Raw genomic sequence first — 112,723 nt, 5'->3', positions numbered from 1 at the left:
CGGCTCGGGGACGAAGGCCTCCACCAGGCTCCAGCCGGGCGCGACCCACTTCGGCACGGACGTGCGGGCCGCGCGGGTGCGCAGGGTGTCGAGGATCGCGGCGGCGACGTCCTCCGGGTCGACGGTGGGGAGCGCGCCGCCGAGCTGCGCGCCGGACGAGAGCTCGGTGCGCACGGCCGAGGGGAGGACGGCGCACACCGCGACACCGTCGACCTCGTACTCGCGGCGCGCGGCGAGCGAGGCGCCGAGCGCGGCGAACTTGCTCGCGTTGTAGGTGACCATGCCCGGGATCGGGATCATGCCGGCCATCGAGGCGACGTTGACGACGTGACCGCCGCCCGCCGCGACCATCCCCGGAATCGCGGCGCGCATCCCGCTGAGCATGCCGCGCACGTTGACGTCGAGGATGAGGTCGGTGGTGGCCTCGGGCTCCTCGTCGAAGTGCCCGAGCGGCATCACGCCTGCGTTGTTGACCAGCACGTCGACGGGGCCGTCGAGTGCGTCGATCAGCGCGGACCAGGAGGCGCGGTCGGTGACGTCGAGGTGCACCGCCCGCGCGCCGGGGATGGTCGCGGCGGTGGCCTGCGCGACGTCGAGGTCGACGTCGGCCAGCACGACCCGGGCTCCGTACTGCGCGAAGAGCCGGGCGGTGGCGGCGCCGATGCCGCGGGCGCCGCCGGTGATGACCACGAGCGCACCGTCGATCCGGGCGAGGTGGTCGCGGGAGGGGCCGAAGAGGGCCATGGTGGATCCTTTCGATCAGGTGCGACCGACAGTATCCGAATACTCGCAGTTTTTGAATACCTGTTCGCGTAGTCTTCTCCCGTGGCCAGGCTGACCAGGGTGGAGCAACGCGCGCAGACGCGCGCCGATCTGCTCGCCGCTGCGCGCGATCGGTTCCTCGAGGTCGGTTACGCGGCCGCCGGCCTGGAGGACATCGCCGACCGCGCCGGGTACTCCAAGGGCGCGGTGTACTCGAACTTCGTGGACAAGCCGAACCTGTGCCGGGAGGTCCTGCAGGCCATCCACGCGGAGAAGATCGGCGAGCTCGCCGACGTGGTCACCGGCCACGGCGACCTGCACGAGCGGGTCGAGCTGCTCGCCGACTGGGTCCAGCGCACCGCCGGCGACGTGGGCTGGACGATGCTCGAGCTCGAGTTCATCACCGTCGCCCGGAACGATCCCGACCTCCTGGCGATGATCGTCGAACTGCGCACCGAGGCCCGGCGCACCGTGGTGGAGATGCTGGTCGATCTGGTGCGCGGCGAATCCGGCGGCGACGAGCAGACCGTCGAGCAGCTGCGCGGCACACTCGAATCCGCGGCGGAGCTGCTGCTCTCGGCGGGTATCGGGCTCGGGATCCAGCGCGCGATCGATCCCACGATCGCGACCGAGCCGGTGATCGAATCGATGCGGGCCACGCTGTTGATGCTGGCCACGGCCGGTTCCTGACGGCCTCAGAGCAGGACGAGGGCTCCGCGGTCCACGGCGACCGCGCGGCCGTCGTCCAATTTGACGGACACCGCCTCGTCGTCGGTGCTGAGCACCGTTCCGAAGCCGAGCAGTTCGTCGCGCAGCTGTACCCGGTCGCCAGGTGTCATGTCGTTACCTCAATCAGTCATCAAGCGAACTGAAGATTAGCGGTTGCGGATGCCGTCGCGACGGGATTCACCGGATGTTCATGCGGGGCGGGATCGTGCAGGTCGTGGGACCGGCCGGCCGTCGCGACCGAACCGTGATGGGACAAATTATTCGGATCTGTCCCAACTGCGTGTAGTGTCGCCCCGAACGCCCGATCAGGAGGACGCGACATGACGGCTGTGCAGAACCGCACGGAGCTCGCCGAGCAGTGGCCCGCACCCGCGGAGCCGCAGATGGTGGGCATCGACCCGTTCTTCGACGCCCCGTCGGGCTTCGAGGACGCACCCGAGGGCACCGTGCTGCGGTACCGCGACGTGAGCATCGGCTTCCTCGGCCGGATCAAGCAGAAGGTGCGCGCGACGCAGCTGCTCTACCGCACGGTGAACATGCACGGCGAGCCCGAGGTCACCGTGACCACGGTGATCAGCCCGCTGCGGGGCGCTCAGCCGGGGGCGCCGCTGGTCTCCTACCAGTGCGCGATCGACTCGCTGCACCCCAAGACCTTCCCCTCGTACGTGCTGCAGCACGGCGTCCGCTGCGAGGACGCCTCGTTCCCGCAGATCGAGTACCTGTTCATCGCGGCGGCCGTCGCCAAGGGCTGGACGGTCTCCGTGCCCGACCACGGCGGCCAGGCGGGGCGCTGGGGCATCCCCCGCGAGCCCGGCTACATGGTGCTCGACGGCCTGCGCGCCGCGCTCGCGCACGAGCCCTTCGGTCTCGCTCCCGACACCCGGCTCGGCGTGTGGGGCTACTCCGGCGGCGGCCTCGCCACCTCCTGGGCGGCGGAGATCGCACCGTCGTACGCCCCCGAGCTGAACCTGATCGCCGGGGCCGTGGGCGCGCCCGTCTCCGACCCGGGCAATGTGTTCGTCTACCTGAACAACACGCTGTTCACGGGCCTGCCGACCCTGGTGATCGCCGCGCTCGCCCGCGAGTACCCCACGCTCCGGGAGGTGCTGGCCGAGCACGTCGACGACAAGGGCCGCAAGCTGTTCTACGAGGACGCCCTCGAGTGGTCGCCCGAGCGGGCCATCCGCAAGATGGCGCACAAGGACTTCGGCTACTACTGCCCAGAGCTGACCTTCGACGAGGTCGCGCGGCTGCCCGAGCTGCTGGAGATCTTCGACGACATCCGGCCCGGGCAGTCCGCGCCCACGGTGCCGATGCTCGTGGTGCAGTCCACCAAGGACCAGATCTCCCCGGCCTCGGACGCGCAGGCCCACGTCGGCCGGTACGCCGCGGGCGGCACGCACGTCGAGTTCGTCACCGACCAGTGGAGCGACCACTTCTCGATGCACTTCCTGTCGGCGCCCCTGCTGCTGGGCTGGCTCGCCGATCGCCTCGACGGCAAGCCCGTCGCGGCCCCCGGCCACCGGCACAAGCGCACCGTGATGGCCTCCCCGCGCCAGCTCGGCCGGACGCTGCGCCTGGCCGGCACCCTCGCCCGCGTGGGTCTCGCCCGCCGGATCTAGCCCGGAGCGCGCTCAGCGCGCCGGCGTGGTCGTCGTGGTCGTCGTCGCGGGCTTCGTCGTCGTCCGCGTGACCGGCGTCGTCGTGGTGGTGGTGGGCTCCTGCGCCCGGGTCGTCGTGACGGGCGCCGTGGTCGTGGTCGTCCTCGGCGCGGTCGTGGTGGTCCGGGTCGTCGACGGTGCGGTCGTCTCCGGTTGGGTCGTCGTGGTCGCCGACGTGGTGCGCCCGGTCGTCGACGGCTTCTCCGAGGCGGTCGTCGTCGTGGCGGTCGTGCGGTCGGTGGTCCGCGTCGTCGTGCCGTTGCCGTTGCCGATGCCGCCGGTGCCGGAGTCGGTGGTCCGGGTCGTCGAGGTGGTCTCGGTGCTGCTGTCGGACGTCGTCGTGCTGGTCGTGCTGGTCGCCGACGGGCGGCTGCGGCTCGTCGCGACGGTGACGTCCACGTCCTCGCCCAGGGCGCGCACCACGTCGGCGCGGGTGCCGTTGTAGACGGCCGCCCCGGCGAGCGCCCGCGCGGAGGGCCCCAGCACCGTCCGGTCCGGGTTCGGGTTCCACTCGCCGTCGCCGCCGGGCAGCGCGGTCACGACGTCGGCGCGACCCGAGGCCGGCACCGCCGCGAGCACCGTCCCCGGGAAGACGGGCGGCGGGATGTAGCGCACCGTCGGCGACGGGTCGTAGGCCAGCCACGGCGGGACCACCCGGGCCTGGTTGCGGGCCGCAACGGGCCGGCCGGGCGTGACGGCCCACACCGGCTGGAAGGCGTCGTCGCGGAAGCGGGGATTCGGGCGGGCGTGCGGGTTGTGCGGGACGTTGAGCCCGATCGAGACGGAGATGATGGGCTGCGGCCGCGGGCGGCGCCAGTCCCGGGGATACACCCAGGCCACGGGGTGATCGGAGCGGAAGCCGTCCTCGAACCAGGGAGTCGGCCAGGAGGCCCGCTCCCACGGCTTCGGCTCGCCGGGATGCCAGGGCCGCACGCCGAGCTGGCGCCCGTACACGGTCCAGCAGGTCTGCGACTGCACCTCGGGCCCGGCGCTCCAGCCGTTCCACTCGCCCGTCGCGCAGATCTGCCGGTAGACGCTGATCTGGTGCGGCGTGTAGTTCCAGGGCCGGGTGTTCGCGGGACGGGTGAGCTGCGGCGGCGGAGGCGCGACCTCCTGCGGCGCGACGGGCAGGCCCGGTACGGGCGGCGCCATCGGGTAGTAGACGGTGGTGCCCTCGGAGCTCGCGGTGACGGTGCCCTGCTCCAGCCCGGCGTTCGCGACGGCCTGCGCGGCGACGGGGTCGCCGACCATCACCACCTTCTCCTCCGGCACGGGTACGCCGTCGGTCTGCCACGCGCCGGGGTTCGCGGTGAACTCGTCGCCCGCGACGGGGGAGAAGGCGATGGAGCTGTCCTGCTGATCGTCGCTCGCACCGCAGGCGGTGAGGGCGCTCGCGGCGACGAGGGCGGCGGCCGCGGCGGCCAGGGGCTTCGCGTTCATGACGGATCCGTTCCGATCGGTCGGTTGCTGAAGCGCTGGTTTCCTAACGCCGGTTACCTGGGCCCAGTCGATCACTTCCGCCGGGCGACGGTCAAGCCGCGGCGCCCGCCCGACGTGCCCGCGGTCACGGGGCGGACGGGGATTCCGCCCACCGCGAAATCCCAGGTAGGATGGCCCGCGTGATGCACAAGCATGCGGATACCGCCGAGATGTCGCGCACCACCCGTCTCTGGGGCTGGGCCGGCGCCGCCGTCGCCCTCGCCACGTCGCTCGTGCATCTGCCGATGCTCGGCGAGAAGAGCTGGGTCGTCTCGATCCTCGTCGCCGCGATGCTGATCGGTTGCGCGCACTGCTCGGTGTGCCTGTTCCGCAACCCCACGGTGAAGGCCTGGCTGCTGACCGCCGCGATGGGCGCGATCATGATCGCGCTGCACCCCGTGCTGATGTCGGCGATGGACTCCGGCATGGCCGGGATGGACCACTCGATGCCGGGGATGGACATGGGCGCGATGGGCCACTCGATGGGTGCGATGCAGCCGTGGATGACCTTGATGATCGTCTTCGCCGCGGCGGAGATCGCGGTGGCCGTGGCCGCCCTGAGCTGGATCGCGCTTCGTCGCCGGACCGCGCGGTAACACCGGACTGCCGAGAACGGATAGAGGATTCGATGAACGCGAAGACTGACCTCAAGCGAGCGGGCCTGCGCCGCGCCGCCACCCTCACCGCCACGACCGCACTGGTCGTCGGCATGAGCGGAGGCGTCGCCATGGCCGACCCCGACACCACCACCAAGCCCACCGCGCCGGCGGCCGAGCTGCTGCTCAACTCCAGCGACTTCCCGAGCGACTACATCGTGGTCCCGGCCCCGCAGCAGCGGCTCGCCAACGAGCTCGGTGCTGATCCGCTGACCCTCGCGGCCTCCGCGAAGGTGAACCCGCCCGAGTGCAAGAACATCCTGACCGCCGCCAAGGGGCAGGGCGACGGGGACACCGTCGCCGGTGTGCACGACAAGGACCGCAAGTCGCTGAGCGAGACGCTCGTCGCGAAGGACGCGGACGTCGACACCCTCAAGGTCGGCCTGCTCAAGCTGTGCTCGGACGTCACCATCGAGACCGGCGACCCCCGGGGCGGCACCATCAAGGTGCGCGCCATCACCAAGGAGGTCGCCTCCGATACGCAGAAGGCCACCTTCGAGATCGCCCTGGACGGCACCCGCACCAAGGGCACCGATTCGTTCCCCGTGCACCAGAAGGTGCTCGTCGGGGTGGCCTCGCTGCGCGGCTACACCGTCGCGGTGCAGGGCACCAAGCTCGGCGGCGACCCGGACCGCGGCGAGTTCGATTCGTTCTTCGACAAGTCCGTGAAGAAGATCAAGGACGCGAAGTAACTTGACGACGGTGGCGCAGGAGTCCGACGCCGCTGCGATGACCGGGGGATCTCCCGGCGCCCCCCGTGCGGGCGGCATCGCGGCGCTGGTCGTCGGCTCCGTCGCCGCCGTCGCGGTGGTGATCTGGCTGGTCGCCAGCGAGGGCGAACTGCGCTACCTCGTCAACGGCAACACCTACCCGGGTGCGCTCACCGCCTACGGCGCCGCCGTCGGCCGCCTGGTCGGCACGGTGGCCGCCGCGCTGACCTTCGGCTCCGTGGCCTACGCCGTCTTCCGCACCCGGACCCTCGACACCGGCGAGCTCGGCCTGCGCGGGTACCTCACGCAGCTGCAGGCCCGACGGTACGCGGCCGTCTGGGCCGTCGTCTCGGTCCCGATGGTCTTCCTCGCCGCCGCGGAGAACGCGGCGCAGAACCTCGTCGACACCTACCGGCTCGGCGGCCTGACGATCCTGATCTCCGCGTCGGAGACGGCCAAGGGCTGGATCGTCTCCTTCGTCTGCGCGGTCCTCGTCTACGTGGCCCTGCGCACCGCGATCACCTGGGTCGCGCACCTGTGGACCCTGCTGCCCGCCGTCGTCGGCCTGCTGGCGACGATCGTCACGGCCAACGAGGCGCAGAACTGGGACCACGACTACACGACGGCCGCACTGACCACCGTCGGCGTGGTCGCCGCGCTGTGGCTGGGTGCCCTGTGGTCGGCGGTCCGGCTGCCCGCGCGCCCCGAACGCCGCTGGATCGGACCGGTCTACGCGGGTGTCGTGCTGATCAACGGCGCCGTGATCGCGCTGGTCATGGCTCCGGGCTCGGACCTGTGGGTCACCTGGTACGGCCTACTGCTGATCGCCACCGCGGCGCTGCTGCTCGCCGCCGGCGCCGCGCACTGGTTGCGGGCGCTGCCCGTCGCCGCGGCGCTGCTCACCGCGGCGTTCGGCACGGCGATCGCGGCCTCGGAGCTGACGCCGCCACCGTTCCTGCGCAGCCGGCCGTCGGTGGGGGAGAACTTCCTGGGGTACAACCTGCCGGACCCGCCCAGCGCGATGGCCTTCGTCGGCAACTGGCGCCTGGACCTCAACATCGCCCCGTTCGCGATCGCCCTCGCCGTCGGATACCTCCTGCTGGTCCGTCGCACGACGTCCTGGCCCTGGTACCGCACCGTGCTGTTCCTGCTGGGCTGCGCCGCGCTGTTCACCCTGACCAGCTCCGGTCTGCGCACCTACTCCAACGCGATGTTCAGCGTGCACATGGTGGTGCACATGCTGATGACCTCGATCGTGCCGGTCCTGCTCCTGCTGGGCGCGCCGATCACCCTGATGCGGGACACGCTGCGGGGTGCGCCCGCCCGGTGGCTGTCGATGGTGCTGGAGTCGCGCTCGTTCGCGTTCCTGATGCGGCCCGTGGTGCAGCTCGCCCTCTTCGCGGCGGTGCTCTACGGCCTCTACTTCACGCCGCTCTTCGACAACATCGGCCGCTTCCACTGGGGCCACCTGGCCATCTACGCGGCGCTGCTGTTCACCGGGTTCCTGTTCTACTGGCGGGTGTTCCAGATCGACCCCGTGCCGGGCGAGCTGCCCTTCATCGGGCGGATCGGCATGCTGCTCGCGATGATGCCGATCACCATGGTCTTCGCCCTCATCGTCATGACGATGGACGGCCTCGTCGGCTCGCGCCTGTACCTCTACCTCGACTTCCCGTGGATGACGGACCTGCACCGCGACCAGTTCGTGGGCGGCGTGGTCGCCTGGGCGACGGACGAGGCCGCGATCGCGCTGGTCACCCTCGGCCTGGTGCTGCACTGGGCCTGGCGCAACCGCGACGAGGACTCCGAGCCCGAGCTGCTCTGATCCCGGGGCCGCACCGTCCATCGGTTCGACGGTGCGGTGCCGCGCGTGCGGCCGCTGCTACTCGCCCGCGGCGGTGGCCGGGACCGGCGCGCTCGGCGGCCGCGGCCGGAAGCGAGCCGGCGGCCGGTGCAGCTTGGACCATCCGGCCCACTTCCGGAACTCCGCCCACGCCCAGCACGCCGCGAACACGGCGAGTGTGATGACCGTGGCCCGCGCCGTCCCCCACGGCTGCAGCACGACGACGGGGATCGTCATGAGGGCCACCGACTGCAGGACGTAGGAGTCCAGCGAGCGGGTTCCGACGATGACGAACGGATGAGCGGCGCGCTCGAACCATCCGTACTGCAGGAGGAGGGTGATGACGGCGAGCACCGCCGGCAGCACGACCCAGGCGGCCACGATGCGCGCGGGACCGAAGTCGATCTTCGCGCCGAGGAACTCGTCGGCGGAGGCCATGCGGGCCACGGCGCGCCCGGCGACGTAGACGGCGGCCGTGCCCAGTACGAGTGTCAGGAGCACCCGGGGGCGCCGCAGCCGCGCGTCGATGTTCCAGTCCTGCCACTTCCACCCGACGACCAGTGCGGGGACGAACAGCGCCTGCCACGCCGCCCAGTTGGCGGTGGCGCCCGCCGGGCTCGCGTTCGGCAGCAGGAACCACGCGGGCGGCGCGAGGATCGCCCAGACGTAGAGCGCCGCGGAGGCCGCGACGATCGGTGCCCACCACCCCTTGTGCAGCAGCGGGATGAGGAGCAGTGCGCCGCACATCAGGACGAAGTAGAGCACCAGGATCTCGCCGCCCGCGGGCAGGTAGCGCATCGCGATCACCTGCAGCAGCGGGTGGGACGTCTCGGTGATCGGCGCGAGTCCCAGCTGCCGGGCCGGCGGGAGGGCGAAGGAGATGACCGCGGCCACGGCGCAGAGGAAGACCTGGCAGAGGTAGATGACCGCGATCCTGCGGACGAGGCGCTCACGGGAGGTCGAGAAGCCGCCGTCGCGATCCACCCACCGCCGGTGCACGACGCCGAGGATCAGGCCCGACAACAGGACGAAGGCGGACGCCCCGTCGAAGTAGGGGATCTTGTGGGTGGGCCACGACAGGACGCTGCCCTCGGCGAAGTGGCCGGTGATCATGCTGAACACTGCGAGGCCGCGGGCCGCGTCGACAGCGGTCAGGCGTTGTGGCATTGCAAAAGTGTACCCGCAGATCCGATGCGGCCGGCGCACCGGTCGTGTGTGGGATCGCAAGCGCCGCGATAGCATCTGTCCCCGTGACCGCCGCTGAGCCCGCACCCCCGCCCCGACCGTCGCGCCGGTGGCGCGCACCCGTCGCCGGCGGCGTCGCCGTGGCGGCGGCGAGTACCGCGGTGGCCGTCTCCGGTGTGATCGCCACCGCCGGTGGGGACGATCAGCGCGACTTCCACCTACCCACCGTGATGCTGATCCGGGAGAGCTTCCCGCACATCGACTTCGTCGGCCTGCCCACGGCGACGGGCCCGCTCTACCACCTGGTCGTCGCGGCACTGTCCGGTCCGTTCGGCTTCGGCGCTGCCGCAACGCAGGCGGTCGGCGCGATCTTCGCGGTCGCGCTCGCCGTCCTCGCCGTGGCCTTCGCGCAGGCTGCGCCGACGTGGACCGGGCGGGCGCTCGCCGTCGCGCCGCTCCTGCTCTCCGCGTACTTCTGGCAGTCTGCGTTGTGGATGCTCACCGACGACGCCGCCATGTTGTTCGCCTTCGCCGCGCTCGCGGTGAGTCTCCGGTTCGACGGTGCGCGGGCGCAGCTCGCGGTGGGTGTCCTCATCGCCGCGGCCATCGCCACGCGGCAGAACTCCGTGTGGCTGCTTCTTCCCGCGTGTGCCGCCTACGCCGTCGCGGGCGGAGGTCCGCGCCGTCCGGACATCGCAGCGCTGACGCGGATCTGCGCGCCGGGTTTGGGAACACTGGCCGGGCTCACCGTGCTCTGGGGGGGGATCGCACCACCCGCGGGCCGCGCGATGAACGCGATGCACCGCAGCCCGACGTCGCTGTCGTTCGTCGCCGCCGTCGCGGCGGTGTTCCTGGTGCCGGTCGTACTGGCGGTCTCGCCCCTCACGGAGGTGCGCTCGTGGGCGCGTGAGGCCTCCGTGGTCGGCGTCGTCGCGGCGCTGCCCGCCGTCGTGTTCGCCAGCGCGGCGACGCTCGCGCCCGACGATGCACGCCGCGGTGGACTGGTCTGGTCCGCGGTGGGATCACTCCCGGACGTCGCCGGCCGGTCGCCGGTCCTCATCGTGCTCGCGTTCGTCGGAGGCTTCGCCGCGACAGTGCTCGTGCGGACGGTGCCGGCCCGCGCCGGGGTGGTCCTCGCGACGGCGTTGCCGGCGCTCGCCGCGGTGCTCGTCTTCGGCGCGCAGTTGTATCAGAAGTACGCCGAGCTCCCCGTCGCCGTATTGACGGTGCTCCTGCTGGTGCCCCTGTTCGCCGCCGGCCGTGTGCGCAGGCGCTGGCCGTTGATCTGCCTGGCGGCACTGCAGGCTGCGCTCACGGCCGGGCTCGTGGGTCTGCCGATCCTGCAGTCCCTCTGAGATCCCCGGGCCGCCCGGAGCCTGGGTGCGTTCCCGCGACGACACGCCGGAAGTCCACCTCCGACACGCACCGAAGATCGGAGCCGGCCCGCGCGGACCGCTACCGGGTGCCGAACGTCCGCAGGCGCAGGCTGTTCCACACGACGAAGAAGGAACTGAAGGCCATGGCGGCCGCGCCGATGAGCGGATTGAGCAGCCCGGCGACGGCGACGGGGATCGCGGCGACGTTGTAGCCGAACGCCCAGATCAGGTTCGTCTTGATGGTCTTGAGTGTCGCGCGGGCGAGGCCGAGCGCATCGGGAACAGCGGAGAGCTCCTCGCGCATGAGCACGATGTCGGCGGCGCCCTGCGCCACGTCGGTCCCGGTGCCCATCGCCAGGCCCAGGTCGGCCGCGGCGAGGGCGGGGCCGTCGTTCACGCCGTCGCCCACCATCGCGACCCGCCGGCCCTCGGCCTGCAGCGCGCGGATCGCCTCGACCTTGCCGTCCGGCAGCACGTCGGCGCGCACGTCGTCGATGCCGACGAGCGCGGCGACCTTCGCGGCCGCGGCGGCGTTGTCGCCGGTGAGCAGCACCGTCCGGATGCCCGCCTCGTGCAGTCGCGCGACGGCGGCCGCCGCGTCGGCCTTGATCGTGTCGGCCACCTCGAGGACGGCGGCGACGGCACCGTCGACCTCGACGACGGCGACGGTGCGCCCGGCCTCCGCGGCCGCGTCGACGGCGCCGGACAGCACCCCGGGCGCGACGAACCGCGGCGCGCCGACGCGCACGGGCGTGCCGTCGACGGTGCCCGAGGCGCCCATGCCGGGCACGGCCCGGAAGTCCTCGACCGCGGGCAGGTCCGCGCCGGCGCGCGCCACGACGGCCAGCGCCACGGCGTGCTCGGACGCCGCTTCGACGGCCCCGGCCAGCCGCAGCACGGCGGCCTCGTCGAACCCGGGCGCGACGGTCACGGACGCGACCTCGAGCAGCCCCGTGGTCACGGTGCCGGTCTTGTCGAAGACGACGGTGTCGATGGTCTCGGTGGCCTCGAGCGCCCGATGGCCGCGCACGTACACGCCGAGCTGCGCGCCGCGGCCCGACGCGACCATGAAGGCGACGGGCGTCGCCAGGCCCAGTGCGCACGGGCACGCGATGACGAGGACGGCGATCGCGGCCTTGACCGCGCTGTCGATCCCGCTGGCGAACAGCCAGCCGACGAACGTCAGCGCCGCGATCGCGAAGACGCAGGGCACGAAGACGGCGGAGACGCGGTCGGCGAGGCGCTGCATCCGGGCCTTCGTCGCCTGGGCGTCCTCCACCAGGCGGAGCATCGCGGCGAACGTGGTGTCCTCGCCGACGGCGGTGGCGCGCACCGTCAGCCGGCCGTCCTGGCAGACGGTGCCGCCGACGACGCGGTCGCCCGGGCCCGCGGGGACGGGGCGGGACTCGCCGGTCATCGCGGAGTTGTCGACGAACGCCGAGCCGGATTCGACGATGCCGTCCGTCGCGATCGTCTCGCCCGGACGCACCACGAACAGCTGTTCCTCGCGCAGCTCCCCGACAGGGATGCGCAGCTCGGAGCCGTCGCGGACGAGCACCGACACCTCGCGGGCGCCGCGCGTCGCGAGCTCCCGCAGCGCGGAGGCCGCCTTGGCGCGGGCGGACGCCTCGAAGTAGCGACCCGCCAGCACGAAGACGGTGACGCCCATCGCGACTTCGAGGTAGATCGGGTCCGCCGTGATGATCGCGTTCCAGAAACCGTGCGGATCGGGCCGCTGGCGGCCGGGCGTGAGCACCGTGACCACCGACCACGCGGTGGCGGCGATGATGCCCACCGAGACCAGCGTGTCCATCGTCGCGGCGCCGTGCCGCGCGCCCTGGAAGGCCTTCTTGTGCAGCGGCCATGCGCCCCAGGTCACCACGGGCAGGCTGAGCGCGAGGAGCACCCACTGCCAGCCGGGGAAGCGGGTGGACGGGATGGTCGCGAGCACGACCGACAGGTCCGCGGCCGGCACGAACAGCACCAGCGAGACGATCAGCCGGCGCAGCACGTCGCGCCGCTCGCGCTCCTCGGCGAGGACCGCGCGGCGCGGGTTCGGGGACTTCCGCGCAGCCGTGTACCCGGCGGCCTCGACGGTGCCGGTCAGCTGCTCGACGGTGACCGTCGGCGCGTGCTCGACGGTGGCGGTCCGCGTGGCCAGGTTGACCACGGCGCGCACCCCGTCGAGCTTGTTGAGCTTGCGCTCGACCCGCCCGACGCAGGCGGCGCACGTCATCCCTCCGACGTCGAGGAAGGTGCGTTGCGCCTGCTCCGGCTGCGCGGGGGCGGCCGGAGTCGGGGCCTGGTCGAGATCCGTCACCCCTCCAGTATCCACGCGCGGGGGCCGGGCCCGAAAACGTGAAAGGCCTTGATACCGGCTCCCGGAATGGGGGGAGGAGGGGGAGCCGGTATCAAGGCTCAATCACGCAGCCGCCGACGTGGGGGGAGACGTCATATGGCGGCCGCAGAACCCACGATACGGGGTATACGCGTACAGGTGCCACCTTTCGTGACATGCGTGTTCCCGCACGCTTCCGCGATTGCCAACAGTTGTTGTCGCTAACGGTGTGCGAGCACGTCCCGCAGCACGTCGAGCGCGGCGTCGACGTCGACCCGCGCGTCCGCACTGACCCCGACGGTGTTGAGGAAGCCGTGCAGTGCGCCCGGGGCGAGCTGCGTCGTGGCGTCGACGCCGGCGTCGCGCAGGCGCTGCGCGTACGCCGCGCCCTCGTCGCGCAGGGGGTCGAAACCGGCCACCACGACGTGCGTGCGGCCGATCCCGGCGAGGCCGTCGGCGTGCAGCACGTCGAACTTGGGATCGGTGTCCTGGCCGGGTTCGGGGGTGTAGAGCTGCCGGAAGTAGTCGATGTCGGCCTTGGTGAGGAAGTACCCGCTGGCGAAGGTGTCGCGACTGCGGTTCGCGGGATCGGCGCCGGTCACGGGGTAGAACAGCAGGGAGAACGCGGGCTGCGCACCGCCGGCCAGCGCCAGCTCGCGGGCGGCGACGGCCGCCAGGTTGCCGCCTGCGCTGTCGCCGGAGACGGCCACCCGCGCGGGGTCGGCGCCGAGCTGGTCGGCGTGCTGCAGCGCCCACGTCGTCGCGGCCACGGCGTCGTCGGCGGCGGCGGGGAAGATCGCCTCCGGGGCGAGCCGGTAGTCCACCGACAGCACCCGCACCCGGGCCCGGTCCGCGATGTAGCGGCACGGCGCGTCGTGCGAGTCGAGGTCGCCGAGGACGAAGCCGCCCCCATGGAAGAAGACCACCAGCGGGGAGCCCGCCTCGAGCCCCGCGGGCGTGTAGAGGCGCGCCGGCAGGGGGCCGGTGGCACCGTCGACCATGAGGCCGCGCACGCCGACCGACGGGGCCGTGCCCGCGCCGACCGCCTGGCTCAGCTTGAGCATGGACGCGCGCGAGACGGCCACGTCGCGGGTGCCGGACAGGCCGTCGACCCCCTGCAGGCCGAGCAGCAGCAGGGTGAGTTGCGAGTCGACGTCGAGCTCGTTGCCCTCGACGGTCCGCGGGCTGCCGAGCCGCTGCTTGACCGGGACGGGGAGCCCGAAGAGCAGCTTCGCCCCGCCCGCGACCAGCGGCGTGGGGATCTTCAGGGCCAGCTTCTGGAGGACTTCGGTGAGCGCCATGGCACTGATAGTAGGACGCGGATCACATATCAGTGCGGGCGGCGGCTCAGGTGTGACCGGGGCGCTCGTCCCGCGGGCCGTACTTGGCGAGGTAGTCCGCGTGCAGGTCGGCCTCGCGCTCGCGCGCGATCACGTCCACGAGGTCGGGATCGAGACCGTGATGCCGGAGGCGGGCGCGCCGGTAGATCTTGTTCAGCGCGATCGCGAAGTACACGAACGGGATGAAGATCGGCAGCGTCATCGTGGCCTTGTTCAGCACCGAGGTCGGGAAGAACCAGAACGGCACCAGGATGATGAAGCACGGGATCGCGAACCGGACCACGGTGCGCCACGCCGCGCGCGGCCCCGCGAGATCGTTCGCCACCCACTCGTGCATGGACGGCGGCAGCACCTTCCTCCCGTAGGAGTACAGCACCAGCTGCCACGGGTTGGGCTTGCTCGGACCTTCATGCATGCCTCCATCGTCCCACTACGCATAGAATCGGACGTTGTGAGTCCCGGCAGAAACGATCAGACCGCGCAGAGCATCCTCTCCGCAGCGGTGTCGAGCATCGGTAGCGTCGGCATTTCCCGCACCACGATGGAGAACGTCGCGAACCTCGCGGGCATCGGTGTGGCCACCGTCTACCGTCGCTTCAACCGCAAGGACAACCTCGTCCAGCAGGCCATCCGCTACGAGGCCGAGCAGCTCCTCAAGACGGTGGAACAGCAGGTCCAGGGCTTGAGCACCGTCGAGGAGGCGCTCACCGAGGGCTTCGTGGCCTTCCTGCGCGAGGCGCACCGCCGGCCCCTGATCCGCGGCATCGGCGACGGCAACGTCGTCGTGGGCCTGCCGATGATCGCGCAGGGCGGCGGCATGGTCATCGAGATCGGCCGCGAGTTCGCCGCGAACATCATCGCGGGCTTCCAGGCCGGTGGGCAGCTGCCGGAGTTCGATCCGAAGCCGATCGCCGAGATCTTCGCGCGCGTCGGGCACTCGGTGCTGCTGGCGCCTGACGGACTGATCAGCTTCGACGATCCGTACACCGCGGGCCGTGTGGTCCGCGAGTGCCTGATGCCCGCCATCGCGGCGCAGGCCGCGGCGGCCGGTGGCCCCCAGGGCGGCGCCGGCGGCGCGGCGGGTGGTGCCACCGGCGGCACGGCGGCGGGCGGCGCCCAGTGATCCGCCCCGCCACCCCGGCCGACGTGCCCGAGATCCTGACCATGATCGCCGAGCTGGCCGCGTACGAGAAGGAGCCGGATTCCGCCGTCGCGACCGCCGAACAGCTGCACGCCGCGCTCTTCGGTCCCGCGCCCGCGGTCTTCGCGCGCATCGCGGCCGAGCCGGGGCCCGACGGCGAGAGCGTCGTCGGGATGGCCGTCTACTTCCGCACTTTCTCCACCTGGACCGGCACGCACGGCATCTGGCTCGAGGACCTCTACGTCCGGCCCGGCGCCCGCGGGGGCGGCCACGGCAAGAAGCTGCTCGCCGCGTTGGCGCAGGAGTGCCGGGAGAACGGCTACGCGCGCCTGGAATGGACCGTCCTCGACTGGAACGCGCCCGCCATCGGCTTCTACCGCGCGATCGGCGCCGTCCCGATGGACGAGTGGACCACGCAGCGGCTCACCGGCGACGCGCTGGGCGCGCTGGCCGACAGCGCGGAGCCGGGCGCCGCCTGATGGACGTGTTCGAGGCGATCCTGCGCCGCCGCGACGTGCGCAACGAGTTCTCCGGCGAGCGCATCGACGAGGAGCGGTTGCTGCGCATCCTCGACGCCGCGCACCGGGCGCCGAGCGTCGGCAACACCCAGCCCTGGGACTTCGTCGTGGTCCAGGACCCGGAGACGCTGGCGCGCTTCGCCGGGCACGTCGGCGAGTGCCGCGAGGACTTCGCGCGGTCGCTGCCCGAGGATCGCAAGGACACCTTCAACCCCATCGTCATCGAGGGCATCGAGTCCTCCCGGACGGGCGTCGTGGTGACCTACGACCCGACCCGCGGGGGCACCCACATCCTGGGCCGGCACACGATCGACGAGACCGGCCACCTGTCGGTGGCGCTCGCCATCCAGAACCTGTGGCTGGCGGCGACGGCCGAGGGCGTCGGGGTCGGCTGGGTGTCCTTCTATCAGGAGCCCTTCCTGCGCGATCTGGTCGGTGTGCCCGAGCACGTCCACATCGTGGCGTGGCTGTGCGTGGGGCCGGTGACGGCCCTGCAGACGGTCCCTGACCTGGAACGATTCGGGTGGCGCGAGCGCCGCCCGCTGTCCTCGGCGATGCATCGGGAGCGTTACGCGGACGGGGATGTCGGCACTCATCGTTAGACTTGCATGTAATCAGCGAGGGGACGACGGAGTGAGCATGTTCAACGAGCGCGTCGGCCGGCGCGCGGTCCTGGTCGGCGCCGCCGCGGCGGTGCCGCTGGTGGCCGCCGGCTGCACGATCGGCGACCTGACCGGTAGTGATACGAGCGCGGGTCCGTCGACGCCGCCGAAGGATCCCGCGGAGGTCACTTTCGCGCCGGTCGACGGTGCGCAGGCGATCAGCCCGATCACGCCGGTCACGGTGACGATCGCGAAGGCCGTGCTGGGATCGGTCGTGCTGACCGACGCGAAGGGCACCGTCGTCGAGGGGAAGCTGTCGACGGACATGCTGACCTGGAAGGCGTCGCAGCCGCTCGAGTACAACGGCGACTACACGCTCGTCGCGAAGTACGAGACGCTGGGCCAGCAGCGCGAGAAGCGCGCGGTGTTCTCCACGGTCAAGGTCGACGACACGAACAAGACGGCGCCGTACTTCGAGAACACGGGCGGGATGTCGCTCACCGACGGTGCCGTGTACGGCGTCGGGCAGGTCGCGGTCGTGCACTTCGATGAGCCGATCAAGGACCGGGCCATGGCCCAGAAGCTGCTCAAGGTCACCACCACCCCGGCCCTGGAGGGGGCGTGGATGTGGACCACCGACAAGACCGTGGCGTGGCGGCCCAAGGACTACTACCCGTCGGGCACGAAGGTCGCGATCGAGGTGAACGCCTTCGGCAAGGAGGTCAGCCCCGGGCTGTGGGGCGAGAAGGACATCGCCATCTCGTTCTCGATCGGCGAGTCGCACGTCTCCATCGCCGACGACAACACCAAGCAGGTGCAGGTCTTCGTGGGCGGGCAGATGGTGCGCTCGATGCCCACGTCGATGGGGCAGGGCGGCAACGAGGTCGTCAACGGCACCACGCTGCACTTCTGGACCCAGCGCGGCGTCTACACCGTGCTCGACAAGGCGAACCCCGTGGTCATGGACTCGTCCACCTACGGCCTGCCGATCAACTCGCGGCTGGGCTACAAGCAGACCATCGGCTGGGCCACGCGGATCAGTAACGACGGGATCTACCTGCACGCGCTCGACAACATCGGCGCGCAGGGCGTGCGCAACGAATCGCACGGCTGCCTCAACCTGAGCCCCGCGAACGCGCAGTGGTTCTTCGGCCTCTCGCAGCCGGGCGATGTCGTGGAGGTCCGCAACACCGGTGGGCCCCCGCTCGAGCAGTGGCAGAACGGCGACTGGTCGGTGCCTTGGGCCACCTGGGTCGCCGGCGGCGCGCTGCCGCCGGGGGAGCAGGGTGACGCCGAGACCACCCCCGCGGCGCCTTCGCCGTCGGCGGTGCCGCCGTCGGACGCGCCGGACGTCGAGACTCCCGGCAACTGATCGCGCGGCCCCGCGGAGCACGCGCCGGTGGTCTGTGGCGCCACCGGTCGCGGCGCTGGTCCCGTGGGCGCGGTGCGCCCCGCCCTACGGGGTGACGGCGGACCGTCGACCCCGCAGGCCGATCGCGGCGGCACCCAGGCAGGCGGCGGCGACGGCGGCGGCGAACCACGGGAAGATCGTGGCGGTGCTGTACTGCGTGGCGAGGTAGCCGGCGATCACGGTGGGCACGCCCATCGCGAGGTAGCCGAGCAGGTAGTACGCGCTCATCACCTGGCCGCGGGCGTGCGCGGGCGCGACCGACCCGAGGTGGCGCAGCGAGCCGCCGAAGGCGAGGCCGAAGGTGGCGCCGAGCAGGATCGTGTCGAGTGCGATGAGCCAGGTGTGGCCGTAGTTCACGGCGATCACGGCCAGCGCCAGGGAGGCGGCGAGGCCGATGTCGCCGACGATCGCGGTCGGCTTGGCCGGGTACCGCCCGCCGATGAACTGCGAGATCGCCGACGCCAGGGCCATCACGGCCACCAGGCCGCCGGTGAAGATCACCGAGCGGTGCCCGGTCACGTGCTGCACCAGCGCGGGGTAGAGGCTGAGGAAGACGCCGAGCACCGACCACGCCGTGACGATGCCGATCCCGGAGAACCAGAAGTCGGCGGTGATCTCCCCGGGCACGCTGGGGCGGCTCAGTCGCACGCGCGCCCCGGTGCGCTCGACGTGCGGTTCGATCAGCGCGATCACGCCGAGCAGGATCGCGAGCACCACGACGCCCATCGTCACGAACGGCGTGCGCAGCGGGTGCGGCGCGTACTGGGCCACGGCCGCGGCGCCGAGCGCGGTGGCGGCGATGCCCACGTTGAGCGCGACGCCGGACAGCATGCCGTTGCGCGCACCGTCGGTGGGCCGGACGTCGAGCAGGGCCGCCCCGGCGACCACGGTGATCGAGCCGATGGCCGCGCCGTGCAGGAACCGCGCGAGGATCAGCTGCCATTCGGCGCCCGCGAAGAGGAACAGCAGCAGGCCGACGAGGATCGTGCCGACGGCCGCGAGCAGCACGGGCTTGCGGCCGATGGCGTCCGAGATCGGCCCGACGGTCAGCGCCGCACCGAGCGCTCCGATCGCGTAGACCGCGAAGACGACCGTGGTCGACAGCGCCGACAGATGCCATTGCTCCTGGTAGAGCGGGTACAGCGGTGACGGCAGCCCGGAGACTCCGAGGGCCAGCGCGAGCAGCGTGAGCAGGAGGGCGAAGGACCAGCGCTGCGGGTGGACATGGGTCGACGGCGCCGTGATCGGCTGCGCCAGGCTCATCCGGACCTCCGGGTGTACGGTGGTGGTTCGACGATCGTCGAACCGATCGCCACAGTACACCCGGTTCGACGAAGATCAAACCGTTATCTCAGGGAACGAGAATCATGACCGACGCCCCCGCCGTCCCGCTGCACGCCGTGCTCAGCGCGCTGGCCGATCCGGTGCGCCTGGAGATGGTGCGCCGCCTGCATCGCGAGCAGCGCCCCTTGGCCTGTGCGGAGCTCTACGACGGCGTGACCAAGGCGACCGCCAGCCACCACTTCAAGGTGCTGCGCGAGGCGGGGCTCACCCGGCGCGACGATCTGGGCGCGACGGCCCGGCAGCTGCTGCTGATCGACGAGGTGAACGCGGCGTATCCCGGCCTGCTGGAGTCGGTGCTGCGTGCCGCTGAGCGCGAGGCGAGCTCGCGAGGAGCGCCAGCCACAGCGTGAGCGTGAGGACCTGGGTCCGCTGCGCCAGGCCAAGGTAGAGCGCGGGCTCGAGCATCGCGGCCAGCGTCCACGCGGTCGCCAGGAGGTGCAGCGCGCCCAGGCCGAGGGCGAGCCGCGCACCGTCGAACCCCGGCGTGCGACCGTCCGCGCCGGAGCGGCGCCACAGCCCCCACCCGAGCACGGCGACGACGCCGCCGAAGCCGGCGATGCCCGACGAGACCGCGTGCCCGACGTGCGTCCACGGCACCAGTCCGGAGCTCTCGCGGGCGGCGCAGGCGGCGTCGGCGGTGGGGGTGCAGGAGAGGGGGAGCAGCGCGTCGCCCATGGTGGCCGCGCCGAGGATCAGGAGGCCGGCGAGGGCGATCAGCGCGAGGCGGGGCACGGGCCGCGCGGCGCGGAGGGCGAGGGCCGCCGCCACGACGAAGGCCGTACCGGCGAGCAGGTCGGTGGCGCGGAAGAACGCCGCGTTCGGCTGCCCGGCGGCGCCGGCCTCGCTGACGTAGGAGTACAGCGGACTCAGCCGTGAACCGAGCAGCGGTGCGATCAGCCAAGCCGAGTAGAGCACCGTGCCTGCGAGCAGGATGAGGCGGGCGCGGCGCATGGGCCCAGGTTACCGGTGGCGCAGTTCGCGCAGGTAGGCGTTGTAGGCCTCGCGCTCGTCCTCTTCTCGACGGTCCGCCCCCGCCCGCTCGGCGTCGCGCCGCTCGGACCGGCGCCAGCGCAGCGCGAACAGGCACGTGGTGATCATCGCGATCGGCTCGCCGTAGGACCAGGCCAGGGCGCCGGCGATGGACTGATCGCGCAGCGGGTCGACGCCCCATGAGGCCGGGGGAGTGGCGAACAGGCCGACCATCGGGGTGGTCGCCATCATGAGGATCACGCCGATGAACACGTGCAGCGGCATCTCGATGAAGATGTCGAAGAAGCGCATGAGCCAGGAGTCGCGGCCGGGCAGCGGGCCGATCGAGAGGATCGGGATGATGAACAGCAGCCCCGCGCCGAGGAAGAACACCTGCAGCGCGGTGTGCCCGAGCCAACTGTCTCCGATCGCGTCCACCACCCCGCCGAGGTACACGCCGTAGTAGCTCATCAGGAACAGCGGGATGGTGAAGCCCGAGTGCAGCACGATCCGCGGCACGCGGCTGCGCAGCAGCCCGAGCGCGGCGCCGAGCACCACCCTGCCGAGCCCGCGGTGCGGCGTCGCGCGCAGCAGCAGCACGCCGGGCGCGCCGCCGACGAGCAGCGGCGGCACTAGGATCGACAGCGTGAGCTGCTGGAACATGAACGCGCTGAACAGGTGCCACGAATAGGCCTCGATGCGCAGGCCGGTGACGGCCGCCAGCACGAGGCAGCCGAGCAGGAAGCTGGCGACGCGGGCGGCCGGCCATCGTCGGCCGCGCCGCCGCACCGCGCGCACGCCGGTCAGGTACAGCGCGGCGGCCAGCACGGCCGCGAGCGGGAGCACGGGGAGCGCGGGTGGGGCCCACCCGAGCATGCCCAGGATCGACGGTGCCTCGACCGGTGGATCTGGAATCAGCACATGCGCATATTACTATATGAAGGATGAACACTCACAAGGTCCTCGTGATCGAGGACGAGCCCGCCCTCGCCCGGCTGACGCAGGAGTACCTCGCCCGCGACGGCTTCGACGTCACGACCGCCGCCGACGGCGAACGCGGCCTGGCGCTCGCCCGGGAACTCGACCCGGCGGTGATCCTGCTCGACATCGGCCTGCCGCGCATCGATGGGCTGGAGGTGTGCCGCGCCGTCCGCCGGTTCAGTGACGCCTACGTCATCATGCTCACCGCGCGCGGCGACGAGTACGACAAGATCGTCGGCCTCTCCGTCGGTGCCGACGACTACCTGGTCAAGCCGTTCAGCCCGCGGGAGGTGGTGGCCAGGGTCCGGGCCATGCTGCGCCGCCCCCGCATCCGGCGCGACGGTGCCGCGGCGCCCCGCCGGTTCGGGGAGCTCACCGTCGACCCGCTGGCCCGCGAGGTCACCGTGGGCGAGCGCGTCATCGACCTCACGGCCACCGAGTTCGACGTGCTCGCCACCCTTGCTCGCAGCCCCAATGTCGCGTTCTCCCGCAGCCGGCTCATCGAGGCCATCTGGGGCGCGGGCTGGGTCGGCGACGAGCGGCTGGTGGACGTGCACGTCGGCCGGGTGCGGCGCAAGCTCGGCGACGACGCCGGCGATCCGCGCTACGTGCGCACCGTGCGCGGCGTGGGCTACCGGATGGGGCCGGGGTGAGGACTCGGTTCGCGCGCGATCTTCGGGAGGTCGGGATGGGCGGCCGGATCGGCGGCATGCTCATGGCCGTCTCCCTGGGAACCCTCGCGGTGACCGCGATCGTCGACTTCGTGGTCTGGCCGCTGCTGGTGGGCCACCACATGACCATCTCGGTCAACCTGCTGGCGGTGATCCTCGGATTCGGTTGCGCGGTGGCCTTCTCCGCGGCGGCCAGCATGTTCATCGCCCGCCGGCTGGGCCGCACCATGTCGCGCCTGGAGGGCGCCGCGCGTCAGGTCGCCGACGGCCGCCCGGGGGTGCGCGTGGCACCCGTCGCGCTCGGCCGCGAGGCCGACGGGCTCGTCGAGGCGTTCAACGAGATGGCGGTCCAGCTCGAGTACACCGATCAGTCGCGGCGCCGGCTGCTGGCGGACCTCGCGCACGAGATCCGCACGCCCGTCAGCGTTCTCGACGGCTACCTGGAGGCGATCGCCGACGGCGTCGTCGATCCCGATGCCGCCACCCTGACCATGCTGCGCTCGCAGACCACCCGCCTGGCCCGTCTCACCGACGACGTGCTCGCCGTCTCGCACGCCGAGGAGGGCGCACTGAACCTGCGGCCCAGCGCGGTGGACGTGCCGGAATCGCTCGAGGCGGCGGCCGCGGCCGCGCGCCGCGCGTACGCGGACAAGGGCGTCGACCTGCGCGTGCGCATCGACCCGGGGGCGCGGCGGCGCATCCGCGCCGACCAGCAGCGGCTCGATCAGGTGCTGGCGAACCTGCTCTCGAACGCCTTGCGGCACAGCGATCCCGGCGGCACGGTGGAACTGGAGGCGGACGGGATCCCGCACCGGAGGATCCGGATAGCGGTGGTCGATCACGGCGACGGCATCGCCGCCGAGCATCTGCCGTGGATCTTCGAGCGCTTCTACCGCACCGACATCGCGCGCGATCGCGACCACGGCGGCAGCGGGGTGGGCCTGACGATCAGCCGGGCCATCGTGACCGCGCACGACGGGCACATGTGGGTCGAGTCCGACGGCCCGGGCCGCGGCGCGACCTTCGCCTTCACGCTCCCGGCGCCGTGACGAGGTTTCGCGACCGTCTTCACGGAACCTTCACGACGTCGCGGCGGAGCGGCCACACCACGCCGCCACAGTGGTGCCCATGCAGGAGAAACTCAGAGACATAGCGCGTTTCGACGGTCCGTCGTCGATCGTCGTCTTCCTCGTCGCACTACCGCTGTCCCTCGGCATCGCGCTGGCCTCGGGCGCCCCGCTCATGGCGGGGCTCATCGCCGGCGTGATCGGCGGCATCGTCGGCGGCCTCCTGGGCGGCTCGCCACTGCTGGTGAGCGGCCCCGCGGCCGGCCTGACGGTGGTGGTCGCCGAACTCATCGCGACCTTCGGCTGGAAGGTCACCACCGCGATCACCGTCGCCGCCGGCCTCGTGCAGATCGGCCTCGGCCTGAGCAGGATCGCCCGTGCGGCGCTGGCGATCTCGCCGGTCGTCGTGCACGCCATGCTCGCGGGCATCGGTGTGACCATCGTGATCCAACAGGCGCACGTGCTGCTCGGTGGCTCCTCGCGCAGCTCGGTGCTGCAGAACCTCACGGACCTGCCCGCGCGGATCGGCGCGCTGCACTGGCCCGACCTCGCGGTGGGCCTCGTGGTGATCGCGGTGATGGTGATCTGGCCGAAGCTGCCCGCGCAGTGGCGGCGCGTCCCCGGCGCCCTCGTCGCCGTGACCGCCGCGACGGTCCTCTCGCTCGTCGCCGGGATGAACGTCGAGCGGATCCGGTTGAACGGCTCCATCATCGACGCGATCGGGCTGCCCGCGATGCCCACCGGCAACTGGGGCGCGGTCGCCCTCGGCGTGCTCACCGTCGCGCTCATCGCCAGCGTCGAGTCCCTGCTCTCCGCCGTGGCCACCGACCGCATGCACGACGGACCGAAGACGAAGCTCGATCGTGAGCTGGTCGGCCAGGGCGCCGCCAACACGGTCTCCGGCCTGCTCGGCGGCCTGCCCGTGACCGGCGTCATCGTGCGCAGCGCCACCAACGTCGCGGCCGGGGCGCGCACCCGCTGGTCCGCGGTCCTGCACGGCGTGTGGCTCCTCCTCTTCTCCGTCGCGCTGTCCGGCCTCGTCGAGAAGATCCCGACCTCCGCGCTCGCGGGCCTGCTCATCGTGATCGGTGTGCAGCTGGTGAAGATCTCCCATGTCCGCACCGCCCGCCGCACCGGCGACCTGCTGGTCTACGCCGTCACCATCGGCGGCGTGCTCTTCCTGAACCTGCTCGAGGGCGTGCTGGCCGGCCTCGTGGTCGCGCTGGTGCTCGTGCTGTGGCGCGTGGCGCGGGCCCACATCGTGGCCGAGGTCGACGGCGCCGGGCGCTGGCACGTCACCGTCGACGGGACACTGTCCTTCTTCTCCCTGCCGCGCCTGACCCGGGTGCTCGCCACGGTGCCGCCCGAGCAGGACGTCGCGATCGAGCTGACCGTCGACTTCCTCGACAACGCCGCCGCGGAGGAGATCCAGGAGTGGGCGCGGCGCTACCGCGCGGCCGGCGGCACCGTCACCGTCGACGACCTGGGCGGAGCCGCGCTCGACGCGGCCGCCACCGTGACGCCGCGGCGCGCCACCGAACGGCCGGCCGAGCGCGGCCTGCTGCCCTGGCGCGCGCACGCCCGCGGCGGTCTGGCCGACGGCATCGCCCGCTACCACCGGCGCCACGCGTCGCTGCTCAGCGACGACTTCGACCTGCTCAGCGGTGGGCAGCGGCCCGAGGCCCTGTTCCTGACCTGCGCCGACTCGCGGGTGGTGCCGAACGTCATCACCGGTAGCGGCCCGGGTGACCTGTTCACCGTCCGCAACGTGGGCAACCTGGTGCCGCCCGCGGGCACGGACCCGTCGATCGAGGCGTCACTGGCCTACGCCGTCGACCAGCTCGCGGTGCGGCAGATCATCGTGTGCGGGCACTCGGCGTGCGGGGCGATGGGCGTCGCGCTCACCGCACCGGCGGTGTCCCCGACCATCGAGCGGTGGATCGAGCACGCGGCACCGTCGACGGAGGCCTTCCGCGCCGGCCACCCCGTGCGCCGCGCCGCCGCCGACCTCGGCTTCGACGACGCGGACCAGCTCTCGCTGGTCAACGTCGCCGTGCAGGTGGCTGCGGTGGCCGAGCACCCGCTGGCGCGGGCCGCGGTGGCCGCGGGCCGGGTCGAGGTGATCGGCCTGTTCTTCGACATCGCGTCCGGCCGGGTGCTGCGCGTGACGGACTCGGCGGTCGTGGAGGCGGAGACCCTCACCCACGCCTAGCGGCCGTCGGCGCGGCGTCGCGGAGCTCACCCTCCGCGGCGCCGCCGCTCTCTGCCCGAGAATCGGGTTCAGCGACGGTCCGCGGCAGGAAATCGCCGCGGACCCTCGCAGAACCCGAATTTCGGGCGGCGGCGACCCGGTGGATTGCGACACGATTGTGACGAACGTGGGGTCGAACGGAGGACTTCGGGCGACGAGAGGGCAGAATGCTGGGCGTCATGTTCGCAAGCACTCGCCCCTGGACCGCCGCGACGACGGCCGTTGTCACCGCTCTCGCGCTGGCCGGCCTGTACCTCGCGGTGGTCGGCACGTCGACGGGCCAGAACGTCGACCACGAGCTCATGCGGTGGATCTCCGCCGCCTTCGGTGTCGAGAACCCCGTGGAGGGGGCGCTGGGCCGCTACCAGCTGCCGATGCTCGCCGTGGGCGGCGTCGTGGTGGCCGCGGTCGTCGCGAGCCGCAGGTCGAAGACGGTCGCGGTCTCGGCGGCGCTCGTCCTGTTCGGGACGGTCGCCAGCGCCTACGTGCTCAAGGCGCTCCTGGACCGCCCCTCGTTCGGCATCGGCCCGATGCTCAACTCCTTCCCCTCGAACACCGTGGCCGTGGTCGCCGCGCTCGCCGTCGTCCTCGTGGGCTCCGCGGCCCGGCCCTACCGGTCGCTGGCCGTCCTGCTGGCGGCATCCGCCGGTTTCGTCGTCTCCGTCCTGGTCGTCGCCCAACAGTGGCACCGGCCGGGCGATGTCCTGGGAGCATGGTTGGTGGCGGTCCTCGCCGCCGCCGTCGTGCGGGTCGGCCAGGCCGCCTGGGCGTGGACGTCGGACGTGGAAGGGAGCCTCACCGGTGGTCAGACTGCTGCTCATCGAGGATGATCCCGCGATCGTCGATGCGCTGGCGCTCTCGCTCGGGCGGCTCGATCACGCCGTCGAGCACCTCACCGCCGCGACGGACGATCTCGAGGAGCGCGTGGGCGCCGTCGACGCCGTGATCCTGGACGTCGGCCTGCCCGGCGAGGACGGCTTCGCCGTGTGCCGCCGCATCCGCCGCTCCAGCGCGGTTCCGATCCTCATGCTCACGGCCCGCTCCGACGACATCGACACCGTCGCGGGGCTCGAGGCCGGCGCCGACGACTACGTGGTCAAGCCGGTCAGCCCCCGCGTACTGGACGCACGGATCAAGGCGGCCCTGCGCCGCTCGGCCCCGGCCGCCCCCGCGGAGGAGGAGCCGCAGGCGCCGCCCGCCGACGGTCCGCTGGTGATCGACCGGGCCGGCGCCGAGGTCCTGCGCGACGGTGCGCCGCTGCCGCTCACGCCCACGGAGAAGCGCCTGATGTACGCCTTCGCCGATCACCCGGGCCAGGTGCTCAGCCGCGAGCAGCTGCTCGCGATGGCGTGGAACCAGGACTTCCTCGGCGACTCCCGCCTCGTCGACAACGCGATCCTGCGGCTGCGCCCCAAGATCGATCCGCCCGAGGGGGCCAGTCACATCGAGACGGTGCGCGGCTTCGGCTACCGGTTCCGGCCCACGTCATGACGGGGCGGGCGCCCCGGCCCGCGCTCATCGCCGGCCTGCGCAACCGCATCCTCGCGATCGTGGTGATCGTGACCTGCGTGACGGCGGGGGTCACCGGGCTCTCGGTGGCGATGGTGGTGCGGGACTGGGTGTACCAGGACGCGCAGGACGCGGTGCTGACCACGTTCCGGCACGACATGGACAATTTCGAGCGGTACCCGATGCGCGAGCCGGGAATGGGGGTGCCCGGGTCCGACGAGCCGGTGAGCGCCTTCGCCGCGCTCAGCGCGGACTACCTGGTGGAGGTCGATGGGGACGCGGTCCAGCCGGGCATCGGGATCCGCCCGCAGGACATTCCGCGGGAGATGCGCGCCGAACTGCAGGGGATGCCGACGCTCTACCGATTCCAGCGATTGTCGGGAGGGCGGGTCCTGGTGGCGCACAGCGTCTCCAAGCGTGCGACCCCCGGCGATTCGACGATGGTGGTCTACGGCGTCCAGCCGCTCGAGGACGTGGGGCCGCGGTTGAGCCGACTCACGTTGCTGGTGGTGGTCGCCGTGGCGGGCAGCGCCCTCCTCGGCATCCTCGTGGCACTCGTCGTCGCGCGCACGGTGATCCGGCCGCTGAGCCGCATCCAGGCCGTCGCGGCGCGGGTCACCGACGGCGACACCGAGGCCCGCCTGCCCGCGACCGAGGTGACGGAGCTGCGCGACCTCACCGAGACGTTCAACGCGATGCTCGACCGGCAGATCGAATCGATCGACGTGCTGCGCAACCAGGACGCGCGCTCGCGGCGGTTCGTCGGCGACGTCTCGCACGAGCTGCGCAGCCCGCTCGCCGCCCTGGTGCCCGCCGCGGAAGTGCTGCGCGAGGAGGCCGCCGCCCTCCCGCTCGGGCACGACCTGCGGCGCGCCTCCGAGCTGGTGGCCTCCGAGGTCGACACCCTGGCCGGCCTCGTCGACGACCTGCTCGAGATGACGCGTCTCGACGCCGGCGCCGCGGAGGTCCGGCGCGCGCCCTTCGAGCTGGTCGGCGCGCTGCGCGAGGCCCTGGACGCGCGCGGCTGGGAGGCCGTCGCGCTCGACGGTGCGCCGCTCACCGTCGAATCCGACCGCCGCCGCGTGGTCGCGGTGGTGACCAACCTCGTGGGCAACGCGATCCGGCACGGCGCCCCGCCGGTGACGGTGACCGTGGCGCCCGTCCCCGACGGTGCCGTCGTCGAGGTGCGCGATCACGGGCCCGGGGTGCCCGCCGGTGACGAGGAGCGGGTCTTCGGCCGGTTCGCCAAGGCGCAGGAGGCGCGCTCGCGCGGTGCGGGCGGGGGAGCGGGGCTCGGCCTCGCGATCGCCCGGGACAACGCGCGGTTGCTGGGCGGCGACGTCGATTACCGGCGCGAGGGCGCCACCACCGTCTTCCGGTTGCGGCTCGCCCGGTAAATTCGGGTCATGCGTGTAGCGGTGATCGACTCCGGTTTCGGGATGGTCAACTACGCCGACGCCCTCTCCCGCGTGCGCCCCGACACCGAGTTGGTGCTGGCCCGCGACCCCGACAACATGCCCTACGGCCTGCTCGAGCCCGCCCGGATCTCCGAGTGCGTGGTCGCGATGGCCGGCGCCGCGGCGCGCCACGGGGTGGACGCGATCATCGTCGCTTGCAACACGGGCTCCATGTACGCCCTGGAGGCGGCGCGCGCACGGTTCGAGCCCGCGATCCCCGTGGTCGGGGTGGTGCCCGCCATCCGTCCGGCCGGGTCGACGGGGCGCCCCTTCGCCGTCTGGGCCACCGCCGCGGCGACGGTGAGCGACTATCAGACCGCTTTGATCGAGGCCTTCGCCGACCCGGCGCTGGCGCACCGCATCCCCTGCTACGGGCTGGCGGAGGCGATCGACTCCGGCGATCCGCAGCGGGTGACGGCGGCGATCGACGCCGCGGCGGCGCTGACGCCGCCCGACATCGAGTCGGTGGTGCTCGGCTGCACCCATTACGGCCTGGTCAGGGAGCCGATCGTGGCCGCGCTGCGGCAGCGGACGGGGCGCGAGGTGGCCGTCTTCGACTCGCCCGAGCCCGTCGCGCGCCAGACCCTGCGCCGGCTCGGTGTGGAGCCGGGCGGGCCGTCGGAGCTCGGCGCGGTGGTGGCCGTGCTCGAGTCGGGGCGGCCGGGCGCGCTGCCGGCGACGCTCGCGGCCTACCCGGCCGGGCGGCTGCTGCTGGAGCGGTGCGGGCGCGGCGCGAAAACGCCGTGACAAAGACGATCGCGATGAGATATATGCATCATCGCAACTCTGCTGTTATCCTGAGGGAGCACTGACCGCAGCTGACTCGCTCGCTGCGGTCAGTAGTCATTTGCAGGGCTTTTGATCTGAAAAGTTAGCCGAACTTCTCTCAGGTGAAACCTCAAGCGTCTCAGAGCATGAGATCGTCGGCCGTGACCCGCAGCCCGGGGTCCGTCAGGAGTCCCGAGAACAGCGGGGCGGGTACGGCGAAGTGTTGCGCGGGGCGCACCGTCAGTAGCACCATCGCCCAGGCCGGCTGCACGGATTCGAGGTTGGCCCGCTCCAGGACGATCGTGTTCACGGGGCTGTCGATCCGGATCCGCGTGGCGTTGCTCCCCGCGGCCCAGCGTGCCCCGGGCCGGAGCACTCGGCGGTTCTGCAGCCACGCGCAGACGAGCGCGACGATCGGCAGTTCGACGGCGACCAGCGCGAAGAATCCGCCGCCGATCGCCGCCCCGAGCAGCCACCCGCTGCCCGTAGCGATGCAGATCGTGGCGGCGACCAGGCCCACGACGACCGCGAGGAGCAGGGTGCGCCGCCACAGCCGGCGCGACCGGATCACCGACAGGGTCGCCCGCCGCGCATCGCCCGGGCCGGCCACCCATTCCACGGTGGTGTCGGGGATGCGATCGTCCGGCTCATCGGGCTGCTGCTCGCTGTTCACCGATGCAGTCTCACATGTCGCGCGCCCCACGGGCGGGGCGGGACGACGGAGGCCGCCCCGACGGCATCGTCGGAGCGGCCTCGGCCGGGTTCGGTGATCCGCTACGCGAAGTCGACGAAGAAGGGGAACTGCGACGTCATGCGCGCCGGGTTGGGCGCGATGCCCGTGCCCAGCGCCGAGTTGGTGACGAAGACCAGGGCGTTGTCCATCACGTTGTCGGACAGGCTGCGGCCGTTGATCCCGGCGAAGTCGAACGAGGCGAACGAGCCGATGACGTAGGGGAGCGTGGTGGCCCCGAAGAGCGCCAGCACCCGGTCGGCGTACGCCTCCGGGTCGCGGGAGGTCTTCGCGGCCGTGACGTACTGCGCGATCCGGGTGCGCGCGGCCGCGAGCACGGCGGTGTTGTCGCCCGACGGCGCGGTCCGGTTGTACGCGTCCTTCGTCTCCGCGTCGGGGAGGAAGATGTGCGTGAACAGCGGCAGGCCCCAGCGGTTGACCTGCTGCTCGGGCGCGTGGCCGTAGAGCGAGACCGTGGCCCAGCTGTGCACGCGCGCACCGGCACCGCCGAGGAGCGAGTTCGGCACCTCGAGCACGATCGTCGCGACGGAGCGGCCGTCGAAGCCGTTCTCCTTGTTCTGGAAGCGATCGGGCCGGTACTCGCCGCGTGCGAAATCCTCCTGGAAGGCGTCGAGCGCCACGTGGTCGCCGCCGAAGGCGTCGAAGCTGACGGCCGCGTACGCACGTACTCCGTGCTCGCCGGTGACGGTCTCACCGGTCAGGCCCTTGGCGAGGAGCTCGCCGTCGGCACCCTTCGTCGCGTCGTCGCCGGTGGCCATGACGACCTCGAGCTGCTGCGCGTGGCCGTTGCCCCGGTCGACGTGGACGGTCTCGTCGAAGCGGAACTTGAACGTCAGGTTCTCCGTGTCGTCGCCGTCGGTGTCGAAACGGAAGGCGTACAGGCCCTCGTCGCGGAACGGCGCGGTGGCGAACTTCTCCGCCGCGACGGGGTTGACGGCCATCGCCATCACGGTGGTGTCGGGGCCGCCCTCGAACAGGTAGAAGTCGGTGATGTTGAGCCGGGGATCCTCGTCGGCGCTGGGGATATCGAAATGGTGCGACATGGCTTGTCCTTCAGGTCAGTACGGATGATCGCAGCGAGGGATCGCCGATCACGGAGAACGAGGACGCTGTGCGGGCCTAGCGGAGGGTGAGCGCGGCGACGCCGGTCAAGCGGCACCGCCAGGTGCCCTCCCGCTGGACGAGCACGGTCAGCACCGCACCGCAGGAACGGCACCGGATCACCATGCCCATCGGCGAGGCGTAGACCACCGCGACGCAGAACGGGTCCGTTTTCGCGCATTCGGCGCATTCGGCCAGCGCGGCCGAGACGTCGATACCGAAGACCTCGGCCAGCGGGCCGGTCGCGACATTGCCATCGAGTGCTGTTACCACGTCACTTGCCTCCGAATCGTTCGGTACGGATCGACTGCGCCGGGTAGCCGAGGCTCGTGGCCCAGTTCGCGACGGTCTCGACGAAGACCGTCGGGCCGCAGATGTAGAGGGCACTCGATTCCGCCGGGGGCACGACGAGCTCGGCGAACTCGTCCTGGGTCAGCCGCCCCGCGGGCCGCTCGGCCGTGTCCTCGCGGGTGTGGATCACTCGGACGTCGGTGTGCTGCAGGGCCTGCAGCTCGGCGTCGAACATCACGTCCTGCGCCGTCCGCACCGAGTACAGCAGGCGTACGGGGTTCGGGTTCTCCGCTTGCTCGTTGGCCTCGGCCATCGGGAACAGGGGAACCACCCCGGAGCCGCCGGCGATCAGCTGCACCGGGCCCTCGTGCTTGTCCGGGCGCCAGATGAAGTAGCGGCCCAGCGGGCCCTGGATCTGGACCTCGTCGCCCACGGCGAGGTCCTGCACGAGGTACGGCGAGACCTCGCCGTCCGGGACCTCGGCGACGGCCAGCACGACCCGCCGCTGCGGGCCGTAGGACGCGAGCGAGTACGAGCGGGTGGCCTGGTAGCCGTCCGGCGCCGTGAGCCGCAGGTCGGCATGGGCGCCCGCGTCGTTGCCGGGCCAGGTGGGCACGTCGAAGACCAGCCGCCGGGAGGTGGCCGATTCGGGACGGGCCTCGACGAGGCGGGCGCGGTGCCAGCCGGCGTGGGGCGGCTTCGTGCGGCGCACGGTGTTCGACGGTGCGCTCATGCGTAGCGCTCCTCGAGGAACGGATCACCGTGGAGGTGGTAGCCGTTCTGCTCCCAGAAGCCGGGGTCGTTGTCGTCCATCAGCTGCAGGGTGCGCACCCACTTGGCGCTCTTCCAGAAGTACAGGTGCGGCACCAGCAGCCGGGCGGGGCCGCCGTGCTCGGGATCGAGTGGCGCGCCCTCGGCCTCGGTGGCGATCCAGGCCTGGCCGTCGAGCAGCTCGTCGAGCGCGAGGTTGGTGGTGTAGCCGTCGTACGAGTGGGCCATCACGTAGTCGTTCGTCGTCTCGATGTCGGCGAACAGCGCATCGAGAGGAACACCGCGCCACGGCATCTGGAGCTTGCTCCAGTGGGTCACGCAGTGGATGTCGGTGGTGATGTCCTCGACCCCGAGGTCCTGCAGGCCCTGCCAGTCCCAGCTGTGCTTCTCACCCGTCTCGGTGATGATGGTCAGGCTCCACCGGTCGGTGCTCACCTGCGGGGTGGGTCCGACCGAGAGGACGGGCCAGTCGTAGGCCAGACGCTGTCCGGGCGGGAGGGACGGATCGACCCTCCGCCGCTGGCCGAACCCCTTGTTCACGATCGCCATGTCTCCACGCCCACCTGTTGTCGCCGACTTTTGCGCAAGCATAACCCGAAGGGAGGGTGCTCGAACCGCGGATGCGCAGCTTGATCGCGGGCGGTCGCCGCCGGTCGCGACCGGGCCCGTCCGCCGCACCCGGAACGCTCGTTCTCCGGACGCGACGGACGCGGACCGTCAGGCCGCGAGGTCCCGGCGGGACTCCGAGAACGCGGCCGCGATCAGGCCCGCGGCGGCGATCACGAGCAGGACGAGCGTGGCGGCAGTGAAGACCGTCGCCCCGGGCTGCGTCGCGACGTGCTTGAAGGGCGAGGCGTCGGCGACCCAGTCGGGCAGACCCAGCACGTCGGCGACCATGGTCATCACGCACAGCGCGAGGACCACCCAGCCGACGGAGGCCCAGCGGGCCGAGATCGCGCCCGCGAGGGCGGCGATCGCGGTGATCACCCACACCGCGGGCAGGGCGGCGAGCGCGGGCACGATCAGCTGGCGCCCCGCGGTGAGCGAGACGCCCACGCCCAGAGCGAGACTCACCAGTCCCGTCGCGATCACGGCGGCGGTGAGATGCGAGACGTACCAGCGCAGGCGCGGCACGGGGCCCGAGAGCAGGTACTCCGCGTGGCCCGAGGTCTCCTCGGAGCAGGCGGTGTTGACGATGGAGATGCCCAGCGCCGCGACGGCGAGGCCCATGATCGAGAACTCGGCACCGAAGAAGATGTCGAGCAGGCTCGAACCGGAGCCGCCGAGCCGCTCGAGCATCTCGCGGGTGCCGGCGTTGCCGGCGAGCGAATCGATCGCGCTGCCCATGCCGCCGAAGGCCAGGCCCACCGCCAGCATGCCGATGCTCCAGCCGATCAGCTGGCCGCGGTGCAGCCGCCAGGTGAGCGCCTCCGCCGACCCGAGCAGGGCGCTGCCGCGCTCGCGGCCGCGCCCGACGGGGATGAGGCCGGCTCCGAGGTCGCGCTGCGCGGCGATGCGCAGCGCGGCGACCGTGAGCACCGCCGCCGCCACGAGCAGCAACAGGATCGGCCAGGCGCGGTCGCCGGCGTACGGGCGGATCTGCTGCGCCCAGCCGAGGGGCGAGAGCCACGACGCCCAGCCGGGCTCGGCGGGCGTGCCGTCGCTGCGGATCGACGAGACGTCGCCGGCGGCGCGGAGCAGGTAGGCCGCGCCGAGGCCCACGGCGAACAGGCCGCGGGCGGCGCGCGCCCCCTCGGTGACCTGGGCGCACAGCAGTGCGAAGGCGGCGAAGACGATGCCGGTGAAGGCCCACAGTGCGCCGAAGAGCATGCTGCCCTTGGTTTCCGCGCCCATGCCGACCAGCACGAGCGCGCTCAGCACGCCGATCGCGAGGCTGAGCACCGTCGACTCGATGAGCGCCGCGAGCGGGGGAGCGGTGCGGTCGATCGCGGAGGCGCCCAACATCTCCCGGCGACCCGATTCCTCGTCGGCGCGGGTGTGTCGGATCACCAGCAGGCCGGTGAGCAGACCGAGCGCGGCCGCCATCATGACGACCATCTTGATCATGCCCACGGCGCCGGTGGTGGCTGCGTAGACGGGGCCGAACAGTGCGACGAGAGAGGGGTTCTCGCTCGCGGCACGGGCCGCGGACTCCAGCGCCGCCGGGTCGGCGTAGTTGGTCTTCGCGGTGGAGTAGGCGGAGGCGGCCATGGCCACGTAGAGCAGCAGCCACACCACCAACTGGATCCGGTCGCGCCGCAGCACGAGCCGGAGGGTGGCGCCGAGGCCGGTCATCGCGCGGCCCCCGCGGTGTCGTAGTGCCGCAGGAACAGCTCCTCCAGCGTGGGCGGGCGGCTGGTCAGCGACGTGGGGCCGGCGGCGGCGAGCTCGGTGAGCACCCGGCCGAGCTCGGAGGCCTCGACGCTGAACGAGAGCCGGTCACCGTCGGCCTGCAGATCGTGCACGCCCGGGCTGTTCGCGAGATCGACGGCGCGCGAGAGCGTCGCCTCCACGCGGGTGCGCGAGAGGTGCCGCAGCGAGTCCAGCGAGCCGGTCTCGACGGTGGCCCCGTCCTTGATGATGGTGACGGTGTCGGCGACGCGGTCCACCTCGGAGAGGATGTGGCTGGAGAGCAGGATCGAGGTGCCCTCGGCCTTCGCCTCGGCGAGGCACTGCGTGAACACCTCCTCCATGAGCGGGTCGAGGCCGGAGGTCGGCTCGTCGAGGATCATGAGCTCGGCGCGGGCGGCGAAGGCGGCGACGAGCGCGACCTTCTGCCGGTTGCCCTTGCTGTAGGTGCGCGCCTTCTTGGCGGGGTCGAGGGCGAACCGCTCGATGAGTTCCGCCCGGCGCGCCTCGTCGAGGCCGCCCCGCAGGCGGCCCATGAGGTCGATGATCTCGCCGCCGGAGAGGTTGGGCCACAGGGTCACATCGCCGGGGACGTAGGCGAGGCGGCGGTGCAGTTCGGGCGCCTGGGCCCACGGATCGCCGCCGAGCAGTTCGACGGTGCCCGATGTCTTGCGGAGCAGACCGAGCAGGACGCGGATGGTGGTGGACTTACCGGCGCCGTTGGGGCCGAGGAAGGCGTGTACCTCGCCCGGGGCCACGTGCAGATCGAGTCCGTTGAGTGCGTGTGCGCTGCCGAAGGTCTTGGTGAGGCCCTCGACGCGGATGACGTCGGTTGTCATGGCGATGACGCTATACCCGTTTCACAAATTTGTGAAGTGTCCGAATTCTGGCTATGGTGACCTGCATGGATGCGCCGGACTTCGTGGAGAACATGGCAGCCGCGTTCGTGGATGCGGGCATGCAGCGCATGGCCTCCCGCGTCTTCGCCGCAGTGCTGACCTCGCCGGAGGCGGCGCTCACGCCGTCGCAGATCGCCGAGAAGCTGCAGGTCTCCGCGGGGGCCGTGTCGGGCGCCGTGCGGTACCTCGAGCAGACGAGCATGATCCGCCGCACGCACGTTCCGGGGTCGCGGCACAGCCTGATCACGCTCGGCGACGACATCTGGTACGAGGCCTTCGCCGCGCGCAACCCGATCCTCGAGCGCTGGCGCGACGTGGCGACCGAGGGGATCGAGGAACTGCCGGCCGGGGGGCCGGCCGCGGAGCGCCTGACGGTCATGCGCGACTTCTTCGAGTTCATGATCACCGAACTCCCCGAGCTGATGGAGCGCTGGCGCCAGGTCCGGCTGGAGAAGCACGGGCACTGAACCCGGGGCCGTATTCGGGCATCGCGGACGGGGCGGACCGTCGCCGCGCCGCGCGGCGGCCGGGGCGCGATACTGGATGCGGCGCACGCCCGTTCCCGCACGAAGGAGTTCTCCCATGACCGCACCCACCCCGCCCGGCGGCACGTTCGAGCTCGGCGGCGACCTGACGGTCACCCGGTTCGGCTACGGCGCGATGCAGCTCGCGGGCCCGCACGTCTTCGGCCCGCCCGCCGACCGCGATGCGGCGATCGCCGTACTGCGCGAGGTGATCGCGCTCGGCATCACGCACATCGACACCAGCGACTACTACGGCCCCTTCGTCACCAACGAGATCATCCGCGAGGCGCTGCACCCGTATCCGGAGTCGCTGCGCATCGTCACGAAGGTCGGCGCCCGGCGCGACGACACCGGCGGCTGGCCGCCGGCCCTCGAGCCCGACGACCTGCGCCGCGCCGTGGACGAGAACCTCGAGCGCCTCGGTCTCGACGTGATCGACGTGGTGAACCTGCGGGTCGGCGACTTCGACACCCCCAGCCCCGGCTCGATCGCCGAGCCCTTCACCGTGCTCGCCGAGCTGCAGCAGCAGGGCCTGATCCGGCACCTGGGGGTGAGCACCGTGACCGCCGAGCAGGTCGCCGAGGCGCAGTCGATCGCGCCCGTGGCGTGCGTGCAGAACTTCTACAACATCGCTCACCGCGTCGACGACGAGCTGGTGGATTCGCTGGCGGCGCAGGGCATCGCGTACGTGCCGTACTTCCCGCTCGGCGGCTTCAGCCCGCTGCAGTCGGACGCGCTGAACGCCGTCGCGACCCGGCTCGGCGCCACCCCGATGGCCGTCGCCCTCGCCTGGCTGCTGCAGCGCTCGCCGAACATCCTGCTGATCCCGGGCACGTCGTCGATCGCGCACCTGCGCGAGAACATCGCCGGCGCCGCGCTGGAACTCCCGGACGACGCCGTCGCCGAGCTGGACGCCATCGGCGCCCGCTGATCCTCGATGCGTGTCGGTGACGACACGCCGGTGCTCGGTCGCAGAAACGCACCGAGGCTCCGTCGGCGTGCCGCCGTCCGCGGTCAGTAGTTCCGGGGGCCGGTCTCGTAGCGTCCGGCCGCGGCCAGCCGGGTGACCGCCACGATCGCGATCGGCGTGACGCACAGGATGGCGAGCAGCACGTAGAGCTGCATGATCGCCGCCGCCAGCGGCGAGGCGCCGCCGAGCACCATGCCCACGAACGCGCCGGGAATGGTCACCAGCCCGACGGTGCGCGTCTGGTCCAGCGCCGGGAGCAGGGCCGTCGCGGCGGCGTCGCGCGCCAGCTCCAGCCGCACGAGCACCGGGTCGAGGCCGAGCGCGAGGCCCGCCTCCAGCTCACCCCGGCGCGCCGCCAGCTCCTCCAGCGCGCGCTTGCCGGCCAGACCCGCGCCGGCCATCGCCGCGCCGATCGCGCTGCCCGCCACCGGGATCACGGCGATGCCGCGGGCGGGCAGCACGCCGGTGGCGATGAGCGCCACGGCGAGCACGGCGGCCGGTCCGGCGACCACGGCCGTCGTCGCCGCGAGCTCGGCGCCGCGCGGTCGCCGGCCCACGATGCGCCGCGCCGCCGTCCACCCGGCCGTCGCGCCCATGACGAGTACGAACACCGCGGTGAACCACAGGCTGCGCACGATCAGGCTCAGCGCCATCCCGAGCACCGCCAGCTGCACCACCGCCCGCGCCGTGGCGCCGAGGATCGCGGGTCCGTACCCGGTGCGGCCGAGCCAGGCCACGGCCGCGCCCGTGAGGGCGAGCGCGACGAGGGCGACGGCGAGGCCCGGCCCCACCGCCAGCAGCCCGTTCTGATCGCTTCCGGTCACGTCCTGGAAACCTAGCCGAAACGCACGGCCGTCGAGACCGGTCCGCGGCATCGTCGCAGGTCACCGCCGGTAAGGTTCACCTTTCATTTGGTGATCCGAGGTGGGGAAACTACAGTTTTCGGTACAGCCAACGATGCCTGAGGTGATCTGCCGTCCCCGATCACCGAACCTTGAAGAACCCGTTCCGCCGTGAGGCGCTGCGTCTAAGGCAGGTATTCGATGAGCCGATTCGTCCCCCCGGGCCCCCAGGGTCTGTACCACCCCGCGAACGAGCACGACGCCTGTGGCGTCGCCTTCGTGGTGGACATGCACGGACGCAAGTCCCGGGACATCGTCGAGAAGGCCATCACCGCCCTGGTCAACCTCGAGCACCGCGGTGCGGCGGGCGCCGAGCCCAACACCGGTGACGGCGCGGGCATCCTGATCCAGGTCCCGGACCGCTTCTTCCGCGAGGTCGTCGACTTCGAGCTGCCGCACCAGGGCGCCTACGCCACCGGCATCGCCTTCCTCCCGCAGGCCGCCGCCGAGGCGACCAAGGCCGCCGAGGGCGTCGAGCGCATCGTCGCCGAGGAGGGCCTGACGGTCCTCGGCTGGCGCGATCAGCCCACCGACGACGGCTCGCTGGGCGCGCTCGCCCGCGACGCCATGCCCACCATGCGCCAGGTCTTCATCGCCGGAACGGATTCCGACGGTGCGCCGCTCTCCGGCATGGACCTCGAGCGCCGCTGCTTCGTGATCCGCAAGCGGGTCGAGCGCGAGCTCGGCACCGACGGTGCCGGCGCGGGCTCGCAGGGCCAGGAGTCGGTGTACTTCCCGTCGCTGTCCGGCCAGACCTTCGTCTACAAGGGCATGCTGACCACGCCGCAGCTGCGCGGCTTCTTCGTGGACCTGCAGGACGAGCGGGTGGAATCGGCTCTGGGCCTGGTGCACTCGCGCTTCTCCACCAACACCTTCCCGAGCTGGCCGCTCGCGCACCCGTACCGCCGCGTCGCCCACAACGGTGAGATCAACACCGTCAACGGCAACGAGAACTGGATGCGCGCCCGCGAGGCGCTGCTCGACGTCTCGGCGTTCGGCGAGGACGCCGTCGACAAGATCTTCCCGATCTGCACCGAGGGCGGCTCGGACACCGCGCGCTTCGACGAGGTGCTCGAGCTGCTGCACCTCGGCGGCCGCAGCCTGCCGCACGCCGTGCTGATGATGATCCCCGAGGCGTGGGAGCGGCACCAGGACATGGACCCGGCCCGCCGGGCGTTCTACGAGTACCACTCCTCGCTCATGGAGCCGTGGGACGGACCGGCCTCGGTGTGCTTCACCGACGGCACCGTCATCGGCGCCGTGCTGGACCGCAACGGCCTGCGCCCGTCGCGCATCTGGGTCACCAAGGACGGCCTCGTCGTCCTCGGTTCCGAGGTGGGCGTGCTCGACATCGACCACTCCGAGGTGGTCTACAAGACCCGCCTGCAGCCGGGCCGCATGTTCCTCGTGGACACCGCCCAGGGCCGCATCGTCTCCGACGAGGAGATCAAGGGCGAGCTCGCTGCGGCCGAGCCGTACCAGGAGTGGCTCGACGAGGGCCTGCTGCGCCTGAAGGACCTGCCGGACCGCCCGCACACCGTGATGGCGCACGACCGGGTCACCCAGCGGCAGCAGATGTTCGGCTACACCACCGAAGAGCTGGACATCCTGCTCACCCCGATGGCGAAGACCGGCGCCGAGGCGATCGGCTCCATGGGCACCGACACCCCCGTCGCCGTGCTCTCGCTGCGCCCGCGCCTGCTGTTCGACTACTTCCAGCAGCTCTTCGCGCAGGTGACCAACCCGCCGCTCGACGCCATCCGCGAGGAGATCGTCACCGCGCTCGGCGGCACCATCGGCAGCGAGTCCGACCTGCTCAACCCGTCGGCCATCAGCTGCCGCCAGATCCACCTCGAGCAGCCGATCCTCAACAACGACGAGCTGCAGAAGCTGGTCAAGGTCAACGACGACGGCACCCTGCCCGAGTTCCGCTCCGTGGTGATCCCGGGCCTGTACCACGTCGCCGAGGGCGGCAAGGGCCTGCGCGAGGCGCTCGACACCGTGCGCACCCAGGTCTCCGAGGCCATCGCCGGCGGCGCCCGCCTGATCGTGCTGTCGGACCGCAACTCCGACCGGCTGCTCGCGCCGATCCCGTCGCTGCTGCTCACCGCCGCCGTGCACCACCACCTGGTGCGCGAGCGCACCCGCACCAAGGTCGGGCTCATCGTCGAGTCCGGCGACGCCCGCGAGGTGCACCACATGGCCGCGCTCATCGGCTGCGGCGCCGCCGCGGTCAACCCGTACATGGCCTTCGCCACCATCGAGGACATGCACCTGCGCGGCGAGCTCAACGGCACCCCGCTGGAGAAGCTCAACGCCAACTACGTCAAGGCCGCCGGCAAGGGCGTGCTCAAGGTGATGTCCAAGATGGGCATCTCCACGCTCGCCTCGTACACCGGCGCGCAGCTGTTCCAGGTCATCGGCCTCGCGCAGGACGTCGTCGACGAGTTCTTCACCGGCCTGCAGAGCCAGCTCGACGGCATCGGCCTCGACGAGATCGCCGCCGACGTCGCCGCGCGGCACAAGCGCGCCATGAACGACCGCCCCGAGGAGCTGGCGCACCGCGAGCTCGAGGTGGGCGGCGAGTACCAGTGGCGCCGCGAGGGCGAGTACCACCTGTTCAACCCGGACACCGTCTTCAAGCTCCAGCACGCCACGCGCACCGGGCAGTACAAGGTGTTCAAGGAGTACACGAAGCTCGTCGACGACCAGAGCGCGCGGCTCGCCTCGCTGCGCGGCCTGTTCCGGTTCGTCAGCGATCGCCCGTCGATCTCCATCGACGAGGTGGAGCCCGCCAGCGAGATCGTCAAGCGCTTCTCGACCGGCGCGATGAGCTACGGCTCGATCTCCGCCGAGGCGCACGAGACGCTGGCCATCGCCATGAACCGCCTCGGCGGTCGCTCGAACTCCGGTGAGGGCGGCGAGGATCCGCGTCGTTTCACGCCCGACGAGAACGGCGACTTCCGCCGCTCGGCGATCAAGCAGGTCGCCTCGGGCCGGTTCGGTGTGACCTCGCACTACCTGAGCAACTGCACCGACATCCAGATCAAGATGGCGCAGGGTGCCAAGCCGGGCGAGGGCGGCCAGCTGCCCCCGCACAAGGTGTACCCATGGGTCGCCGAGGTCCGTGGATCGACGCCGGGCGTCGGCCTCATCTCGCCGCCGCCGCACCACGACATCTACTCGATCGAGGATCTCGCGCAGCTGATCCACGACCTGAAGAACGCGAACCCGCAGGCGCGGATTCACGTGAAACTCGTCTCGGAGCTCGGCGTGGGCACCGTCGCCGCGGGCGTCTCCAAGGCGCACGCCGACGTGGTCCTCATCTCGGGCCACGACGGCGGCACCGGCGCCACCCCGCTGACCTCGGTCAAGCACGCGGGCGCGCCCTGGGAGATCGGACTCGCCGAGACCCAGCAGACGCTGCTGCTCAACGGTCTGCGCGACCGGATCGTGGTGCAGGTCGACGGTCAGCTCAAGACCGGCCGCGACGTCATCGTGGCCGCGCTGCTCGGCGGCGAGGAGTTCGGTTTCGCGACCGCGCCGCTCGTGGTCTCCGGCTGCATCATGATGCGCGTGTGCCACCTGGACACCTGCCCGGTGGGCGTCGCGACCCAGAACCCCGTGCTGCGCCGCCGGTTCACCGGCAAGCCCGAGTTCGTGGAGAACTTCTTCCTCTACATCGCCGAGGAGGTGCGTGAGCTGCTCGCCGAGCTGGGCTTCCGCACCCTGCAGGAGGCCGTCGGCCAGTCGCAGATCCTCGACACCACCGACGCGCAGGCCCACTGGTCCGGCGCGAAGGCGGGCAAGCTCGATCTCTCGCCGATCCTGGCGCAGGTCGACTCGCCGTTCATGAAGCAGGACCCGTTCTGCAGCCAGCCGCAGGACCACGGCCTCGAGAAGGCCCTGGACCAGCAGCTGATCTCGCAGGCGCGGGTGGCCGTGGACACCGGCGCGCCGGTGAGCATCGAGACGCCGATCTCGAACGTCAACCGCACCGTGGGCACGATGCTCGGCCACGAGGTGACCAAGGCGCACGGCGCCGACGGCCTGCCCGAGGACACCATCGACATCACCTTCAAGGGCAGCGCGGGCAACAGCTTCGGCGCGTTCGTGCCGAAGGGCATCACGCTGCGCCTCGAGGGCGACGCCAACGACTTCGTGGGCAAGGGCCTCTCCGGCGGCAAGATCATCGTCCGGCCGGCGCGCAACGCGCCGGAGGAGTTCGTCGCGGGCGAGAACATCATCGCCGGCAACGTGATCCTGTTCGGCGCCACCGCCGGCGAGGTGTACCTCAACGGCAAGGCGGGCGAGCGGTTCGCGGTGCGCAACTCCGGTGCCCTCGCGGTGGTCGAGGGCGTGGGCGATCACGGCTGCGAGTACATGACCGGTGGCCGCGTCGTCGTCCTCGGCGACACGGGCCGCAACTTCGGCGCCGGCATGTCCGGCGGCGTCGCCTACGTCTACAACGCCGATGGCCGGTTCGAGCGCGACCTCAACACCGAGCTGGTGGAACTGGAATCGCTCGACGAGTCCGATCTCGAGTTCGTTCACAGCGCCGTGACGAAGCACTACGACTACACGGGTTCCGCGGTCGCGGAGCGCGTGCTGGCCAACTGGCCGCGGGAGCGCCAGCTCTTCGCCAAGGTGATGCCGCGCGACTACAAGCGCGTCCTCACCGCCATCAAGCGCGCCGAACTCGACGGCCGCAACATCGACGACGCAGTGATGGAGGCCGCTCGTGGCTGATCCGCAAGGCTTTCTGAAGAACAACTCGCGCGAGCTGCCGGTCCGCCGGCCGGTCCCGCTGCGGCTCCTGGACTGGAACGAGGTCTACAAGCCCTTCGACGGGACGACCCTGCGCAAGCAGGCCTCCCGGTGCATGGACTGCGGTATCCCGTTCTGCCACAACGGCTGCCCGCTGGGGAACCTGATCCCTGAGTGGAACACGCTGGCGTACAAGGACCGCTGGCACGACGGCATCGAGCGGCTGCACGCGACGAACAACTTCCCGGAGTTCACCGGGCGGCTGTGCCCCGCGCCGTGCGAGGCCTCCTGCGTCCTCGGCATCAACCAGGACCCCGTCACCATCAAGCAGGTCGAGGTCGAGCTCATCGACAAGGCCTTCGACGAGGGCTGGGTCTCGCCGCAGCACCCGACCAAGCTGACCGGCAAGAAGATCGCCGTCGTCGGCTCGGGCCCGGCCGGCCTCGCTGCGGCGCAGCAGCTCACCCGCGGCGGCCACACCGTGACCGTCTTCGAGCGCGCCGACCGCATCGGCGGCCTGCTCCGCTACGGCATCCCCGAGTTCAAGATGGAGAAGCGGCACATCGACCGTCGCCTCGCCCAGATGAACGCCGAGGGCACCGTCTTCAAGACCGGCGTCAACGTAGGCGTCGACGTGACCGTCGAGCAGCTCCGCGAGGACTTCGACGCCGTCGTGCTCGCCAACGGCGCGACCGTCTGGCGCGACCTGCCGATCCCCGGCCGCGAGCTGGACGGCATCCACCAGGCGATGGAGTTCCTGCCCTGGGCCAACCGCGCCGCGGTCGGCGACGACGTCGTCGACGAGAACGGCCTGCCGCCGCTGCACGCCAAGGACAAGAAGGTCGTCATCATCGGCGGCGGCGACACCGGCGCCGACTGCCTGGGCACCTCGCTGCGCCAGGGCGCGGCCAGCGTGCATCAGTTCGAGATCATGCCGACGCCGCCGCGTGAGCGCGCCGAGTCGACCCCGTGGCCGACCTACCCGCTCATGTACCGGATCAGCTCGGCCCACGAGGAGGGCGGCGAGCGCGTCTTCTCCGTGAGCACCGAGGAGTTCATCGGCGAGGACGGCAAGGTCACCGGCCTCAAGGCCTACGAGGTCAAGATGGACGGCGGCAAGTTCGAGAAGGTCGAGGGCACCGACTTCACCCTCGAGGCCGACCTGGTGCTCCTCGCCATGGGCTTCGTCGGCCCGCAGCGCGACGACCTGCTCGACAAGCTCGGCGTCGAGTACAGCGAGCGCGGCAACGTCGCGCGCGGCGACGACTTCCAGTCGACCGTGCCCGGCGTCTTCGTGGCCGGCGACGCGGGCCGCGGCCAGTCGCTCATCGTATGGGCGATCGCGGAGGGCCGCAGCGCCGCGGCCGCCGTCGACCGGTTCCTCATGGGCGACACCGCGCTGCCCGCGCCGATCGTCCCCACCACCGCCCCGCAGCGGTAACCCGGCGGCACCGTCGGACGAGAAAGGCCGGCTCCCTCGCGGGAGCCGGCCTTTCGTCGTCGAGCGGGGCTACTTGCCCTTGAGCAGGCCGCCCAGGATGCTGCCGATCACGTTGCCGGCGGCGCCGCCACCGGCCTGCTGGTTGCCGCCGCCGAGCATGTTGCCCAGGATGCTGCCCAGCACGTCGCCGCCCTGCTGCTGCGGGGCCGGGGCCTGCTCCTGCTGCGGTGCGGCCGCGCCGCCGCTGGTGAGCTTCTTCATGACGAAGCTGATCACGATGGGCGCGAGGATCGGGAGCAGCTGCTTGACCAGGCCGTCGGTGACGCCCGAGGACAGCGGCGCGGCGGCAGCGGCGGCCACGTCGTCGGTCTTCTCGCCGAACAGGTTGGCCACGATCTGCTGGCCGTCGCCGTTGTCGGCGGCATCGATGAGCTGCGGCTTCGGCTCGGCGGTGTCCTGCGCCTGCAGGCCGGCCAGCAGGGTCGGCACCGTCTGGTTGACGGCCTCCGAGGCGACGTCCTCCGAGACGCCGAGCTGGGCCGCGATATCGGCGAGCGGGATGGACTTGATCAGATCGTCGAGATCGGACACGGTTCTCCTTGGAGGATGTGAGTACGCAAAGCGGACGCGAACCACCACAGCGTAGCCGCAGCGTACGAGGCTGCTCGCCCGAACCCGGATGTGAGGCGCGACACGCGACGGGCGATAACGGTGGACCGCGGCGACGGGAAGGAATACAGTATCTGTAACCACTTGTTCCGCATTGAGATCGCACCGGAGACCGTCGTGAAGCTGCACCGTCGCACCACCCTGCTGGGCTCGAAGGCGATCTCCCGACTGCGGAATCGCCGCCTCACGCGGATGCTCACCGAGGACGGCGAGCGCCTCGTCACGGCCTCGGATCTGCGGACCCTCCGCGCGGGCTAGTCGCGTCCAGGATCAGCGCCGCGACCTGCGCGGGCTGATCGACCATGGCCTGGTGCCCGCTCGGCGCGATCACCGCGTAGCGCGCGTGCAGCAGCTCGGCCAGCTCCTCCTGCTGCGCGAGCCACCGCGTCGCCCACGGCGTGCGGCTGCCGGCGAAGGCCGCCGCCACCGTCCAGGGCGCGTCCGGTAGGGGCGTCCGCTCCCGGAGATCCGCCAGCTCGTGCGCCAGCACCGGGTAGCGCCCGTTCTCCAGGAAGGCGGCCCGGAAGTAGGCCTCCGACTTCAGGATCTCCGCGTACTCGGCGGGAGGCGGACCCGCGCCCAGCATCCGGTGCACCAGCGGGCCGAAGAGGTTCATGCGCACCGCGGCCGCCGCGTCCGCGGAGAGCAGCAGCGCGGTGTCGCGCAGATCGCCCGGGAGCACCCAGCGCGGCGCGAGCTCGACGCTGCCGTCGAGCAGGACGGAAGCCGCTGTCCGATCCGGTGTTTCGCGGGCGAACGCCTCCACGTAGAAGCTCGCCATGGAGTGCCCGACCATCACCGCCGACGTGAACTCCAACGCGTCCAGCAACTCCCGCAGCCGGGTGACCTCGGAGTCGAGGGTGGGGACGGCACCGTCGGGCCAGGGATCGGAGAGGCCGTACCCGGGCCGGTCCACCCGGACGACGGTGCGGCTCGGCGTGAGCAGCTCGGTCACGGCGTCCCAGTCGAACCAGTTCCCGGCCAGGCCGGAGTTGAGCACGACCGGCGGGCCGGAGACCGGGCCGGTCGCCGCGTCGACCACGACGTGAGTGCGGATACCCGCGAGTTCGAGCAGCACACCGGTGAGGATAGTCGGGCATGATGAGGGGCGTGAGTGAGGCGATCGACGTGACCATCAACGACGAGGTGATCCGGCTGGGGCAGTTCCTCAAGCTGGCGGGCCTCATCGACTCCGGCGCCGAGGCCAAGGCGGTGATCGCCGAGGGCGAGGTCACGGTGAACGGCGAGGTGGACGTCCGGCGCGGCCGGCAGCTCGCCGTCGGGGACGTGGTGGAGGTCTTCGGGCGGTCGGCGCGCGTCGCGCGGTGAATCAGCGGGCCTCGGCGGCCGCGACGGCGACCCGCCCCAGCACGTGCAGTTGCGCCGGGTTGTACAGCTCCGCCAGCGTCGCGAGGATGACGCGCTGCGCCGTCACCTGATCGTGCCCGCCCCCCTCGGACCAGATGCCGAGCTCGGGGAACTCGCTCACCTGCCGCAGCACGTCGGGGACGAGGCGCGCCGCCACGTCGGCGATGACGGCGTCGTCGGCGTCGGCGGGGAGCCGGTCGAAATCGTCACCGGCGGCGGTGCGCGGGTGCGCGGTGAGCATGCGCGCGTACTCCTCGGCCTTCGCCGGGCCCACCAGCTGGGCGAGCACCACACTGAACTTGCGGTCGGCGGGGGAGAGACCGTGCGCCGTGGCGGCCGCGGACAGCCCGGGCGGCAGGTCCGACGGCGCCGTGGAGCTGCGCAGCGCCGCTAGCTCCTCCCGGACCCGTTGCAGCCGTTCGATATCCGCGACCAGCTTCGCGTCGAGCTGCTCGGCCGCGGCGTCGTCGACACCGTCGGCGTCCATTGCGGCGATCTGCGCGAGGCTGAAGCCCAGGCCCGTCATGCGGCGGATCCAGACCAGCCGCACGAGGTGCTCGACCCCGTAGGCCTTGTAGCCGTTGGAGCGTCGCACGGGCTCGTCGAGCAGCCCGACGTCGTGGTAGTGGCGGACGGTGCGCAGACTCGTGCCCGCCAGCTCCGCGACCTCCCGGGTGCTCCACACGGGGTTACCGCAGGACGATGCCGTCGCGGCGATGCAGGGGGTCGGCGCCGGAGGCGATGCGCGTCATCGGAGCACGATGCCGTCGTCGTCGCTGAACAGAACGTCGCCCGGCTGGAAGGTGATGCCGCCGAAGGTGAGCGGCACGTCGCGCTGGCCCTCGCCGGTCTTGGTGGACTTGCGCGGGTTGGTACCCAGCGCCTTCACGCCGATGTCGAGGGTGCCGATCACCGCGGCGTCGCGGACGGCGCCGTACGCGACGATGCCGGCCCAGCCGTTGCCACGACCGAGCTCGGCGATGAGGTCGCCGACCAGGGCGGTGTGCAGCGAGGGCACGCCCTCGGCGTCGGAACCGTCGATGACCAGCACGCGGCCCTCGCCCGGCTCGCCCAGGATCGACTTCAGCAGCGCGTTGTCCTGGAAGCACTTGACCGTGACGACCGGTCCGGCGAACTGTTTGCGACCGCCGAACTGGCGGAACTGCGTGTCACAGCTGCGCACGTCGGGGCCGATCTCGTCGACCAGGTCCGCGGTGGGGGTGAACTGCACGTCGCTCATGGCTGCCAGGGTATCGGCCTCGGGGAATCGGCCGATTTCTAGGTGGCGATGGATATATCCGGCGCCACCGCGAGATCGGCGGATTCTCCGAGGAGCACGGGCCCGCGGTGCCGGCCGCTGCGGACGATCTCGAGGATCTCGGCGAAGATCGTCGGCCAGTCACCGATCACCTCCGAGTAGTCGATGCGCAGCACGAGGTAGCCGCCCCGGGTCGCGGCGCGGTCGCGGCGGTTGTCCTCCAGCCGCTGCGGGCCCGTGTGGTGCGCGGTGCTGTCGCACTCGATGATCAGCCGGTCGCCGACCAGCAGATCCACGCGGCCGATGCCGGGGAGGACGACCTGGCTGCGGACCTTGATCCGCGCGTACTGCAGGTGGAACCGGACCAGCGACTCCGTCCCCGAACCGGCCAGCGGATCCACGAAGTCCAGCAGCCGGACGACGCGCTGGGAGGCGCCGTCGAAGATCACCCGGAGATCGTCGACGGTGTAGCGCTCGTGCTCGCGCCGCAGCGTCGAATCGAGCACCGCGACGAAGGCGGCCGGGTCGAGGCAGTGGGCGGCGCACCGGAGGGCGTCGGGGAGGGAGTCGACGGCGCGGATCGGCGAGCGCATCGGATGCGCCGCGTCGCAGTCCCGGTGTGCGGGGGTCCGCAGATGGCGCGCCCGCCGCAGGTGGACACGGCGGCGCTGCGGCGGCACCCACACGCCGGGGTGGTACGGCAACGCCGAGACGCACGTGAGCACGGCGCCGGCGCGGACGGCCGCGACGACCACCGCGTCGGCACCGGGCAACCGGTACCAGCCGCGCCGCACCGCCACGATGTCCCCGGTGTGGCGCAGCCGCTCGATCTCCGCGGCACGGGCGCCGGCCGCCAGCGCAGCCCGGCGCGAGACGATGCCGCCGTTCGCCCCGGCCAGGGTCTCGAGGATCTCGATGGTGTGCATGCACGCATCCTCCGCGGGCCGGACCCGCCGGCCGGCCCGTCGGGAGGCCGCCTGTGGAGAAAAGAAGTTACATAACCTCACCTGTGGAGGAATGCCTCGGAGAATCCGCGGAATACCAGCTCAGGACGGATATATCCGGCCCCGCGCAGAAATCCGCCGATTCTCCGAGCCGTACGGTATCGAGCACTATTGAGGCGTCGTCAACAAGCGGGTAACCTGGCGTCATGCCAGCACCTACCCAGGCCACGTTCGACCGTCTTCGCGCCCTCGCGGCGATCGACCACCCCGAACAGCGCGAGACGCGCGACGTCCTCGAGGCGTTCTCGGGGACGAAGGTCACGACCATCCCCGTCGGCACCGCCGAGGACGTGGAGAAGGCCTTCGAGCGCGCCCGCCGCGCGCAGCAGCAGTGGGCGGCCCGCAGCGCCAAGGAGCGCGCGGCCGTGCTGCTCAAGTTCGCCGATCTGGTGGGCGATCACCGTGCCGAGCTCATGGACATGGTGCAGCTGGAGACCGGCAAGGCCCGTCAGTACGCGCAGGAGGAGGCGCTGGACGTCGCGATGACGGCCCGCTGGTACGGCAAGAACGCGCCGAAGATCCTGGCGGAGAAGAACACCGACGGCATGCTCCCCGTGTTCACCAAGACCCGCGTGCGCTACCAGCCCAAGGGCGTGGTCGGCGTGATCGCGCCGTGGAACTACCCGATCACCCTCGCCGTCTCGGACGGCATCGCGGCGCTCGCGGCCGGCAACGCCGTCGTGCTCAAGCCCGATTCGCAGACCCCGTACTGCGCGCTCGCCGCCATCGAACTGCTCTACCGCGCGGGCCTGCCGCGCGACCTGTTCGCCGTGGTCCCCGGCCCCGGCGGCGTCGTGGGCACCGCCATCGTCGAGCGGGCCGACTACCTCATGTTCACCGGCTCCTCCGCGACCGGCGCCACCCTTGCCGAGCAGTGCGGCAAGCGCCTCATCGGCTTCTCCGCCGAGCTGGGCGGCAAGAACCCGATGGTGGTCACCAAGGACGCCGACATCGCGCACACGGCCGACGGTGCCGCCCGCGCCGCGTTCTCCAACTCGGGCCAGCTGTGCATCTCGATCGAGCGGATCTACGTCGAGCGGGAGATCGCCGACGAGTTCGCCCGCGCCTTCGCCGAGCGCACCGCGAACCTCGCGCTGGGCGCCGGCTACGACTTCGAGAACGAGATGGGCTCGCTCGCGTCGAAGTCGCAGATCGACACCGTCGCCGCCCATGTCGACGACGCCGTCGCCAAGGGCGCGACGGTGCTCGCCGGCGGCAAGGCCCGCCCCGACCTCGGCCCGTTCTTCTACGAGCCGACGGTGCTCAAGGACGTGCCGGAGGAGGCCGTCTGCTTCAAGTCGGAGACCTTCGGCCCGCTCGTCGCGATCTACCCCGTCGACTCGGTCGACGAGGCCGTGGAGAAGGCCAACGACACCGAGTACGGCCTCAACGCTTCGGTTTTCGCGGGCACCACGAAGCAGGCGCAGGCGATCGCCGAGCGGATCAACGCCGGCACCGTCAACATCAACGAGGGCTACGCCGCCGCCTGGGGCTCCACCGCGGCCCCGATGGGCGGCATGGGCATCTCGGGCGTCGGCCGTCGCCACGGCACCGAGGGCCTGCTCAAGTACTGCGAGTCGAAGACCATCGCGGAGCAGCGCATCATCGGCATCGGCGGCATCAAGGGCGTGCCGCGCAACGTCTTCCTCAACGTCGTGCCCTCGGCGATCAAGGCGCTCAAGCTGATCGGCCGGTAGTCCGGTACACGGCGTTGGCCCCCTCCGCACGGAGGGGGCCATCGCCGTGTGGGGCCGGTGCTCCGGAATTCGGTTGCGACGGGAGCGTGATCGCCGGACCCTGGACGGCATGGAGATCACGTTCGTCAAGCGCCGGAACGGGTACGACGTGCGGATCAGTCGCGCGAAGGGCCCGGAACTGGCGCCGCGCGGTGGGCCGGGCGGCCGGCCGCCGGTGCCGCACGACGCCGCGCACCTCATCGTCGAGGTCGAGGCGGGGCTGCGCGGTGGGGTGTTCGGGCGGCTCGCCGACGCGAACGGACTCGACGGGCTGTTCTGGCCCGCCGACCCCGCCGAGCGACGGAAGGCCTCGCGCCGGAAGCGGCAGCCCACCGCCGCCCAATCGGCGGACATGGCGCGCTCGGAGTACCTGGCGTCCCTGACCGCTGCGCTGTGGGAGGTCGAGCGCGGTCACCGCCCGCCCGACGCGGCCTGGCCCGGCGCCCGCGAGGACGCCGCGATCGATCCCGCACTGCTGACGCGGATCTTCGCGCGCTACGACGAATTCGCCCCGGCGTGGGCCGCACTCCCGGAGGGCGGAGAGCTCGCGCTGACCTGGTGAGTCGCCGCGTCCTTGAGGCACGACTGCGACGGTACGGCGGACCGTCGGCGACGGTACGGCGACGTGCGCGGCCCATCGTGAGCCCATGGCTCATGTACTCACGAAATCGGTTGCGGCACTGACCGCAGTGGTGGCTGCGGTGGCGGTGCTCGCCGCATGCTCACAGACGATCCCGGGGCTCCCGGGCGGCACCGGTCCGGGCACGGTCGGGCAGTTGGGGGAGGCGGACGGCCTGGTGGTGGACCACGTCGCCGTCGACGCGGACGTGCCGGCGGTGACGAACCTCGATCCCCGGCTGCGGAAGGCGATTCGCAGGGCGGCGCGGGCCGCCGAGAGCGAGGGGGTGGCGATGCACCTGACCTCGGGCTGGCGCTCGCAGCGGTACCAGCAGTTCCTCTACGACGACGCGGTGCGGCGCGACGGTGCGGAGGCCGCGGCGCGGCTGGTGGCGAGTCCCGCGGAGTCGGAGCACGTCACGGGCGATGCCGTCGACGTCGGGCCGACGGACGCCGCGTACTGGATGGACCGCTACTCGGAGCGGTTCGGGCTGTGCCGCACCTACGCGAACGAGGTGTGGCACTACGAACTCCGGAACGGATCGTCCTGCCCGGAGCAGGTCTCCGACGCCTCCGCGCGGCAGCGGTGAGCCGCCGCGCGGAACCGGCTAGGAGCTGACGCCGAGGCGGTTGAGCAGGTCGGCGTCGATGCCGTCCAGCTCGCGGGCGATGGCCTGGTGCGCCGGGCGGCGCCGCGCGGGAGGCATCGACTCGGACGCGGTGATCGCGGTGCTCAGATCGTCGAGGCGCTGCGCGACCGCGGTGGTGAAGGACTTGGTCTCCGCATCGGGGTGCGTGGTCACCAGCTGATCCAGCGAGCGGCGGGCCGCCGCGACGCGGGCCGAGAGGCCGCCGCCGTACCCGGCGAACGCCGCGACCTCGTCGACCGGCACGCCGAGGCGCGAGGCCTTCGCGGCGTCCAGCTGGTTGCGGCCGGCCTGCGCCGCCCGGTACGCGATCGGCACCACGACGGGCGCCAGCAGGCGCGCGGTGGAGAGGTAGCGCTTGAGCCGTGCCTCGGAGAGCAGCTTGCCCTCGACGGCCGCGCGGGCGTTCGTCTCGGCGATCTTCAGGTTGGCCGCATCGGCCTTGCCCTGCGCCTTCGCCACGATCTTCGAGCGCTGCAGATCGGCCTTGAGGGCCTTGCGCTCGCTCTTCGACGCGCTCTTCACGACGCGCTTGGCGTCGCGATCCGCGTTCTTGGCGGCGAGCTTCGCCTCGAGGCGTCCCTTGGACTTGAGCGCCTTGGCCTGCGCGCGACGTTCCGCGCGGGAGGACTTCGTCTTCTTGCCGAACAAACCCATCAGTGCACGTCCTTGTAGGTCAGTACTGCCGTCCGGTACAGCATTGCACAGCGCGGCTCCGCAGGTTGTCGGTGCCGCCCGCCATACTGCTAGTGAAGTGAACATCGACGAGGCAACGACGACGAATCCGGTGAGCGCGCGGTCGCTCACCGGATGCCGGCACCGTCTGGCACTGGAGACGCGCGCCCCGCAGGGCGAGCCGGATCCCGGCATGGAGCTGCGGGTCGAGGCGGCGGCCGTGTTCCGCGCGTCCATCCGTGACCGCCTCCCCGGGCTGACGATCATCGAGCCGGGGGAGGGCGCCGTGCGCCGCACCCTCGCCGCGATGGAGAACGGCGCCGATCGCATCTGGAACGCCGTGCTGCCCACCGCGCACGACCGCCGCGGCCACAGCGAGCTGCTGATCCGCCTCGCGGACGGCTACATCCCCGTCATCGTCGTCAACCACAAGACCTGCGACCCCGGCTCCGGGGCGCTCACGTCCCCGCTCGAGCGCTGGGAGCCGCACGAGGACGAGACGGTCCGCGCGCGCCAGCACCGCGGCGACCAGATGCGCCTGGCACACCTGACTCGCATGCTGCAGGACGCGGGGCACGCCTCGCGCACGCTGCTCGGCGGGAGCATCGGGGTCGACGGTGCGCGCATCGTCGTCCAGGAGGTCGGTCCGCTCCTGCCCGCCTACGACGAGCGGTTCGCGGACCGTCGGGCCGTGCTCGCCGGCACCGCGCCGACGGAGCCCGTGCGCGTCGCGGAGTGCCGACGGTGCCCCTGGTGGCCGCAGTGCGCCCAGACCCTGAGCCTGGCGCGGGATGTGAGCCTGGTGGCCGACGGCCGTTCGGCGCCCGGGCTGCGGGAGGCGGGGATCGTCACCGTCGACCAGCTCGCCGAGTACGCCGGGCCCCAGCCCGAGGACGTGCCCGTCGCCATCGCGGACCTGCGGGCCATGGCGCGCGCCTGGCGCGACGGCCACGTGCTGATCCGCCGCCGGCCCGAGGTGACGGTGCGCCGGGCCGACGTCGAGGTGGACGTCGACATGGAGAGCTATCAGGAGTACGGCGCGTACCTGTGGGGCACGTGGCTGCGGCGCGACGGCGTGGAGCTGGGCTACCGGCCGTTCGTCACCTGGGATCCCGTGCCCACGCGCGACGAGGCCCGCTCCTTCGCCGAGTTCTGGGCCTTCCTCATGGACCGTCGCGCGGAGGCGCACGCCGCCGGGAAGACCTTCGCCGCGTACTGCTACTCGCAGAACGCCGAGAACAAGTGGCTGCTCGCCTCCGCGGACCGCTTCGCGGGCGAGCCCGGCATCCCCGCGCGGCGGGCCGTGGAGGAGTTCATCGCGTCGCCGGAATGGGTCGACATGTTCGACGCCGTGGGCGACGCCTTCCTCTCGCTCGAGGGGCGCGGCCTGAAGAAGGTGGCCCCCGTCGCCGGATTCCATTGGCGCGACGCCGAAGCCGGTGGCGAGGCGTCGATGCTCTGGTACCGCGTGGGCGTCGGCATCGACGCGGGATTCCCGGACGCCGAGCGGGCGACGCAGCGGCAGCGGATCCTCGAGTACAACGAGGACGACGTGAAGGCGACCGCCGCGCTGCGCGCGTTCATGTCGAGTGATCGCGTGCTGGATCTCCCGGTGGTGGAGGCCTAGTCGGGTCCGGCGGCCGGGATGGGGCCGCCGCCCGGGGCGGGGATCAGGCCTGCGCCTGGCGCAGGTGCGCGCGACGCAGGGCGTCGGCGAAGCTGCCACTCCCCAGCAGGGCGACGCCGCCGAGGATGGCGATCATCGCGGGCGAGAGCTGACGGGCCGTCTCCGCCGCGACGGGCGCGACGCGCTGCGCGGAGGTGTACGCCGCCGCGAAGACGGTGGTCTCGCCCTCGGTGCCGCTGCTCTTCTCTCCGGGAGCGCGGTCGTCCTTGTCGGTCGACGAGCTCGGGGCCGGCTGCGCGGGCGCCGGGGCGCCGGGCTTCGGGGCGGGCTTCGCCGCCGGCGCCGCCGGGACGGCGGGGCCCATCACGAGGGGCGGGAGGGCGAGCGGCGCGACGACGGCCGGAGCCGCGGCCGCGGGGGCTGCGGGCGCCGCGGCCGGCCCGGCCGAGGTGCCGGCGGGCGCGGCGGGACGCTCCGGGCGGGGGTCCTTGCCGCTGTCCAGCGTCTCGGGGAGCGGATTGCCGGTGCGGACACCGCTGCCGGTGGACACGGCGGCGCCGCCCGAGCCGGTGGAACCCGTGGAGGTGCCCGTCGAGCCGCTGCTGCCGGACGAGGAGGGGAGGGGCGCACCGCCGGTGGTGCCACCGCCGCCGCTCGAGCCGCCGGAGCCGCCCGATCCGTTGCCGAAGAGGCTGTCGATGATGCCGACTAGTCCACCGCCGTGGCTGTGGTCCTTGCCGTCGTCCTTGCCCTTGTCGGGCTTGGTCGCGCCGGTCTCGTCCTCGCCGGGCTTGGTCTCGTCGTCGTTCTCGTTCTTGCCGGGTTTGTCGGTGCCGTCGGTGGAGTCGTCGCCGCGCGTGCCGAGGCCGTCGCTCTTGTCCTCGTCGTGGCTGCTCCGGTTCGTGTCGTCATCCTCCTGCGAGGCCGACGACGTCGCATCGGACGAGCGGGAGCTACGCTCGCTGGAGCTGGAGCTGGAGCTGGAGCTGGAGCTGGAGCTGGAGTCCGAGTCGCCGGAACCCGTGCTCGCGTCCTGCGACGAGGAGGAATCGGAGCCGGAGCCGTCCGTCGAATCCGGGGTCGCCCACGCGGGCGCGGACCCGATGACACCGACCGCGAGCGCGGTCACGCAGACGGCACGCAGGCGTCGGGAGAGATGGGTCGGGCGAGACACAACACACCCCTTCCGAGCTTCTGACACGACTGTAGGTAAGAATACCGTATGCGCGCGCGAGATTGATAGTCGATCACGAAGCAGTCGTGTTCCATGGTGAAGTGCGCTATAGTGTGATCGAAGCTTGTAGACACACAACATTGTGCGTTTGCAAACGGAAGATCGTGCCGGTGATAGAGAGGGATGGCACAAAGTGGATACAGGTAGTAAGTACGACAGCGACGCCCTGGTGGGTCAGGGTCTGTTCGCCAGTCGTCTCGAGGAGCTGTTCCGCACGGTGCCCGGCCCGAACGGCCGTGCGTTCACCGCGAAGGCGATCGCGCAGCGGTCGACCGCCCTGGGCTTCCGCCTGGGCGAGTCCTACCTGAGCCAGCTGCGCTCGGGCAAGGCGAAGTCGCCGTCCTTCCGCACCGTCGAGGGCATCTCCGCCGCTTTCGGTGTGGACGTGCACTACTTCCTCGAGGACGAGGCCGCCCAGCGCACCCGTGACCAGATCCACCTCATGCGGCTGCAGGCCGACACCAAGGTGCAGATGGCCGCGTTCCGCCTGGCCGGTCTCTCGCCCGACTCGGTGAACATGGTCAACGAGCTCATCAAGGTGCTGCGCGTGCAGCAGGGCTTGCCCGCTGATCCGCCCGAGCTTCCCGTAGACTCGCGCGAAACTGAGGGACTGTAACCTTCTCCGGCTGACACGCCCCTCCCGCGGCTGATCCTCCGGCCGCCGGGAGCGTGTTTCCGGCGCTCGTCGTCCCTCGACGACCGTGGGGAGGTGGGGCGTGCGATCCGTCAAAGCGCTCCGCCGTCTCTGTGAGAACGAGGTGCGGAGCCTCGATCTCGACCTGCCCTTCGACGCGGTCCAGCTGTGCGAGAAGTACGGCAAGCGCCGCGGGCGGGACATCCTGGTGATTTCGCAGCCACTGCCGGTCGGCATGCCGAACGGGCTCTGGCTCGTCGGCGAGGACGCCGATTACTTCTTCTACCAGGCGAACACCTCGCGCACGCACCGCGATCAGATCATCATCCACGAGTTCGGCCACCTCATCGCGGGCCACCAGAACGCCGGCCCCACCGCGACGCCTCCGCAGTCCACGGAGATGTCCTCGCCGGAGGCCGACGCCGCACTGCACCGGACCTGTTACGACGACGAGAACGAGTGGGAGGCCGAGATGATCGCGTCCATCATCCTCGGCTGGGCCTCCAAGGCCGGCGCACTCGCCGGGCGCACCGCCAAGCACGACAGCCTGCGTGGCATCCAGCGCGCTCTGGGAGGGCATTCCCGGTGGCTGTGAAGCTCGTGAACGTGTTCGGCGTCGCGTTCTTCACCCTGGTGCTGTGCTGGCGCATCGATCGGCTCTACCGCGCGAAGGCGGGGATCCAGGCCGTCGCCGTCACCGTGGCGATCGCCGCCCTGACCCTCGCGGTCCTGCTCCTCGGCTCGCCCCTGGCCGCCAGTATCGACGGTGCCCTGTGGCGCGGCTCGTCCCGCCTCGGCGGCTACGCGCTGCTGGCGCTGGGCGTCGCCTCGCTCGCGGTCGCCTTCTTCTACGGCACCACCGAATCCGCGCGGCAGCGGCGGGCGGGCATGGAGGCCATCCCGCTCATCGCCGCGGTCGTGGGCCTGTCCATCGCGATGACGGTGACACCGGCCTCGCTCCGCGACGCCAGCCTCGACACGCTGACCGTGCAGGAGCTCGGCTTCGCCGTCTTCTTCGTCATCGCGGGCGGCTACCTGATGTACGGGCTCGCCGACTGCGTGCTCTCCCTGAGCCGGCTCATGCCCTTCGCCGACGGCTACCTCGTGACCTCGCTGCGGCTCATGGCCGCGGGCCTCGCGATCACCGCCGCCGGCTCACTCGCGCAGGTGGCCTTCGTCCTCACCAGCGCCGCGCACGTCGGCTCCTGGCCGGTGCTGCTCTCGGTGTCCCAGGCCTGCACGGCGGGCGGCATCCTGCTCTTCGTCATCGGCCTGAGCTACCCGGGCGTGCGCGGCTTCGTCGTGCAGATGCAGTACCGCAAGCGGCACCGTCGGGACTTCCAGCGGCTCGAGCCGCTGTGGATGCTGCTCACCACCGCGGTGCCGGAGGTCGTGCTCGACGCCGGCAAGGCCCGTCGCGACCCGCACCTGCGCTTCCAGCGCCGCGTCGTCGAGATCCGCGACGTCCTGGTGCAGCTGAGTCCCTACCTGCCGGAGGACTTCGGCGACGGGATCCCCGAGGAGAACGTGCACAACTTGCTGGTCGCGATCGACCTGCGCAACGAGGCCGGGGCCGCCCCGGCACCGTCGAGCATGGTGCTGCCGCCCGACGGTCCCTCCATCGACGACGACGCCGCCCCGCTCCTCGTCCTGTCGGACGCGGTCGGGGCGACGCCGGCGGAGGAACTGCAGATCTAGCGCGGAGCCATCCGGATCGCGCCGTCCATGCGGATCGTCTCGCCGTTCAGGTAGTCGTGCTGCGAGAGGAAGTAGGCCAGGTCGGCGTACTCGGAGGGCTCGCCCAGGCGCTGCGGGAAGGGAACACCCGCCTCGAGGGTCTGCTTGAACTCGGGGGTCACGCCCGCGAGCATCGGGGTGTTGATGATGCCGGGGGCGATGGTGTTCACGCGGATGCCGAACTGCGCCAGGTCGCGCGCAGCGGTGATCGTCATGGCGTGCACGCCGCCCTTCGACGCGGTGTACGCGATCTGGCCGATCTGGCCCTCGAACGCGGCGACGGAGGCCGTGTTGACGATGAGGCCGCGCGAGCCCTGCTCGTCGACCGCCTCCTGCTTGGACATCTGATCGGCGGCCAGGCGCATCACGTTGAACGTGCCCACCAGGTTGATGTTGATGACCGTCTGGAACAGGTCCAGCGCGTGCGGGCCGTTCTTGGACAGGATGCGTCCGGCCCAGCCGACGCCGGCGCAGTTGACGGCCACGCGCAGCGGGCCCGCCTCGACGGCCTCGGCGATCGCGGCGAGGACCTCGTCCTCCTTGGTCACGTCGGTGGCGATGAGGTGCACGTTCTCGGCCGGGGTCGCCTTGTCGATCGACGGCTGCAGGTCGAGACCGAAGACGGTGGCACCCGCATCGGCGAAGCGCTTCGCGGCGGCGGCGCCGAGACCGGAAGCGGCACCGGTGACGATGACGGAGGAGCCCGAGACGTCCATGGCTGATTCCCTTCTGTAGTGGAGCGCACTCGCCGGTGGGCGGCGCGACCCACCTCACATTAGTGAAGGGCCGTTCTTCCGGGACCGGGGGTGCTCTCCTGCGGGTTCGCGGTCCCCGTGTCCGACGGTGCCGCCGCCCGCCGGACGGCCGCCGCGGCACGGTGCGCCCGGCGCACGACGAGCCCGCCGCCGATCATCGTGATCGCGACGACCAGGCCGACCACGATGCGGCTGGTCCCGTCGAGCTCCGGCCACGATTCGGCCAGCAGCCAGGCGCCGAAGCCGAAGAACAGGATCGTCGCGCCGATGGCGATCGCCCGTTCCGGCAGCTTCGCGCCGAGCAGGGCGCCGACCGCGATGGCCAGGGCGTCGGCGGCGACCATGCCGAGCGTCGAGCCGATCCACACGCCGAACCAGTTGTGCTGCGTGGTGAGGGTGATGGTCGCCAGCATCGTCTTGTCGCCGAGCTCGGCGAGGAAGAAGGCCGAGGCGACGGCCAGGAACACCGAGCGGGTGACGCGGTCCGCGGTGCCGCTCTCGTCGTCGGAGAGGGTGTCGCCGCGCCAGGTCCAGAAGGCGAAGACGATCATCGAGACGCCGGCGACGGCGGTGATGAGCTGGCCGGGGATCGCGGAGCCGAGGGCGTAGCCGATGCCGACCGAGGCGATGTGGGTCAGCGCGGTGGCCGCGGTGATGCCCAGTAGTACCACCCACCACTTGAACCGGGCGGCGAAGGTCATCGCCATGAGCTGGGACTTGTCACCGAGCTCGGCCACGAAGACGACGGCGAAACTGATGAGCAACGCGTTGAGCACGGTGCATACCTCCTGCGAAGACCTGTGCCACACGGATCCGACGGTCGGACCGCGCAAGTGGCACAAAGGTCTCGCCCACCGGACGTCGAATCCGGTTCGCGCGGCCGGGCTCTCGCCAGTGTGTCGACCGCGCGATTGGGGGCTACTCCCCTTCGTGCACGTCCAGGTTAATCGCGCTGCCATGAAATGGCAAGTAGCGCAGGAGTTTTGACGCCCTGCCGAGATTCTTCACGGGTCCGTCGGGAGGGTTTCGGTCGCCCGTATCCGACGGTGCCGGTCACCCCTCGCCCCTCGTCTGTCGGGGGCGAGGGGCGCGCGGGATCCGGATCCCCACCGTCAGCGGCGGTGGGTGAGGATCTGCGCCATGGGGAAGCGGTAGTCCTTGTCGCGGTGGACGATCCGCCACGACTCGGCGAAGCCCGCGTCGGCCAGCGCCTGCGCGAAGGTGTCGGGATGCCAGCGCCAGGCGGGCGCGACGACGTGGTCGAAGGCGAGCGGCGGTCCCGGCTCGTCGGCGGCCTGGAAGGCGACGAGCACCGGCGTGCCGGCGTCCACGCGGCCGGCCCAGGTGCACAGCGCGGCGCGGACCTGCGCCGGCGCCACGTGGATCAGGCTGAACCGGGCGAGGATCGCGGCGATCGGTCCGTCGGGCAGGGAGGCGAGGGAGGCGTCACCGTCGACGAAGGGCAGCTCGGGGTGCAGGCGCCGTGCGTGCACCAGCATCCCCGCGCTGGGGTCGACCCCGATCACGTCGAGCCCCCGCTCGGCGAGATCCGCCGCGACGTGGCCGAGCCCGCAGCCGACGTCCACCGTGCGGCCCGGGCGGCCCGCAGCGGCGTCCGCGAAGGCCGCGGCCGCGTGCCGCTCGATGGGGTACTGGTACGGGTCCGGGAAGGTCTCGGCGTACAGGTCGGCCATCGCGTCGTATCCCGGCTGTGTCATGGCGACCAGGATCGCACGTCCGAAACCGGGCTGGATCTCGGTCACGCTGCGATATGCGCGATCTGGCTCAGAAACTCGCCGGTTTCGGACGGCGGGTGGGTCGAAACACGACGAAACCCCGCCGGCGCAGTTGCGCTGGACGGGGTTCCGAGGCTGAGAAGGGAGTGATCAGCCCTTGGCGGCGGCGTAGCGCGCGGCCACGTCCTCCCAGTTCACGACGTTCCACCAGGCCTTGACGTAGTCGGCCTTGACGTTCTTGTACTGCAGGTAGAAGGCGTGCTCCCACATGTCCAGCATGAGCAGCGGGGTGAGGTTGATCGAGATGTTGCCCTGCTGATCGGTGAGCTGCTGGATCACCAGGCGCTGGCCGATGTGGTCCCAGGCCAGGACGGACCAGCCGGAGCCCTGCAGCGTCATCGCGACGGCGGTGAAGTGCGCCTGGAACTTGTCGAAGTCGCCGAAGTACTCGTCGATCGCGGTCGCGAGCTCGCCGACCGGCTTGTCGCCACCGTTGGGGGACAGGTTCTTCCAGAAGATGGAGTGGTTGGTGTGGCCACCGAGGTGGAAGGCGAGGTTCTTGCTGAGCAGCGGCGCCTTGGTCGCGATCGAGCCGTCCTCGCGGGCCTCCGCGAGCTGCTCGAGGGCCTGGTTGGCGCCGGCGACGTACGCGGCGTGGTGCTTGCTGTGGTGCAGCTCCATGATCTCGCCCGCGATGTGGGGCGCGAGCGCGCTGTAGTCGTAGTCGAGGTCCGGCAGAGTGTAGACGGCCACGTCTTTCCCTTCGATTGCGGAAGCCATCGCTTCCTGGTTGGTCCTTCGTACGCTTCCAGCCTTTCTTATCTGGAATGGTTCCGCAATAAGGACGGCGGAAAGCGCATGAAGTGCGGTTGAGGTTCGCGGAGTCTCCTGCGGAGATGCGCGCGTCGCCGACTTTCGCTGTCGGGTGCGCTGCGTGCGGCCCGGAGCGGGCGGGGCGTGCCGGGCGGCCGACGCCGGGGGATCAGCCCAGGACGACGATGAGCGCCAGGGCGGCCGCGAGCACGGCGACCGTCAGCAGCGTGCGGGTGAGCGAGCGGGAGAAGTACACGGTGCAGGAACTGCGGCTCGCGGCGTCCGCTCCGCTCGCGAAGGAGTGGGTGTGCTTGACCGCCATCGCGCTGCCTTCCGTCTCGCCGCCTGTGAATCCGATCACAGGTGTGTGGTGCGCAACACTGTAGCCGACCTACATCCCCGTAGGAAATCGACCGGTGCAGGTCGGCGCCCTGGCGCACCCTTCGTGTGCCGATGCGTCGCAAATGCCCGATGTTTGTTGTTCACGCAACCAAATGTGACGTATTAGACCGGCGGATCGCTTTACGGCGTCCACCTGCGACAGGTCGGCGCGCGCCGATAGAAACGAACTCGGTTCCTATCGCAAACGCTTGGAATCCGCTGTCCGGCGCGCGATCATGGTGGACATGACCGGATCCATCCTCCGGGTGCGCACCCAGCACCCGAACGTTGGTCGGGCCCGCCGCATCCGCACCCTCGTCGGCGGCCGCCAGACCCGCGCCGACATCGTCGTGTCGATCGCGCTCCTCGTCGCCTCCTTCACGGCGACGATCGCCAACCTGGCGTTGGCCGTGCGCGCTCTGCCCTCGTTCCGCGACTGCGCGGCGATGGCGTGCAACTACACCGGCGACTTCGACGTGCTCGCCATCGCCTTCCTGACGTCGCTGCTGGTGGGCACCACCTTCGGCGTGCACGCGGTGCTCAATCTGCTCAACCGGCGCAACGCCTGGGGCTACGCCGCGCTCGACGCGCTGGTCTCCCTCGGCTGCCTGTTCGGCGCGCTCACCGTCCTCTCCGCCCTCTGACCCGGCGCCCGGTGTCACGGGCGCGGCGCTAGCCTGGGCACATGACCGTCACCGCACCGTCGAGCACCGCGCGCCTGCGCGCGGCAGCCTGGCCGCTCGCCGCGGCCGCCGGTACCGGTGTCGTCGTCCTCGCGCTGCACCTGCGCGATCCCCACGTGCAGAACAGTTGGGGCGTGTGCCCGCTGTTCGCCGCGACGGGCGTCTACTGCCCGGGCTGCGGCGGTCTGCGCGCGGTCAACGACGTCACCAACGGCGACTTCCTCGCCGCGCTGGGCTCGAACGCGCTGATCTACCCCGCGGGCGTGGTGGTGGCGTGGCTGTGGCTGATCTGGCTCGGCCGGCGGGTCGGCTTCACGGTCCCGGCGGTGCCGCAGAACAAGTACCTGTGGATCACGGTCGGCGTGCTGGTCCTGGTGTGGACCGTCGCGCGGAACTTCCCCGGATCTCCGCTCGCTCCCTGACCTGCGGTGATCGGCGCATGTCGGATTCGCCCGCTACCGTCGGGGCCATGAGTCCCCTCGTGACCGACCTGCAGGACGCGGCCAAGGCCGCCAGCCACCGCGTGCGCGCCGCCCTCGGGCAGGCCGGGGGCGTGGTCCCCGTCGTGCGCCTCGAAGGGCCCATCGCGGCGCCCGCCATGTCGGGCGGGCTCGGCCGCGGCGCGCTCAACCTGGCCGGGGTCGAGCCGGTGCTTCGCCGGGCCTTCGAGACCGACGACGCCGTCGCCGTCGCGCTGGTCCTCAACAGCCCCGGCGGCTCGCCCGCGCAGTCCGAGTTGATCGCCACCCGCATCCGCCAGCTCGCGGCCGAGCACGAGCTGCCCGTGCTGGCCTTCTGCGAGGACGTCGCCGCCTCGGGCGGGTACTGGCTGGCCTGCGCCGCCGACGAGATCTTCGTGACCACCACCTCCATCGTCGGCTCCATCGGCGTCATCTCCGCGAGCTTCGGCGCCAAGGAGCTGATCGGCAAGATCGGCCTCGAGCGCCGCGTCTTCACCGAGGGCGACGCCAAGCACCGGCTCGACATGTTCGAGGACGTCCGCGAGGGCGACATCGAGTGGCTCCACGGGATCCAGGGCGATATCCACAGCGCCTTCCGGGAGTGGGTCACTAGCCGTCGCGGGGATCGCCTCGGCGACGACCCGTCCCTGTTCACCGGCGAGGTCTGGATCGGCCGCAAGGCCGTCGACCTCGGGCTGGCCGACGGGATCGGCACCCTGCGCGGCGTGCTGGACGAGCGCTTCCCCGACGCGGAGGTCGAGGCCATGCACAGCCCGAAGCCGCTGCTCGCGCGCCTGCTGGGCGGCAGCACCGCGCTCGACGGTGCCGGGCTCGCCGCCTCCGTCACCACCGGCGTCCTCGAGGGCGCGCTGGCGGGCCTGCAGCGCCGCGGCCTGTGGGCGAACTTCGGGGCTTGACATGCTCGATCCACAGGGCGCGCGATTCGCGCTGGTGAAGGGTTCACAACACAACCCTCAAGTTGTGGATGAGCCTGTGGAAACTGTGGATGAATCTCCGGGGGCCCGTCGCGCGCGTGGTTCACTGGTGCCATGACCGACTACCTCGCGGACGGTCCGATCCCCGTCGACGCCTTGCCCGCCGACCTGACCGCAGCGCCCGGCATCACCGTGCTCGACGTGCGCGAACAGGACGAATGGGCCCTCGGTCACGCGCCCGGCGCGGTACACCTGCCGCTGCCCGACCTGCCCGTCCGGTTCGAGGAGATCGACCTCGATGCCCAGGTGTACGTGATCTGCCGCGGCGGCGGCCGTTCCGAGCAGGCCGTGCGGTACCTCGAGACCGTGGGGATCGAGGCCGTCGTCGTGGACGGCGGGATGATCGCCTGGGCCTCCGCCGAGCGGCCCGTCGTGCGGCCGGACGGCAGTCCGGGAGTCGTCTGATGCACCCGAACCCCAGCCGCACCGCGCAGCCCCGCAGCCGCCTGCGGTGGCTCGCCCGGCGCCCGCCCGAGACGCTCCCGGTGCCGCGTCGCGCACCGTCGGGACCGACGCCCACGCCGCGCTACCCGGCCGTGCCCCGCTGGGGACTGCGCCAGGACTTCACGCCCGCCGCGCCGGCGGCTCCGACCGCCGCGGAGAGCGCGGCCGAGTCGACGCCCTTCGTCCTGCGGCTGACCACCGGCATCGTCTTCGCCGCCGCGGCCGTCGAGTTCCTGGCCTACCTGCTGCTGGTGATCAACCGGGCCGGGCCCGTCCCCGGGTGGCTCGCGGTCGTCGCCACCGTCGCGGTGTTCGCGATCGGCTGGCTGGCCGTGCTCGCGGTGCTCGCGCTCTTCGTCGTGCTCGCGCTGTGGCTGCAGGACTCCCGCGCCCGCGCGTACGCGCAACTGGGCACCCGCGAACCCCGCCCGCGGTGGCAGCTGTGGGTGTACTGCCTGGTCCCGGTCGTCAACCTCGTCGCGGCGCCCGTCCTGGTGCTCGAACTCGCCGACGCACAGCGCCGCGCCGACGGGCTCGCCACGGATCGTCGCGCGATGTTCATCCGGCGGTGGTGGGTGGCGTGGGTCGCGTTGACTATGGTCACCGTCGGGTGCGTGGCGTACGCGCGAGCTGCGGGCGGACTGCAGCACGGTGCCGACGCGATGGTCTACACCACGCTGACCTACCTGCTGTCCGGGCTGTTCCTCCTGGGGACGGCGCGGCTGGTGCGGATGATCGACGGCGGGCCGGGCACGGCCCGGGAGCGGGAGGACGGAACGCGATGGTTGGCGGCGTAGCGGGGATCGTGGCCCACCGGGGCGCCAGCGGCGAGTTCCCCGAGCACACCATGAGCGCCTTCGAGGCGGCCATCGCCGAGGGCGCCGACGCCATCGAATGCGATGTGCGCCTGACCAAGGACCAGCACCTCGTCTGCGTGCACGACCGGACCGTCGAGCGCACGTCCGACGGCACCGGGGCCGTCTCCGAGCTCGACCTCGCCGACCTCAAGGCCATGGACTTCGGCTCCTGGAAGCGCCCCGGCCACCCCGAGCCGGTCGTCGCCCTCGACGAGCTCATCGACCTCGCGCGTACCGCGGGCCGCAAGCTCTTCGTCGAGACCAAGCACCCGGTGCGCTTCGGCGGCATGGTCGAGCAGAAGCTGCTCGCCACCCTGCAGCGGCACGGACTCTCCCGCCCCGACGACCTCGCGGACGCGCCCGTCATCGTCATCTCCTTCTCCGGCTCCGCGGTCTGGCGCGTGCGCCGCAACGCTCCCGGCGTCCCCGCGGTCCTGCTCGGCGAGGCGTCGCGGCTGCTCGGTGGCGGCGCGGCCACCGCGGTGCGCGCGCAGGGCATCGGTCCCTCGGTGGAATCGCTGCGCGAGCGGCCCGACACCGTCGCCAAGGCCCGGTCGGCGGGGCGATTCACGTACTGCTGGACCGTCGACTCCGAGGCCGACGTGGCGCTGTGCAACGGGCTCGGCGTGGAGTGGATCGCCACCAACCACCCGGCCCGTACGCGGTCCTGGCTGCGGGGATAGGCTGCCCGCATGGGTAGACGCGAACGCAATGCCACTCCCCGCGAGGGATCGAACCGTGCCGAGAAGGTGGCCGCTCAGCGCGCCCGCGCCGAGGCCTCGGCCGCCGCGAGCAGCCGCCCCTTCGAGGGCCTGGCCGCGGAGTGCGACATCGTCGCGCTGCGCAACTTCGTGCCCAGCGCCACCGCGCCGCTGAAGGTCTCCGGCGCGAACCGCGAGATCCGGCTCGCGACGGTGCTCCCCGGCGCCGCGCAGGCGCTGGTCCGCGAGGAGTCCGACGGGGTCATCGGCTACGCCGCCCTGCAGACCGCGACCCGGCCGCTGCAGCCCGGCGCCGCGCTCGCCGGTGCCGCCCGGTTCGCCGCCGACGCCGAGGTGGGCGAGGCGCTGTCCGAGGAGCGCGACGGTGCGCTGCTCGAGGTGCTCGACGCCGCCGCTCCGCTCGAGGTCACCGTGCACAAGGACTTCGACTGGTGGCTCGCGGGCGACGCCGACGCGCAGACCCGCCAGCTCGTCGAGCATGCCAACTCGCTCATCACCCCCGCCGCCCGCATCGACCTGGGCGCCGACGGGGTGGGCGCGCCCTGGTGGGCCGACACCGGCTCCAAGGCGCACCTGCGCTGGGTGCACCCCGCGCCCGAGGACGAGCTCATGGCCGCCCTGGCCCGCGTGCACGCCGCCGGCGGGCTGACCGTGGGCGAGGGCTCGCGGTTCGCCGGCTCGTTCCGCTCCGACGGCCTGCTCGTGCCCGTCTTCGACCTGGACCGCGAGTCGCACCCCGACGAGTGGGTGGCCGGCACCGTCGAGCTGGGCAAGCGCCTCGCCGAGGCCCTGGCCGACGACTCCGAGCTCACCGCCGCGCAGCGGCGCTCGCGCGACGGACTGCGCGGCCGCCAGGTCTCGCTGTAGGCCGCGACGGCTGATCCGGCCCGCAGCCGGATCAGCCGTGGAAGCGGTCGCCGAGAGAGCCGCGGAGGTACGCGAGGATCGTCTGCCGCACGTCGTAGGTCGCGGCGCTCGGATCGAGTGCGCTGAGCGCGCCCGCCAGCCGCGGGCGGTCGAGCACGTGCTGCGGGATCTCCCGCTCGTACCAGGGGCTCGACGACGGGCGCGCATCGCGCATGGCCTGGTTGGTGCGCACCGTCACCTCGCCGATCGTCAGCCGCCACATCCCGAGCAGCAGGTGCAGGGATTCGTCCTCGGGGATGCCGATCTCGTCCGTGGTGCGCAGGAACTCGTCGAACGACCACGCCGAGTAGGCGTCGATGATCTCGTCGGCCGAGAGCACGTCGATCACCCACGGATGCCGGGTGAGGTGGTCGATCACGATGAGCGGGAGCTGCACCAGCCGCTCGTGCGGGTCCTCGGCGAGCTCCGGCACCGGGGTGTTCCAGGCCTGATGCTCGAGCACCGCGCCGAGGAGATCGTTCTTCGAGTCGAAGTAGTGGTAGATGCCCATCGCGCTGATGTCGAGGCGCGCCGCGAGCGTGCGCATCGAGAACTTCAGCGGGCCGTCGGTGGTGAGGATGTCGGCGGCCGCGGCCACCACCTGCTCGCGATTCACCTTCGGCGGACGGCCGATTCGGCCGCGTTCAGTCATGGCGCCACCTTAACCGGTTCCCGGCGGCGTGCTCAGCAGGCGAGCGGGAACGGGTTGGTCGGCCGCCAGCAGGCCGAAGAACTCGTCGGTGTTCTTGCCCCACGCGAGCGAGTCCCCGTCGTTGGTGTACTCGCTGCCCGCGGTGGGCGTCGTGGTGGTGACGGTGCTGCCGCTCATCGCCCACGCGAGGCGCGCGAGGTCCCACAGGTGCGTGTCCTGATCGACCTTGAGCGCGTCGACCACGGCGTTCGACAGGCCCCACAGCTCGAACGGGTTGAGCAGCGTCGTCGGTGAGGTCGCCTCCTTGAACAGCGCCGACATGAACTCCCGCTGGTGCACGACGCGGTCGAGATCGGCGTTGGGGGTGGCGCGGGTGCGCACGTACCCCAGGGCCTGCGCACCGTCGAGCGTCTGGCAGCCGGCCTTGATCCGCAGGCCCGCCTTCGGGTCGTTGATCGGGTACTTCGGGCACATCTCGACCCCGCCGATCGCGTCCACCATGTTCGCGAAGCCGCCGAAGCCGATCTCCGCGTAGTGATCGATGCGCAGGCCCGCGGCCTGCTCCAGGGTCTGCACCAGCAGTTGTGCACCGCCCGCATCGCCGGCGCCCGACGTGCTGCCCAGGAAGTAGGCGGCGTTGATCTTGTGACCGCCCTGCCCGGGCACCTGCACCGACAGGTCGCGGGGGATCGAGACCAGCGTCGCGTCGCCGGACTTCGGGATGTGCACGAGCATGATCGTGTCGGTGCGCGCGCCGCCCAGCTCGCCGCCGGTGGCGAGCGCCTTCTGCTGGGCGGGGGTCAGGCCCTCGCGGGCGTCCGTGCCCACGAGCAGCCAGTTCGTCCCGGGGGTGTCGGCGACCCGCCCGGAGTACTCGGTGAGCGCGTCGATCCGGGTGAGCTTGCCGTCGAAGTAGATCGTCCCCGCCACGGTGCCGACGAGCAGCAGCACCAGGAACACGCCGAGCCACCGGAAGGGATGCAGCTTGCGCTTGCGGCGGACCTTCTTCGGCGCGGGGGCCTGCGGGGCGGGTGCGACGGCGGACCGTCGGCCACGCCCCCGGCCGCCGCGGTCACGATCGCGATCGCGCGGGGGACGTGGGGGCGGCGGGACGCGCCCGCCGCTGCTGCCGCGGGCGCCCACCGGGCGCTTGACTTCGCTCGCGGGAAGCGGCTCGGGCTCCTGGCGGGGAGCCCAGCCCTGCCGGGGCTGCGGCTGCTCGACGCGGGTGGCGCGCGGCTCGGCCGGCGGGCGCTCGACGCGGGTGGCGCGGGGCTGAGCGGCGGGCGGGACCGGGGCCGCGGCCTGCGGCGGGACGGGGCGACGGGGCGGCTGCGCCGGGCGTCGCGGGGGCGGCGCGGGCGGCTGGCTTCCACGTGGGGCGGGCGCCTGGCTCTGCCCCGCCTGCCGGCGCGGGATGCCCTGGGGGTGCCGGGGCGCGCGCGAGCGCGGGTCGCCCTCGGGGACCTGCGACCAGGCGAGATTCGGCTGGTCGCCGTCCTGCCTGCGCGGTCGTTCGTCATTCACGACGTCCGACTGTACTGGGAACGACTGAGAATTCGTCGTGATGAGCGGCACGGACCGGTGTCGCGACGGCCTGCGACGGGGCACGCCGGCGTCCGGCACCGGCCGTCGCCCGGACCCGCGGGATCAGCCGAGGAATCCCAGGTGGGGCCGTAGCAGCGCGTACCCGGCGAAGGCGACGACGTCGAGCAGGAAGTGCGCGACGACCAGCGGCCACAGGCGCCGCCAGCGGTCGTAGGCGGCGCCGAAGATCACGCCCATCACCAGGTTGCCCAGGCCCGCGCCGAACCCCTGGTACAGGTGGTACGAACCGCGCAACAGCGAGGACGCGGCGACGGTGCCGAGGCGCCCCACGCCGAGCTGCCGGAGCCGCGTCATGAGGTAGCCCACCACCACGACCTCCTCGGCGACGGCGTTGCCCGCCGCGAGCAGCACGTAGGCGAGGATGCGCCACCACTGCACGTCGCCCGAGGCGGGCACCACGCTCGCGGTGACGCCCAGCGCCCGCCCCGCCGCGTACAGCGCCAGCCCGGGGATGCCGATGAGCGCTGCCAGCGCGGTGCCCAGCCCCACGTCGCGCAGCACCGCCCGTCGTGGCCTGCGCAGCGCGAAGCCGATGTCGGCGAACCCGATGCCGGACCGGATCAGCAGGTACAGCGCCAGCGCGGCCCACGCGAAGAGCTGCACGGCACCCATCGCCTGCAGCAGGAAGTCGATCACCGCGTGCGGACTGCGGACGGGGTTGAGCGTCACCGTCGTCGATCCGACTCCGGGGCCGAGCTGGTAACCGATCAACCTGATCACCGAATACAGCCCCGACCAGGCGAAAGTGACCAGCAGCACGATCACGACCTCGGCGCGCAGCGGCCCCCGCTCGGCGGTCGGGACGGGCTCGGGGGCGTTCACCGGGTCACCCTATCCGGGCACCGTTACGATTGCCCGGTCCTGCAGCGAGTGAAGGGTCACGACGTGTCCGCTCCCACCGAGCCCCAGTTGGGGCCCATCGACAAGTTCTTCCGCATCTCCGAGCGCGGTTCGACGGTGCCGCGGGAGCTCCGCGGTGGGCTCGTCACCTTCTTCACGATGGCCTACATCGTGGTGCTCAACCCGATCATCATCGGCGGCGTCGTCGGCAACAGCAAGAACGTCGACGTGCTCGGCAACGTGCTGCCGACCGCCCAGGTCGCGGCCGTCACCGCCCTCGCCGCGGGCATCATGTGCATCGTCTTCGGCGCGATCGTCAACTACCCCTTCGGCATCGCCGCCGGCCTCGGCGTCAACAGCCTGCTGGCGGTGAGCGTCGCGCCGCAGGTCACGTGGCCCGAGGCGATGGGCCTGGTGGTGATCGACGGCATCATCATCGTGCTGCTCGGCGTCACCGGCTTCCGCACCGCGGTCTTCCGCGCCATCCCCGCCGAGCTCAAGGCCGCGATCGCCGCCGGCATCGGCTGCTTCATCGCGTTCATCGGCTTCGTCGACGCGGGCTTCGTCCGGCGCATCCCGGACGCCGCCGGCACGACGGTGCCCGTCGGCCTCGGCATCGGCAACTCCGTCGCGGCCTGGCCGACGGCGGTCTTCGTCTTCGGTGTGCTGCTCATCGGCGTGCTCGTGGTCCGCAAGGTGCCGGGCGCGATCCTGCTGGGCATCGTCGTCACCACGATCGTCGCGCTGATCGTGCAGAAGGTGGCCGGCCTCGGCCCGTCGTTCAAGGACCCGCACGGCTGGAGCCTGAACATCCCCGAGCTCCCGTCCTCCCTGGGCGGCCTGCCCGACCTGTCGCTGGTCGGCGAGGTCGACGTCTTCGGCGCCTTCACCCGGATCGGTGTGCTCGCCGCGTCGGTGCTGGTCTTCGCGCTGGTGCTGTCGAACTTCTTCGACGCCATGGGCACCATCACGGGCCTGACGAAGGAGGCGAACCTGATGCGTGAGGACGGCACCGTCCCGAACATCGGCAAGGCGCTCGCCGTCGAGGGCGCGGGCGCGATCGTGGGCGGAGGCGCCTCGGCCTCGTCGAACACTGTCTTCGTCGAGTCCGCATCGGGCATCGCCGAGGGCGCCCGGACGGGCCTGGCGAACATCGTGACCGGCGTGCTGTTCCTCGCCGCCATGTTCTTCACCCCGCTCTACGAGGTGGTCCCGTCCGAGGCCGCCGCACCGGCTCTGGTCATCGTGGGCGCGATGATGCTGGGGCAGCTCAAGGACATCGACTGGAGCAAGTTCTACGTCGTGCTGCCCGTGTTCCTCACCGTGGTCTCGATGCCCTTCACCTACTCGATCGCCAACGGCATCGGCATCGGCTTCATCACCTGGGTGGTGATGGCCGTCGCGCGCGGGAAGGCCAAGGAGGTGCACCCGCTGCTGTGGATCGTCTCCGGGCTGTTCCTGCTGTACTTCGCCAAGGAGCCGATCGAGGTGCTGTTCGGGATCTGACCGCCGCTAGCGGGAGTCGTTCCCGCTCGACGGTGGCTCCTCGTCGAGGCCGGGGGCGCGCCCGTGGCCGGCCTTCTCGGCCGCCCGGGCCTCCTTCTCCTGCTGCTTCGCGAGCGCCTTGGCCTCCTTCTCGACGGCCTTGCGCTGCTTCTTCTTCGCGCGCTTGCGCCGCTGCACCTCGAGGAAGACCGCGAGGGCGATAGCGGCGACGACGCCGACGACGACGCCGATCAGCGTGGCCCAGCGGAAGCCCGCGGCGTTCTGGTCGATCTTGGTGCGCGCGTAGCTGGCTCCGCTGCCGGTGCCGATCGCGACGGCGAGCGTCATGAGGTTCGGCACGGCCACGACCACGGCGAGCAGCCCGATCACCGTGGCGATCTTCGGGTGGTTGCTCGCCCGCTTGGCGGCGAACCAGAGGATGAGCAGCGGCAGGCCGGCGCAGAGGAAGCCGATGCCCAGGCCGAAGGCGGTGCCCTTGAGGGTGCCGCCGTCCGTGCCGACCCAGCCGACCAGCAGGTCCGCCCACTTGCGCGGGAGGTAGGCGGCCAGCGCGAAGTAGGCCGCGATGAGGACGGCGACGAGGATCGCGGCGACGATCGCGCGCTTGAGCCACTTCTTGGCGGCGTCGCCGGCGCGGGTGGCCGCATCGCCGGCCTTGGTCTTGACGCGGGCGGCCGTCTCGTCCGCATGGGTCCTGGCGCGGGTGGTCGCGTCGTCGACGTGCGTCTTCGCCCGCGTCGCGAAGTCGGGCTTGTGCTCGCCTTCGGGCTGGTCGGGCAACGGATTGTCCGGTGTGGGGCTCATCGCCCCAATCTAGCGGCTCATTCACTGTCGCACATGATGTACAGTTGTACATGTACAAACGTCCATAAGGAGGTCTCGATGACCGACGCACCCCGTCGCCGTGATCCCGAGCGGCGTCGCCGCGAAATCGTCGCTGCCGCGGCGGCACTCGTCGTCGAGGACGGGCCCGACGGGCTGACCCATCGCAAGGTGGCCGCGCGGGCGGGGGTACCGCTCGGCTCGACGACGCAGTACTTCGCCACGCTCGACGATCTGCGCGCCGCCGCGATGGCGCTGCTGGTGCACGACGCGGAGGAGTGGCTCGACGGACTGGAGGCGATCTTCGTCCAGGAGGGGGCGACGCCCGCGGCGTACACCGCCGCCCTGCACCGCTACCTGCTGGACCCTCAGCTCGTGGGTGCCGACTTCGCGGTGACCTGCGCGGCGCCGCTGCACCCGGACCTCCGAGAGCTCAGCGTGCGGTGGGAGGACGACTTCATCGCGACGTTGGAGCGCTACATCACCGCGGAGAGTGCCGCAGCGGTGGCGATGTTCACCGACGGCGCGATCATGCGCACCGTGCTCACCGAGGGGCGCGTCGACGAGGCGCTCCTCGAACGCTCGATCACAGCGCTGTGGAATCCGCGTGAAGGAGAACGGGAATGACCGACCTGACGACCGCCCCCGTGGCCTCGGCCACCCGGCGGTGGGCCGCCGCCCTGCTGCTCTCTGCGAGCCTGCTGGTGATCACGGTGGACATGACGATCCTCAACATCGCCGTGCCCGATCTCGCGGCCGACCTGAGACCATCGGCGGCGCAACAACTCTGGATCATCGACGCCTACTCCCTGGTGCTGGCCGGGCTGCTCGTGTCCACCAGCTCATTGGGAGACCGGTTCGGCCGCAAGCGAATGCTGCTGCTCGGGTACGTCGTCTTCGGCACGGCGTCGGCGCTCGTGCTGTGGGCGGAGACGCCCGCCCAGGTGATCGCGCTGCGCGCGGCCCTCGGCGTGGGCGGCGCGATGATCATGCCGACCACCCTGACGATGCTGCGCGTGATCTTCACCGATCCGGCGGAGCGGGCGAAGGCGCTGGGCCTGTGGGCCGCCGTCTCGGGCGTGGGCGCCGCGATCGGGCCGATCGTGGGCGGCGTTCTGCTGGAGAACTTCTCGTGGCGCGCGGCGTTCATGGTGAACGTCCCGGTGATGGTGATCGTGCTGATCATCGGTTTCTTCCTGCTGCCGGAGTCGAAGGTCGCCTCGCCGGGATCGTGGGACTGGCTCGGCGCGCTGATGTCGATCACCGGGATGGTGGCGCTGGTCTGGGCGATCAAGCGCTTCGCCAAGGACCACACCCTGCTGTCCGGGCCCGGCCTGGCGGCGCTGCTGATCGCGGTCGTGGTGCTCGGCCTGTTCGTCCGGCGTTCCCTCCGGCGTGAGCACCCCTTGCTCGATGTGCGGCTCTTCGAGCGGCGCCAGTTCTCGGCGGGCATCGTCGCGGCGCTGGGCGTCATGTTCGCCATGGCCGCCGCCCTGCTGCTGCTCGCGCAGTGGATGCAGCTCGTCGCGGGCTACGGCCCCATCGAGACGGGTGTCCGGCTGCTGCCCGTCGCCGTCGCGGCGGTGGTCGCCTCGCTGGCCGCGCCGTGGCTGGCGAACCTGCTCACCGCCCGGATCGTCCTCGCCGGCGGGCTGGTGGCCGCGGCGATCGGCATGGTGCTCATCGCCGCGCCCGCGCAGCTCGACTACGCAGGTCTGGTGGCGCCGCTGATCCTGGTGGGCGTCGGCATGGGCGGCATGACCGTGGCCTCGGCGATGGTGATGTCCGGTACGCCGGAGGAGAAGGCGGGCAACGCGGCCGCGCTCGAGGAGACCTCCTACGACCTGGGCAACGTGCTCGGCGTGGCCGTCCTCGGCAGTGTGGCCGCGATGCTCTACACCGCCGACGCCGACTTCGGCGCGATCCCGGGCATCGACGCCGCCACCGCGGGTGCGGCGGGGGAGTCGCTGGGCGCCGCCATGGCGATCGCGCAGGAGGCCGGGCTGCCCGCGCTGGCCGAGCACGCGATGACGGGCTTCACCGCGTCGCTGCAGACCACAGGCCTGGTCGGCGGCGTGATCCTGTTCGCCGTCGCCGTGGGCGTCTACGCCCTGACCCCGAAGGACACGGACATCACGGTGCAGGCGCACTGATCGGACTCGTCCGGGGCCGCGCCGATCCTCGGTGCATTTCTGCGGCGGCTCCTCGGCGTGTCGTCGACGACACGCACCGAAGATCTGTGGGCGCGATCAGCTCGCGCGGAGGCCGTTGAGGAAGGGGCAGCCCAGCAGGATGCGGATGCCGCGCTGCAGGGCGGCCATGTCGTGGGCGGGCTGCGCGAAGTTCAGGCGCACGTCCACATCGGAGAGCTCGTGGTGCTCGGCGCGCAGGCGGATGCCGAAGCGGTCGATGCCGAGCAGCCGGATGCGGTGGTTGCGGAGCTTGCCGGGCAGCCGGCGTGCGAGCTGCCCGACCATCTCCGGATGCCCGCTCTCCACGTGGGCGAGCCACGCGGTCTCGTAGCCGGCGAACGGATCGGGCTCGGCGGCCGCGAGCTCGTCGCCGGTGACCGACGACGCGCCGGCGGCGTCCGCGAGCACGGCGGTCTCGATCGGCATGGTCAGCAGGCGCGCGCCGTTGCCCACGTCGAGCAGCGCCTCGAGCGGGTTGTCCATGGCCACCCGGGCGGCGAGGGCCGCACCGTCGGCGACCTCGGACAGGCGGCCGGAGAGCCAGACCAGCGAGCGGGTGCGCTCGCGCAGGGGGAGCGGCGAGATGTCGTTGATCTCCACCATGGCGCGGACGCCTTCGAGCCAGGGAGCGTCGTCGGCGACGGCCACCACCAGGCGATCGCCCAGCACGTGGTGCAGAGCGACGGTGATCGGCTCGTAGCCGTCGGCCGCGAGGACCGCGGCATGGGGGACGGCCGCGATGCTGCGGACGCGCTCGGCCGGTGTCGGCTCGGCGATGGTCGGGGCGCTCATGACGACTCCTCTCGCTCGGTGATGTCGATCATGAAGGTAACCCTAGCCTAATGCTCCGAGCAACCCGGGGCAAGAGTTAGGGTCAACGTGATGGCGATCGAACTGGAGTTGCTCGCGCCCCCGCGCGAGCCGATGTCCCTGGTCGACGGGCTGGCCGTGGCGGCACCGTCGGGCCGGATGAGCTGCACCTACGCGCCCGGCGACCCCACGGCGCTGGCGGAGTTCCTCGTGCACGGCGTGCACGACGAGGGCCCGGGGTTCGAGATCGTGGTGGCCGACGCGGACGAGGCCGTCGCGGTGCTCTGCGCGACGGTGGCGGCGCTGACCGGCGACGATATCCCCGCGGCGCTCGCCGCGCCCGACGAGGCGCGCCTGGCCGCGCTCAACCCGATGGCGCAGGACGCGGTGCGGGAGCGGTTGCGGCACCTCGTCGCGCCGGATCCGCAGGCGATCACCGACCGGCTGCACGCCCTCGGGCTGAAGTAGCTCAGGGGAGTTCGCCGACGGGCGCCGACCAGGCGTCGCCGCACGGCGCCGTCGTTCGGACCGCGGCACCGCGCTGGAACCACGTGGTGAGGACGTCGCCGTCGATGGTGCGGGTGTCGTCCAGCTGGAACCACAGCGCGGTGGCCGCCGCGGCCGACTCCAGTTCGGCCACGCTGATTCCGTGGTCGACCAGCATGCCCAGCGTGGCGCCGGTGAGGCACGCCTCCTGGGCGGACTCGCGTCGCAAGTACTCCGTGCCGAGCGGGCTCGTCGGCCCCCCGACGCTCGCGACGAGCGCGCGCAGGTCCGCGCGCTGCCCGGAATCGGTCGCGACCCGGGTGACCGCGATGCGCGCGAGCCATTCGATCCCCGACCCCGATTGATTGCCGGCGCTGCGCACCATCGACGGGTAGTTGCTCGCCGATCCGCGCAGGCAGACCCAGAATCCGGGGGTCCGTTCGGTCGTGGGGCACCCGGTCGACGCCGGCGGGTGGTCGTCGGGTGTGTCGAACAGTGTCACGCGCGGGAGAGTGCTGCCCCAGACCGCGCCGAAGCAGAGGTTGGCGGCGTCGGCGAAGGCCTGCATCGCGTCGAAGTCGGTCGACCAGGTGGGCAGGGTGCACGCGGTCGGCGTCGCGAGCGTCTTCGTCAGGATCCGGTTGCGGTGCACCTGGGTCACGCTGGGCTGGGTGGTGGTCCGGGCCGGGAGCGCGAGGCTGGTTCGGGTCGAGGCGGCCGCGGAGTTCTGCACCGTCCGGGAGATCACCATCGTCCCGATGACGGCGAAGCCGACGACGAGCAGCACGACGGAGATCGTCGCGATCACGATGAGGGCGATCCGGCCGCGGGACGACCGACGGGCGGGCCGGACGGAGCCGCCGCCCGTCGGGTACGGCACGTACCGGTGATCGGGCTCCCGGTGGTGAGGTCCGGTCATCGTCGGCCTAGGAGACCTGGTCGACGGGGACGGTCCACGCGGTCCGGCAGACCTCCTGCGTCGGGGACAGGCTGCCGCGGTCGAACCACTGCTGCGCGGTGTCGGCCTGGATGCGCGGGCCGTCCTCGCCTTCGCCGAGCAGCGTCCAGACTCGCGCCTGCGCCGACGCCTGCGCGACATCGGCCCGGGTGATCCCGTGGTCCACCAGGCGCTGGATCGTGGCGCCGGACAGGCACAGGCTCTGCGCCTTGTCGCGCTTGCGGTACTCGATGCCGAGGGGGCTGGCACCGTCGACGGACCGGATCAGCGCGCCGATGTCTGCGGCGACGCCCGCACGGTTCTCGGCCCGGCCGGCGACCGCCAGGGCGAGCCACTGCAGCAGGCGCGGCGCCTGGTTCCCCGCGGCCTCGATCGCCCCGTTCACGTTCAGGTAGATGGCGTCGTTGCAGTTCCCGACGGTGGCCACGGGCACGCCGGCGAAGCAGCCGGTCCCGGGCGGGACGTCGTCGGGGGAGCTGAACGGGCGCACGGTCCCGGCGCGCAGGCTCCACACCGCCTCCAGGCAGACGGTGCCGGCGCGTGCGAAGGCCTCCACGGACTCGGGGGTGGTGGCGAGCGGCGGGAGCGCGCACCCGGGCGGCGAGGCCAGTGCCGTGGTGAAGACGCTGCTCCCGGTCACCTGCCCGACGCTGGGCGTGGGCGGGGGCGCTGCGGAGTCGCCGATCGGGGACGGGAATCCTGCTCCGCCGGGCTTGGACACCGCCGCCCACCCCACGGCCCCGGCGACGAGGACGATCGCGACGACGAGAGTGATCCAGCCGGCGCGACCGAGGCGGCGCCGGCGCTTCACCTCGCCGGTGCCGTACAGGCCGCCCTGGGTGTACGGGCTGCCGGTGGGCAGGCGGTTCGACCGCCACGGGCTCGGTCCCGTCGGTGCCGGCCCGGAGCTGATCCGGTCCAGCGGATTCTCGTCGTACGCCATCCCCGTCCCCCATTTCTGCAAAGATCAGGATGACTGTACTAAATCCATGCGGCGGCGCAGGATGACGACGGCCCGCTAGGCTCGGGGGCGTGACGCGCATCGCCTACTTCGGCCCCGAGGGGACGTTCACCGAGATGGCGCTGCTGCAGTGCCAGGATCTCGCCGCGCGCGGCGCCATGACGGTGCCCGGGTTCGACCTCGTCGACGCCGAGAGGATCAGCGCCCCGAGCCAGGTGGTCGCCCTCGAGATGGTCGCCGACGGTGCCGCCGACCTCGCGTGCGTGCCCATCGAATCCTCGGTCGAAGGTCCGGTGACCCCGACGCTGGACACGCTGGGATTCGGTGCGCCGCTGCAGATCTTCGCCGAGACGGACCTCGCCGTCGCGTTCTCGATCGCCTCGCGTCTGCCGCTCGATCAGGTGCGGACCATCGGCGCGTACCCGGTGGCGGCCGCGCAGGTGCGCGCGTGGCTCGCCGCGAACATGCCGCAGGCGCAGGTGGTTCCGGCCGCATCCAACGCCGCCGCCGCCCTCGACGTGGCGGAGGATCGCGTCGAGGCCGGCGTCACCACGGCCCTGGCCGCGCAGATGTACGCGGTCCCGGAGGCCGCCACCGGCGTCGCGGACGTCGCGGACGCCCGGACTCGATTCGTGCTGTGCGGCAAGCCGGGTCCGGCGCCGGAGCGCACCGGCAGCGACTGCACCGCGGTGGTTCTCGACGTGCCCAGTCGGCCCGGTTCGCTCGCGCTGGCGATGGCCGAATTCGCGCTGCGCGGAGTCGATCTCACCCGCATCGAGTCGCGCCCGAAGCGAACGGTGTTCGGCAGCTACGTCTTCCACTTCGACTGCGTCGGCCACATTGACGATCCGGCGGTGGGGGAGGCCCTGCGCGCGCTGCACCGGGTCTGCGACGACCTGCGCTTCCTCGGCTCCTGGCCCCGGCCGGGCGGCCCAGGAACGGCCCCCGTCGACCCGGGTGACTCCGAGTCCTGGTTCGACGGCCTGCGCAGGGGCGAGCGATGACGGGGCTGCTGCACCTGGTCCGGCACGGCCAGACCACGGCGAACGTCGCGAAGATCCTCGACACGCGGCCGCCCGGCGCCCCGCTCACGCCCGAAGGGGTCGAGCAGGCCCGGCGGTTCGGCACCGAGCGCCCCGGCGCCGCTCCCGCCGTGCTGCTCAGCTCGGTCGCGCGCCGCGCGCAGCAGACCGCGGGCCACATCGCCGAGGCCTGGGGCGTCCCGACCGCCGTGATCGACGGGGTGCACGAGGTGCAGGCCGGCGACCTCGAGGGGTTCAACGACGAAGACTCCATCAAGGTCTTCCAGGACGTCGTGCGCCGCTGGTACGACGGTGAGCCGACCGCCGCGATGCCCGGCGGCGAGAGCGCCGAGGACCTGCTCGCGCGGTACCTGCCCACCGTCGAGAACATCCGCACCGAGCACCTGCCGCACGGCGACGCCTACCTGGTCAGCCACGGGGCGGCAATCCGGCTCGTCGGCTTCCACCTGTCCGGGGTCGACGGTGCCTACGCCCACAGGCACCACCTGCCGAACACCGGCGAGATCGTGCTCCGCCCCGTCGAGGCCGGATGGGAGCTCGTGAGCTGGGCCGACGCCCCGTCGCACCTGGACCCGATGGGCTGATCCTCAGCTGAAGGCGGCCTCGATCGCGATCGACGCGGCGGCGGCGAAACTCCTCTCCCGCTCGTCGGACGGCATGGCCTCCTCGCGGAAGAGGTGATCGCTCACCGTGAGCACGGTCAGGGCCTCGCGCCCCTCCGCGGCGGCGACGGCGTAGAGGGCGGCGGTCTCCATGTCCACGCCGAGCACGCCGTGATCGCGCAGCCCCTCGTGCAGGCCCGGCCGGGCCAGGTAGAAGTGGTCCGACGAGAACACGGTGCCCACGCGCACCGGAGTCCCGGCCCGCTCGGCGGCGTCCACCGCGGCCCGCAGCAGCGGGTACGAGGCGGCTGGGGCGAACCGCAGGCCCGGGACGCGGGGATCGTTGATCGCCGAATCCGTATGCGCCGCAGTCGCGATGATCACGTCGCCGAGCCCCATGTCGTCGGGGAAACCGCCCGTCGTGCCGACCCGGATGATCCGCTGCACGCCGTACTCGCGGAACAGCTCGGTCGCGTAGATCGTCATGGTGGGCAGACCCATGCCCGAGCCCATCACCGAGATCGGCCGTCCGCCGACGGTGCCGGTGTACGCCTCCATGCCCCGCACCTCGTTGACCAGCCGGGCGTCGTCGAACAGCGTCTCGGCGATCCGGCGGGCGCGGCGCGGGTCGCCCGGCATGAGGACGGCGGGCGCGTAATCGCCCGGGGCGGCGGAGTTGTGCGGGGTCGGCATGGCGTCCTCTCGGTGCGGGGGTGGGAGCGGCTCGGCCGGAGTCAGGCCAAGCCCAGGTCGTGGAGTCGGTGGCGGCGATTCCGGAGGGTGGCACCCGGCCGGTCAGGCCCAGCCCAGGTCGTGGAGTCGGTGGTCGTCTATTCCGAAATGATGGCCGATCTCGTGCAGCACCGTCACGCGGATCTCGTGCCGCAGCTGCTCCTCGGTGTCGCAGACGTCCATCAGCGCCTCGCGGTAGATGGTGATGGTGTCCGGGAGGGTGCCCACGTAGTTCCAGTCCCGCTCCGTGAGCGAGATGCCCTCGTACAGGCCGAGCAGCGTCGGCTCCTCCTCGTTGCGGTCACGGACCAGCACGACCACGTTGTCCATGGCCTTGGCGAGCTCGGGCGGGACGTCGTCGAGGGCGTCCGACACCCACTCCTGGAAGGCGCGGCGGGAGACGTGCACGGCTACCGGCCGGGGGCGGGCGTCGAGGCGGGCGCGGCGCCGGGGAAGGTGGGCATGACGGGCTTCTTGCCGTCGATGAGAAGGTCGGGGGACTTCGCCGACCCCGTGATCGGGGTGAAGGTCCGCCCGTCCTTCGACGAGGCCAGGAAGCAGATCACCGACCGCGAGCCGGCGGTCCACGACGGCTGCGAGAGCTTGTTCCACGCCAGCTGCAGGCCCGACTTCCGCAACCCGTCCTGCGAGCCGAACCACCCGGTCGTCCGCGACGGGCAGATCCTGCTCAGGTAGTCCTCCTGCTGCCGCTCGGTGGGCCACGACGCGTCGGGGAAGGCCTGGCGCATGTCGATCACCGCGGTCACCTCGATGCCGTGCGGCTGCGCGCACCCGACCGGACCGGAGAACTGGCCGCGGTCGTCCAGGCCGATGCAGGTGCCGGGCGGCCAGGTCAGCGACTTGTCCTGGTTGACGACCTTGCCCCGCACCTCCGTGGGCTGGCCGGCACCGTCGGAGACCTGGATGCCGCAGCGCATCGTCCGGTCGCCCGACTCCCAGGCCTTCTCCCCGGGCGCGAGCAGCGCCATCTGGAACCGGCCCTTCGGATCGAGACGGGTGCCGAGGTACTCGGTGACCACGGGCGGGCACAGCTGGTCGCGCTGCGCGGCGATCACCGACTGCGTCGGATAGGGAGCGTTCTCGGGCAGCGTGCGCGCGGGCTCGCCCGCGACCTCGAACTTGTGCGGCTGAAGGCAATCGACGGGGGCCATGACAGCAGGATCCTTGTCCCAGGTCAGGCAGGTGCCGGGCTTGGACCGGGCGAGCGTGGTGCCCGCGGCCGCGAGCCGCGGCGCCTTCTCCTCGTTCTTCGGTTCGAACGCGCCCGTGAAGTACAGGCCCGCGCCGATCGCGAGCGCACCCACGATCACCGCGGCCAGCACGGCGCGCACGGGCAGCGCGCCGGCGCGGCTGGTCTTCTCGGCGGGCGTGGACTGGGTATCGGTGTCGTCGGCCATCGCCTTCCATCATGCCCGGTCCGGGCCGGGACGGGTGTGTGGTGTCGGGTTGGGGCCGCCCGACGGTGCCGTAATAGGCTGGTCCGGTGATCGACGTCAAGCTGGTACGCGAGAACCCCGACCGTGTGCGCGCCTCGCAGCGCGCCCGTGGAGAGGACCCGTCGCTGGTCGACGCCCTGCTGTCCGCGGACGCGGACCGTCGGGCGGCGGTGCTGGCGGCCGACACCCTGCGGGCCGAGCACAAGGCCTCGTCGAAGTCGATCGGCAAGGCGGCCCCCGAGGACCGCAAGGCCCTCGTCGCCGCCGCGGGCGAGCTGGCCGGGAAGGTCAAGGAGGCCGAGGCCGCGCAGGCGCGCGCCGACGAGGCCTTCGACGAGGTCGCGCGCAAGATCGGCAACGTCATCATCGACGGGGTGCCCGCCGGCGGCGAGGACGACTTCGAGGTGCTCGAGCACGTGGGCGAGATCCCCGAGATCGAGGACCCGAAGGACCACCTGGAGCTCGCCGAGGGCCTGGGCCTGCTCGACATGGAGCGCGGCGCCAAGGTCTCGGGTTCGCGCTTCTACTTCATGAAGGGCCACGGCGCGCTGTTCCAGATGGCGCTGCTGCAGCTCGCCGTGCAGAAGGCCGTGGCGAACGGCTTCACGCTGATGGTGCCGCCCGTGCTGGTCAAGCCGGAGGTGATGGCCGGCACCGGCTTCCTCGGCGCGCACGCCGACGAGATCTACCGCCTCGAGGCCGACGACCTGTACCTGGTCGGCACGTCGGAGGTGCCGCTGGCCGGCTACCACATGGACGAGATCCTCGACCTGTCCGACGGCCCCGTGCGCTACGCCGCGCAGTCGAGCTGCTTTAGGCGCGAGGCCGGCTCGTACGGCAAGGACACCCGCGGCATCATCCGCGTGCACCAGTTCGACAAGATCGAGATGTTCGTCTACTGCAAGCCGGAGGACGCGGAGGCCGAGCACCAGCGCCTGCTGAACTGGGAGAAGGAGATGCTCGCGGCCGTCGAGGTGCCCTACCGGGTGATCGACGTGGCGGCGGGCGACCTGGGCTCGTCGGCGGCGCGCAAGTACGACAGCGAGGCCTGGGTGCCGTCGCAGGGCCGCTACCGCGAGCTCACGTCGACCTCGAACTGCACCACCTTCCAGGCGCGTCGCCTGGGCATCCGTTACCGCGACGAGGACGGCCGGCCGCAGATCGCCGCCACCCTCAACGGCACCCTCGCGACCACGCGCTGGCTCGTCGCGATCTGGGAGAACCACCAGCAGCCCGACGGTTCCGTCCGCGTCCCCGCGGCACTGCAGCCGTTCATCGGCACGGACGTCCTGCGCCCGTAGGGGTTCGTACGCGGAGATTTCGCACTGATCGGCGGTCCGAGGCCGAATTCGGCTTCGGACACGCGCTCGTTGCGAAATCGTCGGGTTAGAACCCGATGACGCGCCACCACTGTGCGCTGAGCCTCCTCGCGACGGAGCCGCTGCCCGTCGACGGCTCGCTGCCGTCGGGGCGGTACTCGAGGTGGCTGGCTCCGGTCGTGGTGTCGGTGGGAGGGATCGCGAAGCGGACAGCCCCGCCCGCCTTAGCCGTCCGAAGCACCCGCAGCGTGCCGACGCGACGGTCGCCGTCGTCGCTGAACTCGATCCGCGGATCCGCGAGAACCTGCCGGGCGGCGGCGGTGAGTCGCGGTTCGTCGTAGATCCATTGGATACGTCGCGGAGTGTCGGTGAAGGCGAGTGCGAGGGCGAGTACGCCGATGAGCGGGATCGACAGCAGGCGCCACGAGAAGGTCCTCGTCCGGCGGAACCAAACGACCAGGTACGACACCCACAGCCCGAACAGGATCACACCGGACATCCATGGCCATGTGGTGTCGAACTCGTCGACCCCGAGCATCGTGCCGCGCAGCAAGAAGACTGAGTTCACCAGGACGAGCAGGGGGAGGACCCAACTGATCGCGACGAGGTCGCGACGGACGGCGATCATTTACCAATGTTAAGCGATGAAGCGCTGGTGAGGATCAGAGTTCGATGGTCTCGGCGAGCTTGGTGAGGCGGAAGCGGGCGAGCGCCAGGTTGGCGCGCGAGCGGTCCAGCACCAGGTAGAGGAACAGGTCGTCGGTGCCCTGGTTGATCGGGCGGACGATCTGGTACTGCGTGCCGAGGGTGATGAGGATGTCCTCGATGTGATCGTCGAGATCCAGATCGCCGAGCGTGCGGCCCATCGCCTGCACCAGCGCGGAGTTGCCCGCCGCCGCGACCTCGAGGTTGAACTCGGCGGGGTCGCCCGCGGTCGCGAGCGCCATGCCGCTCTGCGCATCCACGAGCGCCACACCCAGCGCGCCGTCGATGTTCATGGCCTCGGTCAGGGACTCGTTGAATTCCGTCATGTCACCGGGTTCCTTCGCTTCGTGCGGGGCCTGCAGGTGCTGGATGCTCTCCAGCGTCTCGGCATCGACGTAGGTCTCGTCGATCTGCGTGTACGGGAACGGATCGATCGCCAGCGGCTCCGCGAAGCGCGGCGGCGCCTGCTCCGTCGCGGGGGCGTCCTCGGCGGCGGAATCCACCTCCTCCGCGCCCGGATCGACCGTGCCATCGGAATCCGCATCGGCGGCACCGGGCGCGGCAACGGTCGGTTCCGTCACGGCGTCGCCGGCGGCCTCGGGCCGATCGCCCGGCACGGCCTCGTGCTCGGCGAACTCCGCGTGGTGCATGTCGTCGGGCGCCTCGGCACCGGTCGCAGCAGCCGCGACGTCCGTTTCCGGGACCTCGTCGGCCGCACCGTCGGTGTCGTCCACCGCCGCATCGTCGGCGGCCGGGACGTCCTCCGCCGCGGGCTCGGGCGCCGCCTCCGCCGCGGGCTCAGGCGCGACGGGCTCGGGGGCGACGTGCACCTCCACGTCCACCACCTCGACGTCGATGTACGACTCGTCGGGCTCGTCGAGCGTCTCCGACTCGTGATGCGCCTCGAACGTCGCCTCGTAGGTCTCCCCGTCGGCGTGCGACGGTGTCGCGTCGGACCAGGCGCCCTCAGCACGCGGCTCGAAGCGGGGCGGCGCGAACTGGTCGAAGCCGCCGTCGAAGGACGTCGCGGACGCGCTCGGCGCCTGCGGGCCGGGGGAGGCGCTGTAGCCGTAGTCGCCGACCACTCCGGCCTCGAACGTGTCCGACGCGGGCTGCACGCCCTGGAAGGTCTCGGAGGTGAGCGGGTCCGTCAGCGGGTCCGGCTTGCTCCGCGGCGCCTCGGGTGCGGGCGCACCGGGCGGCGGGCCCGACGGTGCTCCGGGCGGCGTCGGCGCACCGCCCGCGGCACGCGCGGCCTTCGCGGCGACCTGCTCCTCCGGCGGCGGGATCACGCGGCGCGGCTGCGCGCCCTGCACCGGACGCGGGGGCGGACCGGCGGGCGGCGGCACCGTCGGACCACCCTGCGGCGGCGGACCGCCCGCGGCGGGCGCGGGGCGCGAGCCCATGCCGGTGTCGTGCACGCCGTAGTAGTCCTCGACGCGCTGCCGGTTGCTGGGACGCCGCGGCCCGCTCATGTCAGCTTCTTCGCACGCAGTTCGTGCCCGCTCGAGGTCAGGCAGCGGCCCGATTCCAGATCCCACTGCCAGCCGTGCAGGTTGCAGGTGAGCTTGCCGCCCTCGACCACGCCGAACTTCGACAGGTCCGCCTTGAGGTGCGGGCAGCGGCGCTGCACCTCCCAGCCGTCCAGCTCGGTCGAGGCGTTGTCGTCGTGCGCCTCGGAGAACCAGCCGTCGGCGTAGGCGATCCGCTCGTCGGTGAGGCACTTGAAGAAGGTGTAGAGGAACTCGTTGTAGCCGCCGATGCGCCACGTGGTGAACCGCGTCGACAGGAAGATCGTGTTCACCCAGTCCGGCTCGTCGTCGCGCAGCACGGTGCGCACCAGCTCGGCGGCGATGCGGAACCCGTACCGGTACTTGCCGTCTCCCTCCTCGGGAGCGCGGACGATGCGCTGCGGGAAGTCGAGCACGACAGTCTCGACGGCCCCCGTCGAATCCGCCATCTCCAGCCCGACCGGGTAGCCGATCCCATCGCTGATCAGCGCGGACGCCTGCATGATCGGCTCGAACTTGGCCTTGAGGGCGGGCAGCAGCGGCTCACCGTCGTTCGGCGCCCAGGACGCCTTCTCGGCCTCGAGGACCGGCGCCTGGCGCGCGGCGAAGGCGTCGAGGTAGGCGGTCTTGTTCTCGAAGATGTCCATCACCTCGGCCTCGGAGACCGGGTGCGTGAGGGACACGAGTTCCTCACCGCGGAACTCGCCGACGGTGCCGGGGATCATCAGCAGGCCCCCGTCGTTGCCGTTCTTGCGCATCTCCTCGAGGAAGGTGATCTGGTCCGGGAAGATGTTCGACGGGTCGCCGCCGATCGTCTCGCGGTCCGTGCGGCCCTCGTCGTTGAGGTAGCGCAGCTCGGGATCGAGGAACGCGGGCGGGCCCGCGGACGGCACGACCCAGGTGCCGGCGACCTGGTCGACGTAGCTGCGGGCGCGATCCATGCCGCGCTGGCGCTTCTGCTCGGCGAAGCGGCGCTTGGAGCCCTTGGGCATGTCGTAGACCATCGGGTACCAGATGGCGCCCGAGTACTGCAGCAGGTGCACGTCGACGCCGCCGAACTCGTCGAGCACCTCCATGTCCACGGGACGGGCGTCGTTCATGTTGAACAGCACCGTCTCGCCGTCGGAGACGACGAGGCCCGAGTCGCCGATGGGGCCGTCGGCGGGGGCGCGCAGCGCGATGATCATGATGTCGAGCTCGCCCTTGGGGCCGCTGACCGTGTGCTTGACCGAGTCCTGCGTCTCGAAGAACTTCGTGAAGCCCAGCTTCTCCAGTTCGCGCCGCAGGTCCGGCACGGGGTAGTCGGGCAGCAGGACGGTGGCGTCCTTGCTGACGTTCTCCGCGAGGTTGCGCGCATCGAAGTGGTCCCGGTGCAGGTGGGAGACGTAGAGGTAGTCGACGTCGCCCAGCGTCTTCCAGTCCAACTGCGTGTTGTCCGGGAAGGGGAACCACGACCCGAAGTACGCGGGGTTGACCCACGGATCGCACAGGATGGTGCCTGCGGCGGTGGAGACGTGGAAACCGGCGTGCCCGACGCTGGTGACCTGCACTGTGGAACCTTTCGCCTGTGTTCGTTACCGCTACAGCGTAATGGGCGCCCCGACCTCCGGCTGACACACCGCGGAGTCGGCCGCGCGGCTACGCTGACGGTGTGGAACCCGTCTACGGATCGATTCTCGAAGTTGCCCGCGGCATGTGGGCCTTCCAAGGCATCAAGTTCACCGAGGTGGACTTCCATAAGTTCCCCCGCACGGGCGGAGCTGTGGTGGCCATCAACCACACCGGCTACCTGGACTTCCCCTTCGCCGGGAAGCCCGCGTACGAGGCCGGTCGCCGCAAGGTGCGCTTCATGGCGAAGAAGGAGGTCTTCGACAACTCCAAGTCGGGGCCCATCATGCGCGCGCTGCGGCACATCCCCGTCGACCGCGAGGCCGGCGCCGAGGCGTACTCGGCCGCCGTCGACGCGCTGAAGGCCGGCGAGCTCGTCGGCGTCTACCCCGAGGCCACGCACAGCCGCAGCTTCGAGCTCAAGGGCTTCAAGTCCGGCGCCGCCCGCATGGCGATCGAGGCGAACGTGCCGATCGTGCCCGTCGTGGTGTGGGGCGCCCAGCAGATCTGGACCAAGGGGCTGCCCAAGAAGCTCGGCCGGAACAAGTTCCGCGTCGTCATCGGCGTGTGCGATCCGCTCGATCCCGTCGGGCCGCCGGAGGAGCTGACCGCGCGGCTCAAGGACGAGATGCAGACCATGCTGCTGCAGTTGCAGGACCTCTACGGCCCGCACCCGCAGGGCGAGCCCTGGGTGCCCGCGCGCCTGGGCGGGAGCGCGCCCACGCTGGAGGAGGCGGAGGCCATGGACGCCGCCGATCTCGACGAGCGTCGCCGCCAGCGGGAGGAACGTCAGGCCGACGGTGCCTGAGGCCCCCGATTCCGAGTTCGGCCCCGGCGCTCCCGTGTCCGGTGCGGCTGCGGACGGCACGGCGGTGGAGGCGCCCGGGCTCGAGGCCCTCGGCGCCGCGCCGATCCTGGTCGCGAGTGACGTCGACGGCACCCTCGTCGACGATCACGAGCGGCTGACGCTGCGCACCCACGTCGCCGTGAACGCGGTCCGCGACGCCGGCGGGCACTTCGTGCTCGCCACCGGTCGCCCGCCGCGAGCCGTCGACCCGATCGCCGAGCAGCTCGACTTCGCGCCGTTGGCCGTGTGCGCCAACGGCGCGGTGCTCTACGACACGAGCTCCGGCCGGGTGGTCTCGGCGGCGCTGATGTCGCCGGAGCTGCTCGAGACCGTCGCCGAGCTGGTCTACCGGCATCTCCCGGGCGCCGGGTTCGCGGCCGAGCGGGTCGCTCACGGTGAGCACGACACCGCGACCCCGCGCTTCGCCGCGTCCACCGGCTACCAGCACGCCTGGCTCGAACCGGACACCGTGACCGCCGCCGACGCCGAGGTGCTCGCGCATCCCGCCGTGAAGCTGCTCGTCCGGCAGCCGGGGATGACCTCCGACGAGATGCACGCCCGCATCGCCCCGCACCTGGACGGTCTCGCCGACGTCACCTACGCCACCAACAACGGGCTGATCGAGTTCCACGTCCCCGGCGTCACCAAGGCCACCGGCATCCGGCTCGCGATCGAGCACCTGGGGCTCGCCGGCGACGTCCGCACCGCCGCCTTCGGCGACATGCCCAACGACGCCGCGATGCTGCAGTGGGCGAGCATGGGCGTCGCCATGGGCAACGCCCACCCGGTGGCCCGCAGCGCCGCGAACGTGGTGACCGCGACCAATCTCGATGACGGTGTCGCGCGCGTGCTGGAGCGCTGGTTCTAGCCCGTTCGACGGTGCGTCGCCGGTCCGGGGTGCGCCGCGAGCCTCGCCGGTCAGGTCTGTGGAGGCCGGTAGTCGTTCGCGGAAGCCATGCGCGCCGCGCATGCCCTGTGTTTCCGCAGGCGGAAGGCCAGTTCCGATGATCTGGTGATGCGTGCGCCGCATAACCTCGATGCCGGTGTCTCTGTTGGTGTCCGCCGAGTCCGGCTGAATGCTCCGCAGTCGTTCGCGCGGGTGTTTCCGCCTCGCGAGGGGGTTGCACCCCGAGAGTCTGTGAAAACCTCCCGCGGGAGTGGGATGCCGCGCGGCGAGACGCGGCGCGGCGGGCGAGGTGCGGGGGCGACGTGCGGCGGTGGCGTGGCGACGACGGCCGCGCCCGGACCGGGGTATGCGTGCCGCGCATGGCCCGATCTCTCGAGTAGGCCTTCTACCTGCAGAAACGCAGGGTATGCGCGGCGCGCATACCTTCCGTGGAGCGACACGTCTCTCCGCAGAGGAGGGTGACCTCCCCCGAGCCTCCGCCGAGGAGACCGGGTCTGCGGCCCCACGGGCCTGTTCCGCGCGACGCGAGCCTGCCTGTGACTGATGTGACGAATGTTGCTTACGTGACGAGTGTTGCAGATGGTGTTAGTCTCGACCTCACGTTGAGCTTTGCCCTTCGGCAGGGCTCACCTGTCGAGCTAAGGAGAAGCCATGCCCGTGTGGATCGACGGCGGTCCTCGTCGCCGCCGCGGACGGCGCACCGTCGCGCTCGCGATGCTCCCGGCCCTGGCCGTGGGCGGCGCTGCGGCGCTGCTCAGCACCACGAACATCATCGGCGACCCCGCGCTCGCCGCCGGGAACGACGTGACCTTCACCGGTCAGGGCAACGGTCACGGCCGCGGCCTCGGCCAGTGGGGCGCCTTCGGCTACGCGAAGTCCGGCTGGAAGGCCGAGCAGATCGTCGCCCACTACTACGGCGGGTCCCAGCTGGCGCGCGCCGACGTGAAGCTGCCCGTCCGCGTGCAGCTCACCACGCAGAAGGCCGCGAACGTGCTGGCCCCGGCCGGCGCCAAGATCGGCGATCAGCCCGTCGCGCCGGGCCAGGCCGTGCGCCTCGAGGGCGGCAACGCCGTCATCACCACCGGCTGCAACGGCCCCGTCGTGAAGACGGTCCCGGCCGGCGAGGACGCGACGATCGACCCGCTCAACGGCGAGGCGAACCGGCCCGTCGGCGAGCTGCTGAAGTTCTGCGGCACCGACACCGCCTACCGCGGCGCGATCGCCGCGAAGGACGGCAAGGTCTTCAACGTCGTCAACATCGAGGACTACGTCCGCGGCGTGGTCCCCGTCGAGAGCAAGGTCGAGTGGGCCGACCAGGGCGGCTACGAGGCGCTGCGCGCGCAGGCCATCGCCGCCCGCTCCTACGCGCTGGCCGAGGGCGCCAAGCGCGGCGACCGCTACAACGACACCCAGGACTCGCAGGTCTACGGCGGCGCGGCCAAGGAGGACCCCCGCACCGACAAGGCCGTCGCCAGCACGGCGGGCCTGGTCATGGCGAAGAACGGCTACGCCGTCTCCACCGAGTTCTCCAGCTCCACCGGCGGTTTCACCGCGGGCGGCGACTTCACGGCGGTCAAGGACGACGGCGACGTGGTCTCCCCGTTCAAGAACTGGACCCAGAAGGTGCCCGCCGCGAAGATCTCCCAGGAGTTCGGGGTCGGCGCGCTGAAGTCGGTGCGCGTGGTCAAGACGCAGTCGGCGCAGGCCGGCCGTGTCGAGGCCGTCGAGATCGTCGGCGCGGACCGCACCGTGACCGTCAAGGGCGACGAGGTCCGCAAGAAGCTGGGCCTGCGCTCGGACTGGTTCACCATCGACGGCCAGAACCCGGCGTCGACCCCCGCCGCGCCCGGCGCCCCGAGCGCCCCCGGCGCGACCTCCGCATCGTCGAGCGCCGCGCCCGCGCCGGTCCCCGGACGGGTCGTGGACCAGCCGATCGTCGCGGCCCCCGTCGACCCGTTCAACCCGGTCCCGACCGCGCCGAACGCGGCCCAGTCCGCCCCGGTGGGCGCGACGACGGCCACCGCCTCGGCCCCCGCGGCCGGCGCCCCGGCTGCTCCCGCCGCCCCGGCTGCACCCGCCGCACCGGCCGCTCCCGCCGTCCCGACGGTGCCCGGCGCCGCTCCGGCCGTCGCCGCCGCCGGCTCGCCTGCGGCTCCCGCCGCGCCCGCGGCCCCGGCTGCTCCCGCCGCGCCCACCGCACCCGCGGCACCGGCGATCCCCGGCATCCCGGCGCCGCCGGCCCCGTCCGCGGCACCCGCCGCACAGGGCGTGACCGGCAAGGCGGCCGTCGAGGCGGCCTACGCCGCCGCGGGCGGCGAGAAGGGCACGCTCGGCCGCGTGATCGCCAACCCGATCGCGTTCCCGGACGGCTCGATGCTGCAGTCGTACCAGAACGGCACGATCTACTACACCAAGGCGAACGGTGCGCAGGTCGTCCCGTCGGGCGTCTCCGCGCCGGCCACGCTGCTCAACTGGGCGACGGCCTTCGCCGCCGGTGGTGCCCCGAGCCTGCCGCCGCTGCCGCTGCTCAACCTGATCCCGGGCTGGGGCGATGTGCTGGGCGTGAACCCGAACCCGGCCGACACGCCGACCGGTGTCCCCGCGGTGCCCGTCGCTCCGGGCGAGAGCACCGGCGCGGCACCGTCGGGCACCGACACGCCCGCGACGCCGGGCGCCCCGTCGGCGCCGGCGGACCCGTCCGCACCGTCCGCGCCTGCGGCTCCGGCGACCACGGCTCCCGCCGCCCCGGCGGCGCCCGCGGCCCCGGCGGGTTCGACCCCGCTCGCCGTCCCGACAGTGCCGAACGCTCCGGCTTAGTCACAGGCCAGGGCCGGGTGGCGTCATCCACGTCACCCGGCCGGTACCCTGAACGTCCGTGGCGACAGATTCCTCCCAGACCCAGCAGCCCTACGACCTCATCGTCGTCGGCTCCGGATTTTTCGGCCTGACCATCGCGGAACGGACCGCCGCGGAGCTCGGCAAACGGGTCCTGGTGATCGAGCGCCGGCACCATCTCGGCGGCAACGCCTACTCGGAGGCCGAGCCGGAGACCGGCATCGAGATCCACAAGTACGGCGCGCACCTGTTCCACACCTCCAACGAGCGGGTGTGGGAGTACGTCAACAAGTTCACCGACTTCACCGGCTACCAGCACCGCGTCTTCGCGATGCACAAGGGCCAGGCCTACCAGTTCCCGCTGGGCCTCGGCCTCGTCAGCCAGTTCTTCGGCCGCTACTTCACGCCCGACGAGGCGAAGGCGCTGATCCAGGAGCAGGCCGCGGAGTTCGACTCGAAGGACGCGCAGAACTTCGAGGAGAAGGCGATCTCGCTGATCGGCCGCCCCCTCTACGAGGCCTTCATCAAGCACTACACGGCCAAGCAGTGGGAGACCGACCCGAAGAACCTGCCTGCGGGCAACATCACGCGCCTGCCCGTGCGCTACAACTTCGACAACAGGTACTTCAACGACACCTACGAGGGCCTGCCCGTCGACGGCTACACCGCGTGGCTCGAGAACATGGCCGCCTCGGATCTCATCGACGTGCGTCTCGACACCGATTGGTTCGACGTCCGCGACGAGATCGTCGCCGCCGCCCCGGACGCCCCGGTGGTCTACACCGGCCCGCTGGATCGCTACTTCGACTACTCCGCCGGCCGCCTCGGCTGGCGCACCCTCGACTTCGAGACCGAAGTGCTGCCCACCGGCGACTTCCAGGGCACGCCCGTCATGAACTACAACGACGCCGACGTGCAGTACACGCGCATCCACGAGTTCCGGCACTTCCACCCGGAGCGCAAGGAGTACCCGACCGACAAGACGGTCATCATGCGCGAGTACGGCCGCTTCGCCAAGGACGACGACGAGCCCTACTACCCGATCAACACCCCGTCGGACCGCGAGATGCTCGCCGCCTACCGCGACCTGGCCAAGACCGAGGCCGCGGAGCGGAAGGTCCTGTTCGGCGGCCGGCTCGGCACCTACCAGTACCTGGACATGCACATGGCCATCGCCAGCGCGCTGTCGATGTTCGACAACACCCTGCGCCCGCATCTGGAAACCGGTGCCGCGCTCACCGAGGAGACCGCCAAGTGACCGATCAGGCCCGGACCCTGCTGCAGCGCGTCATCCTGCCGCGCCCGGGCGAGCCGCTCGACGTGCGCTCGCTCTACATCGAGGAGGCCGAGACCAACTCGCGCCGCTCGCACGCGCCCACCCGGACCTCGCTGAACATCGCCGGCGAGTCCGAGGTCAGCTTCGCCACCTACTTCAACGCCTTCCCGGCGTCGTACTGGCGCCGCTGGACCGTCCTGCAGGACGTGGTGCTCAAGATCGAGGTCAAGGGCACCGCCCGCGTCGACCTCTACCGCTCCAAGGTCGACGGTGCCCGCATCGCCCTCGGCGGCGGGCTGGTGGAGACCGACGCCACCGGCTACGGCGTCGCCGAGTTCGCCACCGACCTCGGCCCGTTCGAGGACGGCGGCTGGATCTGGTTCGACGTGACCGCAGACAGCGACACCGAGATCATCTCCGCCGGCTGGTACGCCACGGTCGGCGAGGAGGGCCTGCCGGCCAAGCGCGTCACCGTCGGCATCCCCACCTTCAACCGGCCCGACGACGCCGTCGCCGCGATCGCCGCGCTGACCAGCGATCCGCTGGTCGACGAGGTGATCGACGCGGTGCTCATGCCCGACCAGGGCAACAAGAAGGTCATCGACCACCCCGACTACGCGGACGCGATCGCCCCGCTCGGCGACCGCTACCAGCGCTTCGAGCAGGGCAACCTCGGCGGCTCCGGCGGCTATGGCCGCATCATGTACGAGGCGCTGCGCCTGACCGACAGCCCGTACGTGCTCTACATGGACGACGACATCGCGATCGAGCCCGACTCGATCCTGCGCGCGCTGCAGTTCGCCCGGTTCGCCAAGACCCCGATGCTGGTCGGCGGGCAGATGCTCAACCTGCAGGACCGCAGCCACCTGCACTGCATGGGCGAGGTCATCGACCGCAACAAGTTCATGTGGACCGCGGCGCCGTTCGTCGAGTACGACCACGACTTCGCGGAGTACCCGCTCTCCGACAAGGAGAACAGCAAGAACCTGCACCGGCGCATCGACGTCGACGGCAACGGCTGGTGGATGTGCCTGATCCCGCGCGTCGCCGCGGAGGAGATCGGCCTGCCGATGCCGCTGTTCATCAAGTGGGACGACTGGGACTACGGCCTGCGCGCCGCCCGCGCCGGCTACCCGACGGCGACGGTGCCCGGCATCGCGATCTGGCACATGGCCTGGTCCGACAAGGACGATGCCATCGACTGGCAGGCGTACTTCCACCTGCGCAACCGCCTCGTCGTGGCCGCGATCCACCACGAGGGCAGCACCCGCGGCATCATGACCAGCTCCATCAAGGCGCTCATGAAGCACCTGCTGTGCCTCGAGTACTCGACGGTCGCGATCCAGATCGAGGCCATGCGCGACTTCCTGCGCGGCCCCGAGGCGCTCTACGAGCTGCTGCCGACGGCGCTGCCCAAGATCGCGGCGATGCGCAAGGAGTACCCGGACGCCGTCGTGCTGCCCAGCGCCACCGAGCTGCCGCGGACCTCCGGCCAGGCCACGGCCTACGGCACCAAGATCCCGCTGAACCCGCTCACCAAGGTCAGCACGCTGGCGAAGGCGGTGCGCAACAACCTGCGCCCCGCCGACCCGCACAACCACGAGGTTCCGCAGGCCAACTACCCGCCGCTCGAGGCGCGCTGGTTCAGCCTGGGCCGGGTGGACGGGGTCACCGTCACCACCGCCGACGGCCGCGGCGTGGTCTACCGCCAGCGCGACCGGGAGAAGATGTTCGCGCTCATGCGCGAGAGCCTGGCCGTCCACCGCGAGGTCGATCGCCGGTTCGCCGAGATGCAGCAGCGCTACCGCGCCGCGTACACCGACCTGACCAGCCGCGAGGCCTGGTCGAAGATCTTCGAACCGGAGGACAGCAAGTGAGCCGCAACGCCCCCGAGCAGGCGCTCAGCCCCGAGGAGATGATCCTCGTCGGCGTGCAGGCGCAGCTGGCCGGCCGTCCCGGCGTGCTGCCCGCGGCCCGCGGCCTGAGCCACTTCGGCGAGCACTCGCTCGGCTGGCTCGGCCTGGCTGCGCTCGGTGCGCTGGTGCAGCCGAAGCGCCGGCGGCAGTACGTCACCGCGGGCGTCGGTGCGTTCGTCGCGCACGCCGCGTCCGTCGTGATCAAGCGGATCGTGCGCCGCAAGCGCCCGGACCACCCGTACATCACGGTCGGCGTCGGCACCCCGAGCAAGCTCAGCTTCCCGTCCTCGCACGCCACCAGCTCGACGGCCGGCGCGATCCTGCTGGGCCGCGCGTCCGGCGTCCCCGGCGGCGCCGTGCTGGCGCCCGCCGCGGTGGTGCCGCCGATGCTCACCTCCCGCATGGTGCTGGGCGTGCACTACCCGTCGGACGTGGCCGCCGGCGCCGCCATCGGTGCGGCGACCGCGCTGGCCGCGATCGAGGGTGAGAGACTATGGGCTGACCGGGCGGCGCGCTGCGCCTCGAAGAACCAGAGCAAGGGATCGAACAGCTGATGAGCGAGGAGCCGATCGAGCACGGCGAGCCGAAGGCACCGTCGAACCTCGCGACCGGACTGATCAAGGCGATCCGGCCCCGGCAGTGGGTCAAGAACGTCCTCGTCGTGGTGGCCCCGCTGGCCGCCGGGCGCGACCAGCTCGAGTACGTCAACTTCGCCAACGTGGGCCTGGCGTTCATCGCGTTCTGTCTGGCCGCCTCGTCGATCTACCTGATCAACGACGCCCTCGACGTCGAGGCCGATCGCGCGCACCCGACCAAGCGCTACCGCCCCATCGCGGCCGGTGTGGTCCCGGTGAACCTGGCCTACGTGCTCTCGTTCCTGTTCGGGGCGGGGGCCATCGCGGTCTCGCTGCTCGCCAACAAGGAACTGGCGATCGTCATCGCGGCGTACATCGTCATCCAGCTCGGCTACTGCTTCGGCCTCAAGCACCAGGCCGTGATCGACATCTGCATCGTCAGCTCCGGCTTCCTGCTGCGCGCCGTCGCCGGTGGGGTAGCCGCCGAGCTGCCCAAGGGCCTGTCCCAGTGGTTCCTGCTGGTGATGGCCTTCGGCTCGCTGTTCATGGCCGCGGGCAAGCGCTACGCGGAGCTGCAGCTCGCCGAGCGCACCGGCGCCAAGATCCGCAAGTCGCTGGAGTACTACACCACCACCTACCTGCGCTTCGTCTGGACGCTGGCGGCCACGGCCGTGGTGCTCTGCTACGGCCTGTGGGCGTTCGACAAGACGACGCACCCGGACAACATCTGGTACGCCCTGTCGATGGTGCCCTTCACCATCGCGATCCTGCGTTACGCGGTCGACGTCGACGGCGGCGAGGCGGGCGAGCCCGAGGAGATCGCCCTGGGTGATCGCGTGCTGCAGGTGCTCGCGATCGCGTGGATTGGAACCGTCGTTGCCGCGGTCTACTTCGCCTGACGTCCAGGCCCCCGCCGAGAGCGGCACCGGGGCCCCGTCGACCTCTCTCACCGCACCCCGAGTCAGCTTCTGGCTCGGGGTGGCGGCGTGCGCGGTCCTGTTCGGCTACGGCGCCTGGCAGCGCCGGTGGATCGCCGACGACGGCCTCATCGTGCTGCGGACGGTGCGGAACCTGCTCGCCGGGAACGGCCCCGTCTTCAACGCGGGGGAGCGGGTCGAGGTCAACACCTCCGCCGCGTGGACCTACCTCATCTGGTTCTTCTCCTGGATCAGCGGCGTGCAGACCGAGTACGTCGTGCTCACCGTCGCGCTGGTGCTCTCCGTCGCCGCGATCCCCCTCGCCATGCTCGGCACGTCGCGCCTGTACCGCGGTGGCCCCGGCTGGGCGCGGCTGCGCGGCTCCGGCCTGCTGCTCCTGCCCGCCGGCGGCCTCGTCTACATGGCGCTGCCCCCGGCCCGCGACTTCGCCACCTCGGGCCTCGAGGTCTCGCTCACCATCTTCTGGGTGGCGCTGCTGTGGTGGCTCGCGATCTCCTGGTCGCAGGCCGACCGCGATCCCGCCGCGGGCCGCGAGCGCACCCGCTACTGGGTCCTCACCTGCGGCACCGCCTTCGTCGCCGGCCTGTCCTGGCTCGTGCGGCCCGAGATGGCGGTCGTCGGCGGCCTCGTGCTCGTCGTCATGTTCCTCGCGCCCGTCGGCCTGAAGCTGCGGCTCGCGCTGACCGCCGCCGCGGGCCTGCTGCCCGTCGGGTACCAGATCTTCCGGATGGGCTACTACGGCCTGCCCGTGCCGAACACGGCCGTCGCCAAGGACGCCAGCGGCTCCAAGTGGGGCCAGGGCTTCACCTACCTGATGAACCTGGTCGAGCCGTACTCGCTGTGGCTTCCGCTGCTGGCCCTGGCGATCGTGATGCCGCTGATCCTGCTGCCCGCGCGGGGCGCCCGCACCCCGCTCACCGGCCGCTTCCGGCTGCCGCGCGGCGGCGCCCGGGGCCTGCGCGATCAGCTGCAGCGGCCCGCGGTGATCGTGGCCGTGATGTTCCTCGGCGGCGTCATCGAGACGCTGTACTGGCTGCGCCAGGGTGGCGACTTCATGTCGGGCCGCGTGCTGCTCGCGCCGCTGTTCCTGCTGCTGCTGCCCGTGATGGTGATCCCGCTGCGGATCCCGTCGCGCCGCCCCGAGGATTCGACGGTCCGCGGCATCGCCCGGCTCGCCACCGGCACCGCCGGCGCCGCGGTCGCCGCCGTGCTGTGGGTGCTGGTCCTCGGCTGGGCCCTGCACGCCACGACGTTCCGCGGCCAGCCCGACGGGACCGCGATCGGGACCACGGGCATCGTCGACGAGCGGGCCTTCTACTCGCTGCAGACGGGCCACGCGCACCCGCTCACCGCGGACGACTACCTCGACTACCCGCGCATGCGGTCGCTGCAGGAGATCCTGCGCGACACCCCGCGCGGCGGCGTCTACCTGCCGTCCTTCGACTACGACTGGTGGTTCATCGATCCGCTGCCCTACCCGCGGCCCGACGACGTGCCGCTGCGGCAGACGGTCTTCTTCACCAACCTCGGCATGACCGGCATGAACCTGCCGCTCGACGTGCGCGTGTGGGATCAGATCGGCCTCGCCTGGCCGATGGCCTCGCACACCGCGCGGCTCGAGGACGGCCGCATCGGGCACGACAAGGAGATGTTCCCGGACTGGGCCGTCGCCGAGGCGAAGGCGTACCCGAAGCGCCCCGCACTGCCGCCGTTCATCGACCCGGACTGGGTGAACCAGTCGCGGGCGGCGTTGACCTGCCCGCAGATCCAGCAGCTGCAGGACTCGTACTCCGCGCCGCTCACCTTCGATCTGTTCAAGCGCAACGTCAAGCTCTCGCTCGCGAACATGCAGCTGCGCATCGACCGGGTGCCCGAGTACACGCTGCGGATGTGCCGCCTGGACGTGCCGCCGCCGCTCACCGACGAGCAGAAGTCGATGCCGAAGCCCTGATGGACGTCACCGGGACGCTGCGGGAGATCGCCGATTGCTCGGTGCTCACCGACGCGGACGCGGTCGCCGGGTACGTCGTCGACTGGACCGGCCGGTGGCGCGGCGGACCCGCGATCGTCGTTCGCCCGCGGACCGTCGACGCCGTTTCCGCGGTCCTGCGCACCTGCGCCGCCGCCGGCGTCCCGGTGGTGCCGCAGGGCGGCAACACCGGCCTCGTCGCCGGCGCGGTGCCGCCCGCCGGATCGGTGGTGCTGTCCCTGCGCGGTCTCGACGCGATCGGGGAGATCGCCGACGGTGCCGTGACCGCCGGCGCCGGCGTCACCCTCGGGCAGCTCGAATCCTTCGCCTCCGCACACGGTTTCACGATCGGGCTCTCGATCGCTTCGGGCGAGTCGGCCACCGTCGGCGGCGCGGTCGCGACGAACGCCGGGGGAGCGGAGGTGCTGCGCTACGGCACGGCGCGGGCCCGCGTCGCGGGGGTGCGGGCGGTCCTGCCCGACGGTGCCGTCCTCGACCGCCGCCGCCCGCCGCCGAAGGACAACACCGGCTACGACCTCGTCGATCAGCTGGCGGGCTCGGAGGGCACCCTGGCCGTGATCACCGACGTCACCTGGCGGCTCGAGCCCGCGAGCGCGCACCGCAGCGTCGTCGCGCTGGCCTTCCGCTCGCTGCCCGACGCCGTCGCGGCGGTACCGGCGCTGCGCGCCCTGCCGGGGCTGCTCGCGCTGGAGTGGTCCGACGGTGCCGCCGTCGCCCGCGTCGCCGCGCACCTCGACGTGCCCGCTCCGCTCCCGACGGACGGCTGCTGGGTGTTCGCCGAGCTCGACGCGCCGCTGTCGGACGCCGCCGCGCTCGCGGAACTGCTGCCCGACGACCGGATCGCCGTCGCCGACGCCGAGGACCGCCCGCGGCTGTGGCGCTACCGCGCCCGCACCACCGAGGCCGTGAACGCGGCGGGGGTGCCGGTCAAGCTCGACGTGGGTGTCCCGCTGGCGGACCTCGCCGGGGCGACGGAGGCGATCGTCGACGCGGTCCGGGGCATCGCCGGCGCCGCCGGGTTCGCTGCGGAGCCGGTGCTCTTCGGGCATCTCGCCGAGGGGAACGTGCACATCAACCTGCTGCCCGGCCCGTCGGCCCCGGCGCGGCGGTTTCCGGAGGAGCTGGCCGAGCGGCTGGAGGCGGCCGTGCTCGAGCGGGTGCTGGCCGCCGGCGGCACCGTCAGCGCCGAGCACGGGATCGGACGGGCGAAGCGGGCCTGGCTGGAGCGGCAACGAGGCGCCGAGCAGGTCGCGCTGCTGCGCCGGATCAAGGCCGCCTGGGACCCGTCGGGCCTGCTCAACCCCGGCGTGCTGTTCGAGGACGGCCGCGGGTGATCGGGTCTGTGCGCGCGGTCGCCGCGGTGGCCGCGCTCGCCGTGGCGGTGACCGGGTGCGGCGTCGACGAGGAGAAGGAGGCCCCGGTCTCCTACGCGTGCAAGACGCTGACGGCGGATCAGGTCGTCGTCGAATCGGGATTCCCCGTGGACTTCGCGCAGCGCGGCATCACCGTCGCACAGGTGGGCGAGCGCGTGTGCGACGCCCGGATGTTCCTGCTGACGTTCCACCTCGGGGGCACCCGGGCAGCGTTCGACCGGCTCGCGCGCGACATGGGGTTGGCGCCCGCGCTGGGCGCGACCACGTCGATCGGGGGCACGCCGGTACCGCCGAAGCCCGAGCCGGGCCTGTACCGCGATCGGATCACGACGGCGTCCCTCGGGAACCTCGACCGGACGCTGGAGCTGTCCGTTCCGCTGGCGCAGTTGCCCCTGACGGAGACCTCGACCCTGCACGGGGAGTACGTGCTGGGCGCGTGACGACGAGCGTCGCACTACGTGTTTTGCAATCACTAGCGCGGGAGGGGGATGCGGCGTAGATTGGCGGCCTGCGTCGGAGCCGCCCGCTTCCGGCCGGACAGGAGGACACGTGCCCGCGCCCCTGCACCCCCGGGAGCACGACCGCGTCGCGGCGGTGAAGTCGCTGCGGATCATGGATTCGAAGCCGGTCCCGGACCTGGAGCGCATCGCCGAACTCTCCGCCGCGCTCTGCGGTGTGCCCTTCGGTTCCGTGAACATCATCGACTTCGACCGGCACTACACGGCTGCGTCGTTCGGGGCCCCGCGCATCCACGCCTCGCGGGCGGACTCGCTGTGCGCTCTCGCGGTGGCCGACGACAAGGTGGTCTACGCGCCGGACGCCAAGGTCGATCCGCGGTTCCAGGGCCTGAAGTTCCTCGACCTGGCCGATCCGCCGATCCACCTGTTCGCGGCCGCGCCGATCTGCACGAGCGACCGGCTTCCCGTCGGCACGGTGCGGATCTACGGGTCCGAACCGCGCGAGCTGAGTGAGCGCCAGCTCCACGGCCTGGAGGGCCTGGCCGACCTCGCGATGAGCGTGCTGGAACTGCGTTCGGCGGCCCGCACCCTGCACAGCACCGCCACCACCGATGCGATCACGCGGCTGCCGAACCGGCACGCCCTGGAACTCGTCCTCGCCGATGAGGCGGCCGCGCCGATCACGGTCGCGGCGTACGCCGACCTGGACCGGTTCAAGCGCTTCAACGACGGGCTCGGCCACGGCGCTGGTGACCAGGTGCTGCGCGGTGTGGGCCGGCGGATCGATTCCGCGATGGGCCCGGACGACGAGGTCTACCGCGTGGGCGGCGACGAGTTCGTCGTCCTCGCCCGGGGCGCGGACGCCACGCCGGACGAATTGGTCGAGCGGTTGCGATCGGCGATCGGGCGCGCGCCCATCTCCGTCGACGGTGCCGACGTCGAGGTGAACGCGACGGTCGGCGCCGTCTTCGTCGCCGAGCATCGCAGCGCGGGCGAGGCGATCGCCGCCGCGGACGCCGCGATGTACCGCGCGAAGGCCGCCTCACGGGCCTGAGCGAGCCCGCTCGCCCCCCGCGGCGGCGGGTCTGAGGATTCCGTCCTGCATGCGAACGTCCACGTCGAGCTGCTGCTTCTCCGTGATCGCTGCGCCTCAGAGTCGATGGCGGTCCAGGAAGCCCTCGATCGCCGCGGCGAAGACCTGGTTGTCGTCGCCCGCCACCATGTGCCCGGCGCCGCTGACGTCGGCGACCTCGGCGTGCGGCACCCGCTGCAGCATCTTCTCCACGCCCTCGTCGCTGACCACGTCGGACTTGCCGCCGCGCACGATGAGCGTGGGAACGGTGACGTGCGCGGCCGCGGCCCCGAGCCGCTCCTTGTCCTGGATGCGCGCCTCGCCCCGGTCGTCGCTGCGGATGAACGCCGGGTCCCAGTGCCAGTACCAGCGGCCGTCGGCGCGCTGCCGGACGTTCTTCTTCAGGCCCTCGAGATTGCGGGCCCGCTTGCGGGTGGGGTTGTAGGCGGCCACGGCGTCGGCCACCTCGTCGAGCGTGGCGAAGCCGTCGGTGTGCGCGGAGAGGAAGTCCGTGACCCGCGCGATGCCCTTCTTCTCGGCGTCGACCACCACGTCGACCAGTACCAGCGCGGACGCGATGCCGGGGTTCTCGCCGACGGCGCACAGGCTGGTGATGCCGCCGAGCGAGGCGCCGATCAGCACGGGCGGCGGACCGTCGAGCGTGCCCAGTACGGCCAGCAGATCCCCGACGAAGTCGCCGAGCGCGTAGCCGCCGTCGGGCGCCCACCCCGAGTCGCCGTGTCCGCGCGCGTCGAGCGTGAGCACGGTGTGCCCGCGCTGCGCGAGCTCCGCGGCTGTGCGGTCCCAGGAGTGCCGGGTCTGCCCGCCCCCGTGCAGCAGCACCAGCGTGGTCCCGGTCGCCTGCGCGGCGGGCCAGCGGTCGCCCGCGAGCGCGAGCCCGTGCGCGTCGACGGTGAACGGCTCCGCGGAGAGGTGCATTTCGGTCATCGAACAGTCCTATCACGGTGAGCGGGCACCGTGACCCGGACCACCCTCCGCGCGGCACCCGGACCCTAAATCACACCCGTGTAACACTGTTCCCATGTCATCGCTGGGCCGCATCGGAACGTTGCTCGTGGCCGGGGCCGTGGCGGCGGGCACCGCCGTGGCGGCACCGCCGGTCTTTAACCCCGCGCCTGCGCACGCCGATCCGGCTCCCGCGAAGTCCCGGATCGTCGGCGCGCAGTGGCAGGGCGATCACCAGGTGGACCTGTCCGTGTACTCGGCGGCGATGAACGACACCGTCACGGTGCAGCTGCTGCTCGCGCGCGACTGGCACGCCGATCCGAAGGCGAAGTTCCCCACGCTCTACCTGCTCGACGGGATGCGTGCGCGCGACGATCGCAGCGGCTGGCTGCTGGAGACCAACGCCGCCGACTTCTACCGCGACAAGAACGTCACCGTCGCGCTGCCCGTCGGCGGCCAGTCCAGCTGGTACACGGACTGGAGGCGCCCCGACAACGGCAAGAACTACAAGTGGGAGACGTTCCTGGCCAAGGAACTGCCACCCCTGCTGCAGCAGGGCTGGCGCGCCACGGACGTGCGTGCCGCGGCGGGCGTGTCCATGGGCGGCACCGCCGCCTTCACGCTGGCCGCCCGCAACAAGGGCCTCTACCGGTTCGCCGGCTCCTACTCGGGCATCCTGTCCACCAGCAGCCCCGGCACCCCCGAGTCGATCGGGATCGCGATGCGCGACGCGGGCGGCTTCAACGCCGACGCGATGTACGGCCCGCCCACGGATCCGGCCTGGGCGCAGCACGATCCGCTCAAGCTGGCGGAGAAGCTGCGCGGCGTGAGCCTGTACTTCAGCTCCGGCAACGGCTCCGGGGGCACCGGTGCCCCGACGGATCTGCAGGCCATGGCCCTCGAGGTGCTCGCCCGCTCGTCCAATCAGGCCTTCGCCATCGAGCTCAACCGGCTCGGCATCCCGGCCAACGCCCTCTACCGGCCGTCGGGCAATCACAGCTGGCCCTACTGGCAGTTCGAGAACGCCCAGGCCTGGCCGCAGGTGCAGTCCGCACTGGGCGTGGGGAATCCGAAGCCGTGCGGGATCGGCGGCGCGATCGCCGAGGCGGCGCCGAAGACCCCGACCCTGGGCTCGTGCGTCACCGTCGAGTACCCGGTGCCCGGCGGCCGCGCACAGGACTTCCGCGGCGGCCAGGTGTTCTGGTCGGCGGACACCGGCGCGCAGGTCGTGGGCGGCGCGATCGGCGGTGCCTACCTCGGCGCGGGCGGCCCCGGTGGGCCGCTCGGCTACCCGACCTCCGGCGAGCAGGCGCTGCCCGACAAGAAGGGCCGCTACCAGCAGTTCGAGGGCGGCACGGTGTACTGGTCGCCGCAGACCGGCGCCCGCGCGGTGCGCGGCGCGATCCGCGCGAAGTACGCGGCGCTGAACTACGAGCGCTCGCCGCTCGGCCTGCCGGTGGGCGACGAGACGAAGCTGGCCGCCGGTGCCTTCCAACGCTTCCAGGGCGGGCAGATCTACTGGTCGCCGAAGAGCCCCGCGACGGTGGTCAACAACGGGCCGATCTTCGCCGAGTGGGGCCGCCAGGGCTACGAGGGCGGGCGCCTCGGCTACCCCGTCGCCGACTCCACCCCGATCCCGGGCGGCTTCGAGCAGCGCTTCGAGCGCGGAGTGATCGCGCTGGTCAACGGGATCCCCACCGTCCGCTGACGACCGGCCGGGGGTTGCGGTTCGGGGCTGCCGGTAGCCTGGGCAACGCCCACGTGCGGGACGTACTTCAAGGAGAGAACACATGGCTGGACTTCGGGGAGCCCTCGCGGCCGCAGTGCTGACGGGCGGCGTGCTGCTCGGTGCCGTCGCGTGCGGTGGCAGTTCGACGGTCGAGGCGCCCACCACGCCGGTGGAGGGCGAGCCCACGTCGCTGCCGGCCACGGCCCCCGGTTCCGCCACGGCCCCGTCGGGCTACCCGGGCGCGAGCTCGGCCGTGAACACCGCGCTGACGCAGAAGGACAAGGACTTCATCGCCAAGGTCCGCGAGGACGGCGTGAAGGCGCCCGACGACGTCGTGATCAACGCCGCCCAGTTCGCGTGCGAGTACGACAAGTCGGGCCGCGACGCCAAGAACCTCGAGCCCTTCGTCGTCGGCATCCTCGGCCCGTACGACGGTGACGCCGCGTCCGGGAACGCCAAGAAGTTCATCGCCGAGGCGCGGGCCTCCTACTGCAAGAAGTGATCCCATGAGCCAGCAGCAGCCCGGCAAGTCCGGCGGACGGAAGTTCTCGCCGTTGACGATCGGCGTCATCGTCATCGTGGTGGTCGCACTGGTCCTGCTGGCGATCCTGGTGGGTACCTGGCTCCGCCCCGGGCCGTCGCTGCCGCCGACCTCGTCGGACAGCTCGGCGCCGAGCACGTCGGCGACCGCGGCGCGCCCCACCTCGCAGCCGGCGGATTGCCCGGACGTGCAGGTGATCTCGGTGCCTGGCACGCTGGAGAGCTCGGCCAAGGACGATCCCTACCGGCCGACGTTCAACCCGAACTCGTTGATGCTCAAGGTGACCGCGCCGCTGGCGCAGGCGTTCCCCGATTCCCGGGCCGACGTGTGGACCACGCCGTACGTCGCGCAGCTGTCGAACCCCGTCGCCATCCCGCCGGACGGGCAGGCCTCGTACGAGAAGTCGCGCACCCAGGGCTACGACCGGTCGGTCGCGCAGATCAAGAAGGTCTACGACAAGTGCAAGCTCACCGGCTTCGTGCTGATGGGCTTCTCGCAGGGCGCCGTGATCGCCGGCGACATCGCCGCCGAGATCGGCGCGGGCAAGGGCGCCGTCCCCGCCGAGAACGTGCTGGGCGTCGGCCTGATCTCCGACCCGCGGCGCGAGCCGGGCGACGCCCGCACCGCCGGCCCGAACCCGCCCGGCGTGGGCGTCGAGGTGGCCTACGGCGGCTTCAGCTTCGGCAGCCTGTCGCTGCGCGGCAAGCGCGAGGGCGGCTTCGGCGAGGTCAAGAACCGCACCGTCTCCCTGTGCGGCGACAAGGACCCGATCTGCAACCAGCCCAAGGACATCTTCCAGGCCGGGAACCTCGCGACCACGCTGCCGGAGCTGCAGAAGGTGCTCACCGGCAACTCGCACGCGCTGTACGCGACGACCAGCGACTGGTCCGCCAATGGGCAGACGGCCACGCGCTGGCTCCAGGACTGGGCCCGCGGCGTGATCGACAAGGCGCCTAAGCCTCCCCACAGCTAGCCCTGGTATCTACAGAGGAATGGCAGGCACGAAGAGTCAGGGAGCGCGCAAGGCCGGACGGGTGTTCGGCATCGCGGTGATCATCGCGGCGGTCATCGCGATCATCGTGGTGATCACGCTCATCATCACCATGATCCGCAAGCCGGAACCCACCCCGCCCGGGCCGCCGACGGGCACCCAGGCCGCGGATTGCCCCGACGTGCAGCTCATCTCCTTCCCCGGCACGTGGGAGTCCTCCGCGGCGGACAACCCCGAGCGCCCGACCTTCAACCCCCGCTCGCTCATGTTGCAGGTGACGAACCCGCTGGACAAGCGCTACGCCGACGCCCGCGCGGACGTCTGGACGGTCAACTACGCCGCCCAGTTCCACAACCCGATCGCGGTGCCGCCGGACGGCCAGATGACCTACCAGGCCTCGCGCCAGCAGGGCACCGACCGCGCCCTCGCCAAGATCAACGCGGTGAAGGAGAAGTGCTCGCGCACCGGTTTCGTGTTCGTCGGCTTCTCCCAGGGCGCGACGATCGCCGGCAACATCGCCGCGCAGATCGGCGCGGGCAACGGCCCCATCGCCCCCGAGCGACTGCTCGGCGTGGGCCTGATCTCCGACAGCCGCCGTGTCCAGGGGCAGGGCCGCGCCATCGGCCCCGACCCCGCGGGCGAGGGCGTCGAGGTCACCTTCGCCGGGTTCAGCTTCTCGGGCGTCGATCTGCAGGGCAAGCGCGACGGTGGCTTCGGCTCGGTCGACGACAAGGTCGTCACGATCTGCGGTTCCAACGACCCGATCTGCAACCAGCCCAAGGGCGGGCTGCTGGGCCTGGCCACCGGCCTGCCGCAGGTGATCTCCACCATCACGCAGAACTCGCACGCCGCCTACGGGACCACGGCGAACTGGTCGCTCGAGGGCAAGACCGCCACCCAGTGGCTCACCGGCTGGGCCACCGGCGTCATCGACAAGGCCCCGAAGACCAAGTAGCCGGGACGCGGCGCGGGGTGCGGGACGAATGCCCTGCGGGGGACGACGGTGTCGGTCGGGCACGACCGCCACACAAGCTTGACCGATTTTCGGCAGATACCATTTCTAATATGCGAAGCCGGATCATGCTCGTCGCGATCGTGGGGATGGCGGCGTTGGGGACGGTCGCGTGCGATCCGTTCGCGGCGCCCGGGCCGGGCGAGCAGGTCAACGTCCTCGACGAGGAATCGGAACGGTCCGACGCCATGTGGCGGGCGGCATCCCACGCGGGGCTTGCGCTCCCGGCCGGCGCCCGGACGGTGGCCGCAGCGGTGGAATCGCGAGGGCTGGTGTCGAGCACGTCGTACATCCACGCGGTGATCCGGTCCTCCGAGCTCGCCGTCTTCCTCCGGGACTCGGACCTGACCATGACCGGCTTTCCCGCGGACTCGCTCACTCTGCGGCCCTGGTACGCCGACGGCGTGAACGGGGAGTTCGTCCTCACCGGACCCGCCTACCGCCTGATCAAGGGAACGCGCGGTGGGCTGAACTACGGAGAGTCGCTCAAGGTCTACCTGCGAACCGGTGCGGGAACCGCCGACGTCTACTACTCCGTCTGGAACTGACGGTGGCCCGTCCGGAGATTCGTACTTCACCGAGCACTCGAAGCCGAATTCGGCTTCGAGTGCCCGCTGAGCGCCGAATTCACGGAGGGGCCGGATCCGCCGGGAATCCCGGGGCGACCGGGGCACCGTCGGGCAGCGGTTAGGCTGTGCGCAACGTTTCACGACCGCACCATCGTCGACCAGGAGTACTCACACGTGACCACTGAGCCCCGCAAGTTCCGGTTCGCGGCCGGCGGCGCCGGCAACGCCGACGAGGGCGGCGCGCGCAAGTTCGTCAAGCTGGCGCAGGAGGCCGAGGAGCTCGGATTCGACACCTTCGCGATCCCGGACCGCCTGGACGCGCAGGTCGGGCCGCTGGCCGCGCTGGGTGCGCTCGCCGTGAGCACCGACAAGATCCGGCTGGCCACCTCGATGCTGGCGATGCCGTTCCGGCACCCGGCGGTGCTGGCCAAGGAGCTCACCACCATCGACGTGCTGTCCAAGGGGCGCCTCGAGATCGGCCTCGGTCTCGGTGCCTTCAAGGACGACTTCGACCAGGCGGGCATCGAGTTCGAGTCGCCCGCCGGCCGGCTGCAGCGCCTGGACGAGGGCCTGACGGTGCTCGACGCGCTGCTGCGCGGCCAAGAGGCGGAGTTCGAGGGCGAGGTGTTCCGCGTCAAGGAGCTCAAGGGCTACCCCCGGCCGCGCCAGGGGCCGCGCCCGCCGATCGCCATCGGCGCCGGCGCCCGCCGCACGCTGGAGTTGGCCGCCCGCCGCGCCGACGTGGTCTCGATCAACCCGCGCAGTTCGGCCGAGGGCAAGCTCAAGATCTCGGACATGTCGATGGATGCCGTGAAGAACAAGGTCGAGATCGTCAAGGCCGCGGCGGGCGACCGGTTCGCCGACATCGAGCTGTCCTGGTCGATCGCCACCATCGTGGTGACCGACGACCGCGAGCAGGTCGCGGACTTCGCGCTCAAGGCCATCGAGCGCGGCCTGTCGGCGAGCATCGAGGTCGACAAGGAGGTGACGATCGACGACGTTCTGGGCTCGCCCTACCTCGCGATCGGCACGTTCGACGAGATCGCCGACCAGGTGCGGGCCACCCGCGCCGCGACGGGCATGTCCTACGTCGGCGTCATCCCGACCCAGATGGAGGCCTTCGCCCCCGTTCTGGAGCAGCTCAAGGGCGAGTGACCGCCCTTGGGTCCTACCTCATGGTTTACGTACTGCCGAGTGCCGCGCGGTACGATAGTCGGGTTTGCGGATTTTCCCGGCGTGTCACCCGCCCGAACGGGTGAAACATGTTGCGGATTTCCCGCACTATGAGGTGGAGCACAGACCCGCAACGGGGCGTGACCGCCACGCGATGTACCACTGTATGACCGTCGGCCGTCCGGCGTCGGTGACGAGGAGCGATGCATGAACAACGAGTTTGACCAGTTTCTGGACGAAGACGGCAACATCTTCTTCCGCCCCGGAACCACGCTGGTCGACTTCGTCGAGCGCAACGCACGTGAGCGCGCCGACACCCTGGCGTACCGCTTCATCGACTACAGCCGCGAGCGCGACGGTGTCGTCCACGAGCTGACCTGGTCGCAGTTCGGCGCCCGGCTGCGTGCCATCGGCGCCCGCCTGCAGCACATCACCAAGCGCGAGGACCGGGTCGCGATCCTCGCCCCGCAGGGCCTGGACTACGTGACCGCCTTCTTCGGCGCGCTCTACGCCGGCAACATCGCGGTCCCGCTGTTCAGCCCGGACGAGCCCGGCCACACCGATCGCCTGCGCATCGTCCTCGAGGACTGCAAGCCGACGGCGATCCTGACCTCCTCCGGCTCCGCCGAGGCCTGCCGCAACTTCTTCCGCCACCTCCCGGCCAAGGAGCGCCCGCGCATCATCGCCGTGGACGCCATCCCGGACTCGGTCGGTTCGACGCTCAAGCCGTTCCCGATCTACCGCGACACCATCGCGTACCTGCAGTACACCTCGGGGTCCACGCGTAACCCGGCCGGCGTGCAGATCACCTACGAGGCGGTCGGCACGAACGTCATCCAGATGATCCACGCGCTCGACCTCAACGAGAACTCCCGTGGCGTGACCTGGCTGCCGATGTTCCACGACATGGGCCTGCTCACGGTGATCCTGCCCGCGCTCGGCGGCAAGTTCATCACGATCATGAGCCCGTCGGCCTTCGTGCGTCGCCCCGGTCGCTGGATCAACGAGCTGGCCGCCGTCGAGGACGGCGCCGAGACGTTCGCCGCGGCCCCGAACTTCGCCTACGAGCACGCCGCCGTCCGCGGCCTGCCGAAGGAGGGCGAGACCCTCGACCTGTCGAACGTCAAGGGCCTGATCAACGGCTCGGAGCCGGTCACCGTCTCCTCGATGAAGAAGTTCAACGAGGCCTTCGCGCCCTACGGCCTGTCGCCGAAGGCGATCAAGCCCTGCTTCGGCATGGCCGAGGCCACGCTGTTCGTGAGCTCGACCCCCGTCGAGAACGAGGCCCGCGTGGTCTACGTCGATCGCGACCAGCTGGCCGCCGGCACGTTCGTGGTCTCCGAGGAGGGCGCCGAGGGTGCCGTCCCGCAGGTCTCCTGCGGCACGATCGCGCTGAGCCAGTGGGCCTGCATCGTCGACCCGGCCACCGGCAAGGAGCTGCCCGACGATTCCGTGGGCGAGGTCTGGCTGCACGGCATGAACATCGGCTCGGGCTACTGGGAGCGCGACGAGGAGTCCCGCGAGACCTTCCAGAACTACCTGGCCCCGCTGGCCGAGGGCAGCCACTCCGAGGGCGTGAAGAACCTGGAGAAGGCCAAGTGGATGCGCACCGGTGACTTCGGCGTCTACCACGACGGCGAGCTCTACATCACGGGCCGCGTCAAGGACCTGGTCATCGTCGACGGGCGCAACCACTACCCGCAGGACATCGAGTTCACGGCGCAGGAGTCGGACACCAAGTACATCCGCACCGGCTACGTCGCCGCTTTCTCCGTCCCGGCGAACGAGCTGCCCCAGGCGGTCTTCGACAACGCGCACTCGGGCCTGACGTACGACCCCAACGACCAGTCGGAGCAGCTGGTCATCGTCGCCGAGCTCGGCGCGGGTGGCGCGAAGCAGGACCAGCAGGCCCTCGCCGACGGCATCCGCTCCGCGGTCGGCTCCGCCCACGGCGTGCTCGCGCGCGACGTGCTGCTCGTGCCCGGCGGCTCGCTGCCCCGCACCAGCTCCGGCAAGATCGCCCGGCGCGCCGGGCGGGCCGCCTACATCGACGGCACGCTGCGCGGCGGCTACACCCAGACGGCGTTCCCCGACGCCGAAGCCAACAACGTCCAGTAGCGGCGGAACCCTGCTGCAACCGCGCCTCACCGGGCGCGCCGACATCACAACTTCATCTCCCGCGACTGCGTAACCCACGGTCTCGACGCGAAGGGTAGAAACACCATGGCTGAGAACGAGTACACCCCCCATGAAGGCCCGACCGGCAAGGCCCGCGAGGATCTGAGCCTCGAGGAACTGCGCGCGTGGATGCGGCAATGGATCGCCGACGCCACCAAGCAGCCGCTGGAGAACATCACCGACGACAAGTCGCTCGACGAGTTCGGCCTGGGCTCGCGCGACGCGGTCTCGATGGCGTCGGACATCGAGGACTTCACCGGGGTTCAGCTGACGGCCACCGTCGCCTTCCAGCACCCGACGATCGCGCTGCTCAGCCAGCGCATCATCGACGGTGACCCGGTGGTCTCCGACGACGATCTCGCGGCCGAGGCGGCGCAGTACGACCGGGGCGAGGAGTTCGAGAACAACCGCGGCGTGCACGACGTGGCCGTCGTCGGCCTCGCGACCCGCTTCCCGAAGGCCGGCGAGACGCCCGAGTCCACGTGGGAGTTCCTCATCGGGAACGGCGACGCGACCACGGATCTGCCCGAGGACCGCTGGCTCGAGTTCAAGCAGGACCCGCGCCTGAAGGCCGTGCTCGACGAGGCGAACACCTTCGGTGGCTACCTGGACGACGTGGCCTCCTTCGACGCCGAGTTCTTCCAGATGACCCCGCGCGAGGTCGAGATGGTCGACCCGCAGCAGCGGCTCGCGCTGGAGCTCACCTGGGAGGCGTTGGAGCAGGCCAACATTCCCCCGAGCTCGGTGAAGGGCACCCGCACGGGCGTGTGGATGGGCAGCTCCGCCAACGACTACCAGATGCTGGCCGTCGCCGACCCGACGAAGGCCAACCCGTACGCCCTGACCGGCACGTCGACCTCGATCGTCGCGAACCGCGTCTCCTACTTCTACGACTTCCACGGCCCCTCGGTCGCCGTCGACACCGCGTGTTCCTCGTCGCTGGTCGCGATCCACCAGGCGATCCGCAGCCTGCGCGACGGCGAGACCGACATGGCCGTCGCCGGCGGCGTGAACATGCTCATCGTTCCCGCCGTCACCCTCGGCTTCGACAGCCTCGGCGCCCAGGCCCCGGACGGCAAGATCAAGGCCTTCAGCTCCGACGCGAACGGCATGATCCGCGCCGAGGGCGGCGGCGTCGTGCTGCTCAAGCGCCTCGCCGACGCCGAGCGCGACGGCGACGAGATCCTCGGCGTCATCGCCGGTTCCGCCGTCACCTCCGACGGCAAGTCCAACGGCATCTTCGCCCCGAACCCCGAGGCGCAGGTGACCAACCTGCGCGACGCCTACATCGACGCCGGCATCGACCCGCGCACCGTCGACTACCTCGAGGCGCACGGCACCGGCACGATCCTGGGCGATCCGCTCGAGGCCGACGCCATCGGCCGCGTGCTCGGCCGTGGCCGCGAGGCGGAGAAGCCGCTGCTGCTGGGCTCGGCGAAGACCAACTTCGGCCACCTCGAGGCCGCCGCCGGTATCGCCGGCGTCGCCAAGGTGCTGCTCTCCATGCGCCACGGGCAGATCCCCGCCTCGCTGAACTTCGCGGGCCCCAACCCGTACATCCAGTTCGAGGCCAACCGCCTGCTCATGGCTGCGCGGAACACGGAGTGGCCCAAGTACTCCGGCGCGAAGCTGGCCGGCGTCACCGGCAACGGCTTCGGCGGTACCAACGCCCACGTCGTGATCAAGGAGTACGTCGCGCCCGAGATCGTCGAGGGCGAGACCGAGGGCGACGAGGCCGCGAACGGCGTTCCCGCGTTCCACGCGGCCACCGTCGAGGGCGCCGCGGTGCCGCTCGTGCTCACGGCCTACGTCCCGTCGCGCCGACGGGCCGCCGCCGCCGAGCTGCTCGAGTGGCTCGAGTCCGACGAGGCGAAGCAGTACACGCTCGCCGAGATCGGCCGCACCCTCGCCAGCCGCAACCACGGCCGCGTCCGCTCGGTGGTCATGGCCAAGGATCTCGACGAGGCGATCAAGGGATTCCGCGCGATCGCCGAGGGCAAGAACGCCCCGAACGTCATCTCCGCCAACCAGCCCGACGCCACCGGCCCGGCGTTCATCTTCTCCGGCTTCGGCAGCCATCACCGCAAGATGGCCAAGCAGCTCTACCTCGAGAACCCCGTCTTCAAGCACTACTTCGACGAGGTCAACGAGCTGATCATCGACGAGTCGGGTGACGACTACGCCGACATGATCACCGACGACGAGCAGACCTTCCACATCGAGACCGGCCAGGTGGGCATCTTCGCCATCCAGGTCGCCCTCGTCGGCCTGTTCCGCCACCACGGCATCGAACCCGGTGTGGTGCTTCCCCATTCCATGGGCGAGGCCACCGCCGCCTGGGTCACCGGCGGTCTCTCGCTCGAGGACGCGGTTCGCGTCATCTGCAACCGCTCGCGCCTGATGGGCGAGGGCGAGGCCATGCTGCCCGAGGAGATGGAGCGCTTCATGGCGCTCGTCGAGTACAGCGCCGACGACATCGAGACCGTGCTCGGCGACTACGAGGGCCTGGAGATCTGCGTCTACGCCGCGCCCACGCACACCGTGCTCGGCGGCCCCGGCAAGGTGATCGACAAGATCGTCGAGGAGACCGAGGCCAAGGGCCTGATGGCGCGCAAGCTCGTGACCCGCGGTGCATCCCATACCTCGCAGATGGATCCGCTGCTCGGCGAGCTGCAGGCCGAGCTCATGGGCATCGAGCCGCACGCGCTGCACTACCCGATGTACTCCACCGTCAACAAGGAGGAGTTCTACAAGGCGGGCCACGCGCCGGTGCACGACGTGGACTACTGGATCAAGGGCCTGCGGCACAGTGTCTGGTTCACCCAGGCGGTCGAGAAGTCGGTCGAGGCCGGGTACCGCACCTTCATCGAGTTCTCGCCGAACCCGATCACCCTGATCTCCGTCGCCGCAGTGACTTTCGGCTCGGGCATCCAGGACGCCGCGCTGGTGCAGACGCTCAAGCGCAAGGAGGACGAGCCCGGCACCATCATGACGGCGCTCGCCACCGTCTTCGCCCGCGGCCACCACGTCGACGTGGCGTCGCTGTTCGGCCCCGGCCGGTACGCGCCGGTCCCGCGGACGAAGTTCCAGCGCAAGCACATCTGGATCCAGACCAAGCTGCCCGACGGCGGTTCGAGCATGGTCCCCGGCGGCCACGTCGCGCTGCCCGACGGCCGGCACGTCTGGCAGCTCGACGCGGCCGCGCTCACCCTCGGCGACGGGACGCGGGTCCCGCTGATCGACGTGGCGAAGAACGCCGCCCTGCAGGTGCTCGACGGTGCCGCGGTCACCGCGGCGGTCGAGCACGGCGACCCCAAGGACGGGCGGACGCTCACCACCACGCTCACGCCGCACCCCGGCGGCGCGTCGATCCAGGTACACGAGAACCTCGGCGCCGGGAGCGGAGCGAGCGGGACGAATGTCACCGGCACGGGCTTCCGCCTGCTGCTCGACGCCGTCGTGGTCGCCGGCGAGGCGTCCGGCACCGCGGCCGCGCCGCTCATCACCCGGGCCGCGCCCGCGGTGGAGGAGGCGGACGAGCTCGAGGAGGCCGAGCCCGAGATCACCGTCTCGGAGGAGACCGAGGCGCCGGCCCCCGAGGGCAGCGCCGACCAGTGGTCCCCGGACACGGGGGAGACCGTGGAGCACCGCCTCGGCGTGATCATCGCGGAGACCATGGGCTTCGAGATCGAGGACCTGCCCAAGGAGATCCCGCTGATCGACCTGGGCATGGACTCGCTGATCGCGATGCGCATCAAGAACCGCGCCGAGTACGAGTTCGACATCCCGCCGATCCAGATCCAGGCGGTGCGCGACGCGTCCTTCAACGACGTGGTGCAGTTCGTCGAGTACGCCGTCGAGCACCGCGATCAGGTGGACGCGCTCGCCGAGCACCAGTCCGGCAGCGGTGAGCTCGCCGACGCCGGCCAGCTCGCAGAGATGATGAAGGCCGCCAAGGCCGAGGCGGCGGCCAAGGCCGAGAACCCCTCGGCCGCACCGGCTCCGGCCGAGGAGGCGGCACCGTCGGAGGAGAAGGCCGCGGCCGAGACCCCCGACCTGCTCGACGGCGCG

General features: G+C 71.5%; 107 protein-coding genes and 1 pseudogene (2 of these 108 only partly in view). 64 read left to right on the top strand and 44 right to left on the bottom strand.

The genetic code is table 11. From position 1 onward, the window contains the following. Positions 1 to 744 carry the 5' portion of an SDR family oxidoreductase gene (locus BLQ62_RS22890; RefSeq protein ID WP_068531932.1) on the bottom strand. 138 nt of this gene lie to the left of the window's left edge, so only the first 744 of its 882 coding nucleotides appear in the window; it begins with the start codon at positions 742 to 744; its stop codon lies beyond the left edge, outside the window. An 81-nt stretch (positions 745 to 825) separates the two neighbouring features. On the opposite strand from BLQ62_RS22890, the gene BLQ62_RS22885 reads away from it, so the two are divergent. Beyond that, positions 826 to 1,452, top strand: a complete 627-nt coding sequence (locus tag BLQ62_RS22885) for a TetR/AcrR family transcriptional regulator (protein ID WP_068531934.1) — start codon at positions 826 to 828, stop codon at positions 1,450 to 1,452. A gap of 5 nt (positions 1,453 to 1,457) precedes the next feature. Here BLQ62_RS22885 and BLQ62_RS23965 read toward each other — a convergent pair whose 3' ends face one another. Then, positions 1,458 to 1,601 (bottom strand): hypothetical protein, encoded by a 144-nt coding sequence (locus tag BLQ62_RS23965; RefSeq protein WP_156483169.1) that lies wholly within the window; start codon positions 1,599 to 1,601, stop codon positions 1,458 to 1,460. A 210-nt stretch (positions 1,602 to 1,811) separates the two neighbouring features. Here BLQ62_RS23965 and BLQ62_RS22880 point away from each other — a divergent pair, with 210 nt between their 5' ends. Continuing rightward, on the top strand, positions 1,812 to 3,113 hold the full coding sequence (locus tag BLQ62_RS22880; RefSeq protein WP_068531937.1) for a lipase family protein: 1,302 nt from the start codon (positions 1,812 to 1,814) through the stop codon (positions 3,111 to 3,113). Positions 3,114 to 3,125: 12 nt separating this feature from the next. Here the strand turns inward: BLQ62_RS22880 and BLQ62_RS23960 are convergent, their stop codons facing one another. Continuing rightward, positions 3,126 to 4,592: a hypothetical protein gene (locus BLQ62_RS23960; RefSeq protein ID WP_068563806.1), complete on the bottom strand. Its 1,467-nt coding sequence runs from the start codon at positions 4,590 to 4,592 to the stop codon at positions 3,126 to 3,128. 179 nt (positions 4,593 to 4,771) lie between these two features. Between BLQ62_RS23960 and BLQ62_RS22870 the strand changes: the two genes are divergently transcribed. The 3 genes from BLQ62_RS22870 to BLQ62_RS22860 are packed head-to-tail and all read left to right on the top strand — an operon-like array spanning position 4,772 to position 7,822. Continuing rightward, positions 4,772 to 5,227 (top strand): hypothetical protein, encoded by a 456-nt coding sequence (locus BLQ62_RS22870; RefSeq protein ID WP_133298521.1) that lies wholly within the window; start codon positions 4,772 to 4,774, stop codon positions 5,225 to 5,227. Between the two features lie 32 nt (positions 5,228 to 5,259). Beyond that, positions 5,260 to 5,979 carry a hypothetical protein gene (locus BLQ62_RS22865; protein ID WP_068531943.1) on the top strand — a complete coding sequence of 240 codons (720 nt, stop codon included), beginning with the start codon at positions 5,260 to 5,262 and terminating at the stop codon, positions 5,977 to 5,979. 10 nt (positions 5,980 to 5,989) lie between these two features. Continuing rightward, the gene (locus BLQ62_RS22860; RefSeq protein ID WP_139184292.1) at positions 5,990 to 7,822 is read left to right on the top strand and encodes a cytochrome c oxidase assembly protein; all 1,833 of its coding nucleotides are present in this window, start codon (positions 5,990 to 5,992) and stop codon (positions 7,820 to 7,822) included. Between the two features lie 57 nt (positions 7,823 to 7,879). Here the strand turns inward: BLQ62_RS22860 and opgC are convergent, their stop codons facing one another. Next, positions 7,880 to 9,007 carry an OpgC domain-containing protein gene (opgC, locus tag BLQ62_RS22855; RefSeq protein WP_068531946.1) on the bottom strand — a complete coding sequence of 376 codons (1,128 nt, stop codon included), beginning with the start codon at positions 9,005 to 9,007 and terminating at the stop codon, positions 7,880 to 7,882. Between the two features lie 83 nt (positions 9,008 to 9,090). Between opgC and BLQ62_RS22850 the strand changes: the two genes are divergently transcribed. Further along, entirely contained in the window at positions 9,091 to 10,380 is a 1,290-nt protein-coding gene (locus BLQ62_RS22850) for a hypothetical protein (protein ID WP_068563811.1), read from the top strand. A 100-nt stretch (positions 10,381 to 10,480) separates the two neighbouring features. Here BLQ62_RS22850 and BLQ62_RS22845 read toward each other — a convergent pair whose 3' ends face one another. The 3 genes from BLQ62_RS22845 to BLQ62_RS22835 form a co-directional block, all read right to left on the bottom strand. Continuing rightward, positions 10,481 to 12,721, bottom strand: coding sequence for a heavy metal translocating P-type ATPase (locus BLQ62_RS22845; RefSeq protein ID WP_068563813.1), 2,241 nt, complete (start codon positions 12,719 to 12,721; stop codon positions 10,481 to 10,483). Between the two features lie 239 nt (positions 12,722 to 12,960). Further along, on the bottom strand, positions 12,961 to 14,040 hold the full coding sequence (locus BLQ62_RS22840) for an alpha/beta hydrolase (RefSeq protein ID WP_068563815.1): 1,080 nt from the start codon (positions 14,038 to 14,040) through the stop codon (positions 12,961 to 12,963). Positions 14,041 to 14,086: 46 nt separating this feature from the next. Continuing rightward, positions 14,087 to 14,494: a DUF5313 domain-containing protein gene (locus tag BLQ62_RS22835; RefSeq protein ID WP_068531950.1), complete on the bottom strand. Its 408-nt coding sequence runs from the start codon at positions 14,492 to 14,494 to the stop codon at positions 14,087 to 14,089. A gap of 36 nt (positions 14,495 to 14,530) precedes the next feature. On the opposite strand from BLQ62_RS22835, the gene BLQ62_RS22830 reads away from it, so the two are divergent. Genes BLQ62_RS22830 through BLQ62_RS22815 form a run of 4 tightly spaced genes read left to right on the top strand, consistent with a single transcriptional unit; the run spans position 14,531 to position 17,712 of the window. After that, complete coding sequence (locus tag BLQ62_RS22830) at positions 14,531 to 15,202, top strand: TetR/AcrR family transcriptional regulator (protein WP_160126292.1); 672 nt, start codon at positions 14,531 to 14,533, stop codon at positions 15,200 to 15,202. Continuing rightward, the gene (locus BLQ62_RS22825) at positions 15,199 to 15,699 is read left to right on the top strand and encodes a GNAT family N-acetyltransferase (protein ID WP_068531953.1); all 501 of its coding nucleotides are present in this window, start codon (positions 15,199 to 15,201) and stop codon (positions 15,697 to 15,699) included. The genes BLQ62_RS22830 and BLQ62_RS22825 overlap by 4 nt, the downstream gene beginning before the upstream one ends. Further along, entirely contained in the window at positions 15,699 to 16,340 is a 642-nt protein-coding gene (gene bluB, locus BLQ62_RS22820; RefSeq protein ID WP_068531955.1) for a 5,6-dimethylbenzimidazole synthase, read from the top strand. The genes BLQ62_RS22825 and bluB overlap by 1 nt, the downstream gene beginning before the upstream one ends. A 37-nt stretch (positions 16,341 to 16,377) precedes the next feature. Continuing rightward, a complete protein-coding gene (locus BLQ62_RS22815; protein WP_082756258.1) occupies positions 16,378 to 17,712 on the top strand; it encodes a L,D-transpeptidase in 1,335 nt (444 codons plus the stop codon). An 84-nt stretch (positions 17,713 to 17,796) separates the two neighbouring features. On the opposite strand, the gene BLQ62_RS22810 is transcribed toward BLQ62_RS22815, so the two are convergent. Then, complete coding sequence (locus BLQ62_RS22810) at positions 17,797 to 19,014, bottom strand: MFS transporter (RefSeq protein ID WP_068563819.1); 1,218 nt, start codon at positions 19,012 to 19,014, stop codon at positions 17,797 to 17,799. A gap of 104 nt (positions 19,015 to 19,118) precedes the next feature. On the opposite strand from BLQ62_RS22810, the gene BLQ62_RS22805 reads away from it, so the two are divergent. Beyond that, a complete protein-coding gene (locus BLQ62_RS22805) occupies positions 19,119 to 19,445 on the top strand; it encodes an ArsR/SmtB family transcription factor (protein WP_082756158.1) in 327 nt (108 codons plus the stop codon). A gap of 31 nt (positions 19,446 to 19,476) precedes the next feature. Here the strand turns inward: BLQ62_RS22805 and BLQ62_RS24295 are convergent. Next, positions 19,477 to 20,046 (bottom strand): annotated as a pseudogene (locus BLQ62_RS24295) (DUF998 domain-containing protein); the annotation flags it as partial. Between the two features lie 9 nt (positions 20,047 to 20,055). Then, positions 20,056 to 20,940, bottom strand: coding sequence for a cytochrome c oxidase assembly protein (locus BLQ62_RS22795; RefSeq protein WP_082756159.1), 885 nt, complete (start codon positions 20,938 to 20,940; stop codon positions 20,056 to 20,058). A 68-nt stretch (positions 20,941 to 21,008) separates the two neighbouring features. Here BLQ62_RS22795 and BLQ62_RS22790 point away from each other — a divergent pair, with 68 nt between their 5' ends. The 7 genes from BLQ62_RS22790 (at position 21,009) to BLQ62_RS22760 (ending at position 28,747) form a co-directional block, all read left to right on the top strand. Then, positions 21,009 to 21,698 carry a response regulator transcription factor gene (locus BLQ62_RS22790; protein ID WP_068531961.1) on the top strand — a complete coding sequence of 230 codons (690 nt, stop codon included), beginning with the start codon at positions 21,009 to 21,011 and terminating at the stop codon, positions 21,696 to 21,698. Further along, entirely contained in the window at positions 21,695 to 22,765 is a 1,071-nt protein-coding gene (locus BLQ62_RS22785; RefSeq protein ID WP_139061775.1) for a sensor histidine kinase, read from the top strand. Before BLQ62_RS22790 ends, BLQ62_RS22785 begins: the two co-directional genes overlap by 4 nt. Positions 22,766 to 22,844: 79 nt before the next feature. Continuing rightward, a complete protein-coding gene (locus tag BLQ62_RS22780; protein WP_068532110.1) occupies positions 22,845 to 24,995 on the top strand; it encodes a solute carrier family 23 protein in 2,151 nt (716 codons plus the stop codon). A gap of 218 nt (positions 24,996 to 25,213) precedes the next feature. Further along, positions 25,214 to 25,864: a phosphatase PAP2 family protein gene (locus BLQ62_RS22775; RefSeq protein ID WP_139061776.1), complete on the top strand. Its 651-nt coding sequence runs from the start codon at positions 25,214 to 25,216 to the stop codon at positions 25,862 to 25,864. Continuing rightward, a complete protein-coding gene (locus tag BLQ62_RS22770) occupies positions 25,836 to 26,525 on the top strand; it encodes a response regulator transcription factor (protein ID WP_068563825.1) in 690 nt (229 codons plus the stop codon). The genes BLQ62_RS22775 and BLQ62_RS22770 overlap by 29 nt, the downstream gene beginning before the upstream one ends. After that, entirely contained in the window at positions 26,522 to 27,940 is a 1,419-nt protein-coding gene (locus BLQ62_RS22765) for a sensor histidine kinase (protein ID WP_068563828.1), read from the top strand. Before BLQ62_RS22770 ends, BLQ62_RS22765 begins: the two co-directional genes overlap by 4 nt. 9 nt (positions 27,941 to 27,949) lie before the next feature. Continuing rightward, the gene (locus tag BLQ62_RS22760; RefSeq protein WP_068531972.1) at positions 27,950 to 28,747 is read left to right on the top strand and encodes a glutamate racemase; all 798 of its coding nucleotides are present in this window, start codon (positions 27,950 to 27,952) and stop codon (positions 28,745 to 28,747) included. 160 nt (positions 28,748 to 28,907) lie between these two features. On the opposite strand, the gene BLQ62_RS22755 is transcribed toward BLQ62_RS22760, so the two are convergent. The 7 genes from BLQ62_RS22755 to BLQ62_RS22725 form a co-directional block, all read right to left on the bottom strand. Beyond that, a complete protein-coding gene (locus BLQ62_RS22755) occupies positions 28,908 to 29,441 on the bottom strand; it encodes a hypothetical protein (protein WP_068531974.1) in 534 nt (177 codons plus the stop codon). Between the two features lie 101 nt (positions 29,442 to 29,542). Next, complete coding sequence (locus BLQ62_RS22750; RefSeq protein WP_068563830.1) at positions 29,543 to 30,562, bottom strand: DUF4331 family protein; 1,020 nt, start codon at positions 30,560 to 30,562, stop codon at positions 29,543 to 29,545. 76 nt (positions 30,563 to 30,638) lie between these two features. Next, complete coding sequence (locus BLQ62_RS22745) at positions 30,639 to 30,893, bottom strand: DUF6510 family protein (protein WP_068531977.1); 255 nt, start codon at positions 30,891 to 30,893, stop codon at positions 30,639 to 30,641. Position 30,894: 1 nt separating this feature from the next. Then, positions 30,895 to 31,644 carry an FAD-binding oxidoreductase gene (locus BLQ62_RS22740; RefSeq protein ID WP_068531979.1) on the bottom strand — a complete coding sequence of 250 codons (750 nt, stop codon included), beginning with the start codon at positions 31,642 to 31,644 and terminating at the stop codon, positions 30,895 to 30,897. After that, positions 31,641 to 32,231 (bottom strand): molybdopterin-dependent oxidoreductase, encoded by a 591-nt coding sequence (locus BLQ62_RS22735; RefSeq protein ID WP_068531980.1) that lies wholly within the window; start codon positions 32,229 to 32,231, stop codon positions 31,641 to 31,643. The genes BLQ62_RS22740 and BLQ62_RS22735 overlap by 4 nt, the downstream gene beginning before the upstream one ends. A 168-nt stretch (positions 32,232 to 32,399) precedes the next feature. Continuing rightward, the gene (locus BLQ62_RS22730) at positions 32,400 to 33,977 is read right to left on the bottom strand and encodes an ABC transporter permease (protein ID WP_068563832.1); all 1,578 of its coding nucleotides are present in this window, start codon (positions 33,975 to 33,977) and stop codon (positions 32,400 to 32,402) included. Further along, positions 33,974 to 34,870: an ABC transporter ATP-binding protein gene (locus BLQ62_RS22725; protein WP_068531983.1), complete on the bottom strand. Its 897-nt coding sequence runs from the start codon at positions 34,868 to 34,870 to the stop codon at positions 33,974 to 33,976. The genes BLQ62_RS22730 and BLQ62_RS22725 overlap by 4 nt, the downstream gene beginning before the upstream one ends. Positions 34,871 to 34,935: 65 nt before the next feature. On the opposite strand from BLQ62_RS22725, the gene BLQ62_RS22720 reads away from it, so the two are divergent. Next, positions 34,936 to 35,397: a GbsR/MarR family transcriptional regulator gene (locus BLQ62_RS22720; RefSeq protein ID WP_197467272.1), complete on the top strand. Its 462-nt coding sequence runs from the start codon at positions 34,936 to 34,938 to the stop codon at positions 35,395 to 35,397. Between the two features lie 115 nt (positions 35,398 to 35,512). Beyond that, positions 35,513 to 36,385 carry an aldo/keto reductase family oxidoreductase gene (locus BLQ62_RS22715; protein WP_068563836.1) on the top strand — a complete coding sequence of 291 codons (873 nt, stop codon included), beginning with the start codon at positions 35,513 to 35,515 and terminating at the stop codon, positions 36,383 to 36,385. A gap of 83 nt (positions 36,386 to 36,468) precedes the next feature. On the opposite strand, the gene BLQ62_RS22710 is transcribed toward BLQ62_RS22715, so the two are convergent. Beyond that, positions 36,469 to 37,248: an ABC transporter permease gene (locus BLQ62_RS22710; protein ID WP_068563839.1), complete on the bottom strand. Its 780-nt coding sequence runs from the start codon at positions 37,246 to 37,248 to the stop codon at positions 36,469 to 36,471. A gap of 219 nt (positions 37,249 to 37,467) precedes the next feature. Here BLQ62_RS22710 and gltB point away from each other — a divergent pair, with 219 nt between their 5' ends. Beyond that, positions 37,468 to 42,075: a glutamate synthase large subunit gene (gene gltB / locus BLQ62_RS22705; RefSeq protein WP_068531991.1), complete on the top strand. Its 4,608-nt coding sequence runs from the start codon at positions 37,468 to 37,470 to the stop codon at positions 42,073 to 42,075. Next, the gene (locus BLQ62_RS22700) at positions 42,068 to 43,534 is read left to right on the top strand and encodes a glutamate synthase subunit beta (protein WP_068531993.1); all 1,467 of its coding nucleotides are present in this window, start codon (positions 42,068 to 42,070) and stop codon (positions 43,532 to 43,534) included. The genes gltB and BLQ62_RS22700 overlap by 8 nt, the downstream gene beginning before the upstream one ends. Before the next feature lie 69 nt (positions 43,535 to 43,603). Here the strand turns inward: BLQ62_RS22700 and BLQ62_RS22695 are convergent, their stop codons facing one another. Continuing rightward, entirely contained in the window at positions 43,604 to 44,125 is a 522-nt protein-coding gene (locus BLQ62_RS22695; protein ID WP_068531995.1) for a DUF937 domain-containing protein, read from the bottom strand. A 162-nt stretch (positions 44,126 to 44,287) separates the two neighbouring features. Between BLQ62_RS22695 and BLQ62_RS23955 the strand changes: the two genes are divergently transcribed. Further along, complete coding sequence (locus tag BLQ62_RS23955; RefSeq protein ID WP_156483170.1) at positions 44,288 to 44,461, top strand: hypothetical protein; 174 nt, start codon at positions 44,288 to 44,290, stop codon at positions 44,459 to 44,461. Here BLQ62_RS23955 and BLQ62_RS22685 read toward each other — a convergent pair. Further along, positions 44,424 to 45,281 (bottom strand): alpha/beta fold hydrolase, encoded by an 858-nt coding sequence (locus tag BLQ62_RS22685; protein WP_068563841.1) that lies wholly within the window; start codon positions 45,279 to 45,281, stop codon positions 44,424 to 44,426. The genes BLQ62_RS23955 and BLQ62_RS22685 overlap by 38 nt on opposite strands. A gap of 23 nt (positions 45,282 to 45,304) precedes the next feature. Between BLQ62_RS22685 and BLQ62_RS22680 the strand changes: the two genes are divergently transcribed. Continuing rightward, positions 45,305 to 45,532 (top strand): RNA-binding S4 domain-containing protein, encoded by a 228-nt coding sequence (locus tag BLQ62_RS22680; protein WP_068564625.1) that lies wholly within the window; start codon positions 45,305 to 45,307, stop codon positions 45,530 to 45,532. Position 45,533: 1 nt separating this feature from the next. Here the strand turns inward: BLQ62_RS22680 and BLQ62_RS22675 are convergent, their stop codons facing one another. The 3 genes from BLQ62_RS22675 to BLQ62_RS22665 all read right to left on the bottom strand — a co-directional run bounded on the left by BLQ62_RS22675 (position 45,534) and on the right by BLQ62_RS22665 (position 47,755). Continuing rightward, positions 45,534 to 46,256 carry a MerR family transcriptional regulator gene (locus tag BLQ62_RS22675; protein WP_068563843.1) on the bottom strand — a complete coding sequence of 241 codons (723 nt, stop codon included), beginning with the start codon at positions 46,254 to 46,256 and terminating at the stop codon, positions 45,534 to 45,536. A 63-nt stretch (positions 46,257 to 46,319) separates the two neighbouring features. Further along, complete coding sequence (gene rraA, locus BLQ62_RS22670; RefSeq protein WP_068563845.1) at positions 46,320 to 46,811, bottom strand: ribonuclease E activity regulator RraA; 492 nt, start codon at positions 46,809 to 46,811, stop codon at positions 46,320 to 46,322. A gap of 38 nt (positions 46,812 to 46,849) precedes the next feature. Beyond that, positions 46,850 to 47,755 (bottom strand): endonuclease domain-containing protein, encoded by a 906-nt coding sequence (locus tag BLQ62_RS22665; protein WP_068563848.1) that lies wholly within the window; start codon positions 47,753 to 47,755, stop codon positions 46,850 to 46,852. Between the two features lie 224 nt (positions 47,756 to 47,979). Here BLQ62_RS22665 and BLQ62_RS22660 point away from each other — a divergent pair, with 224 nt between their 5' ends. The 3 genes from BLQ62_RS22660 to BLQ62_RS22650 all read left to right on the top strand — a co-directional run bounded on the left by BLQ62_RS22660 (position 47,980) and on the right by BLQ62_RS22650 (position 50,777). Beyond that, complete coding sequence (locus BLQ62_RS22660; protein WP_068532007.1) at positions 47,980 to 49,530, top strand: succinic semialdehyde dehydrogenase; 1,551 nt, start codon at positions 47,980 to 47,982, stop codon at positions 49,528 to 49,530. A gap of 109 nt (positions 49,531 to 49,639) precedes the next feature. Next, the gene (locus tag BLQ62_RS22655; RefSeq protein ID WP_115391303.1) at positions 49,640 to 50,131 is read left to right on the top strand and encodes a hypothetical protein; all 492 of its coding nucleotides are present in this window, start codon (positions 49,640 to 49,642) and stop codon (positions 50,129 to 50,131) included. Between the two features lie 85 nt (positions 50,132 to 50,216). Next, on the top strand, positions 50,217 to 50,777 hold the full coding sequence (locus BLQ62_RS22650; protein WP_068563850.1) for a M15 family metallopeptidase: 561 nt from the start codon (positions 50,217 to 50,219) through the stop codon (positions 50,775 to 50,777). Positions 50,778 to 50,795: 18 nt separating this feature from the next. On the opposite strand, the gene BLQ62_RS22645 is transcribed toward BLQ62_RS22650, so the two are convergent. Continuing rightward, positions 50,796 to 51,491 carry a DUF6474 family protein gene (locus BLQ62_RS22645; RefSeq protein WP_068532012.1) on the bottom strand — a complete coding sequence of 232 codons (696 nt, stop codon included), beginning with the start codon at positions 51,489 to 51,491 and terminating at the stop codon, positions 50,796 to 50,798. 97 nt (positions 51,492 to 51,588) lie between these two features. Here BLQ62_RS22645 and BLQ62_RS22640 point away from each other — a divergent pair, with 97 nt between their 5' ends. Further along, positions 51,589 to 53,136 (top strand): TM0106 family RecB-like putative nuclease, encoded by a 1,548-nt coding sequence (locus BLQ62_RS22640; protein WP_231857513.1) that lies wholly within the window; start codon positions 51,589 to 51,591, stop codon positions 53,134 to 53,136. A gap of 43 nt (positions 53,137 to 53,179) precedes the next feature. On the opposite strand, the gene BLQ62_RS22635 is transcribed toward BLQ62_RS22640, so the two are convergent. Next, positions 53,180 to 54,310: a hypothetical protein gene (locus BLQ62_RS22635; RefSeq protein ID WP_139184290.1), complete on the bottom strand. Its 1,131-nt coding sequence runs from the start codon at positions 54,308 to 54,310 to the stop codon at positions 53,180 to 53,182. 193 nt (positions 54,311 to 54,503) lie between these two features. Here BLQ62_RS22635 and BLQ62_RS22630 point away from each other — a divergent pair, with 193 nt between their 5' ends. The 3 genes from BLQ62_RS22630 (at position 54,504) to BLQ62_RS22620 (ending at position 56,702) form a co-directional block, all read left to right on the top strand. Then, positions 54,504 to 54,986: a helix-turn-helix transcriptional regulator gene (locus BLQ62_RS22630; RefSeq protein WP_068532018.1), complete on the top strand. Its 483-nt coding sequence runs from the start codon at positions 54,504 to 54,506 to the stop codon at positions 54,984 to 54,986. A gap of 100 nt (positions 54,987 to 55,086) precedes the next feature. Beyond that, on the top strand, positions 55,087 to 55,599 hold the full coding sequence (locus BLQ62_RS22625; protein WP_068532020.1) for a hypothetical protein: 513 nt from the start codon (positions 55,087 to 55,089) through the stop codon (positions 55,597 to 55,599). Further along, positions 55,590 to 56,702, top strand: a complete 1,113-nt coding sequence (locus BLQ62_RS22620; RefSeq protein ID WP_068532022.1) for an MAB_1171c family putative transporter — start codon at positions 55,590 to 55,592, stop codon at positions 56,700 to 56,702. The genes BLQ62_RS22625 and BLQ62_RS22620 overlap by 10 nt, the downstream gene beginning before the upstream one ends. On the opposite strand, the gene BLQ62_RS22615 is transcribed toward BLQ62_RS22620, so the two are convergent. From BLQ62_RS22615 to BLQ62_RS23950, 5 genes are all read right to left on the bottom strand, one after another. Continuing rightward, the gene (locus tag BLQ62_RS22615) at positions 56,699 to 57,457 is read right to left on the bottom strand and encodes an SDR family NAD(P)-dependent oxidoreductase (protein WP_068563855.1); all 759 of its coding nucleotides are present in this window, start codon (positions 57,455 to 57,457) and stop codon (positions 56,699 to 56,701) included. The two genes, BLQ62_RS22620 and BLQ62_RS22615, sit on opposite strands and share 4 nt — an antisense overlap. 59 nt (positions 57,458 to 57,516) lie before the next feature. After that, the gene (locus BLQ62_RS22610; RefSeq protein ID WP_068563857.1) at positions 57,517 to 58,272 is read right to left on the bottom strand and encodes a TMEM165/GDT1 family protein; all 756 of its coding nucleotides are present in this window, start codon (positions 58,270 to 58,272) and stop codon (positions 57,517 to 57,519) included. 336 nt (positions 58,273 to 58,608) lie between these two features. Next, entirely contained in the window at positions 58,609 to 59,214 is a 606-nt protein-coding gene (locus BLQ62_RS22605; RefSeq protein ID WP_068532119.1) for a class I SAM-dependent methyltransferase, read from the bottom strand. Positions 59,215 to 59,382: 168 nt separating this feature from the next. Further along, entirely contained in the window at positions 59,383 to 59,985 is a 603-nt protein-coding gene (locus BLQ62_RS22600; protein WP_068532027.1) for a superoxide dismutase, read from the bottom strand. Between the two features lie 229 nt (positions 59,986 to 60,214). Then, complete coding sequence (locus BLQ62_RS23950; protein ID WP_156483171.1) at positions 60,215 to 60,367, bottom strand: hypothetical protein; 153 nt, start codon at positions 60,365 to 60,367, stop codon at positions 60,215 to 60,217. Positions 60,368 to 60,671: 304 nt separating this feature from the next. On the opposite strand from BLQ62_RS23950, the gene BLQ62_RS22595 reads away from it, so the two are divergent. From BLQ62_RS22595 to BLQ62_RS22565, 7 genes are all read left to right on the top strand, one after another. Further along, the gene (locus BLQ62_RS22595) at positions 60,672 to 61,070 is read left to right on the top strand and encodes a hypothetical protein (protein WP_139061778.1); all 399 of its coding nucleotides are present in this window, start codon (positions 60,672 to 60,674) and stop codon (positions 61,068 to 61,070) included. 41 nt (positions 61,071 to 61,111) lie between these two features. Then, positions 61,112 to 61,531, top strand: coding sequence for a DUF2752 domain-containing protein (locus BLQ62_RS22590; protein WP_068563861.1), 420 nt, complete (start codon positions 61,112 to 61,114; stop codon positions 61,529 to 61,531). Between the two features lie 47 nt (positions 61,532 to 61,578). Then, entirely contained in the window at positions 61,579 to 62,487 is a 909-nt protein-coding gene (locus BLQ62_RS22585) for a S49 family peptidase (RefSeq protein ID WP_068563863.1), read from the top strand. A 132-nt stretch (positions 62,488 to 62,619) separates the two neighbouring features. Beyond that, positions 62,620 to 62,970 carry a rhodanese-like domain-containing protein gene (locus BLQ62_RS22580; RefSeq protein ID WP_170842930.1) on the top strand — a complete coding sequence of 117 codons (351 nt, stop codon included), beginning with the start codon at positions 62,620 to 62,622 and terminating at the stop codon, positions 62,968 to 62,970. Then, positions 62,970 to 63,806, top strand: coding sequence for a DUF4328 domain-containing protein (locus BLQ62_RS22575; RefSeq protein WP_068563865.1), 837 nt, complete (start codon positions 62,970 to 62,972; stop codon positions 63,804 to 63,806). Before BLQ62_RS22580 ends, BLQ62_RS22575 begins: the two co-directional genes overlap by 1 nt. Continuing rightward, on the top strand, positions 63,791 to 64,549 hold the full coding sequence (locus BLQ62_RS22570) for a glycerophosphodiester phosphodiesterase (protein ID WP_068532037.1): 759 nt from the start codon (positions 63,791 to 63,793) through the stop codon (positions 64,547 to 64,549). Before BLQ62_RS22575 ends, BLQ62_RS22570 begins: the two co-directional genes overlap by 16 nt. A 9-nt stretch (positions 64,550 to 64,558) precedes the next feature. Then, the gene (locus tag BLQ62_RS22565) at positions 64,559 to 65,455 is read left to right on the top strand and encodes a DUF5926 family protein (RefSeq protein ID WP_068532039.1); all 897 of its coding nucleotides are present in this window, start codon (positions 64,559 to 64,561) and stop codon (positions 65,453 to 65,455) included. 31 nt (positions 65,456 to 65,486) lie between these two features. On the opposite strand, the gene BLQ62_RS22560 is transcribed toward BLQ62_RS22565, so the two are convergent. The 3 genes from BLQ62_RS22560 to BLQ62_RS22550 form a co-directional block, all read right to left on the bottom strand. Then, positions 65,487 to 66,146, bottom strand: a complete 660-nt coding sequence (locus BLQ62_RS22560; protein WP_082756166.1) for a TetR/AcrR family transcriptional regulator — start codon at positions 66,144 to 66,146, stop codon at positions 65,487 to 65,489. Between the two features lie 9 nt (positions 66,147 to 66,155). After that, a complete protein-coding gene (locus BLQ62_RS22555) occupies positions 66,156 to 67,673 on the bottom strand; it encodes an LCP family protein (RefSeq protein ID WP_231857514.1) in 1,518 nt (505 codons plus the stop codon). Positions 67,674 to 67,796: 123 nt separating this feature from the next. Further along, complete coding sequence (locus BLQ62_RS22550) at positions 67,797 to 68,576, bottom strand: CPBP family intramembrane glutamic endopeptidase (protein ID WP_068532043.1); 780 nt, start codon at positions 68,574 to 68,576, stop codon at positions 67,797 to 67,799. Positions 68,577 to 68,639: 63 nt separating this feature from the next. Here BLQ62_RS22550 and BLQ62_RS22545 point away from each other — a divergent pair, with 63 nt between their 5' ends. Beyond that, on the top strand, positions 68,640 to 70,100 hold the full coding sequence (locus BLQ62_RS22545; protein WP_068564635.1) for an NCS2 family permease: 1,461 nt from the start codon (positions 68,640 to 68,642) through the stop codon (positions 70,098 to 70,100). A 6-nt stretch (positions 70,101 to 70,106) separates the two neighbouring features. Here the strand turns inward: BLQ62_RS22545 and BLQ62_RS23605 are convergent, their stop codons facing one another. Then, entirely contained in the window at positions 70,107 to 70,904 is a 798-nt protein-coding gene (locus BLQ62_RS23605) for a hypothetical protein (RefSeq protein WP_139184288.1), read from the bottom strand. 78 nt (positions 70,905 to 70,982) lie between these two features. On the opposite strand from BLQ62_RS23605, the gene BLQ62_RS22530 reads away from it, so the two are divergent. Next, positions 70,983 to 71,549 (top strand): TetR/AcrR family transcriptional regulator, encoded by a 567-nt coding sequence (locus tag BLQ62_RS22530; RefSeq protein WP_068532046.1) that lies wholly within the window; start codon positions 70,983 to 70,985, stop codon positions 71,547 to 71,549. Further along, positions 71,546 to 73,075 carry an MFS transporter gene (locus BLQ62_RS22525; protein ID WP_068532048.1) on the top strand — a complete coding sequence of 510 codons (1,530 nt, stop codon included), beginning with the start codon at positions 71,546 to 71,548 and terminating at the stop codon, positions 73,073 to 73,075. Before BLQ62_RS22530 ends, BLQ62_RS22525 begins: the two co-directional genes overlap by 4 nt. Positions 73,076 to 73,171: 96 nt before the next feature. Here BLQ62_RS22525 and BLQ62_RS22520 read toward each other — a convergent pair whose 3' ends face one another. Then, complete coding sequence (locus BLQ62_RS22520; RefSeq protein WP_068532050.1) at positions 73,172 to 73,906, bottom strand: DUF2470 domain-containing protein; 735 nt, start codon at positions 73,904 to 73,906, stop codon at positions 73,172 to 73,174. 90 nt (positions 73,907 to 73,996) lie between these two features. Between BLQ62_RS22520 and BLQ62_RS22515 the strand changes: the two genes are divergently transcribed. Next, a complete protein-coding gene (locus tag BLQ62_RS22515; RefSeq protein ID WP_068563872.1) occupies positions 73,997 to 74,392 on the top strand; it encodes a hypothetical protein in 396 nt (131 codons plus the stop codon). A 1-nt stretch (position 74,393) separates the two neighbouring features. On the opposite strand, the gene BLQ62_RS22510 is transcribed toward BLQ62_RS22515, so the two are convergent. After that, positions 74,394 to 75,329: a hypothetical protein gene (locus tag BLQ62_RS22510; protein ID WP_068532053.1), complete on the bottom strand. Its 936-nt coding sequence runs from the start codon at positions 75,327 to 75,329 to the stop codon at positions 74,394 to 74,396. A 7-nt stretch (positions 75,330 to 75,336) separates the two neighbouring features. Then, positions 75,337 to 76,311, bottom strand: coding sequence for a hypothetical protein (locus tag BLQ62_RS22505; RefSeq protein WP_068532055.1), 975 nt, complete (start codon positions 76,309 to 76,311; stop codon positions 75,337 to 75,339). 89 nt (positions 76,312 to 76,400) lie between these two features. On the opposite strand from BLQ62_RS22505, the gene pheA reads away from it, so the two are divergent. Both pheA and BLQ62_RS22495 read left to right on the top strand, forming a co-directional pair. Next, positions 76,401 to 77,333 carry a prephenate dehydratase gene (pheA, locus tag BLQ62_RS22500; protein ID WP_068532057.1) on the top strand — a complete coding sequence of 311 codons (933 nt, stop codon included), beginning with the start codon at positions 76,401 to 76,403 and terminating at the stop codon, positions 77,331 to 77,333. Beyond that, on the top strand, positions 77,330 to 77,956 hold the full coding sequence (locus tag BLQ62_RS22495) for a histidine phosphatase family protein (protein WP_068563874.1): 627 nt from the start codon (positions 77,330 to 77,332) through the stop codon (positions 77,954 to 77,956). The genes pheA and BLQ62_RS22495 overlap by 4 nt, the downstream gene beginning before the upstream one ends. 3 nt (positions 77,957 to 77,959) lie before the next feature. Here BLQ62_RS22495 and deoD read toward each other — a convergent pair whose 3' ends face one another. From deoD to BLQ62_RS22480, 3 genes are all read right to left on the bottom strand, one after another. Continuing rightward, a complete protein-coding gene (gene deoD, locus BLQ62_RS22490; RefSeq protein ID WP_068532061.1) occupies positions 77,960 to 78,667 on the bottom strand; it encodes a purine-nucleoside phosphorylase in 708 nt (235 codons plus the stop codon). Positions 78,668 to 78,769: 102 nt separating this feature from the next. Beyond that, positions 78,770 to 79,114: a metallopeptidase family protein gene (locus tag BLQ62_RS22485; protein ID WP_068532064.1), complete on the bottom strand. Its 345-nt coding sequence runs from the start codon at positions 79,112 to 79,114 to the stop codon at positions 78,770 to 78,772. A gap of 2 nt (positions 79,115 to 79,116) precedes the next feature. Next, complete coding sequence (locus tag BLQ62_RS22480; protein ID WP_068532066.1) at positions 79,117 to 80,124, bottom strand: septum formation family protein; 1,008 nt, start codon at positions 80,122 to 80,124, stop codon at positions 79,117 to 79,119. Positions 80,125 to 80,210: 86 nt separating this feature from the next. On the opposite strand from BLQ62_RS22480, the gene serS reads away from it, so the two are divergent. Then, positions 80,211 to 81,464 (top strand): serine--tRNA ligase, encoded by a 1,254-nt coding sequence (gene serS / locus BLQ62_RS22475; RefSeq protein WP_068532068.1) that lies wholly within the window; start codon positions 80,211 to 80,213, stop codon positions 81,462 to 81,464. An 85-nt stretch (positions 81,465 to 81,549) separates the two neighbouring features. On the opposite strand, the gene BLQ62_RS22470 is transcribed toward serS, so the two are convergent. The 3 genes from BLQ62_RS22470 to BLQ62_RS22460 are packed head-to-tail and all read right to left on the bottom strand — an operon-like array spanning position 81,550 to position 85,248. After that, positions 81,550 to 82,110, bottom strand: a complete 561-nt coding sequence (locus BLQ62_RS22470; RefSeq protein WP_068563876.1) for a hypothetical protein — start codon at positions 82,108 to 82,110, stop codon at positions 81,550 to 81,552. 34 nt (positions 82,111 to 82,144) lie between these two features. Next, complete coding sequence (locus BLQ62_RS24290) at positions 82,145 to 83,662, bottom strand: roadblock/LC7 domain-containing protein (protein WP_231857515.1); 1,518 nt, start codon at positions 83,660 to 83,662, stop codon at positions 82,145 to 82,147. Continuing rightward, complete coding sequence (locus tag BLQ62_RS22460; protein ID WP_068563878.1) at positions 83,659 to 85,248, bottom strand: Rieske 2Fe-2S domain-containing protein; 1,590 nt, start codon at positions 85,246 to 85,248, stop codon at positions 83,659 to 83,661. Before BLQ62_RS22460 ends, BLQ62_RS24290 begins: the two co-directional genes overlap by 4 nt. A 101-nt stretch (positions 85,249 to 85,349) precedes the next feature. On the opposite strand from BLQ62_RS22460, the gene BLQ62_RS22455 reads away from it, so the two are divergent. The 11 genes from BLQ62_RS22455 to BLQ62_RS22405 all read left to right on the top strand — a co-directional run bounded on the left by BLQ62_RS22455 (position 85,350) and on the right by BLQ62_RS22405 (position 99,475). Further along, positions 85,350 to 86,114 carry a lysophospholipid acyltransferase family protein gene (locus BLQ62_RS22455; protein ID WP_068563880.1) on the top strand — a complete coding sequence of 255 codons (765 nt, stop codon included), beginning with the start codon at positions 85,350 to 85,352 and terminating at the stop codon, positions 86,112 to 86,114. 64 nt (positions 86,115 to 86,178) lie between these two features. Continuing rightward, positions 86,179 to 87,021, top strand: coding sequence for an HAD family hydrolase (locus BLQ62_RS22450; RefSeq protein WP_068564637.1), 843 nt, complete (start codon positions 86,179 to 86,181; stop codon positions 87,019 to 87,021). 690 nt (positions 87,022 to 87,711) lie between these two features. Continuing rightward, the gene (locus BLQ62_RS22445; protein ID WP_068563882.1) at positions 87,712 to 89,877 is read left to right on the top strand and encodes a SpoIID/LytB domain-containing protein; all 2,166 of its coding nucleotides are present in this window, start codon (positions 87,712 to 87,714) and stop codon (positions 89,875 to 89,877) included. 58 nt (positions 89,878 to 89,935) lie between these two features. Then, the gene (gene glf / locus BLQ62_RS22440) at positions 89,936 to 91,153 is read left to right on the top strand and encodes a UDP-galactopyranose mutase (protein WP_068563884.1); all 1,218 of its coding nucleotides are present in this window, start codon (positions 89,936 to 89,938) and stop codon (positions 91,151 to 91,153) included. Beyond that, positions 91,150 to 93,048 carry a glycosyltransferase gene (locus tag BLQ62_RS22435; protein ID WP_068532086.1) on the top strand — a complete coding sequence of 633 codons (1,899 nt, stop codon included), beginning with the start codon at positions 91,150 to 91,152 and terminating at the stop codon, positions 93,046 to 93,048. Before glf ends, BLQ62_RS22435 begins: the two co-directional genes overlap by 4 nt. Positions 93,049 to 93,086: 38 nt before the next feature. After that, complete coding sequence (locus tag BLQ62_RS22430; RefSeq protein WP_068532129.1) at positions 93,087 to 93,641, top strand: phosphatase PAP2 family protein; 555 nt, start codon at positions 93,087 to 93,089, stop codon at positions 93,639 to 93,641. After that, positions 93,641 to 94,561, top strand: a complete 921-nt coding sequence (locus BLQ62_RS22425; RefSeq protein ID WP_068532088.1) for a decaprenyl-phosphate phosphoribosyltransferase — start codon at positions 93,641 to 93,643, stop codon at positions 94,559 to 94,561. Before BLQ62_RS22430 ends, BLQ62_RS22425 begins: the two co-directional genes overlap by 1 nt. Further along, on the top strand, positions 94,539 to 96,551 hold the full coding sequence (locus BLQ62_RS22420) for an arabinofuranosyltransferase AftB family protein (protein WP_231857516.1): 2,013 nt from the start codon (positions 94,539 to 94,541) through the stop codon (positions 96,549 to 96,551). The genes BLQ62_RS22425 and BLQ62_RS22420 overlap by 23 nt, the downstream gene beginning before the upstream one ends. Beyond that, positions 96,551 to 97,924, top strand: a complete 1,374-nt coding sequence (locus BLQ62_RS22415) for an FAD-binding oxidoreductase (RefSeq protein ID WP_068563888.1) — start codon at positions 96,551 to 96,553, stop codon at positions 97,922 to 97,924. The genes BLQ62_RS22420 and BLQ62_RS22415 overlap by 1 nt, the downstream gene beginning before the upstream one ends. After that, positions 97,921 to 98,403, top strand: a complete 483-nt coding sequence (locus BLQ62_RS22410) for a hypothetical protein (protein ID WP_068563890.1) — start codon at positions 97,921 to 97,923, stop codon at positions 98,401 to 98,403. Before BLQ62_RS22415 ends, BLQ62_RS22410 begins: the two co-directional genes overlap by 4 nt. A gap of 109 nt (positions 98,404 to 98,512) precedes the next feature. After that, positions 98,513 to 99,475: a GGDEF domain-containing protein gene (locus tag BLQ62_RS22405; RefSeq protein WP_068532095.1), complete on the top strand. Its 963-nt coding sequence runs from the start codon at positions 98,513 to 98,515 to the stop codon at positions 99,473 to 99,475. Between the two features lie 96 nt (positions 99,476 to 99,571). On the opposite strand, the gene BLQ62_RS22400 is transcribed toward BLQ62_RS22405, so the two are convergent. Continuing rightward, the gene (locus tag BLQ62_RS22400) at positions 99,572 to 100,441 is read right to left on the bottom strand and encodes an alpha/beta fold hydrolase (RefSeq protein ID WP_068532097.1); all 870 of its coding nucleotides are present in this window, start codon (positions 100,439 to 100,441) and stop codon (positions 99,572 to 99,574) included. 94 nt (positions 100,442 to 100,535) lie between these two features. Here BLQ62_RS22400 and BLQ62_RS22395 point away from each other — a divergent pair, with 94 nt between their 5' ends. The 8 genes from BLQ62_RS22395 to pks13 form a co-directional block, all read left to right on the top strand. Then, on the top strand, positions 100,536 to 102,167 hold the full coding sequence (locus tag BLQ62_RS22395; RefSeq protein ID WP_068563892.1) for an alpha/beta hydrolase-fold protein: 1,632 nt from the start codon (positions 100,536 to 100,538) through the stop codon (positions 102,165 to 102,167). An 82-nt stretch (positions 102,168 to 102,249) separates the two neighbouring features. Next, entirely contained in the window at positions 102,250 to 102,690 is a 441-nt protein-coding gene (locus tag BLQ62_RS22390; RefSeq protein ID WP_114653305.1) for a DUF732 domain-containing protein, read from the top strand. Positions 102,691 to 102,694: 4 nt separating this feature from the next. Next, entirely contained in the window at positions 102,695 to 103,702 is a 1,008-nt protein-coding gene (locus tag BLQ62_RS22385) for a cutinase family protein (RefSeq protein WP_068532100.1), read from the top strand. A gap of 19 nt (positions 103,703 to 103,721) precedes the next feature. Continuing rightward, entirely contained in the window at positions 103,722 to 104,675 is a 954-nt protein-coding gene (locus tag BLQ62_RS22380; protein ID WP_068532101.1) for a cutinase family protein, read from the top strand. Positions 104,676 to 104,785: 110 nt separating this feature from the next. Further along, the gene (locus BLQ62_RS22375) at positions 104,786 to 105,280 is read left to right on the top strand and encodes a hypothetical protein (RefSeq protein ID WP_068530621.1); all 495 of its coding nucleotides are present in this window, start codon (positions 104,786 to 104,788) and stop codon (positions 105,278 to 105,280) included. A 195-nt stretch (positions 105,281 to 105,475) separates the two neighbouring features. Beyond that, complete coding sequence (locus BLQ62_RS22370) at positions 105,476 to 106,456, top strand: TIGR03621 family F420-dependent LLM class oxidoreductase (protein WP_082756169.1); 981 nt, start codon at positions 105,476 to 105,478, stop codon at positions 106,454 to 106,456. A 225-nt stretch (positions 106,457 to 106,681) separates the two neighbouring features. After that, positions 106,682 to 108,592 carry a long-chain-fatty-acid--AMP ligase FadD32 gene (fadD32, locus tag BLQ62_RS22365; protein WP_068530628.1) on the top strand — a complete coding sequence of 637 codons (1,911 nt, stop codon included), beginning with the start codon at positions 106,682 to 106,684 and terminating at the stop codon, positions 108,590 to 108,592. Positions 108,593 to 108,697: 105 nt separating this feature from the next. Then, positions 108,698 to 112,723: the 5' portion of a polyketide synthase Pks13 gene (gene pks13, locus BLQ62_RS22360; RefSeq protein WP_068563894.1), read on the top strand. It continues 1,104 nt past the right edge of the window; the window shows 4,026 of its 5,130 coding nt (coding positions 1-4,026); it begins with the start codon at positions 108,698 to 108,700; the stop codon falls past the right edge of the window.

This window comes from Tsukamurella pulmonis (assembly GCF_900103175.1).
Taxonomy (GTDB): Bacteria; Actinomycetota; Actinomycetes; order Mycobacteriales; family Mycobacteriaceae; genus Tsukamurella; species Tsukamurella pulmonis.
The sequence above is the reverse complement of the archived record's forward strand: the minus strand, read 5'-3'. Positions and strand labels throughout refer to the sequence as shown.

Excerpts from the sequence above, each read along its gene's own strand:
- BLQ62_RS23605 (WP_139184288.1), bottom strand. The coding sequence starts at position 70,904 with ATGAGCCCCACACCGGACAATCCGTTGCCCGACCAGCCCGAAGGCGAG.
- BLQ62_RS22740 (WP_068531979.1), bottom strand. The coding sequence starts at position 31,644 with ATGAGCGCACCGTCGAACACCGTGCGCCGCACGAAGCCGCCCCACGCC.
- BLQ62_RS22725 (WP_068531983.1), bottom strand. The coding sequence starts at position 34,870 with ATGACAACCGACGTCATCCGCGTCGAGGGCCTCACCAAGACCTTCGGC.
- deoD (WP_068532061.1), bottom strand. The coding sequence starts at position 78,667 with ATGCCGACCCCGCACAACTCCGCCGCCCCGGGCGATTACGCGCCCGCC.
- BLQ62_RS22495 (WP_068563874.1), top strand. The coding sequence starts at position 77,330 with ATGACGGGGCTGCTGCACCTGGTCCGGCACGGCCAGACCACGGCGAAC.
- BLQ62_RS22645 (WP_068532012.1), bottom strand. The coding sequence starts at position 51,491 with ATGGGTTTGTTCGGCAAGAAGACGAAGTCCTCCCGCGCGGAACGTCGC.
- BLQ62_RS22835 (WP_068531950.1), bottom strand. The coding sequence starts at position 14,494 with ATGCATGAAGGTCCGAGCAAGCCCAACCCGTGGCAGCTGGTGCTGTAC.
- BLQ62_RS22750 (WP_068563830.1), bottom strand. The coding sequence starts at position 30,562 with ATGTCGCACCATTTCGATATCCCCAGCGCCGACGAGGATCCCCGGCTC.
- gltB (WP_068531991.1), top strand. The coding sequence starts at position 37,468 with ATGAGCCGATTCGTCCCCCCGGGCCCCCAGGGTCTGTACCACCCCGCG.
- BLQ62_RS22520 (WP_068532050.1), bottom strand. The coding sequence starts at position 73,906 with ATGAGCGCCCCGACCATCGCCGAGCCGACACCGGCCGAGCGCGTCCGC.
- BLQ62_RS22805 (WP_082756158.1), top strand. The coding sequence starts at position 19,119 with ATGACCGACGCCCCCGCCGTCCCGCTGCACGCCGTGCTCAGCGCGCTG.
- BLQ62_RS22595 (WP_139061778.1), top strand. The coding sequence starts at position 60,672 with ATGACCGGATCCATCCTCCGGGTGCGCACCCAGCACCCGAACGTTGGT.
- BLQ62_RS23950 (WP_156483171.1), bottom strand. The coding sequence starts at position 60,367 with ATGGCGGTCAAGCACACCCACTCCTTCGCGAGCGGAGCGGACGCCGCG.
- BLQ62_RS22615 (WP_068563855.1), bottom strand. The coding sequence starts at position 57,457 with ATGGACGTCTCGGGCTCCTCCGTCATCGTCACCGGTGCCGCTTCCGGT.
- fadD32 (WP_068530628.1), top strand. The coding sequence starts at position 106,682 with ATGAACAACGAGTTTGACCAGTTTCTGGACGAAGACGGCAACATCTTC.
- BLQ62_RS22385 (WP_068532100.1), top strand. The coding sequence starts at position 102,695 with ATGAGCCAGCAGCAGCCCGGCAAGTCCGGCGGACGGAAGTTCTCGCCG.
- BLQ62_RS22510 (WP_068532053.1), bottom strand. The coding sequence starts at position 75,329 with ATGACCGGACCTCACCACCGGGAGCCCGATCACCGGTACGTGCCGTAC.
- BLQ62_RS22665 (WP_068563848.1), bottom strand. The coding sequence starts at position 47,755 with ATGCACACCATCGAGATCCTCGAGACCCTGGCCGGGGCGAACGGCGGC.
- BLQ62_RS22790 (WP_068531961.1), top strand. The coding sequence starts at position 21,009 with ATGAACACTCACAAGGTCCTCGTGATCGAGGACGAGCCCGCCCTCGCC.
- BLQ62_RS22400 (WP_068532097.1), bottom strand. The coding sequence starts at position 100,441 with ATGACCGAAATGCACCTCTCCGCGGAGCCGTTCACCGTCGACGCGCAC.
- BLQ62_RS24290 (WP_231857515.1), bottom strand. The coding sequence starts at position 83,662 with ATGAGCGGGCCGCGGCGTCCCAGCAACCGGCAGCGCGTCGAGGACTAC.
- rraA (WP_068563845.1), bottom strand. The coding sequence starts at position 46,811 with ATGAGCGACGTGCAGTTCACCCCCACCGCGGACCTGGTCGACGAGATC.
- BLQ62_RS22505 (WP_068532055.1), bottom strand. The coding sequence starts at position 76,311 with ATGGCGTACGACGAGAATCCGCTGGACCGGATCAGCTCCGGGCCGGCA.
- opgC (WP_068531946.1), bottom strand. The coding sequence starts at position 9,007 with ATGCCACAACGCCTGACCGCTGTCGACGCGGCCCGCGGCCTCGCAGTG.
- BLQ62_RS22525 (WP_068532048.1), top strand. The coding sequence starts at position 71,546 with ATGACCGACCTGACGACCGCCCCCGTGGCCTCGGCCACCCGGCGGTGG.
- BLQ62_RS22655 (WP_115391303.1), top strand. The coding sequence starts at position 49,640 with ATGGAGATCACGTTCGTCAAGCGCCGGAACGGGTACGACGTGCGGATC.
- BLQ62_RS22720 (WP_197467272.1), top strand. The coding sequence starts at position 34,936 with ATGGATGCGCCGGACTTCGTGGAGAACATGGCAGCCGCGTTCGTGGAT.
- BLQ62_RS22575 (WP_068563865.1), top strand. The coding sequence starts at position 62,970 with ATGCACCCGAACCCCAGCCGCACCGCGCAGCCCCGCAGCCGCCTGCGG.
- BLQ62_RS22660 (WP_068532007.1), top strand. The coding sequence starts at position 47,980 with ATGCCAGCACCTACCCAGGCCACGTTCGACCGTCTTCGCGCCCTCGCG.
- BLQ62_RS22425 (WP_068532088.1), top strand. The coding sequence starts at position 93,641 with ATGAGCGAGGAGCCGATCGAGCACGGCGAGCCGAAGGCACCGTCGAAC.
- BLQ62_RS22605 (WP_068532119.1), bottom strand. The coding sequence starts at position 59,214 with ATGACACAGCCGGGATACGACGCGATGGCCGACCTGTACGCCGAGACC.
- BLQ62_RS22470 (WP_068563876.1), bottom strand. The coding sequence starts at position 82,110 with ATGATCGCCGTCCGTCGCGACCTCGTCGCGATCAGTTGGGTCCTCCCC.
- BLQ62_RS22570 (WP_068532037.1), top strand. The coding sequence starts at position 63,791 with ATGGTTGGCGGCGTAGCGGGGATCGTGGCCCACCGGGGCGCCAGCGGC.
- BLQ62_RS22375 (WP_068530621.1), top strand. The coding sequence starts at position 104,786 with ATGCGAAGCCGGATCATGCTCGTCGCGATCGTGGGGATGGCGGCGTTG.
- BLQ62_RS22775 (WP_139061776.1), top strand. The coding sequence starts at position 25,214 with ATGTTCGCAAGCACTCGCCCCTGGACCGCCGCGACGACGGCCGTTGTC.
- BLQ62_RS22795 (WP_082756159.1), bottom strand. The coding sequence starts at position 20,940 with ATGCTCGGGTGGGCCCCACCCGCGCTCCCCGTGCTCCCGCTCGCGGCC.
- BLQ62_RS22585 (WP_068563863.1), top strand. The coding sequence starts at position 61,579 with ATGAGTCCCCTCGTGACCGACCTGCAGGACGCGGCCAAGGCCGCCAGC.
- BLQ62_RS22390 (WP_114653305.1), top strand. The coding sequence starts at position 102,250 with ATGGCTGGACTTCGGGGAGCCCTCGCGGCCGCAGTGCTGACGGGCGGC.
- BLQ62_RS22395 (WP_068563892.1), top strand. The coding sequence starts at position 100,536 with ATGTCATCGCTGGGCCGCATCGGAACGTTGCTCGTGGCCGGGGCCGTG.
- BLQ62_RS22480 (WP_068532066.1), bottom strand. The coding sequence starts at position 80,124 with ATGGCCGACGACACCGATACCCAGTCCACGCCCGCCGAGAAGACCAGC.
- BLQ62_RS22515 (WP_068563872.1), top strand. The coding sequence starts at position 73,997 with ATGGCGATCGAACTGGAGTTGCTCGCGCCCCCGCGCGAGCCGATGTCC.
- BLQ62_RS22765 (WP_068563828.1), top strand. The coding sequence starts at position 26,522 with ATGACGGGGCGGGCGCCCCGGCCCGCGCTCATCGCCGGCCTGCGCAAC.
- BLQ62_RS22560 (WP_082756166.1), bottom strand. The coding sequence starts at position 66,146 with ATGACTGAACGCGGCCGAATCGGCCGTCCGCCGAAGGTGAATCGCGAG.
- BLQ62_RS22760 (WP_068531972.1), top strand. The coding sequence starts at position 27,950 with ATGCGTGTAGCGGTGATCGACTCCGGTTTCGGGATGGTCAACTACGCC.
- BLQ62_RS22780 (WP_068532110.1), top strand. The coding sequence starts at position 22,845 with ATGCAGGAGAAACTCAGAGACATAGCGCGTTTCGACGGTCCGTCGTCG.
- BLQ62_RS22815 (WP_082756258.1), top strand. The coding sequence starts at position 16,378 with ATGTTCAACGAGCGCGTCGGCCGGCGCGCGGTCCTGGTCGGCGCCGCC.
- BLQ62_RS22445 (WP_068563882.1), top strand. The coding sequence starts at position 87,712 with ATGCCCGTGTGGATCGACGGCGGTCCTCGTCGCCGCCGCGGACGGCGC.
- BLQ62_RS22865 (WP_068531943.1), top strand. The coding sequence starts at position 5,260 with ATGAACGCGAAGACTGACCTCAAGCGAGCGGGCCTGCGCCGCGCCGCC.
- BLQ62_RS23965 (WP_156483169.1), bottom strand. The coding sequence starts at position 1,601 with ATGACACCTGGCGACCGGGTACAGCTGCGCGACGAACTGCTCGGCTTC.
- BLQ62_RS22580 (WP_170842930.1), top strand. The coding sequence starts at position 62,620 with ATGACCGACTACCTCGCGGACGGTCCGATCCCCGTCGACGCCTTGCCC.
- BLQ62_RS22715 (WP_068563836.1), top strand. The coding sequence starts at position 35,513 with ATGACCGCACCCACCCCGCCCGGCGGCACGTTCGAGCTCGGCGGCGAC.
- BLQ62_RS22380 (WP_068532101.1), top strand. The coding sequence starts at position 103,722 with ATGGCAGGCACGAAGAGTCAGGGAGCGCGCAAGGCCGGACGGGTGTTC.
- BLQ62_RS22565 (WP_068532039.1), top strand. The coding sequence starts at position 64,559 with ATGGGTAGACGCGAACGCAATGCCACTCCCCGCGAGGGATCGAACCGT.
- BLQ62_RS22650 (WP_068563850.1), top strand. The coding sequence starts at position 50,217 with ATGGCTCATGTACTCACGAAATCGGTTGCGGCACTGACCGCAGTGGTG.
- BLQ62_RS22730 (WP_068563832.1), bottom strand. The coding sequence starts at position 33,977 with ATGACCGGCCTCGGCGCCACCCTCCGGCTCGTGCTGCGGCGCGACCGG.
- BLQ62_RS22810 (WP_068563819.1), bottom strand. The coding sequence starts at position 19,014 with ATGAGCCTGGCGCAGCCGATCACGGCGCCGTCGACCCATGTCCACCCG.
- BLQ62_RS22430 (WP_068532129.1), top strand. The coding sequence starts at position 93,087 with ATGATCCTCGTCGGCGTGCAGGCGCAGCTGGCCGGCCGTCCCGGCGTG.
- BLQ62_RS22840 (WP_068563815.1), bottom strand. The coding sequence starts at position 14,040 with ATGGCGCTCACCGAAGTCCTCCAGAAGCTGGCCCTGAAGATCCCCACG.
- BLQ62_RS22880 (WP_068531937.1), top strand. The coding sequence starts at position 1,812 with ATGACGGCTGTGCAGAACCGCACGGAGCTCGCCGAGCAGTGGCCCGCA.
- BLQ62_RS22530 (WP_068532046.1), top strand. The coding sequence starts at position 70,983 with ATGACCGACGCACCCCGTCGCCGTGATCCCGAGCGGCGTCGCCGCGAA.
- bluB (WP_068531955.1), top strand. The coding sequence starts at position 15,699 with ATGGACGTGTTCGAGGCGATCCTGCGCCGCCGCGACGTGCGCAACGAG.
- BLQ62_RS22680 (WP_068564625.1), top strand. The coding sequence starts at position 45,305 with ATGAGGGGCGTGAGTGAGGCGATCGACGTGACCATCAACGACGAGGTG.
- BLQ62_RS22415 (WP_068563888.1), top strand. The coding sequence starts at position 96,551 with ATGGACGTCACCGGGACGCTGCGGGAGATCGCCGATTGCTCGGTGCTC.
- BLQ62_RS23960 (WP_068563806.1), bottom strand. The coding sequence starts at position 4,592 with ATGAACGCGAAGCCCCTGGCCGCCGCGGCCGCCGCCCTCGTCGCCGCG.
- BLQ62_RS22735 (WP_068531980.1), bottom strand. The coding sequence starts at position 32,231 with ATGGCGATCGTGAACAAGGGGTTCGGCCAGCGGCGGAGGGTCGATCCG.
- BLQ62_RS22590 (WP_068563861.1), top strand. The coding sequence starts at position 61,112 with ATGACCGTCACCGCACCGTCGAGCACCGCGCGCCTGCGCGCGGCAGCC.